We start from the raw sequence: 113,809 nt of genomic DNA on the forward strand, positions 1-113,809 counted from the left end.
TCGAGGGCAAATGGCAGCGGCGCTGGAAGCGCGCGCAGCGGGCCGAGCGTCTGAACGTGCCCGGTGTGACGTGGCTGCCCGGCACGGACGAGGACCCCTTCGGCCACGACGCCGACGACCACGAAGACCACGAGCACGGCCCCGACGGCGACCACGGGGACGACGAGGCCTGAGCCTCGGCTCCACGTCCGACCCGGTCGGCACACGACGACGGCCCGTCCCCTCTGCGGGGACGGGCCGTCGGTCATCGGCGGGTCAGGCCTGCGGGAAGGCGGGGACCTGCTGGCCCGCCATCTTCTCCACCACGCGGATCACCTGGTGCGAGTAGCCGTACTCGTTGTCGTACCAGACGTAGAGGATCGCGTTCTTGCCGTCGTTGTTCACGAGGGTCGCCAGGCCGTCCACGACGCCGGCGCGGTCCGAGCCGACGAAGTCGGTGGACACGACCTCCGGGGAGTCCACGTAGCCGACCTGGCCGCGCAGGGGGCCGGTGAGGGACTCCTGCTTCAGGCGGGCGTTGAGCTCCTCCACCGAGGTGGGCGTGGTCAGCTCCAGGTTCAGGATGGCCATGGACACGTCCGGGGTGGGGACGCGGATGGCGTTGCCGGAGAGCTTGCCCTTGAGCTCGGGCAGGGCCTTGGCCACGGCCTTGGCGGCGCCGGTCTCGGTGAGCACCATGTTCATGCCGGCGGCACGGCCACGACGGGCGCCCTTGTGGAAGTTGTCCACGAGGTTCTGGTCATTGGTGTAGGCGTGCACGGTCTCCACGTGGCCGTGGTCGATGCCGTAGTCGTCCTGGATGACCTTGAGCACCGGGGTGATGCCGTTGGTGGTGCAGGAGGCCGCCGAGACGATCGTGTCCTGGGGCGTGATGTCGTCCGAGTTCACGCCGAACACGATGTTCTTCATCTCGCCCTTGCCCGGGGCGGTCAGCAGGACCTTCGCGGCGCCCTTGGCCTGCAGGTGCTGGGACAGGCCCTCGTCGTCGCGCCAGCGTCCGGTGTTGTCGACGACCAGCGCGTCCTTGATGCCGTAGGAGGTGTAGTCCACCGTGGTCGGGTCGTTCGAGTAGATGACCTGGATCTCGGTGCCGTTGGCGGTGATCACGTCGCGGTCCTCGTCCACCACGATCGTCCCGTCGAACGGGCCGTGGATCGAGTCGCGGCGCAGCAGGGAGGCGCGCTTGATCAGGTCGTCCTCCGAGTTCTTGCGCACGACGACGGCACGCAGGCGCAGCTTGGAGCCACCGCCGGCGTGGTCGAGGAGGATGCGGGCCAGCAGGCGGCCGATGCGACCGAAGCCGTAGAGCACGACGTCCTGGGTCTCGCCCAGGCCCTCACCGGCCTTGCCCTTGACCTCGGCGAGCTCGGCGTCCAGGAAGGCCTGGACGTCCTGGCCCGAGGCCTTGTGCTTGGCGGCCAGCTCGGCCAGGTCGATGGTGGCGGCGCCCAGGTCCATCGCAGCCATGGCCTCGACCAGGGGGTAGGTGGACTCGACGCTCAGCGGGGCCTCCTGCACGCGGCGGGCGTAACGGTGGGCCTTGATGATGTCGATCACGCCGCGGTTCACGAGGGAGCGCCCGTAGATCGAGGTGACCACGTTGTGCTCGCGGTACAGGGTGCCCAGCAGGGGGACCATCTTCTCCGCGAGCTTCTGCTGCGTGTTCCACTCGGGGGTCTGGGTCGAGGCGGTGTCTGCCACGGGAGTCCTTCCTTGAAACCTGGCGGGGCCGTCCTGGGCAGGCCCCATCCCCCGACCTCGTTGTCGGCGGACTCCGCCATTCTAGGCGAGGACACGTCCGGAGCGGCCCTGCGGTCGCGACGGGGCGTACACTGGTCGGTCGGGACGGATCGGCGGACGGCCGCGTGCCCCTGCGGGGGTGCGAGGAAAGTCCGGGCACCGCAGAGCAGGATGGTGGACAACATCCACCCGGGGCGACCCGCGGGCCAGTGCCACAGAGAGAAGACCGCCTCCGCGCCGTGTGCGCGGCGGTAAGGGTGAAAGGGTGGTGTAAGAGACCACCAGCGGCCCCGGTGACGGGGCCGGCTCGGTAAACCCCATCCGGTGCAAGGCCGAACAGGACGCGTCACGAGGGCTGCTCGCCCCAGCGTCCGGGTTGGCCGCTCGAGCCCGTCAGCGATGGCGGGCCCAGATGGATGGCCGTCACCTCGCGCGGGGCAACGCGCGCGAGGCACAGAACCCGGCTTACAGCCGGTCCGTCCCACCTCACGGCCCCCGGCTGGGGTCAGAACCCCTCGTCGTCGAGGATCCGTTCGAACTCGAGCTCCACCACGTGCTCGCGCTCCCGCTTGTCCAGCAGGCGGTACCCGTACGACTCGCCGATCGAGACGACCTTCGCCAGGCTCGGGCGTCGCCGGTCCCGCGGCCATTCCAGCGTCACGCGGTCCTGCCCCGTGAAGGTGTGCTCCCGCAGGCGCTGCTCCAGAGCGGAGGCGTGCGTGCGCTCCCGCCCGCTGGAGCGGATCCCGAGCCACACGGCGGCCGCGATCACGAGCAGGACGAACGGGTACACCACGCCGAACACGTTCATGGCGGTCATCGGGCGACTCCTGGGATGCGGGGCGGCTGTGCGGACCCCACCACTGTGCCAGGTCCGGACGACGACGTCGGCCCGGCCCGTCCGCGCGTCGGTCCGGGGGCGCCTGGCTAGGCTGGCCCGGTGCTGATCCTGCTGCCGCCCTCCGAGGGCAAGACCGCGCCCCGCTCCGGGGCCCCGCTCGACCTCGATGCCCTCGCGTTGGCCGATGACGCCGCGGTGACGGGCGCCCGCGCGGACCTGCTCACGCGGCTCGCCGCGGTCTCGGCCGCCCCGGATGCCCTGGCGGCTCTCGGCGTCGGGGCGTCGCTCACCGGCGAGGTCGAGGCGAACACGCGCCTGGCCTCGGCCCCTGCCGCGCCCGGTCACCGGGTGTTCACGGGCGTGCTCTTCGATGCGCTCGACCACGTCTCCCTGTCCGCGGCGGCGAAGCGCCGCGCCCGCGCGTCCGTGCTGGTCTTCTCCGCGCTGTTCGGCGCCACCGCGCTGGCGGACCGGATCCCCGCCTTCCGGCTGCCCGTCGGCGCGAAGCTGCCGGGGCTGCCCGGGCTGGCCGCGCACTGGCGCCCCGTCCTGACCCCCGCCCTCGATGCGCTCGCCGCACGGGACGGCGGGCCCGTCGTCGACTGCCGCTCCGGCGGCTACGCGGCCCAGTGGCGGGCACCGGCGGAGCGGACCCTCGCGGTCGACGTGTTCCAGCTGCGCGACGGCGAGCGGACCGTCGTCTCGCACTTCGCCAAGCACACCCGCGGCCTCGTGGCCCGCGCGCTGCTGGAGGCGGGGGCGCGGGAGACCTCGACGCTGGAGCGCGTCGCGGACGTGGTCGCGCGGGCCGGGGACGGCCACGGCTGGGAGGTCGAGCTGGCCCGGCCGTCCGGCGCGAAGCCCGGCGCGCTGCGGGTGATCCTGCCCGAGGGGTGACCCCGGGCGAGGCGCGGTCTGCCCGGACGCGGCCTCAGTCCTCGACGGCCACCAGCTCCACCTCGAAGCCGTCCGCGGTCTCGAGGTAGGCGGCGTAGTGGTCCGGTCCCCCGGCGTGCGGGTGGCGGTCCTCGAAGAGCAGGCGGAACCCCCGGTCGCGCGCGGCGGCGGTGAGCTCGTCCACGCGGGCGCGCGATCCGGCCCGGAAGGCCAGGTGGTTCAGGCCCGGGCGGGTGCGCTCGTGGGCGCCCGCGGCGACGTCGGGCCCGGCCTCGAGCACGAGGTACTCCCCCGCCCCCTGGTACGTCCGGCCCTCGGCCCACCCCTCGCCGGGCACGTAGCCGAGCTCGCCGAACAGCCAGCCGAGGCTCGCCTCGGCTGCCGCGAGGTCGGCGACCCAGATCTCCACGTGGTGCAGCCGGCCCGTGGGCGCGGGCGCCGGGGTCGCATCCTCCGGCGAGGCGACGGCGTCGGGCCCGTCCGCCTCCACGGCCCGGACGTCCGCGTCGGCCTCGAGGCCGGACTCGGCCACCGCCGGCGTGGAGGCCGTGGACGCCGCCGCGGGGGCCGCAACGGGCACCTCTGAGGCGCCGGCGTCCCACTGCTCGCCCCGCGCGCCGGCGTCCATGGCCTCGTTGGAGAGGCGGTCGGCGTCCTTGTTCCGGTTGCGCGGGATCCATTCGTAGGTGACGCGCTCGGGGGGCAGCACGGACCGGGCCTCGGCCGCGAGGCGCCGCATGTCCTCGTGCTTGATCTTCCACCGCCCGGACATCTGCTCCACCACAAGCTTGGAGTCCATCAGCACGTGCACCCGCGCCTCGGGGTCGAGGTCCCGGGCCATCCGCAGCCCGGCCACGAGCCCGGAGTACTCGGCCACGTTGTTCGACGCCTTCCCCAGCGGGGCGGCGTCGGTCCGGAGGATCTCGCCCGTGGCCGGGTCGCGCACCAGGGCACCATAGCCGGCGACGCCGGGGTTGCCCCGCGACCCGCCGTCGGCCTCCACCTGCAGGACTCGTCCGCTCACCGTGCGCCTCCTCGTGTCCGTGGTCGCGCCGTCCGACGCGGCCCCCCCACTCTACTGATCGCGCCGGGGGCGGGGCCCGGGGTCAGTCCCGGATGAGGATGGCGCCGGACTCGGGGCAGCGGGCGACGGCGGCCGGCGGGAGGGCCCGGATGCGCGCGACCTCCGCGGGCGACAGCTCCGTGCCCGCGGCCGCGGACCGGTTCCCGACGAGCCGGGCCGCGCCGATGCCGCCGTTGCGCTCCCGCGCCTGCTCGTACAGGGCCAGCAACGACGCGGGGAACTCCGCGGCCAACGCCGCCCGGCGCTGGGTGAGGTCCCGGCCACGCTGGGTCACGGCCTGCCCCTCGCGGCGCACCTCCGCCGCGCGGGCCTCGACCTCGGCCCGCGCCCGCTCCAGGGCGGCGTGGCCCTTCGCGAGCCGGGACTCGGCGGCGTCGGCGGCCTCCATGGCCTCGAGGGCCGCGGCCTCGTGGTCGTCGAGCAGTGCGGTGAGCGTGTCGTCCTCGTGCTGCATGGCCTGCAGCTCCTTGGGCCCGCCCTGGCCCGTTTCGAGCCGCTCCCGGGTCCGGTCCCGACGGGCGCGGGTGGCGGCGGCCTTCTCGGTGGCCTCGGCTCCCGCCCGGTCGGCGGTGCGGGCGGCGTCCTGCAGACCGGGCAGCGCCTCCTCGAACTCCTGCGCGCGGGCGCGCAGCCGGGCGTGCTCCGGGTCCGCCTTGAGCCGACGGACGGCGGCGCGGGCCTGGTCCAGGGCCGTGTCGAGCTCCTGGAGCTCCAGCAGCCGGGCCTGGACGGCCGGCGGTGCGGTGACCTCACTCATGCGTGACTCCCCTCGTCGGCCCGCTCTCCCCCGACCAGGAAGTCCCAGGGGTCGCTGCGGTGATCTGAGAACAGGGTGGTGACGCCCAGTCCCCGCTCCGCCAGGGCGGCCTCCAGGGCGCGGGCGCCGTGCTCAAGCCATAGGGACTCGCTCGCCCAGTGCGAGACGTCCACGAGCGCGGGACGTCCATCCCCCGACGCTGCCGTCTCCCGGGCCTCCGAGGCCGGGTGGTGGCGCAGATCGGCGGTCACGTAGACGTCCGCGCCGGACGCGCGGACCGCGTCGAAGAGGCTGTCTCCGGCGCCGCCGCACACGGCGACGCGGCGGATGCGCTGGGCGGGGTCGCCCGCCACGCGCACGCCGCCGGCCGTGGCGGGCAGCGCCGCGTGCACGGCCCGGGCGAAGGCGGCCAGGTCGGTCTCCTCGGGCAGGTCGCCCACCCGGCCGATGCCTTCGGCCCCGGTGCCGGCGGCGGAGGTCGTCAGGGGCGAGAGCGCTCCGGTGACGCCGACGGCACGGGCCAGCACGTCCGAGACGCCGCCCACGACGGCGTCGGCGTTGGTGTGCGCGGCGAGCAGGGCGATGCGGTGCTCGATCAGGGTGTGCAGCAGGCGGCCCTTCGCGGCGGCGGCGTGTCCGACGGCGGCGACGGACGAGGTCCCGCGCAGCAGGAGCGGGTGGTGGGTGACCACGAGGTCGGCCCCGCGGGCGACGGCCTCGTCGGCCACGGCCTGCACGGGATCCAGCGCCCACAGGACGGTCCGCACCGGCGACTCCGGGCGCCCGGCCACCGGCCCGACGGCGTCCCACGGCTCCGCCAGCTCCCGCGGCCACAGCCCCTGGACGACCTCGAGGACCTGCCCGAGCGTCGGCGGGGCCAGGGCATGCACCGGCGAGGCGGGGACGGCGGGGCGGGACACGGTCATACCGGCCATGATGGCCCACCCGGCCCGGGCGCGCACGCCCCGGCGGCCCTGGGTGAGGCCACGGGGCGGCGTCGTCGGGAATGAAAAGCGCGGGCCGCGTTGCTGTGCCTGCCATGACCGACTCCCCCCGTACCGAGCCCCTCGGCGCCTCCGGCGCGCCCGCCGACGTCCGCGAGCTGACGCTCGCCGGCGGCTGCTTCTGGTGCCTCGACGCCGTCTACCGTCGCGTGCGGGGCGTGCTCGCCGTCGAGTCCGGCTACACCGGAGGCGACGACCCCGCCCCGAGCTACGAGTCCGTGTGCACCGGGACCACCGGCCACGCCGAAGCGGTCCGTGTGCGCTTCGACGCCGCCGTCGTGCCGCCCGAGGTGATCATGGACCTGTTCTTCACCGGCCACGACCCCACATCCTTGAACCGCCAGGGGGCCGACGTCGGCACCCAGTACCGCTCGGCCGTCTTCGCCCACGACGAGGCCGAGGCCCGGTTCTTCGCGGACGAGATCGCCCGGGCGCAGGCGAACTATGACAGCCCCATCGTCACACGCGTCGAGCCGGCGTCCGCGTGGCACCCGGCCGAGGACATTCACCAGGACTTCTATGCGCGGCGCCGTTCCAACGGATACTGCCGTGTGGTCATCGATCCGAAGCTCGCGAAGGTGCGCCGGAACTACTCCGCGTGGCTCGTGGACGCCTGAGCGGCGCCGCGGCTCGATAGCCTGACGCAGGAACACCCACTAGATCGCCCGCGCCCCCAGGCGCACCACCCCCCGGAGGTACCACCATGGCCCGCATCCTTGACGACATCACCCAGGCGGTCGGCGGCACGCCCCTGGTCCGGCTGAACCGCCTCGCGAAGGACCTGCCCGGCGACGTCGCCGTGAAGGTCGAGTTCTACAACCCGGCCAACTCGGTGAAGGACCGCATCGGCACCGCCATCGTCGACGCCGCGGAGGCAGCCGGCGAGCTGACCCCCGGCGGCACCATCGTGGAGGGCACCTCGGGCAACACCGGCATCGCCCTGGCCATGGTCGGCGCGGCGCGCGGCTACCGCGTGATCCTGACCATGCCTGAGACCATGTCCACCGAGCGCCGCGTGATGCTCAAGGCATTCGGCGCCGAGATCGTGCTGACCCCCGGTGCAGACGGCATGCGCGGCGCCCTCGAGCGCGCCCAGGAGATCGTCCGCAGCACCCCGAACTCCATCTGGGCCCAGCAGTTCGCGAACCAGGCCAACATCCAGGCCCACTACACGGGCACCGGCCCGGAGATCTGGGACGCGTCCGAGGGCGCCGTGGATGTGTTCATCGCCGGCGTCGGCACCGGCGGCACCATCACGGGCGCGGGCCGGTACCTGCGCGAGCAGAAGCCGGACGTGAAGCTCATCGCCGTCGAGCCGGCCGACTCCCCCATCCTCTCCGGCGGCCAGGCCGGCCCGCACAAGATCCAGGGCATCGGCGCGAACTTCGTGCCGGAGATCCTGGACACCGACCTCTACGACGAGGTCTACCCGGCCACCTTCGAGGAGTCCATCGAGACCGCCCGTCGGCTCGGGACCGAGGAGGGCATCCTCGGCGGCATCTCCACCGGCGCGATCATCTCGGCCGCCCTCAAGGAGGCCGCCAAGCCCGAGTCCGAGGGCAAGCTGATCGTCGCCATCGTGTGTGACTTCGGCGAGCGCTACATCTCCACCGCCCTCTTCGAGGACATCCGCGGCTGACCGCCGCCCGCTCACCGACCGCACCGACCCGAAGGGGCCGCCCGTGGGACTGTTCTCCCGCATCAAGGAAGACATCGCGACCGTCCGCAGCCATGACCCGGCGGCGCGAGGTGACCTCGAGGTGGCCCTCGTCTACTCGGGTCTGCACGCCGTGTGGGCGCACCGCGTCGCGCACCGGATGTGGCGGCATGACCGGCTGAAGATGCCCGCCCGCGTGCTCTCGCAGGTCACGCGGGCGGCCACGGGCATCGAGATCCACCCCGGCGCGTCGATCGGTCGTCGGTTCTTCATCGACCACGGCATGGGTGTCGTGATCGGCGAGACCGCGGAGATCGGCGACGACGTGATGCTGTACCACGGGGTCACCCTCGGCGGCCGCTCCCTGGCCAAGGTGAAGCGGCACCCCACGCTGCGCGACGGCGTCGTGGTGGGGGCCGGCGCCAAGATCCTCGGACCCGTCGAGATCGGGGAGGGAACGGCGGTGGGCGCCAACGCCGTCGTCGTGAAGGACACCCCCGCCGACGCGATCGCCACCGGCGTGCCGGCCACCGTCCGACCGCGCAAGGGCCCGTCCGAGGGCAAGCCGCTCGTGGACCCCGCGGAGTACGTGGACCCGGCCCTCTGGATCTGAGGGCCGGGACCACGCCGGGTCAGTCCTGCGTGGGGTCGCCCTCGGTCGGCTGCGGCATGACCACGGGCACGCCCTCGCCGTCGACCTCGGTGCGGTCGCCGGACCACAGCGTGTGGAACGAGCCCTCGCGGTCCACGCGCAGGTAGGTGTGGGCGCCGAAGTAGTCGCGCTGGCCCTGCACGAGGGCGGCCGGCAGGCGGTCGGCCCGCAGGCCGTCGTAGTACGCCAGGGCCGAGGAGAACACCGGCACCGGCACGCCCGCGGCGACGGCGGTGCCGACGACGCGGCGCCAGGCCGGCAGGGCCTCGGCGATCGCCTGGGCGAACTCGGGGGCGAAGAGCAGGTTGAGCGGCTGGCCGGGGGCGCGGGTGCCCGGCGCCGGATGGCGGGAGGTGTCGCGGCCGCCGAAGGCCTGCATGATCACGTCGAGCAGGTCGGCGCGGATGATGCAGCCGTCCCGCCACAGCGAGGCGATGGTGCCCAGGTCCAGCGACCAGCCGTACTCCTCGGCGGCGGCCGCGAGCATGTCCATGCCCTGCGCGTAGGCCACGAGCTTGGAGGCGAACAGCGCCTGGCGCACGTCCTCCACGAACGCGTCCGTGTCCTGCGGGGCGCGCTGCGCCTCCTCGTCGACGCCGGCCGCGAGGGTCTCACGGGCGACCTCGCGCACCGCGCGCTGGGAGGACAGCGAGCGGGCGAAGACGGACTCGGCGATCGCCGCCACCGGGGAGCCGACGTCGAGACCCGAGATCGCGGTCCACCGGCCGGTGCCCTTCTGCCCGGCCTCGTCCACGATCACGTCCACGAGCGGGCGGCCCGTGGCCGCGTCCACCTGGGCGAGCACCTCGGCCGTGATCTCGATGAGGTAGGAGGCCAGGTCGGTCTGGTTCCACGCCGTGAACACCTCGGCCTGCTCGGCGGGCTCGAGGCCGCCCACACGGCGCAGCAGGTCGTAGGCCTCGCCGATGACCTGCATGTCCGCGTACTCGATGCCGTTGTGGACCATCTTCACGTAGTGGCCGGCGCCGTCCGTGCCGACCCAGGCGCAGCACGGCTCCCCCTCGAACTGCGCGGAGATCTTCTCGAGCATCGGACCGAGGGCCTCGTAGGACTTCTCCGGACCGCCGGGCATGATCGCCGGACCGTGCAGGGCACCCTCCTCGCCGCCGGAGACACCGACGCCCACGAAGTGCAGGCCCTTCTCGGCGAGGGCCGCCTCGCGGCGGCGGGTGTCCTCGTAATGGGAGTTGCCGGCGTCGATGACGATGTCGCCCTCGTCCAGCAGGGGGACGAGTTGGTCGATGACGGCGTCCACGGGGGCGCCCGCCTTGACCATGATGAGCACCCGGCGCGGCACGGCGAGGGACTGCACGAGCTCGGCGAGCGTCTCCGTCGCCACGAACGCGCCCTCGTCACCGTGCTCGGCCACGAGCTGGTCCGTGCGGGCCCGGCTGCGGTTGTGCAGGGCCACCGTGTAGCCGTGGCGGGCGAAGTTGCGCGCGAGGTTCGCGCCCATCACCGCCAGGCCCGTGACGCCGATGTCGGCGGCGCCGACGGGGACGGTGGTGGTCTGCTCGGTCATCGCGGGGGCCTCCTGTGGCTCGGACGGTGGGACGGGCCGTGCCGGACACGGACCCGCCCCCAGCCTACGTCGACCGCGGTCAGTCCCCCACGGCGTCGCGGCCGCGGCGCACGATCAGCGGGTCCGGGGTGCCGACGACCTCGTGGTCCTTGCCCTCGTACTCGAACTGGGACAGGAAGTAGCGCATCGCGTTGAGGCGGGCCCGCTTCTTGTCGTTGGAGCGGATGGAGATCCACGGGGCGTGGTCCGTGTCCGTGTGGAGGAACATGGCCTCCTTGGCCTCCGTGTACGCCTCCCAACGGTCCAGGGACTCGAGGTCCATGGGCGAGAGCTTCCACTGGCGGACCGGGTCGATCTGGCGGATCGCGAAGCGCGTGCGCTGCTCGGTCTGTGTCACGGAGAACCAGAACTTGGTGAGGTGGATGCCGTCGTCCACGAGCATCTTCTCGAACAGCGGCACCTGGTTCATGAAGCGGCGGTACTGCTCGTCCGTGGCGAAGCCCATCACGCGCTCGACGCCGGCGCGGTTGTACCACGATCGGTCGAACAGCACGATCTCGCCCGCCGTGGGGAAGTGCTGGATGTAGCGCTGGAAGTACCACTGGCCGAGCTCGCGGTCCGAGGGCTTGTTGAGGGCCACGACGCGGGCGGTGCGGGGGTTCAGGTGCTCGGTGAAGCGCTTGATGGTGCCGCCCTTGCCGGCGGCGTCGCGGCCCTCGAAGACGATGATGTGGCGCTGGCCGGTGTCCTCGCCCCAGTACTGCAGCTTGAGCAGTTCGATCTGCAGGCGGTACTTCTCCAGCTCGTACTCCTCGCGCGTCATGCGCGTCTCGTACGGGTAGTCCTCTTTCCACGTCTCCACGGCACGGCCCTGCGGATCGATCAGGTCGGGATCGTTGGTGTGGCCGTCCGAGACGGTGTAGCCGCCGTCGCGCAGCTTGTCGATGAACTCGCGCAGGTTCTCGCGGGGGGCGTCGGGCTGCAGCAGCTCCATGGACCGTCTCCTTCACTGGGTGCGTCACCGTGCCCGCCCGTCCCCTCCTCGGTACGACGGAGGCGGGCCGCGGCCTGTGCTCTTCACACCATTATGGGTGGGCGGCGGACGAGGAAGCCGGGCCCGGCAGCGCAGCCGGGTGAACAGCAGGTGAACCCTGGGAGGCGAACGGTCACGACCCCGGGCCGACGAACGCCGGCCGGCTCAGCCGCGCGGGCCGACGCCCAGGAGCTCGTCGATCGCCGCGACGGCGGCACGCGCCGCGTCGACGTCGGCGAACTGGGCGACGGCGTCGTCGTACCGGCGGTGCCCGGGAAGCTTGAGGCCGACGGAGGCGCCGTCCGTGGCGGGGAGGATCCAGATCCGGCCGCGCGGCTCGACGTCGCGCTGCTCGGCCACGTCGGCCTCCTCGAACTCGCGGTCGTAGCCGGCCCACTCGATACCGGGCCGCGGGGTGTCGGCACCGTCGAGGACGTCACGGCCGCCCATGCGCAGACAGGTGACGGACTGCAGGAGCGCGTCCAGGGTGCGGGCGGCGGCCTTGCCGGCCAGCTCGTCCTGGAAGAGGGCGAGGATGGACCATTGCCCGTCCTGGAGGAAGAGCATGGTCTGCTGCGCCTCGCCCCCGGTGATGACGGCGAGGTGACGGGCGGCGCCGTCGGGACGTGCGGGCAGCTTCCAGAAGCCGAGGGGGGTCGCGGACATGCGCTCCACCCTAGTGCGCCCCGGACGCCGACGACGCGCCGCCGCCCGGCCCCTGCCCCGCATCCCGGGTTGAGTTGTCGCGGGTGCGCGGGCCCGTCACCCGCGACAACTCAACCCGGGATGCGGGAGGGTGGGCCGATGGGCCTGCTCCGCGACCTCCTCACCCGCCGCTCCGCCCGCGACCGCTCCTCCGACCCGCCGGCGACGCTCGGCCGACACCTCGACAACGCCGCGGCGATCGTGGCCGCCGCACGCCGGGCGGACGTTCCCCTCGCGGTGGCGGCGGCCCTGGCCGAGCTCGAGTCCGGTGGCCGGAACGTCTTCGGGCACGACGCCGGCGGCGTGCACAGCGCCCCGCGCGGGACGGACGTCCTCGTGACCCGGGAGCGCTATGAGGAGCTCGTGGCCCGGGTGGCGCAGGGGGAGAAGTCCAACGGCGTGGGGCCCGCGCAGATCACGTGGCCGCCGTACTTCGCGCAGGCGGCCGAGCGCGGGTTTCGTCTGTGGGAGCCGGAGGACAACCTGGCCTTCGGGCTGGAGATCCTGCGCGGTCACCTGCGCGGCGACCTCTCCGCGGAGGGGATCGCCCGGGCGGGGACGCTCTACAACGCCGGGACGCTGTCCGACGGGGTCACCGCCTACGGCCGGCGCCTCGCCGCGGCGAGCCGCGCATGGGCCGAACGCCTGGGCGAGCCCGCCCCGCCGCCGGTCAGGCCAGGTTGACCAACAGCACGTAGGCCAGCGTGCCGGCGGCGATCGAGACAAGGGTCCGCCGCCCGGCCAGCAGATGCACGACGACGGTCACCGCAGCCGCGAACAGCGCGTGGGCCACCCGCGTCCCGTCCACGGGCTCTCCGGGGGCCAGCGCCGCGGCGTCGAGCAGCATCACCAGGGCCAGGATGGTCAGCACGCCGGCGGGCATCCACACCGCCAGCCGCGCCGCGAGCACGGATTCCCGCAGCGGCTGCAGCAGGGCGAACGGCACCGCGCGCAGGCAGAAGGTCACGAGGCCCGCGACGACGGCCGCCGCCACCAGGTAGGCGGCGCCGGTCATCGGGGATCCTCCTCGGCGTCGGGCTCGGCATCCGTGACGGCCCGCTCCCCCACCGCGGCGACGACGGGCACCGGTCCGGTGACGGGCACGGGCTCGGGCAGCGGCAGGGCGGTCCCGCGCGCGGCGAGCACGTGGAACGCGATCAGTACCGCGGCGTAGAGGGCGAACGCGACGACGAGCACCTGTGCCGGTGCCAGCAGCAGGGCCACCCCGACGGCGACCGCGGCCGCCAGCACGAGGGGCAGCTGGGCGCGTGTGCGGGCGGCGTCCATGGCGAGCACGATGAAGAGGGCGACGAGCGCGAACTCCAGGCCCTCCACCGGCCCGGGCAGCAGCCAGGCCACGGCCACCCCGGCGAGGCCCCCGAGCACCCAGTACGCCTGCAAAGCGACCTGCATGGCCACCAGTCGGGGGCCGGTCCAGCCGCGGGGCCGGGCGGCGGCGATGGCGTAGGCCTCGTCGATCAGGGCACCCATCGAGTAGATCCGCGCGAGGCGCCCCCGGACCACGCGCAGCGGGAAGCTGAACGCATAGAACACGTGGCGGAAGTTCACCAGGAACACCGTCACGGCGATCGTGAGCAGCGGCGTGCCCGCCACCACCAGCGGGACGAGCAGCAGCTCGACGGACCCGGCGAACACGACCACGGAGAACAGGGGTGCGACCCACGCGGGCAGCCCGGCCTGGACCACGAGCATCCCGAAGGCCATGCCCAGAGGGAACAGGCCGAGGCCGGCGCCCAACGTCACGGCGACGCCGGAGCGCACCTCGGCCCACCGCGAGGGCGGAGCGGAGGCGCGCGAGGACGCTGACGAGGAGCCCATGATGGTGAGCATGCTCTCATAGGCGCCTGACGGGCGGTCGGCATGACGGAGCCGCGGCGTCACGCCGTGTCATGGCCCCGCGATCGGTGCACCCGGAGGGACTCGAACCCCCGACCCTCTCGGTGTAAACGAGATGCTCTGACCGACTGAGCTACGGGTGCCGGTGTCCGTCCAGGCTACCGGTCCGCGAGCAGGTCGCGCGTCGCCGCCTCGTGCTCGCTCCGGGTGCGTGCCTGTCCCGGGGCGGCGACCACGCGCGCGGCCTCGACCCCGTCCGCGTCGAGCAGCACGGAGACGCGGCGGGGCCGCCCGGTCTCCACGTCGAAGACGTCGAGGGCACGGCAGGCCGCGCCGTGGGGCCAGAAATCGGAGAGCAGGGTGAGCGGCTCCGGCAGTGCCAGCTCCTCGCGGACGCGGCGCAGCACGGGGGCGGCATCACACGAGACCACGCGGACAGCCACATCGTCGACCGCCACGTCCTCGGCGAGCGCCCCGATCCAGCCGAGCTCGTCCGTGCACACCGGCGTGAACGCCCCGGGCAGGAAGACGAGCCACGTGCCCCGCGGCCCGGCGGCGTCCTGGGGCCCGCGCGTCGGCGGCCACGGCCACGTCTGGCCGTGGTCGTCGCGCAGCGCGGGGACGACGTCGGCGCCCCGCGTCCCGCCGGACGGGGGCTCAGCCACCGCGCTTCTGGACGAGCTTCTGAGCGGCCCAGTCCTCGGAGGCACCGGCCCCGGTGGTGGCGTGCAGGCCCGCGGTGGAGGCGGCCTCGGCGACGTCCGCCGGGCTGACGTGGCCGGGGCGCCCCTTGCGGGGGGTCATGATCCAGACGGGGCCGGCATCGAGGGAGCGCTGGGCGTCCACGAGGGCGTCCGCGAGATCCATGACGTCGCCGTCGTCCGCGCGCCACCAGAAGAGGACGGCGTCCGCCGGCTCCTGATCGTCCTCGGTCAGCAGCTCCTCGCCGAGCGCGCCCTCGAGCGCGTCACGGAAGGTGACGTCGACGTCGTCGTCGTACCCCCACTCCTGCACCAGGTCGCCCCTCGAGAGGGCGAGCTCCGCCAGCAGGGCGCTGTCCGTCGAGGTCGGCGTCGACCCAGCCTGCATAGTGTCCGGTCCTCCTTGATGGTGGCGGGCACTGCGGCCCGCGCCGTCGAGCGGGTGATGATGACCACCATACGCCGTGGACGCCGCCGTTCCGGGGCCTCCGGCCGGGCGGACGCGGCGGCTGCGGTCTACTCTGGGGAGGAACAGACGCACTCTCCGGGTGACGCGCCCGGCTCGGCGTCGCGGGCCCGGACCGGATCGTCTGCCCGCAGCCCACCGCGGAGCACCCCTCCGCACGAGAACCAGGAGGCACCGTGAGCGCAGCTGAAGAGAGCTCGCAGATCCGCAGCGGTCTGACCGACCAGCTCCCGGACAAGGATCCGCAGGAGACGTCGGAGTGGATCGAGTCCCTCGACGGACTCATCGAGGAGCGCGGCACGGAGCGGGCGCAGTACATCATGCGCTCCCTCATGCAGCGCGCGAGCGCCCAGTCCGTCGCCCTGCCCTACGTGACCACCACGGACTACGTGAACACGATCCCGGCGGACCAGGAGCCGGAGTACCCGGGCGACGAGGAGCTCGAGCGCCGCTACCGCAACTACCTGCGGTGGAACGCCATGGCCCTCGTGCAGCGCGCCCAGCGCGACGGCGTCGGCGTCGGCGGTCACATCTCCTCCTACGCGGGCCAGGCGACCCTCTACGAGGTGGGCCTGAACCACTTCTTCCGCGGTCAGGACCACCCGGGCGGCGGCGACCACATCTTCTTCCAGGGCCACTCCTCGCCGGGCAACTACGCCCGCGCGTTCCTCGAGGGCCGCCTGACCGAGCAGGACCTCGACGGCTTCCGCCAGGAGAAGTCCCGCCAGGGCCACGCCCTGCCCTCCTATCCGCACCCGCGGATGATGCCGCACTTCTGGCAGTACCCCACCGTGTCCATGGGCCTGGGGCCGATGAACGCCATCTTCCAGGCGCAGACCAACCGGTACCTGCACAACAACGGCATCAAGGACACCTCCGACCAGCACGTGTGGGCCTTCCTCGGCGACGGCGAGATGGACGAGCCCGAGTCGCGCGGTCAGCTGCACGTCGCGGCCAACGACAAGCTCGACAACCTCACCTTCGTGATCAACTGCAACCTGCAGCGTCTCGACGGGCCGGTGCGCGGCAACGGCAAGATCGTCCAGGAGCTGGAGTCCTACTTCCGGGGCGCCGGCTGGAACGTCATCAAGGTCCTGTGGGGCCGCGAGTGGGATCCGCTGCTCGAGGCCGACGACGAGGGCGAGCTCGTGCGCATCATGAACGAGACGCTCGACGGCGACTACCAGACCTACAAGGCCGAGTCCGGCGGCTTCGTGCGCGACCACTTCTTCGGCCGGTCCTCCGTCACCAAGGAGATGGTGGCGGACATGACCGACGACGAGATCTGGGGCCTCAAGCGTGGCGGCCACGACTACAAGAAGGTGTACGCCGCCTACAAGGCCGCCATGGAGCACAAGGGCCAGCCCACCGTGATCCTGGCCCACACCATCAAGGGCTACGGCCTGGGCAAGTCCTTCGAGGGTCGCAACGCCACGCACCAGATGAAGAAGCTGACGGTGGACGACCTCAAGGTGTTCCGGGACCGCCACCGCATCCCGATCTCGGACGAGCAGATCGAGAAGGACCCGTACGACATCCCGTACTACCACCCGGGCGCCGACGCTCCGGAGATCACGTACATGATGGAGCGGCGCAAGGAGCTGGGCGGCTTCGTGCCGGAGCGGCGCAGCGACTACCACGCGATCCCGCTGCCTCCGGAGTCCGCGTACAAGCAGGCTCGCAAGGGATCGGGCAAGCAGCAGGCCGCCACGACCATGGCGTTCGTGCGCCTGCTCAAGGACCTGATGCGGGACAAGAACATGGGACCGCGCTTCGTGCCGATCATCCCGGACGAGGCCCGCACCTTCGGCATGGACTCGTTCTTCCCGACCGCGAAGATCTACAACCCCAAGGGCCAGAACTACCTGTCCGTGGACCGGGATCTGTTCCTGTCCTACAAGGAGTCCCCGCAGGGGAAGATCTACCACGTCGGCATCAACGAGGACGGCGCCACCGCGGCATTCAACGCGGTGGGCACGGCGTACTCCACGCACGGCGAGCCGATGATCCCGGTCTACATCTTCTACTCGATGTTCGGCTTCCAGCGGACCGCGGACAACATCTGGGCCGGAGCCGACCAGCTTGCGCGCGGCTTCATGATCGGCGCCACCGCCGGGCGCACCACCCTCGCCGGCGAGGGCACCCAGCACATGGACGGTCACTCCCCCGTCCTGGCGTCCACGAATCCGGCCGTGAAGCACTACGACCCGGCGTACTCGTACGAGATCGCCCACATCGTGCGCCAGGGCCTGGAGGACATGTACGGCGACCACGACCGCGGGGACGACGTCCGCAACGTCATCTACTACCTCACGGTGTACAACGAGCCGATCACCCACATCGAGGAGCCCGAGGGCCTCGACGTGGAGGGCCTGCTCAAGGGCATCTACCGCCTCTCCGAGGGCCAGGGCGACGGCCCGAAGGTCCAGCTCCTGGGCTCCGGCGTCTCCGTGCCGTGGGCGCTCGACGCCCAGCGGATCCTCTCCGAGGAGTGGGGCGTGAACGCCTCCGTGTGGTCGGTGACCTCCTACAACGAGCTGTACCGCGACGCCGTCGCGGCGGAGAAGGACGCCCTGAAGGAGCCGTCCGCCACTGCGCGCGTGCCCTACGTGACGCAGGCGCTGCAGGGGGCCGAGGGCCCGATCGTGGCCACCTCGGACTACTCCACCTCGTGGACGAACCAGATCCGCCCGTTCGTGCCGAACCGCTTCTCTGCGCTCGGCGCCGACGAGTTCGGCTTCGCGGACACCCGCGCCGCCGCCCGTCGGTACTTCCTCATCGACACCCACTCGATGGTGGTCCGCGCGCTGCAGCTCCTCGAGGAGGAGGGCGAGGTCGAGCGGGGCACGGCCGCGAAGGCGCACGAGAAGTACCGCCTGGACGACGTCAACGCCGGCACCACCGGCATCGCGGGCGGCGACGCCTGACCCGCACGCCGCGGGGAGGCTGACGCCCTCCCGTCCCGACGCCGGCCGCCCGCCTCCGCCACGGAGGCGGGCGGCCGGCGTCGTCGCTGTAGGAATCCCACAACACGCGCCTAGGATGAAGCGCATGCCCGAGCCCCGCCCCGCCGCCCCTCGCCCCGTGAGCACCGACGGGCTGGCCCGACTCAGGAGCCACCTGGGCGCCCTGAACACGGCGGTGCTGCAGCGGTTGGACGCCACCCTGCCCTGGTACCGCCGACTCACCCCGGACGAGCGCAGCGCCCTCGGGCTCGTGGCCCAGCGCGCCCTGCAGGGCTTCCTCACGTGGTTCGAGCGGCCCACCTCCACGGGCCACGTCCTGCAGGACGTCTTCGGGCCCGCGCCCACCGATCTCACCCGGGCGATCTCGCTGCAGCGGGCCCTCCAGCTCATCCGGACGATGGTGGACGTCGTCGAGACGCGGGTGCCGGAGCTGCTGGCCGAGCGCGACCAGGCGCCCGTCCGCGAGCACATCCTCCACTACTCGCGCGAGGTCGCGTTCGCGCTCGCAGACGTGTACGCCCGGGCCGCGGAGATGCGCGGTGCGATGGACTCGCGGCTCGAGTCGGTCCTGCTGGACGCGGTGCTGCGCGGGCAGGACCCGGACGAGATCCGGCATCGGGCCACGGCGCTGGGCTGGCGTGGGGACCACGACGTGATGGTCATGGCCGGTCTCGCCCCGGGGCAGGACAAGCCCGCGTTCATCCCGGACCTGCGGCGGGCCGCGGCGCGGCTCGACTGCGACCTGCTCGTGGGCGTGCAGTCCGAACGGCTCGTCCTCGTGGTCGGCTCGGTGCGGGACGCGCGGGCGGTGGGCGAGGCGCTCGCGCGCTGGTTCGCGCCGGGACCGGTGATCGTGGGACCCGTCGTGGACTCGCTGATCTCGGCGCACGTCTCGGCCCGGCACACCCTCGCCGGGCTCAGCGCGGCGGCCGCCCATCCCCGGGCGTGCCGGCCCACCCCGGCGGAGGACCTGCTGCCCGAGCGGGCGCTGCTGGGCGACCCCACGGCCCGGGAGGCCCTCGTGGACGGGGTGTTCACGCCCCTGGCCGACGCCGGCACCTCCCTGCTGGAGACCGTGGACGCGTACGGCGCGCTGGGCCACTCGCTCGAGGGCACGGCCCGCGAGCTGTTCGTCCACGCGAACACGGTGCGGTACCGCCTCAAGCGGGTGGCCGAGGTGACCGGCTGGGACCCGCTGGTCCCCCGCGACGCGTACGTCCTGCAGACCGCGATCACCCTGGGCCGGCTCGCGGGGGCGCGGCCGACGACCGGGACAGGCTCGGACTGAGCCGGGGCGGCGCACACCCCCGCTTGTAGAAACCCTCCAAACCGACTCGCCGTGCTTCGTGGCGCGATCTGCCCGGGATGGCGGCCGATCCTGACACGATGGAGGAATGCTTGCCATCGTGTGCCCCGGACAGGGGTCCCAGACGCCCGGCTTCCTCGCCCCCTGGCTCGAGCTGGACGGGACCCGCGACCTGCTCGCATCCCTCTCCGACGCCGCGGGCGTGGACCTGATCCGCCACGGCACCGAGTCGGACGAGGAGACCATCAAGGACACCGCCGTCGCCCAGCCGCTGATCGTGGCGGCCGGCCTGGTGGCCGCCGCGGCCCTCGAGGCGGACGCCGCCGCACCGAAGTCGACCGTCGTGGCCGGCCACTCCGTGGGCGAGGTCACCGCGGCCGCCGTCACCGGCGTGCTGTCCCCCGCCGAGGCCCTCTCCCTGGTGCGCGTGCGCGCCACCGGCATGGCCCGGGCCGCCGCGGCCACGCCCACGGGCATGGCCGCCGTCGTGGGCGGGGACCAGGACGAGGTCCTCGCGGCCATCGACGCGGCGGGCCTGGCGCCCGCCAATGTCAACGGCGCCGGCCAGATCGTCGCCGCCGGCACCGCGGAGGCCCTCGGCGCGCTCGCCGAGTCCGCCCCCGCCCGCGCCCGCGTGATCCCGCTCAAGGTGGCCGGCGCGTTCCACACGGAGCACATGCGCCCCGCCGTGGACGACCTCGCGGCCCACGTCGCCGGCCTCTCCCCCTCGGACCCGCGCCTGCCCCTGCTGTCCAACCGGGACGGCGAGGCCGTCGAGTCCGGCACGGACGTGCTCGCCCGGATCGTGGACCAGGTCACCCGCCCGGTCCGCTGGGACCTGTGCATGGCGACCATGGCCACGCGGCAGGTCACGGGCGTCCTGGAGCTGCTGCCCGGTGGCACACTGACCGGACTGGCCAAGCGCGGTCTCAAGGGCACCGCGCAGCTCGCCGTGAAGACCCCCGAGGACCTGGACGCCGCGCGGGCGTTCCTGGCCGAGCACTCGGCCTGAACCCCGCGCACCGCCCGGCAGAGAGAAGCACCATGACCGTCACCCTGAAGCAGCACGAGCGCCCCGCGGCCAGCCGCATCGTGGCCGTGGGCGCCTACCGCCCGGCGAATTTGGTCCCCAACGAGGACCTCATCGGCCCCATCGACTCGTCGGACGAGTGGATCCGCCAGCGCACCGGCATCGTCACGCGCCAGCGCGCCACGGCGGAGGAGACCGTGCCCGTCATGGCCGTGGGCGCCGCCCGGGAGGCCCTCGAGCGGGCCGGCCTGCAGGGCTCGGACCTGGACGCCGTGATCGTCTCGACCGTCACCTTCCCGCACGCCACCCCCTCGGCCGCGGCCCTCGTGGCGCACGAGATCGGGGCCACCCCGGCGCCCGCCTACGACGTCTCCGCCGCGTGCGCCGGCTACTGCTACGGCGTGGCCCAGGCCGACGCGCTCGTGCGTTCCGGCACCGCGCGGCACGTGCTCGTGGTCGGCGTCGAGCGCCTCTCCGACGTCGTGGATCCCACGGACCGTTCCATCTCCTTCCTGCTGGGCGACGGCGCGGGCGCCGTGATCGTGTCGGCCGCGGACGAGCCGGGCATCTCCCCCTCGGTGTGGGGTTCGGACGGGGAGCGCTGGTCCACGATCTCCATGACGCACTCGCAGCTGGAGCTGCGCGATGCCGTGGAGCACGCCCGCACCACGGGCGACGCCTCGGCGATCACCGGCGCGGAGGGGATGCTCTGGCCCACGCTGCGCCAGGACGGGCCCTCCGTCTTCCGCTGGGCCGTGTGGTCGATGGCGAAGGTGGCCCGCGAGGCCCTCGACGCCGCGGGCGTGGAGCCCGAAGACCTCGCCGCGTTCATCCCGCACCAGGCCAACATGCGGATCATCGACGAGTTCGCCAAGCAGCTGAAGCTGCCGGAGTCCGTCGTCGTGGCCCGGGACATCGCGGACGCCGGCAACACGTCGGCCGCGTCCATCCCGCTGGCCATGCACCGTCTGCTGGAGGAGAACCCCGAGCTCACCGGCGGCCTGGCCCTGCAGATCGGCTTCGGCGCCGGGCTGGTCTACGGCGCCCAGGTGGTCCGCCTCCCCTGAGGCGGCGCCGTCTGATTCACTGATCACGTACACCCCACACCCCTACCGAAGGAGACGCCCCATGGCTTCCAAGGAAGAGATCCTCGCCGGCCTCGCCGAGATCGTGAACGAGGAGACCGGCCTCGACACCGCCGAGGTGCAGCCGGAGAAGTCCTTCACGGACGATCTGGACATCGACTCGATCTCGATGATGACCATCGTGGTCAACGCCGAGGACAAGTTCGGCGTGAAGATCCCGGACGAGGAGGTCAAGAACCTCAAGACCGTCCAGGACGCCGTCGACTTCATCGACGGCGCCCAGGCCTGATCGGCCCACGACGGCGGCGGGCCCGGCCCGCCCCGTCCCCTCGGTGAGCGCCGGGGGCGCGTGAGCGCCCCCGGCCCCCGACACCCTCGACTTCCGGTACCCCGGCGAGCGCCGCGCATCGTGCCGACGACACCCCTCCGCCCGATCCCCACTCGAGACCCAGAGGCAGCAGACCCATGACCCGCACCGCAGTGATCACCGGCCTCGGCGCCACCACGCCCATCGGCGGCGACGTGCCCACCTTCTGGTCCCACGCCCTGCAGGGCGTCTCGGGTGCGCGCACCATGGAACACGACTGGGTGGAGAAGTACGAGCTGCCCGTCACCTTCGCGGCCGAGCTGGCCGTGCCCACCTCCGAGGTCCTCTCCAAGGTGGAGCAGAAACGCCAGGACCCGGCCACCCAGATGGCGACCGTCGCCGCGCGCGAGGCCTGGAAGGACGCCGGCCTCGAGGGCGCGGAGGTCGACGGCGACCGGCTCGCGGTGGCCTTCGGCACCGGCATCGGCGGCGTGTGGACCCTCCTGGACGGCTGGGACACCCTGCGCGAGCGCGGCCCGCGCCGCGTGCTGCCCATGACCGTCCCGATGCTCATGCCCAACGGCGCCGCCGGCGCGCTCTCCCTCGAGTTCGGCGCCCGTGCCGGCGCCCGCACCGTGGTGTCCGCGTGCGCCGCCGGCACCGAGGCGCTCGAGACCGCGCTGCTGCTCGTCCGCTCCGGCCAGGCCGACGTCGTGATCTGCGGCGCCGCCGAGGCCGCCGTGCACCCGCTGCCGATGGCCGCGTTCGCCGCGATGCAGGCGCTGTCCAAGCGCAACGACGACCCACAGGCCGCGTCCCGCCCCTACGACGTGGACCGCGACGGCTTCGTCCTCGGTGAGGGCGCCGGCGTCATGGTGATCGAGTCGGAGGAGCACGCGAAGGCCCGCGGCGCGCGCGTGTACGCCGAGCTGGCCGGCGCGGGCGTCAGCTCCGACTCCCACCACATCACCGCGCCCGAGCCCGAGGGCCTGGGCGCGACCCGTGCGATGCGCGCCGCCCTGAGGTCGGCCGACATCACCCCCGAGGACGTGTGCCACGTGAACGCCCACGCGACGTCCACACCCAAGGGCGACGCCCCGGAGTACCTGGCCATGCGGGCCGTGTTCGGCGACCACCTGGACCAGGTGCAGGTCTCGGCCACGAAGTCCCAGACCGGCCACCTGCTGGGCGCCTCAGGCGCGATCGAGTCGATCCTGTCCGTGCTCGCCGTGCACCACGGCCAGGCGCCCGTGACCATCAACCTGGACCACCAGGACCCGGAGATCCCGCTGAACGTGGTCACCGGCTCCCCCGCCCGCCTGCCCGAGGGGCCGCGCGTGGCCGTGAAGAACTCGTTCGGGTTCGGCGGCCACAACGCGGTGGCCGTGTTCCGCAGCGTCTGAGCCGGAGCGCCGCCGGCCGGGCGAAGGCTCAGACAGCGCGGTGCAGCCAGCGCACGTTGGCGTGGGCGGCGGCCAGCCGGAACGGCTCGAGCTCATCGTCCCAGGCCTCGCCGAGCGCGAGGGAGAGTTCGTGCATCAGCACGCTGGGGTCGCCCGCACCGGCCTCGTAGGCGTACCGGATGCGGTCCTCGGAGACCATGATGTTGCCGGAGACGTCCGTGGTGGCGTGGAAGATGCCGAGGTCCGGGGTGTGGGACCAGCGCGAGCCGTCGACCCCGGCGGACGGCTCCTCCGTGATCTCGAAGCGCAGGTGCGGCCAGCCACGCAGGGCGGAGGCCAGACGCGCGCCGGTGCCGGCGGGCGCCGTCCAGTGCACCTCGGCGCGGTGCTGGCCGGGCGCGACCGGCTGACCCTCCCACTCCACCGAGGTCGCGGGGCCGAGCACGGAGCTCAGCGCCCACTCCACGTGGGGGCAGAGGGCGGTGGGGGCGGAGAGGATGTGGACCACGCCGCGGGTATGGGTGCTGGTCATGGATGCCTCCGAGGGTGCGATGCGGTGCGTCTTCCCCTACGACCACGTCGCGGCTCCGGTGGATCCTGGGGCCATTGTGCACCAGGGATGCTGGGCCGGCAACGAGGCGGCGCGGCGCCCTGCGTGTCGTGGCGGCGCAGGGGACGGGCCGGGGGTGCTCCGGGGAGGCGTCAGGCGCGTGGGTGGGCCTGCCGGTAGCCCTCGCGGAGGCGATCGATCGAGACGTGTGTGTAGACCTGCGTGGTGCGCAGGGACGCATGCCCCAGCAGCTCCTGCACGCTGCGCAGGTCGGCGCCGCCGTCGAGGAGGTGGGTCGCGGCCGTGTGGCGCAGCGCGTGGGGCCCGCGCGCCGCGGTGTCCCCCAGGCCCTCGAGCGCCCGATCGACGACGGTGCGCGCCTGGCGCACCCCCAGCCGGCCGCCGCGCGCGCCGAGGAAGAGGGCGGGGCCGGAGTCCGGCCGGGCCAGGCGGGGGCGACCGAGCCGCTGCCACGCCTGGAGGGCGCGGCCCGCGGGGTCGCCGTAGGGGACGGTGCGCTGCTGGTCGCCCTTGCCGGTCAGCCGGACGACGCCGCGGCCGGCCTCGAGGTCGTCCACGTCCAGGGCGGAGAGTTCGGCCACCCGGGCGCCGGTGGCGTAGAGCAGCTCGAGCAGGGCGGCGTCCCGCAGGGCCAGCGCGTGGGCGGCGGGGTCGTCGCCCGCGGCGGCCGCGTCCACACGCTCCTGGGCGGCCGCGAGGAGCCGGGTCGCCTGCTGCTCCTGGAGCACGTGGGGCAGCGTCCCCTCGGGCCGGGGCGAGCGCAGCCGCAGGGCGGGGTCGTCGGAGCGCAGGCCCTCGCGGCGCAGCCAGGCCGTGAAGGTGCGGACGGCGGCCACCCGGCGGGCCAGGGTCGCGCGGGCGAGGCCGGCCCCGCTCATGGCCGCCAACCAGCCGCGCAGGTCCTCGATGTCCAGCTCGGCGAGGACGTCCGGTGCGCTGGGCACGTGGCGAGCGGGAGCATCGTCGTCCACGGGGGGCGTCCCCGCGGTGGCGGCTGTGCCGGCGACGTGGTCGATGAGGGAGTGCAGATCGGCGAGGTAGGCGCGCACGGTCTGGGGGCTGCGGTTTCGCTCGTGGCGCAGGTGCTCCTCGAACGCCTCGAGCCAGGCCGTGTCCCGGGGCGAGGGGGCGCGCGGGACCGGGACGGGACGGACGGAGGACGACGGGGTCATCCCCCCACTCTGCCATCCGCCCCAGGGCGGCGCCGCCCGGGAGCACGCGGCCGGAGGTCATCCCCGCCGCCACCGGTCCTCGACCCGTTCGGCCAGGCCCGCCCGCTGCAGCCGGGACAGGCACGCCAGGACGGTGGGCAGCGCGAGCCCGGCGCTGACGGTGATCCGGTCGACGGGCACCGCCTGGCGCAGGGGCAGCGCCTCGTGGACGAGGGCCTCCTCCATCGTGAGCCCGTCGGTGGGCCGCGCGGCGGACTCGGGAGCTGCCCGGGTGGAGGTCCTCCCGCCCGCGCCGCCGCTCCGGGCGGGCCCCTGGCCGAGCAGGGCGAGGGCCTCCTGCTCGGTGGTCACGAGACGGGCGGGGCTCTCCTGCAGCAGACGGTGGCAACCGGCGGAGCTGGGCGAGGTCACGGGGCCGGGGACCACGCCCACCTCGCGGCCGAGGCCGAACGCGTGGCCCGCCGTGTTCTGCGCTCCCGACCGCCAGCGCGCCTCGACCACCAGCACGGCCCCCGCGAGCGCGGCGATGACCCGGTTGCGCTGCAGGAACCGGTACCGCGTGGGACTCGCACCGGGCGGCATCTCGGACACGAGCAGCCCGGCGGCCATCACCGCGCGAAGCAGGTCCTCGTGGCCGGCCGGGTAGAACCGGTCGAGGCCGCCGGCCAGCACCGCCACCGTGGGCGGGACGCCGTCGCGATCCGCCGCGTCTTCCGGTGCGGCGGGCGCCTGCAGCGCGGCCCGGTGGGCGGCGCCGTCGATGCCGTACGCACCGCCGGAGATCACGCACGCGCCCTGCTGGACGGCGTGGGCGGCACAGCGGGCCGTCACGGTCCGCCCATACGCGGTCGCCTCCCGGCTGCCGACGACGGCGAGCATCCGGTCCGCGGGAGGCAGCGTTCCGGCGCCGCGGAACCACAGGCCCAGGGGTGCCTCCTCGCCCAGGTCCGCCAGGGCGGCGGGCCAGGCGTCGTCCTCGGGGATCAGCAGGCCTCCCCCGAGCCGGTGCAGAGTCACGAGGTCGCGCTCCGGCTCCAGCCGGGCGGCCCGGGGCGCCCAGCGGGCCAGCCCCGCGGCCCAGCGCCGGGGCAGCGTGTCGGGCGTGCCGGCGAGATCGGCGAGCAGATCGCGTTCGGCGGGCTGGATCGTCTCCCGGCCCGTGAGCAGGGCGAGTGCCCGCTCCGGCCCCAGCGCCGTGACGGTCTGCACCGCGAGCGCGTCCCCGGGCTCGACCAGCCGGGTCAGGGCGGCGCGGGCGAGCCGGGCGGCGTCCGGCCGGCGCGGCCCGGCGACGGGGACGTGGTCTGCCGCCGGGGTGACGTGGGTGGTCATGCGTCCTCCTCGTTCTGGTGGCGCAGCGTGAGTGCCACGTCGGTGTCCTCGGGTGCGGGCCGTTCGGCGCCGCGCAGGTCCGCCAGGGTCCAGGCGAGGCGCAGGACGCGGGCGTGGCCGCGCGCGCTCAGCAGGCCCTGGTCGACGGCGTCGTCCGCGGGCCGGCGGGCCGCCCGGGGCACGGCGTACGGGCCGTGCCGCAGCACCCCGGCGGGGACGTGCGCGTTGCGGCGCAGCCCGGACGGGACGAGCCCGCGCTCTGCGGCGGTGGCCCAGCGCCGGGCCTGGCGGTCGGCGGCCGCGGCGACCCGGGCGGCCACCTGTGACGTGGTCTCGGAGGCGGGCGCCCCCGTGAGCTGCCGCGCTTCGACGGGCCGCACGGTGACCTGCAGGTCGACGCGGTCCAGCAGCGGTCCGGAGAGCCGCTGGGCGTAGCGGCGGCGTTCGGGCACGCTGCATCGGCACTCGACGCCCGTGCCGCCGCCCTTGCCGCACGGGCAGGGGTTGGCGGCCAGCACGAGCTGGAACCGGGCCGGGTAGACGACGGCGCCGAGGGCCCGGTGCAGCAGCACCTCCCCGGACTCGAGGGGCTGGCGCAGCGCCTCGAGGGTGCGTCGTTCGAACTCGGGGGCCTCGTCCAGGAACAGCACGCCGCCGTGGGCGAGGGAGGCCGCTCCCGGCCGGGCGAGGCCGCTGCCGCCGCCCACGAGGGCCGAGCGGGACGCCGAGTGGTGGGGTGCCTCGAACGGCGGGGTCCGGTCGATGTCACCGTCGAACCCCTGGGCCGTCCCGCCCCTGCGCCGGACACGGGCGTCGCCGCCGCGGAGGGAGCGCAGGGCGGCGCACTCGAGCGCGGTGCGCCGGTCCAGGGGCGGCAGGATTCCGGGCAGGCGCTCGGCGAGCATGGTCTTGCCCGCCCCCGGGGCGCCCATGAGCAGCAGGTGGTGGGCGCCGGCGGCTGCGACCTCGAGCGCGAACCGGGCCTCGGCCTGTCCGGCGACCTCGGCGAGGTCGGGCACCGCACGGGCCGGCTCCGGTTCCGGGGCTGTCACCTGCCGTCGGGCCGGGCGGCGGGGCGGCTCTCCGTCCGGTTCCCCGCCGAAGGCGCGGATGACGTCGTGCAGATGGGCGAAGCCGCGGACCTCGGCGCCGGGGACCAGTCGGGCCTCGGCCTCCGCATCCTCGGCGACGACCACCTCGGAGCACCCCGCGTCGACGGCGGCCATCACCATCGCCACGGTCTCCGGCGAGCGGTGCAGGGCGCCGTCGAGGCCGAGCTCGGCCAGGAACACGGGCCCCTCGACGTTCCGCACCCGCCCGTCCGCGGCGTAGGCCGCCAGGACGATCGCCAGGTCGTGGCACGCACCCCGCTTGTGCACCCCCGCCGGCAGCAGGTTCACGGTCAGGTGCCGCCGGGTCAGGGGCAGTCCGGCGTTGCGCGCGGCGGAGCGGATGCGGTCCCGGCTCTCCTGCAGCGCCTGGTCCGGCAGGCCGAGGAGGGTGAACCCGGGCAGGGACTGGGCGATGTCCGCCTCGACGTGCACGACCTCCCCGCGCAGACCCGCCAGCGTGATGGAGCGGGTGCGTCCGATGCCGCTCACGGCCGCACGTCCTGCAGCAGATCGAAGCGGATCCCGCCCGTGCGCGGCACCAGCACGGCGACGGCGTCGACGCGCCAGGGCGTCCCCCGGCGGTCCGCGGCGTGGGCCCGCACCCACGCCGCGGTGAGGCGGTGCAGCCGGGTGAGCTTGCGCCGGTCGATCGACTCGAACGGGTCGCCGAAGGCCAGGCCCGAGCGGGTCTTCACCTCGACGCCCACCCACCAGCCCGCGTGGTGGGCCACGATGTCCAGCTCTCCGGCCTCGCCCCGCCAGTTGCGGTCGGCGATCACGTAACCGCGCTCGGCGAGCCAGCGCGCGGCGGCGTCCTCGCCGAACCGGCCCAGTGCCGTGTGCGCGCGGCTGGCGCGCCTGTCTCCGGGCGGCTGCGCCCCGATCCGTTCCGCGGTCCCCGTCATCCCGACCACCTCCTGGGCACCAGGGTGGTCCCGGGCGGGGTCGCCGGGTGGGTGGCGGCGGGGATTGTGCGGGGCCGGACGCCTGTGCAGGAGTGGACGTCGGCGTCCCGCCCTCGGGGCCGATCAGGGGTGGGTCAGCTCGGCAGCTGGCCGTCCGGCGGGACCGTCAGGTCCTCGGTGGGCAGCTCCTCGATGTTCACGTCCTTGAAGGTCAGCACCTTCACGCGCTTGATGAACCGCTGCGTGCGGTACACGTCCCACACCCAGGCGTCCTCGAGCAGGATCTCGAAGAACACGTCCCCGTCCGCCTGGCGGGGCGTCAGCCGCACGTCGTTGGCGAGGTAGAAGCGCCGCTCGGTCTCCACGACGTAGCGGAACAGGCCCACCACGTCCCGGTACTCGCGGTAGAGCAGCAGCTCGGCCTCGGCCTCGAAGTCCTCGACGTCGTCTGCGCTCATGACATGCCTCCTCAGTGCTCGCCGCGCACCCGCGACAGTCCGGGCACGCACGGTCTCCATCCTCCCCCGTCCGGGGGTCGCACGTCGAACGGGCGGCCGCGCCCGACCCCAGGGGCTCAGTCGAACAGGGTGGGCGGCGCCTGCGCGGGCGCGCCCGGCAGCCCGAGGTTCCAGCTGCGCCGGTGTTGCCGGCTCGCCCCGCGCTCGGCCAGGGCGGCCCGGTGCGCGGCCGAGCCGTACCCCTTGTTCCCGGCCCACCCGTACCCCGGGTGCGCCGCGTCGAGGGCGATCATGACGTCGTCGCGGGCCACCTTCGCGGCGATCGACGCGGCCGCCACCGTCGCGCACCGGTCCTCGGCCCGCACCAGCATCGTGGGCACGGGCGGCACCGGGCGCGGCGCGGGCACGGGGCCGGCGTCGGGATCGGAGCGGCTCAGCCAGTCGTCCCGGCCGTCGAGCACGAGGGCGACCGGCTCCTGCCCCACCGCGTCGCACAGCGCCGCCCACGCCCGGCGCCCGGCGAGACCGAGGGCCGCCGAGATCCCGAGCGCGTCGATCTCCGCGGGGCCGGCCTCCCCGAGCGCCACCCCGGCCGCCCAGTCCTCGATCTGCGGGACCAGGGCGCGCCGGCGTCGGTCCGTGAGCGCCTTGGAGTCGCGCACCGGAGGGATCTGCCCCGCGGCGGGCAGCCACGCGGCGCACACCCCGACGACGACGGGCCCGGCCAGCGCGCCCCGGCCCACCTCGTCCATGCCCGCCACCAGCACCCGGTCCACTCCCCGCGCGGCGAGGACCGGCGCGGCCAGCCCCGCCTCGACGTCCAGACCGGCGCGCACCGTCGGCCGGCCGCCGCCCCGACGGACGGTCACGTGCGAGCCCCCGGCACGGGCGCGTCCGGCACGGCGGCGAACGCGTCGGGGTCGGCGCCGGCGCCGCCGACCCGGTCCAGCGGCCAGACCACGAACCGGGCGCGGCCCACCACGTCGTCGAGGGCCACGAACCCGCCCCCGGGCCCGGCGCGGTGCGCGCGGGAGTCCGCCGACGCCGAACGATGGTCGCCGAGCACCCACAGCCGCCCCTCGGGGACGGTCACCTCGAACGCCTCCTGCGCGGGCGTCTCCCCCGGCGCGAGGTACGGCTCCTCCACGGGCACCCCGTTCACGCGCAGCGTCTCCTCGCCGGGCGTCCAGGAGACGATGTCCCCCGGCAGCCCGACGGCCCGCTTGATCACGTGGCCGCCCCCGGGCAGCCAGCCCTTCGTGTCTTCGAACACCACCACGTCACCGCGGCGCACCGGGAACGGATCCGGGGTGAGCAGCGTGGCGACCACGCGGTCGCCGGCCCGCAGCCCGGGCTCCATGGACGAGGACGGGATGGCGTACATGCGCGCCAGGAAGGCCCACGCCAGCACGCAGGCGAGTACGGTCACGGCGGCCGCGATCAGCGCGGTGCGGCGCCCCGTCACGGCGTGTCCCCGGAGGGGACGTCCACGGTCCCGCGGCGGGCCAGCGGCCACACGACCTCCGCGACCCGGCCCTCGACCCGCTCGAGCGGGATCAGCCCGCCGCCGGGGGCGCCCAGCAGTGCGCGGGAATCCCGGGAGGCGGCGCGGTGGTCGCCCAGGACGACCATGCGCCCGTCGGGCACCTCGAAGGACCAGGTCCCCGCCGCGGCCGGCTCGTCCGCGGTCACGGGCCTGCCGAGATACGGCTCATCCAGCGGCTCGCCGTTGCGCAGCAGCCGACCGTCCGGGGCACAGCATTCGAGGCGGTCCCCCGGCAGGGCCAGCACGCGCTTGACGAACGCGTCCTCGGCCGCGCCGACACCCCACCACCGGGCGACGTCCTCGAGGCCGCGCTCGAGCGATCCGGCCGAACGGTACGGCGCCAGGCTGCCGGCGCCGTCGAACACCACCACGTCGCCGTGGTGCAGGCCCTGCCCGCCGGCCGCGGCGGCCTCCACCCGCACGCGGTCGCCGGGCTGCAGGGTCGGCTCCATCGACCCGGAGGGGATGAGGTAGACGGGGCCGGTGAGGGCGCGCAGCACCGCGGCCACCACGACGGCGGCCACCACGGTCAGGCCGAGCCACGCCCACCAGCGGCTCGTGCCGGAGGCGGGGGCCGCCGTCGGGCCCGAGGAGGAGCCGGCCCCGGACGCGACGGAGCCCCGTGACCGGCGGGGGTCACGGGGCTCCGAGGTGCGCATGGGTCGATCACCGGTCGGCGGGGCCGACCGGGATGATCACTTGGCGTCGACGCGCTTCTCGCGGATGCGGGCGGCCTTGCCGTGGCGGTCGCGCATGTAGTACAGCTTCGCGCGGCGCACGTCGCCCTTGGTGACGACCTCGATCTTGTCGATGACCGGGGAGTGCACCGGGAACACGCGCTCCACGCCGACACCGAAGGACACCTTGCGGACGCGGAAGGTCTCGCGCACGCCGTAGCCCTGACGGCCCATGACGTAGCCCTGGAACACCTGGACGCGGGCAGTCTTGCCCTCGATGATGTTCACGTGCACCTTGACGGTGTCGCCGGGGGCGAACTCCGGGATGTCGTCGCGCAGCGTCTTCTTGTCGAACGAGTCGAGAATGTGCATGTCGTCTCTCCTGGCGGATGCCACAGGTCAACCGCGTGGTAGGCGGGCGCACGGCCCGTCCACGTCCGCATGACGAGGGGGCCGGGTCCCGAGCCGAGGGCCGGGCTCCGCACGTGGGGTGCGGTCCCGGGGTCCGATCCGTTGACGCGCGCCCCCTGTGGCAGGTCGGGCGTCCGGCGGACACGAGGACCCATTATGCCACAGCCGACGACGTCGCGACGCCCCTCCAGCCCGTCGGGCGTGGCGGGTCAGTCCTCGGAGTCGTACGCCGCCCACAGGTCCGGACGTCGCTCGCGCGTGCGCTCCTCCTGCTGGGCCCGACGCCAGGCCGCGACCTTGCCGTGGTCGCCCGAGAGCAGCACGGGCGGCACCGCACGGCCCCGCCAGTCCGCGGGCTTGGTGTAGACCGGGTACTCCAGCAGGCCGTCCTCGTGGGACTCCTCGACGAGCGAGGCCGGGTTGCCCACGACGCCCGGCACGAGGCGGCCGACGGCCTCGATCATCGCCAGCGCCGCGACCTCGCCGCCGTTGAGCACGTAGTCGCCCAGCGAGACCAGCCGCACCTCGAAGAGCTCCTCGGCCCAGCCGAAGACGCGCTCGTCGATGCCCTCGTAGCGGCCGCACGCGATCGCCACGTGCTCCCGGCCCGCCAGTTCGCGGGCGAGCCGCTGGGTGAAGCGCTCCCCCGAGGGCGTCGGCACGAGCAGCACGGGGCGGTCCCCCGGCCCCGCCGACGCCGGATCGGCGGGGGCCGGCGCCACAGACCCCTGGGCCGCCACGTGCTCGAGCGCGAGTGCCCACGGCTCGGGTTTCATCACCATCCCGGCGCCGCCACCGTAGGGCGTGTCGTCCACGGTGCGGTGCCGGTCGACGGTGAAGTCGCGCAGGTCGTGGACGTGCACGTCCACGAGGCCCTCGCGGCGGGCACGGCCCAGCAGCGAGACGTCGAGGACCGCGAGGTACTCGGGGAAGATCGTGACGACGTCGAAGCGCACTGCTCAGTCCTCCGCATCCGCATCGGCGGGCCCGTCTGCGGCGTCCTCGTCCTCGCCGGTGGCGAGCTCGAGCAGCCCCGGCGGCGGGGTCAGCACGAGCACGCCGGCCTCGGGGTCGATCTCCGGGACGATCTCCTCGACGAAGGGCACCAGGGCCTCCTCCTCGACGCCGTCCAACGCGACGTGCAGCAGGTCCTGGACCGCCCCGGTGGTCAGGGCCGTGACGACGCCGACGCGGTCGCCCTCGACCCGCACCTCGAGGTCCACGAGGTCCTCCTCGTACCACTCGTCGGACTCCTCGGGCGCGGCGGGAACGGCGAACAGCTGGGCGCCGCGCAGGGTCTCGGCGACGTTGCGGTCCAGCGACTCGGCGAAGCCGACCACGAGGATCTGCTTGTTCCACCGGGCCCGGGTGACGGTGAGCTCCGCCGGCAGGCCCGGGGCGCCGTCGCGCACCACGAGTCGCTCGCCGGGGGCGAAGCGGGCGTCCGGGTCGTCGGTGAAGACCTGCACGGTCACCTCGCCGCGGATGCCGTGCGGCTTGCCGATGCGGGCGACGCGGACGAGGTCGTCCTGGGCTGCGGGACTCATGGGCTCTCCTGGGTGGGACGGTCGGTGGCGGGAGGGGGCGGGGCCGCAGACGACGACGGCCCGCCGGCCCGGTGAGGGGCGGGCGGGCCGTGCGTCACGGGCCGTCAGGAGCGGCGGTCGGTCTCCACCACGTCCACGCGGACGGGGTGGCCGGCCAGGCCGTCCAGCACGGTGCGCAGCGCGGTGGCGGTGCGACCCTGGCGGCCGATCACGCGACCCAGGTCCTCGGGGGCCACGCGGACCTCCAGCATGTCGCCGCGCCGCTGGGAGCGGGCGTCCACGCGGACCGCCTCGGGCGTGTCCACGATGCCGCGCACCAGGTGCTCGAGGGCCTCGGTCAGCATGGTCACTCGGACTTCTCGGCGTCCTCGGCCGGCGCCTCAGCGGCCTCCTCGGACTCGGCCGGGGCCTCCTCCTGCTTCGGCTCCTCCGGCAGGATGACCGAGCCCTTCTCGGGGGCCACGAAGGCCTCCTTCTCGGACTTGGACTTCAGGGTGCCCTCGGCGCCCGACTCGCCCTTGAACTTCTGCCAGTCACCGGTGACCTTCAGCAGCGCGGCGACCTGCTCGGTCGGCTGGGCGCCGACGGAGAGCCAGTACTGGGCGCGCTCCGAGTCGATCTCGATGAACGAGGGCTCCTCGGTGGGGTGGTACTTGCCGATCTCCTCGATGGCACGGCCATCGCGGCGGGTGCGCGAGTCCATGACGACGACGCGGTAGAACGGGGCGCGGATCTTGCCGAACCGCTTCAGACGAATCTTGACAGCCACGAGTGTGGTTCTCCTTCAGTGGATCTGGGGGGCCGGGGCACGACGCCGCGTGGGGGCAGCGGGCATCGACGACCTGGCACACGGAACGGAGCGCAGCGGAGGATAGAGGGTCGTCCGGGCTCACGCTCAGTACCGTGCCATTCTGCCAGATCGGGCGGGCCGGTGCACACCCGGCGCGCCGCGACCGGGCAGCGGGCGACTCAGCGGTCCTTGAGGTACTTCTCGAAGCCCGCCGGCAGGTTGAGGGTGGACGGGTCGAATCCGTCCATCCCCGCACCGTCGCGGCCGAACACGGCCCCGGCCTGTGCCTGGGCGGCGCGGGCGCGCCGCTCCTCGATCGCCTTGCGCTCGGCCGCGGCCTTGGCGGGGTTGCCGGACTTCACGCGATCGCGCTTGGCGTTCTTGCCCTTGCCCTTCGCCTTGCGGGAGGCGCCGCCCGGCATACCGGGCATGCCGGGGATGCCACCGCCGGCGGCCATGCGCTTCATCATCTTCTGCGCCTCGGCGAAGCGCTCGAGCAGGCCGTTGACCTCGGACACGCTCACACCCGAGCCGCGGGCGATGCGGGCACGGCGCGAGCCGTTGATGATCTTGGGGGCCACGCGCTCGTGCGGGGTCATCGAGTGGATGATCGCCTCGACGCGGCCGATCGACGACTCGTCGAACTGCTCGAGCTGCTGCCGCATGCCCTGGGCGCCCGGCATCATCATGAGCATCTTCTTCAGCGAGCCCATCTTCTTGAGCTGCTGCATCTGGGCGAGGAAGTCGTCGAGGGTGAAGTCCTCCTGGTCCGCGAACTTGCGGGCCATCTTCTCGGCCTCGCTGCGGTCCCAGTTCTGCTCGGCCTGCTCGATCAGGGAGAGCACATCGCCCATGTCGAGGATGCGCGAGGCCATGCGGTCCGGGTGGAAGACCTCGAAGTCCTTCAGGCCCTCGCCCGTGGAGGCGAACATGATCGGCTTGCCGGTCACGTGGCGGACGGACAGCGCGGCGCCGCCGCGCGCGTCGCCGTCGAGCTTGGTGAGCACGACGCCGGTGAAGCCGACGCCCTCGTTGAACGCCTGGGCCGTGGCCACGGCGTCCTGGCCGATCATCGCGTCGATGACGAAGAGCACCTCGTCCGGGTCCACGGCGGCGCGGATGTCTGCGGCCTGCTGCATGAGCTCGGCGTCCACGCCGAGGCGGCCGGCGGTGTCGATGATGACCACGTCGTGGTACTTCGTGTTGGCCTCGGCGACGCCGTCGCGGGCCACCTGCACCGGGTCGCCCGTGGCGGCCTCGAACTCGGAGGAGACGCCGGGGTGCGGCGCATAGACCGGGACCCCGGCGCGCTCGCCGCCGACCTGCAGCTGCTTCACGGCGTTCGGGCGCTGGAGGTCGCAGGCCACGAGCAACGGGGTGTGGCCCTGGGACTTGAGCAGGTGGGCGAGCTTGCCGGCGAGGGTCGTCTTGCCGGCGCCCTGCAGGCCCACGAGCATGATGACGGTGGTGCCCGTCTTGGCGTGCTGGATGCGCCGGGTCTCGCCGCCGAGGATGCCCACGAGCTCCTCGTTGACGATCTTCACGACCTGCTGGCCCGGGTTCAGGGCCTGGGCCACCTCGGCGCCGAGGGCGCGCTCCTTGATCTGCGCGATGAACTGGCGGACCACGGGCACGGCGACGTCGGCGTCCAGGAGGGCGCGGCGGATCTCGCGTGCGGTGGCGTCGATGTCCGCCTCGCTCAGCCGCCCCTTGCCCTTGAGGCTGCGGAAGGTGGCTGTGAGGCGGTCGGACAGGGAGTTGAACACGGCGGGTGTGATCCTTCGAAGCGGGGTCGACTGATCCGGACGCGGTCGGTCGCGGGCGCCGCGGCATCCACCGCGGCGCCCGCCAAGCCTAGCAACCGACCGGCCTCACCCGTCCGCGGCGGCTCACCGCGCCTCGGCGGGGACGGGCACCCCGCCGAAGCCGACGTCGTAGGCCGACTCGTCGTGCAGGGTCAGATCGACGCCCCGCTCCTCGTCCTCCTTGCTCACCCGCAGGCCCATGGTCCCGCGCAGGACCAGGGCGATGGCGGTGGTCACCACGGCGGTGAAGACCACGGCGACGAGCACGGCCACCGTCTGGGCCACCAGGAGACCGGCGTCTCCGCCGTAGAACAGGCCCGCCCGGCCCTCGTCCGGCAGGGCGAAGAAGCCGATCAGCACGGTGCCCAGGATGCCGGCGGTGAGGTGCACACCGACGACGTCGAGCGAATCGTCGAAGCCGAGGCGGTACTTGAGGTTGACCGCGAGCGCGCTGGCCGCACCGGAGACCAGGCCGATCACCACGGCCCCCAGGGGGCTCACATAGGCGCACGCGGGCGTGATGGCGACCAGTCCCGAGACGATCCCGGACGCGGTGCCGATCGAGGTCGGCCGGCCGCGGCGCAGCCACTCCACGAACACCCAGCCGAGCATGCCGGCGGCGCCGGCGGCGAGGGTGTCCACCCAGATCAGTCCGAGCTCGTCGACACCGCCCGCCGCGCCCCCGTTGAACCCGAACCAGCCGAACCAGAGCAGGGCCGCGCCGAGCATGGTGAACGGGACGTTGTGCGGCCGGTGGCCGGGGTCCACGCCGAAGCCGTGGCGCTTGCCCAGCAGCAGCGCGAGCACGAGGGCGGCCACGCCGGCGCTGATGTGCACCACGAGCCCGCCGGCGAAGTCGAGGGCCTCCCCCAGGCGGGCGCCGATGGCGCCGTCCGCGGAGAGGAGCCCGCCGCCCCACACCATGTAGGCCAGCGGCGCGTAGACGACGGTGGTCCAGACGGGCACGAAGACGCACCACGTGACGAACTTGAACCGGTCGGCCACCGCGCCGGAGATGAGGGCGACCGCGATGATCGCGAAGGTGGCGCCGTAGGCCGCGGCGACGAGCCCGCCCTCGGCCATCGTGCCGGTCAGCCCGAGGTCACCGGCGGGGTTGCCCACCACCCCGGCCCACCCGTCGCCGCCGGTCATGCCGTGGACCCACAGGACCCAGACGACGCCGACGAGGCCCATCGAGACGAAGGACATCATGATCATGTTGAGCGAGGACTTCGCGCGGGTCATGCCGCCGTAGAAGATGGCCAGCCCGGGTGTCATGAGCAGGACCATCGCCGCGCTCGTCACCATCCACACTGTCCCTGCGTCCAGGACGTTCGACTCCTCCATGGGGGTCTCCTTCGGTCCGGGCCGCGAGCCGGGGGCGAACGCCCGTCCCGCGGCGTCGCTGCCCGGCCCCGATCGGGGCCGATGGAGGGACAATATCGGAGGAGTGGGCCACGCCACACGTCGATGACGTCTCCGTGACAGAACAGGGCCCCTCCCGACGTCGTCGGGAGGGGCCCTGGACCGGGTGCGGGACGTCAGTCGGCCAGCAGCGCGTCCACGAAGCCCTCGGCGGTGAACGGTGCGAGGTCATCGGGGCCCTCGCCGAGGCCGATCAGCTTGACGGGCACGCCGAGCTGGCGCTGGATGGCGATCACGATGCCGCCCTTGGCGGTGCCGTCCAGCTTGGTCAGCACGATGCCGGTGACGTCCACGACCTCGGCGAACACCTTCGCCTGGGTCAGGCCGTTCTGGCCGGTGGTGGCGTCGAGGACGAGCAGGACCTCGTCCACCTCGGCCTGCTTCTCGATGACGCGCTTGATCTTGCCGAGCTCGTCCATGAGGTTGGCCTTGTTCTGCAGACGGCCCGCGGTGTCCACGAGTACGACGTCGACGCCCTCGGCGATGCCGTGCTCCACGGCCTCGAAGGCGACAGACGCCGGGTCGGCGCCCTCCTTCTCGGAGCGGACGGTCTCCACGCCCACGCGGGCACCCCACGTCGCGAGCTGCTCGGCGGCGGCGGCGCGGAAGGTGTCCGCGGCGCCGAGCACGACGGTGCGGTCCTCCGCCACGAGCACACGGGCGAGCTTGCCCACGGTGGTGGTCTTGCCGACGCCGTTGACGCCCACGACCATGGTCACGGCGGGGCGGTCGCCCCTGCGGGTCGCGGCGAGACGGCGATCCATCGAGGGGTCCACCATGGCCACGAGCTCCTCACGCAGCAGGGTGCGCACCTGCTCCGGGTCACGCGTGCCCTCGACCGTGACACGGGCCTTGAGGCGGTCGACGAGCTCCAGGGTGGGCTCGGTGCCGAGGTCCGCCATCAGCAGCGTCTCCTCGATCTCGTCCCACACGTCGTCGTCGATGCGGTCCTGGGACAGCAGCGCCAGCAGGCCCTTGCCGAAGACGTTGTTGGACTTGAGCAGGCGGGCCCGCAGGCGGGCCAGGCGCGAGCCGGCGGCCTCGGGCCGCTCGTACTCGGGCTTCGCCGGGGCGGTCTCCACCTCCTCGACGACGGCGGGCTCCGGCTCGGCGACGACGGGCGGCGCCTCGTCGACCTCGGGGCGTTCCAGGACGGCGGTGGAGCCCGACGGGGCCGCGTGCCGCGGGCTCGGGCGCGGGTCGTCCGCGTCCCGCACTCCCTGGTACGAGCCCTTCGGCGGGGCGGGGCGCCGGTCCAGCAGGCCGACGAGCACGCCGCCCAGCAGCAGGGCGGCCACGACTGAGACTATGAGCACGATTTCCACGGACCCAGTCTGTCACACGGGCCGTCGCCCGCCCCGGGCTGCACACCCGGCACCGTGCGAGGATGGCGGTCATGCCGTCGTCGTCCGCCCGCTCCTCGCGGGTCCCCCTGCCCCGTGAGATCAAGGTCCTCGTCGCCGCCGCGTTCATCATCGCGATCGGCTTCGGCATCATCGCCCCGCTGCTGCCGCAGTACGCGGCGACGTTCGACGCGTCCGCCGTCGGGGTGGCCGCCGTCGTGTCCGTGTTCGGGCTGACCCGCCTCCTGTTCGCCCCGGTCTCCGGCAAGCTGACGAACCGGCTCGGCGAGACGCCCGTGTACATGACGGGCGTGCTGATCGTGGCCGCGTCCATGTTCCTGATCGCCTTCGCGCAGACCTTCCCGCAGCTGATCCTCTTCCGCGCGATCGGCGGCATCGGCTCCACCCTGTTCACCGTGTCCGCGATGGCGTTCCTGGCCCGGAAGTCCCCGCCCACGATGCGCGGCAGGATCTCGGGCGCCTACGCGTCCGCCTTTCTGATCGGCAACATCGTGGGGCCGATCGTGGGCTCCGCCCTGGCCGTATTCGGGTACCGGGCCCCGTTCCTCATCTACGGCAGCTCCCTGGTGGTGGCGGCGGCCCTCGTGTTCTTCCTGCTCAAGGACACCCGGCTCGCGGACCGCGCCGTCCGCGACGTCCGCCCCGCCATGCCGATCCGGGAGGCCCTGGCCAACCCGTCCTACCGGGCCGCGCTGGTCTCCTTCTTCGCCAACGGCTGGGCGACGTTCGGTGTGCGCAACTCGGTGATGCCCCTGTTCGCGGCGAGCGCGTTCGCCGGCACGGCGCTGCTGGGCTGGGAGGTGGACGGCGCGCTCATGGCGGGCCTGGCCCTGTCCGTGTTCGCACTCGGCAACGTCACGGCCGTGACGTTCAGCTCGCGGCTGTCCGACGTGCACGGGCGCCGGCCGCTGATCCTGACGGGCCTGCTCGTCATGGCCGTCACCACCGGGGTGATCGGCTGGATGAGCTCGCCCGTGCTCTTCCTGCTCGCATGCCTGCTGGCCGGCGCGGGCACGGGCACCCTGAACGCCCCGCAGCAGGCGGCCATCGGCGACGTCGTCGGCCAGGGGCGGCGCGCGGGCGCCGTGATGTCCACCGCCCAGATGTCCGCCGACCTGGGCGCCATCTCCGGCCCGCTGCTGGCCGGGCTCGTGGTGGACACTGCCGGCTACGGATGGGCGTTCGCGCTCACCGGCGGCGTCATCCTGCTCGGCGCGCTCGCGTGGTGGCGCGCCCCGGAGACCAATCTGCCGATCGTGCCCGGTGGGCCCCGCACCGGGTCCCTGCCGCTGGTCCGCCCGGAGGACGCCCGGGTGACCCCGCGCGAGGACGGGTGAAGTCGGGGGCAGGCACGAGGCCGCCGTCCCCGCGGGGACGGCGGCCTCGTGGCGTGGACGGGTCAGGCCGGCATCCAGTCCCAGCCATACCAGAGGTCAGCCACAGTCACACGCCACACGTTCTTGGCAAAGCGCCGCCGATCCATGCCGTCCGGCAGGGAGACGGATCCCGAAAGGGCCGTGGCAGCCACTGCGAAGAGCAATGGTTCTGGCAGGTGATCCTGCAGGACCTCCTGGTTCGGGCTCTCTGCAAGGATCCGGCTGAGCTCCACCAGAGTGCGGGATGAGTACTCACCAATTCGTGCCGGTCCGGTCCGTGGGGCCGGCTCGCGATCCGGCAGCGGAGCGGTCCGCTCGGCGTAGAAGGGTCCCGACCATGCGGGATCCGGGCCCTTCTGCTCGAAGCCCCAGGAATTGTTGCCCAGCGGCACGGCCATCACCTCAGGCCAGATCCGCGCCAGAGCACCGAAGAGAGCTCGGTGGGACACCTTTTCCCCATGGTCAGCGCGTCAGCCACGGCTGTCACCTCGGCGTCACCGAGCGGGTAAGCGATCGTCGCGTCCCGGCCGTAGTGGGCGATGTGGGCGTGCAGGTACGTTCCTGAGCGGAACTGCCGGGCGTAGAGATACAACTTCTCTGCCCGGTCCTGGGCCGGCACCTCGTGGAACCAGCGCGTCAACGCCTCCTCGAGAGGTCGTCTGCGCGACTCCACAAGCAGGTCGGGGTTGGACCGCGCGCGCACCCGGCGCAGGGCATCGGCCGTGGTGTAGCGAAGCCTTTGGGCCATGCCGCCCTTGAGGAGCGGCCACTGCCCCAACATGATGCCCTCCCCCGGGGTGCGCGGGTTCGATCCCACATAGCGGGTGGTGTGGGCCTCTGACAGTGGTTGGCCACCCGCCTGGAACAGGGTGGTCAGAATCCGCTCCCGTTCGCCGGTCGCGTCAATGGGGGTGGGCTGGGTGACCGTCAGTGGCATCCCCAATCGGTCCGTCATCATGCGAGCTACGAGCGGATCCGGCTCGTGCTCCTCGCCGAAGGTGACGGCATGAACCTCCATGTCTCTGCCCTTGAGCAGCGCCAACAGGGTGCGAGAGTCCTTGCCTCCGGACAGCCGCAGCTGCACCGGCCGACCGTCGAGTACGGCCTCCACCCGATCCATCGCCCCCAGCATCGCTTCGGCCGCCGCCTCGGCACCCTCCTCCGGCGTATGGTCCTCGGTCAGCGTCGATCGGAGCCCCGGCGGGACGTCACCCAGCCGGGCCCGGCCTTGGACGATCTCCAACGACCGATCGACGGGCAGGCGGCTCACCCCCGCGAACGGACTGACCTCCTCGAGGCTGTACCCGGAATAGAGGTAGTGGGCGAGGTATCGCTCGTCGCGCCGCACCCCCGCCCGGCGGCCACCGGCCAGCGCCAGGGCCGGCAGCAACGGCCGGTTGGAGACGTACACGTGCTCCGAGTCCTGTGCCCAGTAGAGACCGTCGAAAGCGGGCACGGTGGCCCACGCGGTCACCCGGTCCACGTGGCGTTCCACCATCACGGCCGCGTACTGACCCCATACAGGGCGGTCGTACCCGAGACGGGAGCCGACCCGGCGGACATTCCGGATCAGCTCATCCCACACGGGATGGCCGCCGGTGACGGCCCACCGGTCCGCCTCGGCAGCGGCAAGCGCGGGGCCACCAGTGCGCTGGAACACGAGGGCGACGGTCGTGACGGAGGGCTCCACGATCACAGGCTCCTGGTCGTAGGCCGGGCCCACGAACGGTGCGTAACCGTCAGCGACGGCGCGCAGGCGGCTCCGGGTGAGGTCGAGGGTGAGACCCCGGCGGGGCCGACGCGGGACGGCGAGGAGGAACTCGGTCACGCCGGATCCCCCCCGTCGAAGGCCGGCAGCCGCTCGCCCACGCCGAGCAGCTCGGCGATCGCCGAGACCGTGCGCTCCGCCGCGCGGCCGTCGCCGTAGGGGTTCACGGCCTGGGACATCGCGGTGTACGCGGCCTCATCCGTCAGCAGGCGGGTGACCTCGGTGACCACGACCTCCTCGTCCGTGCCGATCAGACGCACGGTGCCGGCGGTCACGGCCTCGGGACGCTCGGTGTTCTCGCGCATCACGAGGACGGGCTTGCCCAGGGACGGGGCCTCCTCCTGGACGCCGCCGGAGTCCGTCAGCACGACAGTGGCCACGGACAGCAGGTGGGTGAATTCACCGTAGGCCAGGGGCTCGGTCACGAGCACGTTCTCGCGGCCCTCGATCTCCGGCAGAATCGCCTCGCGCACCACCGGGTTGCGATGCGCCGGCAGCACGAAGGTGACCTCCGGGTGGTCCGCGGCCAGGCGAGCCAGGGCGCGCCCGACGCCGCGCATCGCGTCGCCCTGGTTCTCGCGCCGGTGGGTCGTCACCAGGACGACGCGACGCCCGGACGTCTCCAGCTCGGCCAGACGCTCGTCCTCGAACGGCACCTGGTGGCTGACGGCCTCCAGCAGCGCGTCGATCACGGTGTTGCCCGTGACGTAGACGTCCTCCGCGGCCACGGCCTCACGCAGCAGGTTGTCCCGGCTCACGGTGGTCGGGGGCAGGTGCAGCGCCGAGATCTGGCTGGTGATCTTGCGGTTGGCCTCCTCCGGGAACGGGGAGAGGATGTCGAAGCTGCGCAGGCCCGCCTCGGCGTGGACCACGGGGATGCCGCGGTTGAAGGCGGCGACCGCGCCCGCCGTCGAGGTCGTGGTGTCGCCCTGGACGACGACGGCGTCCGGCCGCTCCTGCTCGAGGACGGCGTCGAGCCCGTCGAGGGTGCGGGCGAACACGCCGTTGAGGGTCTGGCGGGGCTGGATGATGTTCAGGTCGTGGTCCGGGACGATGCCGAACAGCTCGTTGACCTGGTCCAGCATCTCGCGGTGCTGCCCCGTGACGGTCACCACGCACTCGAACCGCTCGTCGGCCTGCAACGCCTTGACGATGGGGGCCACCTTGATGGCCTCCGGGCGGGTTCCGTAGATGGGCATGACCTTGGGCACGGGCTCTCCTGGATTCTCGGCATCCTGGTCCGCGTCCGAACCGGGGCGCGGCTCCGGCCGGGCGTCGACCCCGGCTCCTCTTCACTTTACGCAGAGCGCAGGCGCACAGCCCACTCGCGCCGAGCCCGCCGCCCCCGCCCGGTCGGCTTGCTAGACTCCCGGGGCGCGACCAACCCGGCCGCCGACGTTCCCCTGACCCATGGAGAGAGGGTGGATCCGCATGGCCGACTCCATCGAGGCCGAGCAGCGCGGGGCACATGCCGCGGCGACCCTGCACGTGGACGGTTCCGATCTGGGGCGCGTGGGCGCTCGGCCGGGACTGGGACGCTACATTGCCTCGCTGTGGAGCTACCGGTCCTTCATCGTGTTCGACTCGCGCTCGCGCATCGCCGGCGCCGCGTCCACGAACGCCCTCGGCCGCATCTGGATGATCCTGAACCCCATCCTGGACGGGGCCGCCTATTTCCTGGTCTTCGGGGTCCTGCTGCAGACCGGCCGGGGCATCGAGAACTTCATCGCCTACCTGATCGTCGGCGTGTTCCTCTTCCGGTACACGTCCCAGGCGATCGCCAACGGATCACGGTCCATCTCCTCGAACCTGTCCATCGTGCGGGCATTCCGCTTCCCCCGAGCCACGCTGCCGATCGCTTCCAACCTGCGCGAGCTGCTGCTCTTCTTGCCGACCCTGGCCGTGATGATCGTCCTCGTCCTGGTCATCCCCCCGTTCGAGCACATCACCTGGCGGTGGCTGCTGCTCGTGCCGTTGCTCGCTCTGCAGACCCTGTTCAATCTGGGGCTCTCCCTGCTGCTGGCCCGCGTCGTGGCCCGGTGGGCTGACGTGGCCAACCTGATCACCTTCGGCACCCGCATCTGGCTGTACCTCTCCGCCGTGTTCTTCAGTGTGCAGCGGTTCGAACACGTGCCGGCGCTGGTGACCGCCATGCACCTGAACCCGATGTACTGCGTGCTGGACATCGCCCGCCAGTCGCTGCTCTACGGCGTCAATGCCGACCCGATGCGGTGGATCGTCCTCCTCGCCTGGACCGCCCTCCTCCTGGTGGTGGGCACGGTGGTGTTCTGGGACGCCGAGGAGTCCTATGGAGACGAACGATGACCGGGCATCCTGACAACGTGGGCACTGTCGAGGTGGCGGATCCCGCCGTGGTGGTGGACGAGGCATCCATGACCTACACCGTCCGCTCGGCCGACGCCGTCCAGGGTGGTCGACGCACCGGCAGCGGTGTGAAGACCACGGTGGTGGAGGCGCTCAAGCCGTTGTCCTTCGCCGTGGAGCGAGGCGAGTCAGTCGGCGTGATCGGCACAAACGGCTCCGGCAAGTCCACGCTGATGAAGCTGGTCACCGGTCAGCTGCAGCCCACCACCGGCCGGGTGTACGCCACGAGCACGCCCGTGATGCTCGGCGTCAACGCCGCCCTGGTGCGGCAGGTGTCCGGGGAGGACAACATCATGCTCGGCTGCCTCGCCATGGGCATGAGCCGGCGACAGGCCCGGGAGAAGCGAGACGCCGTCGCCGCCCTCTCCGGACTGGACGACAGGGCCCTCCAGATGCCCTTGAAGGCTTATTCCTCGGGCATGGCCTCCCGTCTCCAATTCGCCATCGCCACGTCCGTGGACCCCGACATCCTGGTGATCGATGAGGCCCTGAACACGGGTGATGCGCAGTTCCGGGCTCGCACGCGTGCCCGGCTCGACGAGCTGCGGCAGCAGGCCGGCTGTGTGTTCCTGGTGAGCCACTCCCTCAGCACGATCCAGGAAATGTGCTCCCGGGCCATCTGGCTCGAGCGGGGCGTGCTCACGATGGACGGAGACCCCGGCCGGGTCGCCAGGACCTACAAGCGGTACACGCGTCGGATGTCCGACGGCCGCGAGGACGAGGGCCGCGAGCTGCTCGCCGAGAAACAGGCAGAATTGGTGCGGTGCCGGGTCGCCTGGGCCGGTGGCACCGCTCCGACGGGCACGACGCAGCTGTGACCCCGTTCGGCCGCGCGGTGACCCGTCTCGGGCCTGGCGCCCGCCGCTGGAGGGCCCGGGCCGACGTCCTCGGTCGCCGCGCAGCGCAGCGCGCCGGGGCCGCGGGTCGGCACGTGGCGCGCTGGGCACGCGGCGCCGTCGGGGGCCTCACCCTTCCGGCGGTCGTGTGGGCTGCCGCCGGGCATGGGACAGTTCCGGAAGCACCACCCGGGGGGAGCGTGCCGCTGCCGGCCCCCGCCGTCCTGGTGCGGGCGCTGACGGGCCGCCCCCGCCCCGGCCTGGACGCCTGGAACCCGCTCGGCCCCCGGCGGGCGGACGCCCCGGGCGTGCTCCTGGTGCCGGTGGACGACGTGGCGGCGGGATCCTGGCCGCTTGAGGACGCGGCCGCGATGGTGGCTTCGCGGACCCGCCTGCCGAGCGGGTCGTCCCCCCACTCCGTGGCGCTCGCCGCACCCGGCCGCCAGCACGCCCTCATTCGTGCGCTGCGCCGCACCGCAGGCCGCCGGCTCCCCGGAGTGCTGGTCACCACGGGGTCCCTGACGGCGGGGGGCTCCCCCGAAGCTGGCCGGGTGCAGGCCGCCCTGAACCTCGTGGACGCGGTCCTGGTGCCCGACCCACAACACTGCGACCCGGCCCTGTCCCGCGCGGCTGCCGCGGCTGGCCGCGCGGTCGTGGGCCCCGAGGACGCCGCGGCCACCGTGGCCGATGTTGCCGGCCGTGGTCGGGCAGCCCGTCTGGAGCTGACGCGCAGCCACCGGCAGGGCTCAGGGCCGGGCGCCTGGCGGGAGGACCCGCCACGCCCCACCGTGCACGTGGTTCGGGAGCCGCGGCGCGTCGTCGTCGCCGGCCATGACCTCAAGTTCGCGGACGGGCTGATCACCGAGCTGCGGGCCCGCGGCCACGAGGTCCGGGTCGATTCCTGGACCGGACATGCCCGCCACGACGCCGAGGCGAGCCGGTCGCTGGCGGCATGGGCGGATGTCGTGCACTGTGAGTGGTCCCTGGGGAATCTGGTGTGGTATTCGCGCCGGCTGCCCCCGGGGGTCCGCCTGACGGCACGCACACACCTGCAGGAGGCCGCCACGGAGTTCCCCGAACGGGTGCGCCAGGAGGCCGTGGACACCTGGGTGTTCGTAGCCGAGCATGTGCGGGCGCAGGTGATCCGCGATGCGCACCTGGACCCGGGCCGTACCCGGTGGATCCCGAACGCGGTCCAACTCCCGGGCCCGGACTGGGCCTCCGCGCACCCCGCAGACCCGGCACAGCGCTTCACCCTGGGCCTGGTGGGCGTGCTGCCCGAACGCAAGGGACTGGACCGGGCCCTGGACGTGCTCGCCCTGCTGCGGGCCGAGGACCGGCGGTTCCGGCTGCGCATCCGCGGGCACAGGCCCGAAGAGGTCGCCTGGGTCCGCAGTCGTCCCGCGGCGCAGGCGTACTTCGCCGCCCAGCGGCGGCGGCTGACCCAGGACCCGGCGCTGACCGGCGCGGTCACCTGGGACCCGCACGGCCCGGACATGTCCGCCTGGTACGCCTCGGTGGGCACCGTGCTCTCCACCTCGGCCTTCGAGTCCTTCCACTTCACCCTGCCCGACGGCGCCGCCCACGGCCGGCTGCCGCGCTCACTGGCGTGGGCCGGCGCAGACGTGCTCTACCCGGCCGACTGGCTCGCCCCGGACACGGCGGCGCTGGCCGCCTCCGTGCGGGCGGCCACCGCCGACCCCGAGGCCTGGGCGGATGCCGCCGCCCGGGCCCGGGAGTTCGTGGCACGGACCTACGCCGCCGAGCTCGTCCTGCCCGCCCTGGCCGACGTCGTGCTCGGCACGCGCGCCCCGCGCCGGCCCTGACCCTCAGTCCAGGCCCAGGGCCTCCGCCCAGGCGCGGGCCACGGTGCGCTCGTCGAACGCGAGCACGCGTTCCCGCATGCGCGCGGACCACTCCTGCCGTCGTGCCTCGTCCTGTGTGAGCTCCAGGATCCAGCGGGCGGCGGCCTCAGTGTCCGCGTGGACGAGGTCGGCGCCGAAGACGCCGTCCGCACCCGGGCGGTCCCAGATCACCGGGAGCGATCCGGCCGCCATCCCCTCGGCGGGCGCGAGGTGGAAGCTCTCCACCGAGCTGGGTGAGAGCACCCATCCCATGCGCCGCAACCACGTGCCCATGTCCGCGCCGAACGGTTCGAACGCCACCGCCCGGTGCAGCGGATCCCCGCCCAACTTCGCGAAGAGATCCAGGTACCCCTCCCGCTGGAGGGGATCCTGCCACTCGTGGCGGTACTCCCACGGCATGCGACCACGCACGTGCAGGGTGAACCGGTCGTCTGCGGCGCGCAGCACGCGCAGCAGGTCCAGGGCGCGATCCAGGCGCTTGCGCAGCGGAACGATGCCGACCAGCCCCAGGCGGAACTCGGCGCCTGCCACGGGTTCCCGGGCCAGGTCCGCCACGGACACTGCGTTGGGGATGACCCGCACGCGCCCCGGGTCCGCACCGAGTGCCTCCACCGTGAGATCCCGGTAATGGTCCGAGACGGTGATGAGTGTGTCCACCGCATCCAGGTCGAGGTCACTCAGCCACGCACCGCGCAGCTCGAACATGTGGAGTCGGACGACGAGCTTCTGACCGGGGCGCTTGTGGCGGGCGTACCACACCGCATTGGGCCCCGCCCATTCGCACAGCACCACGTCCGCCCACTCAGCGTGCTCGCGGGAGACGGACGCATCGTGCCGGTGCAGGCCCGCCCACCTATCGATCCGCAGTTCGACCCCGGGATGGGTGCGCAGCATGTCCAGCAGCTCGCCCGCGAACTTCAGGTCGTGGCCGGCCACCACGACCCGCAGCGGACGGCCCGGGGAGGCAGGGTTCCTGTCTGTCGTCTCGGCAGACCGCAGCGCCGGCAGAGCCTGCGGGGAGAATCCGGGCACCACCCGCTCCACATACCCACGCAGCACGTCGGCCCGGGCGGAGACCCGATACGGGGCCGCGGCCGCCACGGCACGCTCGGCCAGCGCCCCCAGATGCGGGCGGGCCGTGGCCAACAGCTGCGCGACGCCTTCGACGGAGTCCGTGTGCGGCTCCACGAACAGGGGCCAGTCCACCCCGAGCAGCCGTTCGTGCGCCGCGGTCCGGTTGAGGACCGGAGGCACGCCGAGGGCGCAGGACTCGAGGACCTTGGTGGACAACTCGAGGCTCACGTCCAGGGCAGGCGACCTCCAGCTCAGGGCCATGTCCGCCCGGGCGGTATGGTCGAGGGCTGCACTGCGGGGAACGCCACCGGTCCAGGTCACCGCCGGGTCCGGGGTCTGCATCAGCTCCGTCATGCGGCCGAAGAACGTGGGGTCCGTCTTCTCCCTATGGACCTTGTCACCCACCATCGTCAGGCGCGCCGGGACGCCGTGCCCGGCGAGGGCCGACACGAGGGCGGGCATCAGGTCGGTGCGCCAGTTCCGGGCGAACTTGCCCGTGTAGACCAGCTCCAGCGGACGCCCCGCATCGGAGTGCGCCGCTGCCTCACCGTGGGCCCGTGCTTGGGTGGCCGAGGCCACGAGGGCGTCCGGGATCATCGGGGTGAGCACGAGGGTGCGGCCCGCGGCCTCGGGAACGTAAGCCTCCAGAACGGCGCGGGCGTCCTCGGTCTGGGCGAGCATCACGCGGCTGGCGGCGGCGATCGAGCGGATGACGTCCAGCTTCGCCGGGGCCGCGCCACTGGACGGGTAGCCGAACTCGGTCACGTAGGACCAGAGCCGACCGGGGAAGGCACCCCGGCGGGCGACCTCCGCACACAGGTGGATGCCGCGCACCATGACGATGTCCGGGTGAAGCCGCTCTGCGAGATCCTCCAGCACCTCGACGGCACGGGGGCGGTCCATCTGGTCCGTGCCCGGCTCCGGGTCGGCCTCGTGCAACGTCACACCCGCGAGAGCCCGTAGGTCCGACGTCAGGACGTCACGGCGCTCGAGCGCCTTCAGCTGCACGTGGACCTCGGCGCCGGCGGCCACCCACGTCTCGGCCATGGACCCCAGCCAGACAGCGGATCCGTCCAGGACGTTGAGGTCCACGTCCCCGTACAACAGGACGACCGGCACGCGGGGGCGGTCCGTGGTCTCGGAGACGGCGGTCAGGTGGTCGGTGCTCATGCGTGGGTCTCTCGGGCAAGGGGGCGGACGTGGGGCTCGGCGTCATGCAGGACCCCAAGAACCACATCGGCCACACCGCGCGGGGCGTCTGTGGGGTCCTGGGTGTAGTGGATCGGCGGCGCGGGGTTCAGCACGTCCAGCGCCTCGATGTTGGGATGGGCCAAGAGGGCCGGAGCACCCAGGTGGCTGCGTCGCCCGGTGCCGGCCGCCAGCCAGGTCGTCACACCCCGACGGGCACCCTCCTCGACGGCGGTCATGACCTCACGGGCCAAACCCACGCCCTCGGCATCCAAGGCGCCGCCCCACACACCGGTGAACCCCTCGAGATCCAGGACCGCGACCTCGACACGCGCCATCACGGCGCGTGCAGTGCCGGGCACGAGGGGCTCGACGGCATGGCCGGCATCGATCAGGGCCTCCTCGATCTCCGGACGGGCGAGCACGGCCACACGGCGGCCGCCCCCGGCCGGCCGGCTGACCGGTGGGTGGGACCCGTGCAGGGCCCTGTCGAGGCGGGCGGCGGCACCGGCGTCGTCCCGCACAGCGGCGGCCGCACGGCCGGCCATCTGCACGCCGGCGGCGGGGACCTCGACCAGCAGATCGAGAGGATCCATGACAAGCGCGGGACGTCCGCGTCCACGCCCGCGGCCTCGGCCTCGGCCTCCGACGGCGGCGGAGCGCGGGGTGATGCGGGCGGCACCTCGGACCCGCTCGGCCATGGGGTCGGGCATCGCACGAACCGCGCGGGACAGGCGACGGCGCATCTCGGGGCTCAGATTGGGTTCGACGCGTCGCCGGGTGGCCCGCAGAATGCGGCCACCGGCGCTGACGACCCGGCGTGACAACGGCTTTTCAGGCATCGGTGACTCCCAGGGCTGTGTACAGGTCTCGGTAGCGGGTGACGTTGCTCGACCAGGTGCGAGTGGCCAGCGCCCAGTCCCGTCCCGCTCGGCCGAGTCGCTCGGCCTCCTCTGGCCTGGAGAGCAGACGGCCGAGGGCCGCCACGAACGCGTCCAGGTCCTCGGCACGGAACAACTCGCCGGTGACCCCATCCTCGACCAGCTCCGCGAGTGCGGGCAGATCGGAGGCCACCACGGGGCGGCCGAGCGCCGAGGCTTCCACAGACTTCATGGGCGTGACGGCGCGGGTGACGGGGAGGTCCCGGCGCGGGACGCAGAACACGTCCAGGGCCGAATGGTGCCACACTGCGTCCTCGCGGGCCACCCGCCCGGGGAACTCACAGATGTCGGCGATCCCCAGGCGGTGAGCGAGCACGCGCAGGCCGGGCAGGGCGACCCCGTCTCCGACGATGCGCAGACGGAGGCGGGGGTGTTCCGGGGCCAGCCGGGCCACAGCCCGCACCAGCAGGTCTAGCCCCTCGTAGTCCACGATCGAGGAGACTGTGCCCACGTACCGGCCGTCCGGATCCAGGCCGAGGTGCTGACGGGCCTTCGCACGAGAGGGCGGCGGCGCCTCGAAGCGGGCGTCCACCGCGTTGGGGGCCAGCACGATCCGCTCGGGATCGACGCCCTCGCTGACGAGCGTCTGCCGCATGCCCTCCCCGAGGGTGACGACCGCGTCCGCAGCGCGGGCGGCCTGCGCCTCACGGGCCGTGAAGGCGGCGTACCGGGGGGAGGCTGTCGCCGCGGGTCCCCGGGTCGCGGCCCACGTGTCGGCGAGGCGACCGCGGACTTCATACACCCAGGGGATCCCGCAGGCCTCGGCCACGGCGCGGACAGCCATCGCGTTCACGTAGTGGGTCGTGGTGTGCAGCAGCGCCGGGCGTTCGGCGCGGACCACCTCGAGCAGCAGTGCGGCATGCTGACGCACCCGCGCGGCCTGGCCTTGGGCCAGGCGCGACGGCGTCAGTCGGTGGTACTCGATCCCGTCCACCACGTCCACCGCACGCGCCCACGGCACACCCACCTGCACGGGGTAGCCGGGGCGGGTCATGGCACTGACCTGCAGACCTGCCTCGGCCTGGGCCCGAAGGATCGCGTGGCTGCGCTGGGCGTATCCGGAGCGGGTGTGGGGCAGGGAGTTGGTGAGCACGTGGAGCACCCGCCCCGGGCGCGGTGTGTACCCGGTTTCGCGCGGCAGGGTCGGCCAGTCGCCCGTCAACGCCTCGCGTTCACCCGCCATGCGGCGCGCCAGGGCCCGGTTCCGTCGATGGACACGGGCGTGCCGCACGGCGGCGTCGAGGTCACCGGTGTGGTGGGCCAGACGTGAGGCCGCAGCGTGCCAGGCCGCGCCGCGGGACGCCGGCGGGACCGCCTCCAGGACGGCGGCGGCGTCCTCGAACGCGGACAGGTGCACGAGCACGTCCGCACGCGCCGGCGCGTAGCGGATCCCGTCGGCGGCGGCCAGTCGTTCCTGAGCGTCCTCGGCGGCCCCCAACATGTGAAAACCCACCGCGGCCGGTACCCCGCCTGCGGCTGTCCCCAACGTCGTCAGCCCTCGCGCGGCAGTGCCCCTCAGACGTTCAGGCAGCCGCCGGGCGCCCTGCAGCGTGAGCAGGATCGGGTCGTCCACGGCGTGCTCGGCCACGGTCTGCGCGAGCACGCCGAGGTTGGACCGCCACGGGACGGCCGAGGCGGAACCCACGGATCAGGACCCCGGCGTTGCGCGCCACTGGCCGCGCGTGTCGATCACGCGCTTGTCGGCCACGCGGTCGCCGAGGTCGGCGAAGGCGGAGTGGTCCACCAGCAGCACCACGATGTCGGCGGCGTCCAGGGCCTCGTCGGCCGCGACCAGGCGCACGTTGTCCTTGCCCTGCAGCGCGGCCGGCAGCTCCGTCACGTGCGGCTCGACCACGAGCACGTCGGACCCGGAGAACTGGCCCGCCAGCTCGGCCGCGATGTTCAGGGCCGGGGATTCACGCAGGTCGTCGATGTTCGGCTTGAAGGCCAGGCCGAGGGCGGCGACGACCGGAGCGCGGCCGGTGGCCTGCTGGACGTCGAAGGCCGCAGCCTTGACCTGGTCGATGACCCACTGGGGCTTGCCGTCGTTGATCTCCCGGGCCGCGCGGATCAGCCGGGCGGTCTGCGGGGCGGCGTCCACGATGAACCACGGGTCCACGGCGATGCAGTGGCCGCCCACGCCGGGGCCCGGCTGCAGGATGTTCACGCGGGGATGGTGGTTGGCGAGCTCGATGAGCTCCCACACGTCGATGCCCTGCTCGGCGCAGATCACGGACAGCTCGTTGGCGAAGGCGATGTTGACGTCGCGGAAGGAGTTCTCCACGAGCTTGGCCATCTCCGCGGTGCGGGTGTCCGTCAGCAGGATCTCGCCCTCGCAGAACGTGCGGTAGAGGTCGCGGGCCCGCTCGGCCGCGCGCCGGGTCGAGCCGCCGACGATCCGGTCGTTGGTCACGAGCTCGACCATCACACGGCCCGGGAGCACCCGCTCGGGGCAGTGGGCGAAGTCCAGCTCGGACTCGCGCAGCTCAGGACGCTCGGCGAAGATCACCTCGGCCATGTGCTCGGTGGCGCCGGGGGGCGAGGTGGACTCGAGGATGACGAGCTCGTCACCCGTCAGCTGCGGGGCCAGGCCGCGGGCGGCGGCCTCGATGTAGCCCAGGTCCGGGGAGTGCCCGTCCTTGAACGGGGTCGGCACGGCGACGATGTAGGCGTCCGCCGCCGGCGTCGTCGTCGAGGCGCTGAGCAGGCCCTTCTCGACGCCGCGCGCGACGAACCCGGCCAGGTCCGGCTCCACGAAGGGCACCGTGCCCGCATTCACGGCGTCCACCGTGCGGTCCGAGACGTCCACGCCGTGCACGCGCACGCCGTTCTCCGCCAGGATGGCAGCCGTCGGCAGTCCGATGTAGCCCAGGCCGATCACGGCCACGTCCTTGATCTGCGTCGTCATGCGGTGGTCCTCATTCGTCGAAACGGTCGCACAGGAAGACCGCAACGCACGTCGGGCCACCTGTAATGCCTTGTCGAGTATAGGGACCGGACTCGACCCACGGCGCCGCGAGTACCGTGACCGAGCACGTCTCCGCTCCAGGGCCGACGTCGGGCTCAGCGACCGGCGACGCGGCGCAGCACTCGCTCGTAGCGGCGGGCCACGGCCGGCAGGTCGGCGTGGCGGCGCACCCAGTCGCGTCCGCCCGCGCCGACGTCGGTGCGGTGCGGGTCGTCCGCGAGCGCCGTCAGGTGCTGCACCAGGTCGTCCACGTCCGGGCCGATGACCTCGGCGCCGCCGGCCGCCTCGAGGGTGCGGGCGGCCTCCCCCGTCACCAGGCCCGTGACGTGCCGGCCGACGGCGAGCACCTCGTAGGTCTTGGAGGGCACGGTGTGCCGGAAGCTCGGCCAGTCGGGACGCAGGGCCACCACCAGCGTGTCCGCCCACGCGTATTGCTCGGCCACGGCCGCGCCGTGGACGGGTCCGAGGATCTCGGCCGGCGAGCCGAGCTCGGCGTTGCGGTCCTCCAGCGCCGGACGCCGGGTCCCCTCCCCGACCAGCCGGACGCGCACCCGCGGCCGGGTGCGACGCAGCGTCGCCGCGGCGTCGATGAGCCGATCGAGCCCCTGGCTCTCGCCCATGTTGCCCAGGTACAGCACGTGGAGCTCACCGGCGGCCCGCTCCCGCCGGGGCGCCACCGCCAGGCGGGCCAGGTCCACGCCGTTGCCCAGGGTGCGGACCACCCGCACGCCGCGCCCACGCAGCGTCTCCGCGAAGCCGTCCGTGACGGTCACCACGAGGCGGGCCGCGCGCTGGCCGCCGGTCACGACGCGCTCCATCGCGACGCCCAGCAGGCCCTGGTGGACCCCGGCCTCGTGGGCGAGGTCCGGCCAGGCGTCGCGCATCTCCAGCACGAGGGGACGGCGCCAGAGACGGGAGAGCACGACGCCGGGCACCACCACGGGCAGGGCGGGCACGGTGGCCACCACCACGTCCGGGCGTCGGGTGGCCATCCCGCGGGGGACGGCGAGCAGGGCGTGCACCACCGCCTCGGCGAAGCGGCCGTTGCGGCCGGCCTCCCCCAGGGGCAGGCGAGGCGTGGGCAGGACGCGTTCGCCGTCGGGCCCGGCGAAGGGGCGCACACCCCCGGGCGCGACGACGTCGACGTCCCAGCCCGCCGACCGCAGCGCCGCCACGACCGCGCCCCAGCGACGTGCGGGCGGAGTGCGCTCGGGCCGGTAGGAGTGGGAGACCAGCAGGAGGCGGGGGCGGCGCGGCTCAGTCGTCACAGGGGTCCTCCCCGAGGGCGGGTGCGGGCGTGGTGCCGGTCAGCAGGGTCAGCACGGGGGCGGGCCCGCCGGCGGCCTGGGCCTTCTTCTCCTTCTTGGGCTCGTGCTCGTCGACATAGCGCTGGACGTCGTCGGCGGCGAGGGCGGCGCGCAGGTCCGCCAGCTTGTCCTCGTCGAGCTCGACGATGGCGTCGCCGTTCGGCCCCTCCGCGAAGCCCTTGCGCGGCACCGTGAACATCTCGACGTCCTCGCCGCGGACGTCGCGCAGCTGCCACGCGAGCGAGGCGATCACGCCGGACGTGAGCCCCTCGTCCACACCGAGGTGGTCGGAGAACGTGGCGACGACCTCGGTGGTGCGGGCGGGGTTGCCCAGGATCTGCGGGCTGAGGAAGCGGTCCATCGCCCCGGCCAGGTAGCGCTGCTGGTTCTTCACGCGGGTGACGTCGCCGTCGTCGAAGGCGTGCCGTTCGCGCACGTAGCGCAGGGCGGCGGTGTCCTGCAGCAGGATGTGTCCGCGCGGGTAGTACGAGGGGTTGGCCTGACCGGAGGAGAAGGCCTGCGGGTTGCAGACCTCGACGCCGCCCAGCGCGTTCGTCACGCCCCGGAACCCCTGGAAGTCGACCTCGAGGACGTGGTGGATGGGCACTCCCAGCAGCAGCTCCACCGTGTCCACGGCGAGGGTGTAGCCGCCCGTGTCGAAGGCCGAGTTGATCTTCGCCTCGCCGTGGCCGGGCACGGTGACCCACGAGTCCCGCAGCACGGACATGACGTAGACCTGGCGTCGGTCCGCGGGGATGTGCACGAGCATCATGGTGTCCGAGCGCTGGCCCATGTCCTGCTCGCCCTCGCCCTCGCGGGAGTCGGAGCCCAGGACGAGCACGTTCAGCGGGCCGTCCCCGGCCGCCTGCTCGAGCGCCCCCACGTCCACCGTCTGCCGGTGGTCGTCGAAGGTGCGCCCGAGCGAGCCCGCGTACCAGGCGCCCAGGCCGAGCAGCGCCGCGAGCAGGACGGCGAGCACGCCGACGACCCACGGCCAGCGTCGGCGGCGCCGCGCGACCGGCGGGGCGTCGTCGCGCGGGGACTCGGGACGCGGCAGGGGCTCGGGCGTCCAGGACGCGGCCGGGGGATGGCTCACTCGGGTCTCCTGCTCGAGGTCGGGGGTCAGGCCAGTCTACGGACGCCTGGTCAGGCGTCGGCCGCCACGGCCCGGCGACGGCGCGGCCTGGGCTGGCAGCGCGGGCACAGGTGGCTCGCCCGGTTCATGAACGGCTCGCGGACGATGCGGGAGTCGATCCCCTCGGCGGCGCAGCGGCGACACGGCTGCCCGGTGCGCCCGTAGGCCGCCAGGGAGCGGGCGAAGTAGCCCGATCGCCCGTCCACGTTGACGTAGAGCGCGTCGAAGCTCGTGCCCCCCACCTCCAGGGCCCGGCGCATCACGTCCTGGACGGCCGCCAGGAGGCGCAGCGTGTCCGCCCGGCGCATGCGCTCGGTCGGGCGCTCGGGGTGCAGGCGGGCGCCCCAGAGGGCCTCGTCCGCGTAGATGTTGCCGATCCCGGAGACCAGCGACTGGTCCAGCAGCGCGCGCTTGAGGGTGGAGCGGCGCCGTGCCAGGCGCGCGTGCACGGCCGCGGGGTCGAACAGGGGGTGCAGCGGGTCCAGGGCGATGTGGGCGGCCGTGGTGGGGATCCGCTCGCCGCCGGCGGCGTCGTCGGGCCGCAGCGCGTCGAGCCACCAGCCGCCGAAGATCCGCTGGTCCACGAACCGCAGCTCGCGGGCGGAGCCGTCCGCCGCGGTGACGGGCAGGCGCAGGCGCAGGTGTCGCTGGTCGGCGGCCCCCGGTTCGTCCACGAGGATCTGCCCGCTCATCCCCAGGTGCACGACGACGGCGTCGTCGCCCTCGGCCAGGGGCAGCCAGAGGAACTTGCCGCGGCGAGCCGGCTCGGCCAGCCGGGCGCCGCGCAGCCGCTCCCGGAGGGCGTCCGCACCGCCGGGGCTGCGACGCAGCGAGCGGGGGTCGAGGACCTCGAGCTCCGCGGCGACGGCGTCCGTGGCCCACCGGGCCAGGCCGCGCCGGACGACCTCGGCCTCGGGCAGCTCCGGCACGGGCTCAGCGCCCCGCGGCCGGCAGATCCGCCTCGAGGGCGGGCCACGAGGCGGCCGCGGCGTCCCGCTCGGCCTGCTTCTTGGAGCTGGCGACGGCGGAGCCGTACTCGCGCTCGCCGACGACGAGGGTGGCCCGGTAGCGGGGGTCGTGCGCGGGGCCCTGACCCTCGATCGCGTAGCGGACGGCGCCGAGACCGTGGCGGCTGGCGGCCTCGGCCACGACCGTCTTCCAGTCGGTGCTCTCGCGCAGCAGGTCCGGCTCGTCCAGCAGCGGCACCACGTGGCGGTGCACGAGTGCGGCCGCGGCCACGGCCCCGTGGTCCACGTAGACGGCGCCGATGAGCGCCTCGAGGGTGTCGGCGAGGATCGAGTCCTTGTCCGCCCCGCCGGTGCGGCGCTCCCCCGTGCCCAGGCGCACGAACGGGCCGATGCCGATCCGGCGCGCCACCTTCGCCAGGGCACGCGTGGACACGACGGCGGCCCGGCGGCGCGCGAGGTCGCCCTCGGCCAGGTCCGGGTACACCGTGAAGATGTGGTCGGTGACCACGTAGCCCAGCACCGAGTCCCCGAGGAACTCGAGGCGCTCGTTGGTGGGCAGCCCGCCCTGCTCGTAGGCGAACGAGCGGTGCGTCAGAGCGCGTTCGAGCGTCCCGGCGGTGATGTGCACGCCGAGACGCTCGAACAGCTCTTCTGGCTCGGGCGCGGGCTCAGGCCCGCGGCGAGCCGATGGGGACGCCATCTCAGGCGTCGGCGACCTTGCGGCCCTTGTACTCGAAGAACAGGGGGGTGCCGGCGGCGTCGGTCTTCAGCTCGGCCTGGTGGGGCAGGCGGTACGAGACGCGACCGTTCTCGACGGACTTCACCAGGGCGGGCGCGGTGGCCTTCCACTGCGACCGGCGGGCACGGGTGTTGGCACGGGACATCTTCCGCTTCGGGACTGCCACGACTATCTCTCTTCTGTCTCGGTGATGGAGGTCTCTGAGGTGCCCGCGAGGTGGGCCAGGGCGGCCCAGCGCGGGTCCACGCGCTCGTGGGCGTGCCCCTCGGGCGCGTCCTCGAGGCGGATGCCGCAGTCGGCGCACAGGCCCTCACAGTCCGGCCGGCACAGCGGCTGGAACGGGAGGGCGATGACCACGGCGTCCCGGAACACGGGTTCCAGGTCCACGGTCTCGCGCACCACGAGCGGCTGCTCGCCGGCGTCGTCCTCGGACGTGCCGGTGAGGTACAGCTCCTGCAGGTCCACGGTGATCCCCTCGTGCAGCGGGCGCAGGCAACGGCCGCACTCGCCCTTCAGGGTCGCGTCCGCGGTGCCGGTGACGAGGACGCCCTCATGCACCGACTCCAGACGCAGGTCCAGTTCGACGGGGTCCCCCTCGGGGATCCCCAGCAGCGGCGTGGAGACGCCCGCAGGGGCGGGCCACTCGGCCGTCAGCTCGCGCTGGACTCCGGCCCCGCGCGTCAGATCGCGCACGGGGATCACCCACGGCGAGTCGGCGCCGTGGTGCTGGATGCTGTCCATGGTCGCTCCTCTCGGCGGGTGGGACGGCGGGGGTACACGGCCCGTCCGCACGCCCTCTGCGGGGGTGCGATGCGGCCTGGACACGGGTCCAGCCACGACGGACCGACAGCCCATCCTACCGGGTGGGTCCGCCTCGGCCAAAGCCGGCGGCGGCCCGCGCGTCGCCGGCCCGGCTCAGAGCCCGGCGGTGAACTCCTGGAGCCAGGCGCGCAGGTCGGCCCCGAGGTCCTCGTGCCGCGTCCCGAACTCGATGACCGCCTGCAGGTAGCCGAGCTTGTCCCCCGTGTCGTAGCGGCGGCCGTCGAAGACGACGGCGTGCACGCCGCGGCCCTCGCCGTCCTCCGTGGCCAGCCTCTGCAGCGCATCGGTGAGCTGGATCTCCCCGCCGCGGCCGGGCGGGGTCTCGTCCAGCACGTCGAACACCTGCGGGGCCAGCACGTAGCGGCCGATGATCGCGAGGGTGGAGGGGGCGTCCTCGCGGGCCGGCTTCTCCACGAGGTCGGTGACGCGGACGACGTCGTCGCCCTCCCCCGGCACGGCCTGCACCGCGGCCACGCCGTAGGCCGAGACGGCCTCCTCCGGGACCTCCATGAGGGCGATCACGGAGCCGCCGAGGCGCTGCTGCACGTCGATCATGCGCTCGAGCAGCGCCTCGCCGTCGCCGATGATGTCATCGCCCAGCAGGACCGCGAACGGCTCCTCGCCGACGTGGCGGCGAGCGCAGTTCACCGCGTGGCCGAGCCCGAGAGCCTCGCCCTGGCGGACGTAGTGGATGTCCCCCACCAGGTCCGACTCGTGGATCTGCGCGAGCCGCGTGGCGTCGCCCTTGCGCTCCAGCGCGGCCTCCAGCGCGGGATGGCGGTCGAAGTGGTCCTCGAGGGCCCGCTTGTTCCGGCCCGTGATCATCAGCACGTCGGCGAGGCCCGCACGCCGGGCCTCCGTCACCACGTACTCGATGGCCGGCCGGTCCACCACCGGCAGCATCTCCTTCGGCATGGCCTTGGTGGCCGGCAGGAAGCGGGTGCCCAGGCCGGCGGCCGGGATGACGGCCTTGCGGGTGCGGGGGCGGGAGGGGGGCGGGACGGTCATCGGCGGTTCTCCTGCGGTTGATGCGGTGGGACGAGCGGAAGGGTGGCCCGCGGGTGGGCCGGGCGGGGTCAGGCCCCGCCGTCGAGGCCGCGCAGGACCGCGGCCGGGACGAACTCGGCGACGTCGCCGCCGAGTCCGTGGACCTCCTTGATGAGCGAGGAGGACACGTGGGTGTACCGGGCGTCGGCCGGGAGGTAGACCGTCTCGACCCCGGTGAGATGGCGGTTCATCGCGGCCATCGGGGCCTCGAACTCGAGGTCGGCGCCGCCGCGCAGCCCCTTGACGATCGCGTCCGCGCCGATCTGCCGGCAGAACTCGGCCAACAGGCCCGGGCCCATGGGCCGGACCGCGACACCGGCGAGGGAGGACACCGTCGCCTCGATCATGGCGATGCGCTCGTCCACGCTGAAGCGGTACGTCTTGGCGGGGTTGGAGGACACGGCGACCACCACCTCCTCGAAGAGGTTCGCGGCTCGCGCGATCACCTCGACGTGCCCCTTGTGGAGGGGATCGAACGAACCAGGGCAGACGGCACGACGCATGGGTGCCAGCCTAGCGGGGGCCGCGCCGAGCGGCGACGGACGCCCGTCCGGTCCGGCTCCGGCGCGTCGCGGTGGTGACGGACGCGGCATGCGCCGCCGTGTGCGGTCCGCGGCGATGGGTACAGTGCGGCCATGGACGGAACCCAGCCCACCCCCGGAGCAGCACGGCACGACGTCGACGTGGACGCGCCGTGGCGTCGCACGGCGGCGGCCGCGGGCCTGCTCGGTGACGCCGGCCCCGTGCCCACCGTGTTCGAGACGATGACGGGCCTCGCCGTCGAGCACGGGGCCGTGAACCTCGGCCAGGGCTTCCCCGACGCCGACGGCCCCGACGCGCTGCTGCGGCTGGCGGCCGACGCCGTGCTGGCGGGCCCCAACCAGTACGCCCCCGGCACGGGCGACCCCGCGCTGCGGCGGGCCGTTGCAGAGCACCGCCGGCGCCACTGGGGCGTGACGGAGGACCCCGCCACGCAGGTCATGATCACCACGGGTGCCACCGAGGGCATCGCCGCGACGGTCCTGGCGTTCGTGCGCCCGGGCGACGAGGTCGTCACGGTCGAGCCGTTCTACGACTCGCACGCCGCCACGATCGCCCTGGCCGGCGGCCGGCACGTGAGCGTGCCGGTGGAGGCGCCGGACTTCCTGCCGGACCCGGCACGGGTGGCCGCGGCGATGACCGACCGCACGCGCCTGCTCATCGTGAACACGCCGCACAACCCCACGGGCGCGGTCTATCCGCGGGAGCTGCTCGAGGAGCTCGTGGCCCTGTGCCGGTCCCGGGGCGTGCTGATCCTCGCGGACGAGGTCTACGACCACCTCGTCTACGAGGGCGAGCATGTCGGCCTGCGCTCGGTCGCGGGCGCCGAGGACATCGCCCTGACGGTCTCCAGCGCGGGCAAGGCGTTCGCGGTCACCGGCTGGAAGGTCGGCTGGCTGACCGGCCCGGCCGAGCTCGTCGGGGCCGCGCGCGCCGTCAAGCAGTTCCTCACCTACTCCTCCGGCCCCGCCTTCCAGCGCGCGCTGGGTGCCTATCTGCCCACCGACGACGCCGAACGGCACCTCGCCGGCCAGCGCGAGCGGTACCGCGACGCCCGGGATCGGCTCGTGGCGGGCCTGCGGGAGGCGGGCCTGGACCCGGTCGTCCCGGCGGCGGGCTACTTCGTCGTCGTGGACCTGGCCCCGTGGGGTGTGACGGACGCGGCCGAGGCCGCGGTGCGGTGGACGCGTGAGGCCGGCGTCACGGGCATCCCCGTGGGCGCGCTCTGCCGCCCGGACGGAGGCCACCTGCGGTCGTGGCTGCGGCTGGCGTTCTGCAAGTCCCCGGATGCGATCGACGAGGCGATGCGCCGCCTGGCCGAGGCGGCCCCGCGGCTGCGCGCGGCCTGACCCCCGACGCTTTCGTTGACGAAACGGCGGCCCCCGGAGCACTTTCGTTCGGGAAACGGCGGCCCCCGGAGCATTTTCGTTCGGGAAACGGCGGCCGCCGTGCTCGCGGTTCCGTGCTGAGCCCAGTCCGTTCCGCCCTCCCGTCTCCCCGGTGAGAACGGGCCGAGACGCCGCCGTTTCCCGAACGAAAACGGGCCGACACGCCGCCGTTTCCCGAACGAAAGCGGGTGGGCGGGGTCAGCGCTCGTCCTGCCAGAGGTACAGGGCGGTCTCGCCGTAGACGCGCACCTCGACCTCCTCGAGGCCGCGCGGCCGGCGCGGCGCCGCGTCCCGGGCCGCCCGCTCCAGCACGAGCAGCCCACCCGGGGCAAGCCGCCCGGCCGCCGCCTCCAGCACGGCCTCGAGCGGCGCGCCGGCCACCGGGTACGGCGGGTCGGCCAGGATCAGGTCCACGGGCGCGGCCTCCGCCGCGAGCGCCTGCTCCACGCTCCCGGCGCGCACGCGCACGACGTCGGCCCCGCGCGCCCGGTTGACCAGCGCGGCATTCGCGCGGCACGCGGTCACGGCCTTCCGGTCCCGCTCGACCAGCAGCACCGATGCCGCTCCGCGGCTGGCGGCCTCGCACCCCAGGGCGCCGGAGCCGGCGTAGAGGTCGAGCACGGCCGTCCCGTCCAGCCAGTCGCGGGCCTCGAGCCAGGAGAACAGGGCCTCCTTGGTGCGGTCCGTGGTGGGGCGCGTGCCGGTGCCGGGGACGGCGGTCAGGGGCCGCCCGGCGGCCGCGCCGGCGATGATGCGGGACATGGCTCAGCCCTTCTCGAGGTAGTCGGCGGCGGTGAGGTGCTCGGCCTCCCAGCGGGCCACCTCGGCGGCGAGCGCCGGGTGGGCGGAGAGCCCCGGGCCGGCCGCCATGACCTGCGCGACGGCGTCGGCGGCCACGGCGATCAGCGGGGCGTCGGCAATGACGTCCACATGGTGCAACCCCGAGGCCAGCCCGGACTGGGCGGCGCCGAGCACGTCGCCGACACCGCGCTGGGCGAGGTCCTCCTGCGCGATGCGCATGCCGTCCTGCTCCTGGGCCAGGACCTCGAGCCGGCGCAGCGACGGGTGCCCGTCCGGCAGGCGCGTGGCCAGCAGGCAGACCGCCGCCCCGGGCCCGCGGCCCACGCGGCCGCGCAGCTGGTGCAGGGTGGACAGGCCGAAGTCGTCGGCGTCGAGGACCGCCATGACCGTCGCGTTGGGCACGTCCACGCCCACCTCGACGACGGTGGTCGCCACGAGCACGTCCGTCTCCCCGCGAGCGAAGGCCTGCATCGCCGCGTCCTGCTCGGCCTGGTCCATGCGCCCGTGCACGGCGTCGATCCGCAGCCCCGCCAGCGCCGGCAGACTCCGCAGCCGGGGTGTCATCTCCTCCACGTTGGCGTGACCCGGGTCGGCGTCGTCGGGGTCGATGCGCGGGCACACCACGAACGCCTGGTGGCCGGCCGCCACGTGCTCGGCGATCAGCTCCCACACCCGGCCGATCACGCGTGGGCCGTGGGCCATCCGCGCCACGTGCGTGGTGACCGGCTGTCGCCCCGAGGGCAGCCCCTCGAGCACCGACAGGTCCAGGTCGCCGAACACCGTCATCGCCACGGTGCGTGGGATGGGCGTGGCGGACATGACGAGCAGGTGCGTGCCGGGGTTGGCCCGCCGCAGGGCCTCGCGCTGGTCCACGCCGAAGCGGTGCTGCTCGTCGACGACGGCCAGGGCCAGCTCGGCGAAGCCCACCTTCTCGGAGAGCAGCGCGTGCGTCCCGACGGCGATCCCGGCCTCGCCGGAGGCCAGGGCCAGCAGCGCCTCGCGGCGCGCGGCGGTCTTGAGCGAGCCGGTGACCAGCGCGACCCTTGTGGCCGGGCCGTCGCCGGCCCCGAGGGTGCCGGCCTCGGCGAGGGGGCCCATCAGGCGCAGCAGGGCACGGTGGTGCTGCGCGGCGAGCACCTCGGTGGGTGCCACCAGGGCGGCCTGGCCGCCGGCGTCCACGACCTGCAGCATCGCCCGCAGGGCCACGAGCGTCTTGCCCGCGCCCACGTCCCCCTGCAGCAGCCGGCTCATCGGGGCGTCCCGGGCCAGCTCGGCGGACAGCTGCTCCCCCACCGCCACCTGGCCGGGCGTGAGCGCGAACGGCAGGCGGGCGTCGAGGGCCTCGAGCAGGCCCCCGGGCCGCGGCGGGCGGGGCACGGCGGGCACCGCCCGCTCCCGGTCCCGGCGCCAGGCGAGCGCGGCCTGGACGAGCAGCGCCTCACGCAGGGCGAGCGCGGTCCGCGCCGGGCCGGTGGCGGCGACGTCGTGAGGGGCGTGCAGGTCCCGGTACGCCTGGGCGGTGCCCGGCAGCGGCGCGTCCAGGTCGAGCGCCGCGGCGGCCTCCGCGCGGATCCGCTCGGTGAGCAGCTCGGGGATCCGTCCCAGGTCGACGGTCTCGAGCACCCGGGCGACGGCGGAGCGGACCGTCCACGACGGCAGCTTCCCCGTGGCCCGGTAGAGCGGGACCGGTCGCACGTCCACCTCCCCCGGGGCGACGTCGTCGTCCAGGAGGGCGAAGTCCGGGTTGTTCAGCGTGATCCGGCCGCGGTACTCGGTCGTGCGGCCCTGGAACATGGCGGTCATCCCGGGGGCGAGGCGGCGGCGGGCGTCGTGGCCGTTGAAGAAGGCCATGGACAGGCTCGCCCCCGGCACGCCGGCCACGGACGGGTCAGCGACGGTGACGTCCACGATGAACCCGGGCCGGCTGTGCATGCGCCGCGTGGTCACCGACTCCACGACGGCGACGACGGTCACCTCGGCGTCGTAAGGCAGCGCGGCGATGGGGGTGAGCTCGCCGCGCTCGATCCAGCGGCGCGGCACGTGGTCCAGCAGCTCCCCGACCGTGGTCAGCCCGAGCTCCTTCTCGAGGCGGGCGGGCAGCTTCCCGCCCAGCACCTCGGACAGGGGCAGGTCGGTGACGGGGGCCTCAGCGGCCATGGCACCCATCCGGTGCGGCGTCGTCGCCGTGCGACGGCTCGGCCAGGTCGGTGACGGCCAGGCCCTCGACGTCGCCGGCGGCCCGCAGGGGGCCGATCGCGTCCTCGGCGCGGGGCACGTGCACGTGGACCCGCCACGGCACCCGGCCCTGCGCGTCACGGGCGGTCCCGACGGGGGCCAGGATCACGGCGTCCCCCACGTCGGTCAGCCGTCGGCGCAGCTCGGCCGCGGCGAGCGGGGTCAGGGCCAGGGTGCCCATCACCTCGACGGCCCCCTCGGTCGGCGCCTCCGCCTCGGCGGCGGGCTCGCCCTCCGCGGCGTGGGCGCCCTCGACGTAGCCGGGGAGCGCGGTGGCCAGCTCCTCGTCCACGGGCGTGCCCGTCACGACGGCGCGCAGCGCCTCGAACACCCAGAGCAGCCCGACGGCGCCGGCGTCCACGACGTGCGCCCGGGTCAGCGGGGCGAGCAACGACTCGGTCTCCTCCACGGCCTGCACGCAGTCGGCCAGCATGACGGTCACGGCCGGGCCGAGCCGCACGGCCGGGTCCGCGTCCCCGGCCACCGCGGGGGTGTCGGGGGCCTGGGTGGACGAGCGCGCGAGGCTGCGGGCGGCCGCGGAGAGCACCGTGAGGATCGTCCCCTCGCGCGGATCCGACAGGGCCTGCCGGGCGGCCCGGTCGGCGGCTCCGAACGCCGCCGCCAGGGCGAACGCGTCGACGCGCTCCCGGCCGCGCAGGGGCTCGGCCATCCCCGCCAGGCTGACCGCGAGCAGCATGCCCGAGTTGCCCCGGGCCGAGTCCAGCGCGGCCGCGCCCGCGTGCGCGAGCACGGCGCCGACGTCGTCCTGTGCGGGGCAGGCGTCGGCCGCGGTGCGGGCCGCCGTCAGCGTGGCGAGCATGTTCGTGCCCGTGTCCGCGTCCGGGACCGGGAAGAGGTTCAGGGCGTCGAGTCGCGGCGCGGCCCGGCCCACGAGCTCCTCCGCGAGCGCGAGCCAGTGCCGTACCAGTGACGGCCGGGACGGCGTGCTCACTGCGCGACGGCCTCCCCCAGGGTGCCGGTGCGGATGCCCTCGCCCAGGCGGGCGATCGCCGCCCAGTCCGGCCACACGACGTCCTCGCCGGTGTCCGTGTAGCCCACGCCCACGGACGGCACCGTGCTGGTCACGATCGGGGCGTCGCGCGCGTCGCGCAGGGACCACGCCAGGTTCGCGAGGGTGCTCGAGTCGAGCTCGTCGTCGAGGGTCAGGAAGGGCGCGAACTCCTCGACGGCGGCCTGCACGCGGCTCGGGTCAGAGAGGGTGTCGCGGGAGAGGAACGCGGCCACGATGGCCTTGACCAGGCGCTGCTGGTTCTCCACGCGGTCGAAGTCGCTGCGCGGCAGGTTGTACCGCTCCCGTGCGTAGGCCAGGGCCTTGTCCCCGTCCATCTGCACGGTGCCCGCGGGGAAGTCGATGCCGCCGGTCGAGACGAAGGCGCTGGGGTTGTCCACGCTGACGCCGCCCAGGGCGTCCACGAGGCCCTTGAAGCCGGCGAGGTCCACGGCGATCACGTGGTCCACGCGTGCCTGGAACATGTTCTCCGCGGTGGCCACCGTCAGCGGGATGCCGCCGTACTGGTAGGCGGCGTTGACCTTGTGGTCCCCGTGCCCCGGGATCGGCACCCACATGTCGCGCATGATGGACATGACCTGGATCTCGCTGCGGTCCCCGGGCACGTGGACCCACATGAGGGTGTCCGACCGGCCTGCGGAGTCACGGCCCTCCGCGCCCGCGTCCTCGCCGACGAGCAGCACGTCGAGTGCCTGCTCGTCCGCCTTCTCGTCCGCGTCCGGGGCGACGGGGCCCTGGGCGCCCTCGGCGGCCTGGTCCGCGTCCATGCCGGGCGGCGGCGCGGTGGGCTGCTGAGCAGACGCCCCCGCGGCACCCGGGCGGCCCGACTCGGCGGGGAACGCGCCGCCGTCGAAGCGCTGGGTGTCCTGGTCGATGATCCGGGCGATCCCGCCGACGTACACCGCCGCCGCGATGACCACGGCCAGCAGCGCCACGAGCACCACCGCCAGGGCGATCAGCCACGGGCGGCGACGACGACGGCGCCGCCCGACGGCGACGTCCTCCTGCGGGGGGCGGGGGCGGGGGTCCGCGGTGCTGCTCACGTGGGCTCCTGAGGCGGGGACGGGAACGGTCTCGCCCATGCTAGGGCACGGGCCCCCGCGGGTCCCGGCGCCGCACGTATCCTGGGCGGATGGAATCCCGCCGTCTGCGTCGTCTCGTGCCCCTCCTGACCGCGATCGCCCTCGGCGCCACGGCCTGCACCGGACGGGTGGCCACGGTGGAGGCCGCGCCCCACGCCGCTGACCCGGCGTGTGCCCCGGCCATGGTGGCCATGCCCGACGCCCTGGGCGACCTCGGCCTGCGCCCCACCGACAGCCAGGCGACGGCCGTGTGGGGCGACCCGGCCGCCGTCGTCCTGCGCTGCGGCGCCGAGGTCCCCGGCCCCACCACGGACCGCTGCATCTCCGTGGACGGGATCGACTGGGTCGTCCGGGACGAGGACGAGAACTGGCGGATCACCACCTACGGCCGTGACCCGGCCGTGGAGGTGCTGTTCGGCAAGGACCAGGCCAGCTCGGACACCGTGATGGTGGGCCTGTCCTCGGCGGTCGCGCAGATCGAGCCCAGCGGCGGCTGCGTCGGCGTGCAGGATGCCACACCCGTCGGCTGAGACCGGCGCGGGCCGCGTCAGTGCAGGCCGACGCCCCGCTCGAGGGCGAGGTCCAGCAGCTCCGAGATCAGATCGTCGTAGGACAGGCCCGTCCGCTCCCACATGGCCGGGTACATGCTGATGGGCGTGAAGCCCGGCATGGTGTTGATCTCGTTGACCACCCAGCGCCCGTCCGGGGTGAAGAAGAAGTCGCAGCGGCCCAGGCCGGATCCGTCCACGGCCTCGAAGGCGCGGATCGCCAGGGCGCGCAGCCGCTCGATCTCCTCCTCCGGCAGCTCGGCCGGGCAGGACAGCTGGGTGGTGCCGGTGTCCTGGTACTTCGACTCGAAGTCGTAGAACTGCGTCTCGCCCTCGTCGTGGGCCACGACGATCTCCCCCGGCAGCGAGGCGCGCGGGGCGGCGGCGCCGTGCCCGTCGAGGACGGCGCACTCGATCTCGCGGCCGACGATGCCCGCCTCCACCACGACCTTGGGGTCGAAGCGACGGGCCTCCTCGACGGCGGCGCGCAGACCCGCGGGCTCGGTGACGCGGGTGATGCCGAAGGACGAGCCGGCGCGGGCGGGCTTGACGAACAGCGGGTAGGCGAGCGCCCCGGCGCGGGCGAGGGCCGCCTCCGGATCGCGCGCCCAGTCGCGGGCGGTGATGGTCTCCCACGGGCCGACCTCGAGGCCGGCGGCCTGGAAGGCGACCTTCATGAAGTGCTTGTCCATGCCGACCGCGGAGGCGAGCACGCCGCAGCCCACGTAGGGCAGACCCAGCGACTCGAACATGCCCTGGAGGGTGCCGTCCTCGCCCCAGGGGCCGTGCAGCAGCGGGAACACGACGTCCACCGGGCCCAGCGAGGAGCCGTCGGCCGCGGTCAGCTCGACGGTGCCGTCCGGCAGGGCGCGCAGGCTCACCGGGGCCTCGGGCTCCGGCACCTCCGGCAGGGCGCCGCCGTCCAGGCGGAACGAGGCCACGTCCAGCTCGTCGTGCGACCACAGGCCGGAGCGGGCCACGCCCACCGGCACGACGTCCCAGCGCTGACGGTCGGCCGCGTGCAGCACACCCGCCGCGGTCACGCAGCTGATGGGGTGCTCGCTCGAGCGGCCGCCGAAGAGCAGGAGCACGCGGGGACGCGCGCCGGCAGCGGCCTCCGGGGCGGGGATGGCGGTCATGCGGTGCGTCCTTCCGACTTCAGGTCACGGGCGAGCAGCAGCTCGGCGAGGCGGTCCACGGCCACGTCCCCGGCGACCACCCGGTCCATCAGCTCGCTGATGGGCATCTCCACACCGTGGGCGCGGGCGGCGTGCACGATGGCGGAGACGGACTTGATGCCCTCGGCCGTCTGGCTCATGGCGGCCACCGCCTCCTCCGCGCTGAGGCCGGTGCCGATGTGGCGGCCGGCCGTGCGGTTGCGGGAGAGGGGCGAGGCGCACGTGGCCACGAGGTCGCCCAGGCCGGCGAGCCCGGCCATGGTGGCCGGGTCGCCGCCGAGCGCGACGGCCAGCCGGGTGGTCTCGGCCAGGCCCCGGGTGATGACGGAGGCCTTGGAGTTGTCCCCCAGCCCCTGCCCGTCGCAGATGCCCACGGCGAGCGCGATGACGTTCTTCACCACGCCGCCGATCTCCACGCCCACGACGTCCGTGTTCGTGTAGGGCCGGAAGGTCCGGCCGGCTGTGAGGGCGGCGATGCGCTCCGCCGTCGCGCGCGAGGCCGAGGCGACCACCGTGGCGGTGGGCTCGCCGCGCGCGATCTCGAGGGCGAGGTTGGGTCCGGAGACCACCGCGAACCGGTCCGGGCTGAGGCCCAGCTCCTCCGCGCAGACCTGCGACATCCGCGCGTCGGTGCCGCGCTCGAGGCCCTTGACGAGGGAGACCACGACGGCGTCCGGGGCCAGGTCGGCGCACACGGTGCGCAGCGTCTCGCGCACGTGCTGCGCGGGCACGGCCACCACTACGACGCCGGCGCCCCGGACCGCCTCGGCGGCGTCGGTGACGGCGCGCACGCAGGTGGGCAGGGTGATGCCGGGCAGGTACTCGGGGTTCTCGTGTCGCTCGGTGATGGCCTCGGCGACCTCGGCCCGCCGGGACCACATCACGATCTCGGACGCGCGGGCGGGCTCGGGGCTGGTGCTCAGGCCCAGGACGCGGGCGAAGGCCGACCCCCAGCTGCCGGCCCCGAGGACGGCGACGGTGCGCGGATCGCTCATGCCCCGGTCACCCGCGCTCCGGTCGTGGGATCCCAGCGGCCCTCCGGGGCCGGTTCTCCGCGCAGCTCGGCGACCAGGTCGGTGATCGCGGCCATCATGCGGCCGGTGCCCTCGCGCAGGGTCGCCGCCGTCACGGGGCGGTCCCGCAGGTCCGCGAGGTCGACGGGCGCGCCGACCCGGATCCGGGCGGTCTTGCGCGGGAGGACGCGGAGGGAGCGGCCGCCGTACGGCAGCAGCTCCTGGATGCCCCACTGGCCGACGGGGATGAGCGGGGCGCCGGTCTGCAGGGCGAGGCGCACGGCCCCGTTGCGCCCGGCCATGGGCCAGCCGTCGGGATCGCGGGTGACGGTGCCCTCCGGGTAGACGATGATCGCCCGGCCCGTGGCGACGGCCTCGCGGGCGGCGGCGAGCGAGCGGCCGCCGTCGCGGGTGCGCTCGACCGGGATCATGCGGGTGGCCTCGAGGACCTGCTTGAGCACGGGCACCTTCCAGAGCTCGGCCTTGGCGAGGAAGGTCGGCAGCAGGCCCTGGTTGTAGACCATGTGGGCCACGGAGAGCGGGTCCACCTCCGAGATGTGGTTGACGGCGAGGATCGCCCCGGTCTCGGGCAGGTGCTCGGTCCCCTCCCACACCTGGCGGACGAGGGCCCGCATCGCCGGTCGCACGATCACGCCCGGGATCACGTAGGGGGCCCGCGCGGCACGCGTCGGACGACCCCCCGCGGCGCCAGGGCTCTGCGCGTCCACGCCGCTCACCGGTCGCGTTCGGTCAGCTCGACGTCGGCGCCGAGGCCCTCGAGCTTCGCCATGAAGTGCTCGTAGCCGCGGTTGATGATCTCCAGGCCCGTCGCCGTGGAGGTGCCCTCGGCGGTGAGGGCGGCGATCAGGTGGGAGAAGCCGCCGCGCAGGTCCGGGATGTCGAACTCGACGCCGTGCAGCGGCGTCGGGCCGGAGATCACGGCCGAGTGCAGGAAGTTGCGCTGACCGAAGCGGCACGGCACGGAGCCGAGGCACTCGCGGTGCAGCTGGATGGAGGCGCCCATCCGCACGAGGGCGTCGGTGAAGCCGAAGCGGTTCTCGTACACGGTCTCGTGCACGATGGAGACCCCCTTGGCCTGGGTCAGCGCCACCACGAGGGGCTGCTGCCAGTCGGTCATGAAGCCGGGGTGCACGTCCGTCTCGAGCACGAGCGGGTTGAGATCGCCGCCGGCGTGCCAGAACCGGATGCCGTCGTCGACGACGTCGAACTCGCCGCCGATCTTGCGGTAGGTGTTCAGGAACGCCGTCAGGTCGCGCTGCTCGGCGCCGCGGACGTAGATGTCCCCCCGGGTGGCCAGGGCGGCGGAGGCCCACGAGGCGGACTCGTTGCGGTCGGGCAGCGCGATGTGGTTGTAGCCGCGCATCTCGCTCACGCCCTCGATGCGGATGGTGCGGTCCGTCTGCACGGTGATGATGGCGCCCATCTTCTGCAGGACGGCGATGAGGTCGTGGATCTCCGGCTCGACGGCGGCGCCCTTGAGCTCGGTGATGCCCTCGGCCTTCACAGCGGTCAGCAGCACCTGCTCGGTGGCGCCGACGGAGGGGTACGGCAGCTCGAGCTTGGCGCCGTGCAGGCCCTTGGGGGCGGAGATGGAGATGCCGCCCGGGCGCTTGTCCACGACGGCGCCGAAGTTGCGCAGCACGGCCAGGTGGTAGTCGATCGGGCGGTCGCCGATCTTGCAGCCGCCGAGGTCGGGGATGAAGGCCTCCCCGATCGCGTGCATGAGCGGGCCGCAGAAGAGGATCGGGATGCGCGAGTCGCCGGCGTGGGCGTCGATCTCGGCGGTCAGGGCCGACTTCACCCCGGCCGGGTCCATCGTGATCCGCCCGGTCTCCTTGTCCCACTCCACGGACACGCCGTGGATCTCGAGGAGGGAGCTGACGACGTCCACGTCCTTGATCTCGGGGATGTTCCGGAGCACGGACGGCGAGTTGCCGAGCAGGGCGGCCACCATGGCCTTGGGCACCAGGTTCTTGGCACCGCGCACGGTCACCTCACCGGTCAGCGGCTTGCCGCCATGGATGGTCAAGAGCTTCGCCATGCGCGTCCTTCCTCAGCGCGGCCGCAGGGCCACGGTCTCGGCCACTCCGCCGGAGCGGGGAGGTCTCTGAACGGGACCGCCCGCCGTGTGCGGCGGGCGGTCCCGGAATCGCCTCCCAGCATAGGGCGTCGCCGGGCACGCGCGGCAATGGTGCTCCCCCGGCGGCGCCGGTCAGCCGGCCGTGCGGGCCGGCAGGGTGGTGGGCTTGTACGCGGGGCGGTCCGCCTCGTAGGCGTCGATCTCGGCCTGGTGCCCCAGGGTGACGGCGATGTCGTCCAGGCCCTCGAGCAGCCGGTGACGGGTGTCGTCGTCGATCTGGAACGGGGCGGTCACATCCCCGCACTCGACGGTGCGTGTGACGAGGTCCACGGTGACCGGGGTCCCGGGACGGTTCTCCAGCTCCTTCCAGATGCGCTCGACGTCCTCCTGCTCCACCTGGGCCGCGACGAGCCCCTGCTTGGCGGAGTTGCCGCGGAAGATGTCCGCGAAGCGCGGGGAGATCACGGCGCGGAAGCCGTAGTCCTTGAGCGCCCACACGGCGTGTTCGCGCGATGAGCCCGTGCCAAAGTCCGAGCCCGCCACGAGCACGGTGCCCCCGCTGAACGGCTCGGTGTTCAGGATGAAGTCGGGGTCCTGGCGCCAGCCTGCGAACAGGGCGTCCTCGAAGCCCGTGCGGGAGATCCGCTTGAGGTACACGGCCGGGATGATCTGGTCCGTGTCCACGTTCGAGGCGCGCAGCGGCACGCCGACGCCGGTGTGGGTGGTGAACTTCTCCATGGCTCAGGCCTCCTGGGGGGTGAGGGCGGGCAGGTCGGACGGGCTGGCGAGGCGGCCCAGCACGGCGGTGGCCGCGGCGACCACCGGGGACACCAGGTGGGTGCGCCCGCCCTTGCCCTGCCGGCCCTCGAAGTTGCGGTTGGAGGTGGACGCGCAGCGCTCCCCCGGGGAGAGCTGGTCCGGGTTCATGCCCAGGCACATGGAGCAGCCGGCGAACCGCCACTCGGCCCCGAAGTCCTCGAACACCCTGTCCAGGCCCTCGTCCATCGCCTGCAGACGCACGCGCGCCGAGCCCGGCACGACCATGACGCGCAGCCCCTCGGCCTTGCGCCGGCCCCGGACGACCTCGGCGAACGCCCGCAGGTCCTCGATGCGGGAGTTGGTGCACGAGCCCATGAACACGGTGTCGACCTCGACCTGCTTCATCGGGGTGCCGGGGGCCAGGTCCATGTAGGACAGCGCCTTGCGGGCCGCCTCCTGGGCCACCGGGTCGGCGAAGTCCTCGGGCGCGGGGACGGTGTCGTTCAGGCTCACGCCCTGACCCGGGTTGGTGCCCCACGTGACGAACGGCTCCAGCGTGTCCGCGTCGATGACCACCTCGGCGTCGAACTCCGCCCCCTCGTCCGTGGCGAGGGTGCGCCAGTGCTCGACGGCGGCGTCCCAGTCGGCGCCCTCGGGGGCATGGGGCCGTCCCTTCAGGTAGGCGAAGGTGGTCTCGTCCGGGGCGACCATGCCGGCGCGGGCGCCGGCCTCGATGGACATGTTGCAGATGGTCATCCGGCCCTCCATGGAGAGGTTCCGGATGGCCTCACCGCGGTACTCGAGCACGAAGCCCTGGCCCCCGCCCGTGCCGATCTTCGCGATGACCGCGAGGATGATGTCCTTGGCCGTCACACCCGGACGCAGCGTGCCGTCCACGGTGACCGCCATGGTCTTGAAGGGCTTCAGCGGCAGGGTCTGGGTGGCCAGGACGTGCTCGACCTCGGAGGTGCCGATGCCGAACGCCAGGGCGCCGAACGCGCCGTGGGTGGAGGTGTGGGAGTCGCCGCAGACCACGGTGAGGCCGGGCTGGGTCAGGCCCAGCTGGGGGCCGACGACGTGGACGATGCCCTGCTCGGCGTCGCCCAACGGGTGCAGGCGCACACCGAACTCGGCGCAGTTGGCCCGCAGGGTCTCGATCTGGGTGCGCGAGGTGGGATCCGCGATCGGCTGGTCGATGTCCAGCGTCGGGGTGTTGTGGTCCTCCGTGGCGATGGTCAGGTCGGGCCGACGCACCGGACGCCCGGCCAGACGCAGCCCCTCGAAGGCCTGCGGGCTCGTCACCTCGTGCACGAGGTGCAGGTCGATGTAGAGCAGGTCGGGGGTGCGGGAGGCGCCCTCGCCCTCGCCGCGCACCACCACGTGCTCGTCCCAGACCTTCTCGGCCAGCGTCCTGGGCCGCGTCGTCGCCGTCGTCATGTGCCGCACCTTCCTGCTCACGCACCTGTCAGTCGTCGCCCGGCGCGGGGCGCCGGTGCTCACGGACCACTGTGGGGCGCGGCGGGGCTGTTCTCGACCACGCGGCGCGATATTCCACATCGTGAGATGTCGTCTCACATGCCGGACGCGGCGGAGGCCGGCCCGGTCGCGCACGTCGCGCGCCGACATCCCCGGCCGTCCGCGCAGTGAGACGACTACGATCACCCCATGACCACCGAGCCCGTGCGCCCGCCCACCGAGGACGACCTCATCGGCCCCTCGCTCCACCGGCATCCCAGCGGTGTCGGCGTGGTGGACAAGTCGGTGGCGATCCTTGACGCGCTCGAGTCCGGCCCGGCCACGCTCGCCCAGCTCGTCATCGCCACCGGGATCGCGCGGCCCACGCTGCACCGGCTCGCGGCCGCCCTCACGCACCACCGCATGGTGGGCAAGGACCTGCAGGGCCGCTACGTGCTGGGCACCCGCCTCGCCGAGCTCGCCTCCGCCGCCGGCGAGGACCGGCTCACCACGGCCTCCGGCCCGGTGCTGCTGTGGCTGCGCGACGCCACGGGCGAGAGCGCCCAGGTGTTCCGTCGGCAGGCGGACTCCCGCGTGTGCGTGGCCAGCGCGGAGCGGCCCTGGGGCCTGCGCGACACCATCCCCGTGGGCGCTCGCATGTCCATGAAGGCCGGCTCCGCCGCGCAGGTGCTCCTGGCCTGGGAGGACCACGAGCGGCTCGTCGAGGGGCTGGCCGGCGCCGTGTTCACACCCACCGTCCTCGCGGCGGTGCGGCGGCGCGGCTGGGCCCAGTCCCTGGCCGAGCGCGAGCCCGGGGTCGCCTCGGTGTCGGCGCCGGTGCGCGGTCCCAGCGGCCGCGTCATCGCGGCGGTCTCGATCTCCGGCCCCCTCGAGCGGCTCTCCCGACAGCCGGGCCGGCTGCACGCGGACGCCGTCGTCTCCGCCGCGACGCGGCTCACCGAGCTCATCCGCGCCGGCGAGGCCTGAGGCCCGCCCGCGCCACCGACGGGACGCGCCGCCGAGACACCCCGTTCTTCCCGCGTTCACCCGCGGGGCCTAGCGTCAGCCAGGTCCCCGACCGCCGCCCCCGCACCACCGAGGAGTCCGCCGTGACCGAGACGACCGCGCCCGCCGCCCCCGCCGAGCAGGAGGCCGCGCCGCGGCTGTCCGTGATCGGCACGGGCTATCTGGGCGCCACGCACGCCGCGTGCATGGCCGAGCTGGGCTTCGAGGTCCTCGGCGTGGACGTGGACCCGGCCAAGATCGAGCGCCTGGCCCGCGGCGAGGTGCCCTTCCACGAACCCGGCCTGCCCGAGCTGCTGCGCACCCACGTCGCCTCCGGGCGGCTGCGCTTCACCACGGACGTCGCGGAGGCGGCCCGCTGGGCGGACGTCCACTTCATCGGCGTCGGCACCCCGCAGAAGGTGGGCGAGACCGCGGCGGACCTGAGCTATGTGGACGCCGCCGTCGCCTCCCTCGCCGCGGCGATCGACCGCGACGCGCTGATCGTCGGCAAGTCGACCGTGCCCGTGGGCACCGCGCGCCGCCTGGCCGAGCTCGTGCGCACCGTGCGCGCCGAGGCCGGACTGCCGGGCGAGGTCGAGCTCGCCTGGAACCCCGAGTTCCTCCGGGAGGGCTTCGCCGTGAGGGACACGCTCACCCCGGACCGCCTCGTCATCGGCACGCACGGGCCCCGCGCCGCGGGCATCCTGCGCCGGGTCTACGCGCGGCAGCTCGCGGACGACACCCCGTGGATCAGCACGGACCTCGAGACGGCCGAGCTGGTGAAGGTGGCCGCGAACGCCTTCCTGGCCACGAAGATCTCGTTCATCAACGCGTTCTCGGAGATCACCGAGAACGTGGGCGGGGACATCGGCACCCTTGCGGACGCGATCGGCCACGACGCGCGGATCGGACGCCGGTTCCTCAACGCGGGCGTGGGGTTCGGGGGCGGCTGTCTGCCCAAGGACATCCGCGCGCTCCAGGCGCGCGTCTCCGAGCTAGGCCTGGACCGGACCATGCGGTTTCTGGCGGAGGTGGACGACATCAACCTGCGCCGCCGTGACCGCGTGGTGGACCTGGCGGTGCAGGTGCTCTCCGCGGCTCGCGACGGCCGGATCCGCCGGGCCGAGGCCTCCGGGCCCGCCCCCACCCCCGCGAGCGTGCAGGTGCTCAACGGCACGCGGATCGCCGTGCTGGGCGTCACGTTCAAGCCGGACTCCGACGACGTCCGGGACTCCCCCGCCCTCGACGTCGCCAACCGTCTCTACACGGCCGGCGCCGACGTCCGGGTGTACGACCCCGAGGGCAATGCCAACGCGGCCGCCCGCTTCCCGCGGCTCGACTACGTGGACTCGCTCGAGGCGGCCGTGGACGGCGCCGAGCTGACCCTGCTGCTGACCGAGTGGCGCCAGTTCCGCGAGATGGATCCGGACACCGTGGGCGCACGCGTGGCCTCCCGCCTGCTGATCGACGGGCGCAACGTCCTGGACGTCGCCGCGTGGCGCGAGCACGGGTGGGACGTCATCGGCCTCGGCCACCGCTTCGACCCGGAGCGACTCCTCCGCGCGGCCTGACCCGCCCGCGGACCCCGGCCCGGGCGCTCAGCCGGCGAACGGGTCCCAGCCGGACTCGGACAGGGGCCGGTGCCCGGTCGGCGGCCGGGCCCCGTCCGGCACGAGCCGGCCGATCCGCGTGAACCCCCGGGGCAGCTCGGTCTCGGGCCACGCCAGCCCCAGGAGGCCGTAGTCCTCGCCCCCGCCGGTCACGAGCGCCTCCGGACTGGTCCCGGCCAGGGCGGCCACGCGGCGCAGGGGTGCGGCGGTCGCCGCCAGCCAGGCCTCGTCCAGCCACGGTGCCGGCGCGGGTCCGGCCCCGCCGGTGGCGGCCGCCATGCGGTGCGCGTCCTTGCCCAGGCCGTCGGAGACGTCCATGAGGGTGAGCAGGCCGGCCGTCACCGCGGCGGGCCCGAGGGCCAGCGGCGGGCGCGGTCGCAGCTGGGCCCGGACGGCGCGGGCGAGCTCCCGCGGTGACGGCAGGTCGGCGGCGGCGAGGGCGTCCGCCCGTCGCTCCAGCTCCGCGCGGTCGGTGAGCAGCAGGGCGAGCCCGGCGGCGGCCCACCCCGGCCCCGAAGGCGCGGCGGCCCGGGGACTCCCCGGCACCGCCTGGGCATGGACGAGGTCGGCGCCCTCGGCGAGCACGCGGTCCCGGTCCGCCGCGGCCGGCGCGCGGCGCAGCACGCCGCCGGGGTGCGGGTCCCCGAGCACCGTCACTGCGGCGTGGACCCGTCCGCCGGTGCCCAGGTCGCCCCCGGCCACCCGGCAGTCCGGCGCGCCGAGGTGACGCACCGCGCCCACGATGCCCGCGGCGAACGACCGCACCCAGGCGACCGGCGTCGTCGGCGGCAGGGTGAGGGCGGTGACGAGCGCGGAGGCGGTCCCGCCCATCGCGTTGACGTCCGAGAGGTTCTGGGCGACGGCCTTCCAGCCGGCGTCGTGGCCGCGGGTGCGGGGACCGGCGGGCCAGCGGTGCAGGAAGTCCGTGCCCTCCCCCATCGCGTCCGTGGAGATGAGCGTCCCGCCGCGGGGCGCGGGCACGAGGGCGGCGTCGTCGCCCGGGGCGACGGTGCCGGCGGGCCAGTGGCCGTCCCGGACGGCGGGGGCGAGCCCGGTCAGGACGACCTCGAGCAGCTCGGCCTCCGTGAGGTCGCCGACGGTCGCCCCCGCCGCAGCCGCGGGGTCGCGCATCGTCATCGGCGGCCCCGCCGGACCGGGACGCCGGAGGCCCGGGCGAGGGCGTCGCGGAAGGCGTGGAAGCGGTCCACCTCGGCGCGCACCGGGTCGACGACGAGCCGCCGGCCGACGTCGGTGGTCGCCTCCTCGAGGCGGCGGCGCGCGCGGCGTCCCCGCGCCGCGGCGGTCCACCGGGTCAGGGGGATCGCCAGCAGGGCCAGCAGCACGCCGAGCGCGAGGCCGCCGACGAGCAGCAGCGTCGGGAGGGGGAAGCCCTCGACCGTGGGCGCGGGCGGCAGGGGGAACTGCAGGTACCCCGCCAGGGCGAGGACGCCCAGCCAGCCGGCGCCGACGACGGCGGTGAGGAGGGCGAGCCACTGCAGCACGTCCAGCACGGGGTGCCACCAGCTGCCCCGACCGGCCCCGAGGTCGGTGGCGGCGATCGCCTGGTCCACGGCGCCGGGGAGCTCCTCGGCGTGCTCCCGGCCCGCGCGGCGGATGGCGGCGGCCCACGGCTCGGAGGCTCCCGCGCCGGCCGCGGCGGCCAGCGTGCGGACCGCGCCGTCGACGACGGCCCGCTGGGTGCCCGAGCGCTCGGGCAGGGAGGTGCGGTGCAGCGCGGGGTCGCGGGCGACCTCGTCCCGGTCGCGGCGGGGGGCGGCGCTCTCGGGCATCAGGTGCAGGCGCCGCAGGGGGTCCGCGCGGAAGGAGTGCATCCAGCGCAGCACGGGCCAGCTGGTGCGCTTGGCCGAACGCAGCCGGTACGAGCCCTCGACCGCCCGGACGACGGCCGGCACGCCGCCGGCCACGGCCAGCTCGCGCCCGAGCCGCTGCTCGTCCCCGGGCCCGACGCCGGCCGGCTCGCCCTCGCCCGAGGCGGCGGCGAGGTCCGCGGCACGGGCCGCGACGTCCGCGCCCAGGCGCTCGGCGGCCGCGCCGCGCTGGGCGACGATCGCCGCGACCTGCCGGCCGACCTCCTCGAGGCCCTCCCCCGTGCGCGCGGACACGGGCAGCACCCGGACGTCGCCGAGGCCGTGGCCGGAGAGCATCCGGCGCAGCGAGGCCAGCACGACGTCCCGGTCCCGCACCGAGAGCCGGTCCACCTGGTTGAGCAGCACGAGGGTCACGGCCGCGTGCGAGCCCATGGTCGCCAGGAACTCGCGGTGCAGCACGGCGTCCGCGTACTTCTCCGGGTCCACGACCCACACCAGCACGTCCACGTGGCCGGCCAGCCGGGAGGTGATCTCGCGGTTGCCCCGCTCGACCGAGTCGATGTCCGGCAGGTCCAGCAGGATCAGGCCGGTGGCGTCGGCGCCGTCACGGCGGCCGAAGCCGAGGAACCCGGGGCGGCCGTCGTCGAGCACGGGCGCCTCGTCCAGCAGGTGGCGGCGGCGCACGCCGAGCCAGTCGAGCAGCGCGGCCGCACCGCCGCCCTCGCCGGTGCCGTCGCCGTGCTCCGGGTCCAGCCCCTGTCCCCGGCCCACGCCCCAGACCGCGGCGAGCGGCTCGGACGTGGTGGGCCGGGTGGCGGCCACGCGGGCCAGGTCGCGGCCGGTGAGCGCGTTGAACAGGGAGGACTTGCCGGAGCCCGTCGCCCCGAAGAACCCGACCACGGTGTGCTCCGCGGAGAGCGCCTGGCGCTCCCCGGCCGCGCGCACGACGGCGTCGGCCCCGGCCACGACGTCCTCGGGCAGGCGGCCCGCGGCCAGCTCGGCGGCCTCGCCGAGAGCGTCCAGGCGGGGGGCCAGGGCGGGGGTGTCGCGGCGGCTCATCGGGGCTCCTCCCCCGCCTCGGCGGCGGACGGGGCGTCCTCGGGCCCGGTCGGGCCGTCGACGCCGGCGGCCACCCCGCGGCGCAGCACCGGCACGAGGGCGCGCAGCTCCTCGGTGGCCTGCGGCTCGCGCTCGAGGTGGAGCAGCGGCAGGAAGCGGTCCGCGAGCACGGTCTCGAGGAAGGCCCGCACGCGGCGCTCGAGCAGCTCATCGGCACGCCGGGCCATGCGGCGCACGGCGTCCTCGCCGAAGATCGACTCGAGCAGCTTCTGACCGACGACGGCGGCGCCGCCGGCGATGCCGACCTCGATGCCCGCGAGTCCGCCGGTGGAGGCGAACGAGATGATCATGAGGGCCACGGCCGCACCGTTCACGCCGGTGGCCGCCAGGCGGGCGCGCGTGCGCTTGCCCGCACCCTCCTCCTGGATCAGCGCCAGCACGTCCGACTGCCAGTCCCGCACGACGTCGGCCGCCCGCGCCGACGCATCCGGCGTCAGGGCACCCAGGTCGCGCCCGGCCACGAGGGCCCGGCCCGCCGGCTCGGACGCCCAGCGCCGCTCGATCTGCTCGGCGGCCGCGGCGGCCGCCTCGACCATCACGGCGTGCAGGCCGGTCTCGAGCGCGGTCTCGACCTCTTCGGGCGGGGCCGGGCGTCCGCGCACGAGGGCGCCGAGGCGGTCCCGCAGCCGGCCGATCGTGGTCTCGACGCCGCGGAAGAACTCCCCCGTGCCGACGAAGTCCTGCCAGCGGGAGAGCACCTCGCCGCGCAGCAGCGTGCCGTCCGAGGTGGCCTCGCGGACCCGGCCGACGGCCTGGTCCGTGGAGTCCCCCACGATCCGGGCGAGCAGGTCCGCGGCGTGCCGCTGCTCCTCCTCGGCGCGGGCCAGGTCGGCGACGCGGGCGGCCAGCTGGCCCAGCACGCCGTCCACGGTCCGGCGGGCGACGGCGCCGCGCGCCTGGGCGTCGGCGGCGAGGGTCTCGAGCCAGACGCGCAGGCCTGCGACGTGCTCCTGCGGGAGCAGGCCGCGCTCGTCGAAGCGGGTCTCGGGGATCACGTGGATCCGGGCGTCGGCGAGGCCGCGCTCGGTGAGCATGCGCCGCAGGTCCGGGGTGATGTCCTCCGCCGCGCCCTCGGGCACGCGGCCGAGCACGACGGCCACGGTGATGTCGCGGGCGGCGGCCTCGTCCAGCAGCTGCCAGGGCACGGCGTCGGCGTAGCGGTGCGCCGTCGTCGTGAAGATCCACAGGTCGGCGGCCTCGAGGAGCTGCCGGGCCAGCGCGCGGTTCTGGTCCGCCACGGAGTCGATGTCCGGGGCGTCCACGAGGGCGATGCCCGAGGGCAGTGCGGGCTCGGCCACGAGCGCGACCGTGTCCATCGCGGACTGGTCGGGTTCGACGGGGCCGGCGGCCGCGTCGCGGTGCACGCTGACGCGGGCGAGGTCGGGCAGCACCCGCGGGCCCGTGAACCAGTGGGCGTCGGCGGGGTTGTGCAGCAGCAGCGGCTGGCGCGTGGTGGGCCGCAGGGCGGAGGAGCGGGAGACCTCGTGGCCGACGAGCGCGTTCACCAGCGTGGACTTGCCCGCACCGGTGGAGCCGCCCACGACGGCCAGCAGCGGCGCGTCGAGCGAGTCGAGGCGGGGCAGCACGTAGTCGTCGATCTGGTGCAGGGTGCGCTCTCGCTCGGCGCGGTCCTGCCCCGCGGTGACGGTCTCGAAGGGCAGTTCGAGCGCGGCGAGGTGCTCGCGCACGCGGCGGACGGCCGTGTCGACACCGAGGTCTGGGGCGTTCTGATCCGTGTGTGGCACGTGGGCCATCGTCTCACGGCGCGCGCCGGCCGCCCATCCCGCCGGCCCGGCGGATGGAGACGACGGAAGCCCGGTCCGTGCGGACCGGGCTTCCTGTCACTCGGGTGACCCCAGCGGGATTTGAACCCGCGTTACCGCCGTGAGAGGGCGGCGTACTAGGCCGCTATACGATGGGGCCGAGCGCGCTGTCCGCGTGTGCGGACGCGATGCCGTGGAGACCTTCTGCTGCGCCTGCATCTCCTGTTCAGGCGGCGGATGCGTCATCCGCCCGTGCCGTCCCGGTCCGAGGACCGGGCGGCGACTGCGTGACCCCAGCGGGATTTGAACCCGCGTTACCGCCGTGAGAGGGCGGCGTACTAGGCCGCTATACGATGGGGCCGTGCGCCACGTCCGAGCTTCTCCGCCCGTGCGCGTTCACTGAGTCCGAAGACTCGCTGGGGTACCAGGACTCGAACCTAGAATGACGGTACCAGAAACCGTTGTGTTGCCAATTACACCATACCCCACTGTCGGTCAAGCATGCCTGACCGATGTGCATCATATTCATGAACTCGGTGTTCCCGGATCTCTCCGGCAACGAGTAAGAACTCTACACCCTCCGGGCGGCGCGTGCAAAATCGGCGGGTCAGGCCGCCAGCCAGGTCCGCAGCCCGCCGATCGCCCGCATCCGCCAGCATGCGTGCTCCTCGTCCCAGAGCGGCTCCTCCGCCCCGCCGTGGGCGGGGGCGTCGGGGCTCATCCACACCGGGACGAGCCCCGCCGACCGGGCCCCCTCGACGTCGTGACGCAGGCTGTCCCCCACCATGAGGGTGCGTCCCGGGTCCGTGCCCAGGCGGGAGCAGCCGGCCAGGAAGGGGGCCGGGTCCGGCTTCGGGGCCCCGGCCGTGTCCGAGCCGATCAGCACCTCGACCCACTCCAGACCGAGGGCGTCGGCCTTGCCGCGCTGGTAGGCCTCCACGTTGTTCGTGACGATCCCCACGCCACGGCCTGTTCCCCGCACCTCGGCGAGCACGTCGGCGGTCGCGGGGAACAGCGCCCAGTGCCCGCGCACGACCTCTTCGTAGTCGGTGGTCCACAGGCCGTCGAGCGGGGTCGCCGCGTCCTCGGGCACGCCGAGCGTGCGCAGGGCGTCGGCCACGCGGGCCAGCCGCTGCTCCTCGAACGTCAGCTCCCCGGCCACGTAGCGCCCGTAGTGGCCGCCGACGTCGGACGCGAAGGCCTCGGTGGCCTCGGCCAGCACCGCCGGGTCGACGTCGGCGGCCCCGGCCCACTGCCGGCGCACCGTCGCGTCGAACGCGGCGTGCTGGGCGGAGCGCAGATCCAGCAGCGTGTCGTCCAGGTCGAAGAGGACGGCGTCCCAGGCCGGCGGCGCGGGCGCGCCCGCGGACCCGCCGGCCGGCGTCGTGCTGGCGCCCCGGCTCATGCGTCGGCGGGCTGGTCCTGGTCCAGGCCCTGCTCCGCGGCGAAGCGGTCCAGGCGGGCGAGCGCGGAGTCCCGGCCCAGGATCTCGAGCGACTCGAAGAGCGGCGGGGACACCTTGCGGCCGGTCACCGCGACGCGCACCGGGCCGAACGCCTGGCGCGGCTTGAGGCCCAGGCCGTCGATGAGGGCGGCCCGCAGCGCCGCCTCGATGCGCTCGGTGGTGAACTCGTCCTCGGGCAGGGCGGCCAGCGCCTCCCGGGCCGCGGCGACGGCGGCCCCCAGGTCCGCCGGCATGCCCTTGAGGGCGCCCTCGGCCGTCCGGACGTCCCGGTCCGCCGTGAAGAGGAAGGCGAGCATCTCGACGGCCTCGCCGAGCAGCTGCACGCGCTCCTGCACGAGCGGGGCCGCGGCGGTGAGGATCTGCATCTCCCGCTCCGTGAGGTGCTCGCCCACGAGGCCGGCCGCGTGCAGGTAGGGCACGAGACGGTCGCGGAAGTCGGCCACGTCGAGCATGCGCACGTGCGTGCCGTTGATCGCGATCGCCTTCTTCTCGTCGAAGCGGGCGGGGTTGGCCAGCACCTTGTGCACGTCGAAGTGCTCCACGAACTGCTGCGGGGTGAAGATGTCCTCGTCCGCGGAGAGGGACCAGCCCAGCAGGCCGAGGTAGTTCAGCAGGCCCTCCGGGATGAAGCCGTTGTCCCGGTGCAGGAACAGGTTGGCCTGCGGGTCGCGCTTGGACAGCTTCTTGTTGCCCTCGCCCATCACGTAGGGCAGGTGGCCGAACACCGGCATGTACCGGGCGACGCCGATCGCGTGCAGGGCGCGGTAGAGCGCGATCTGGCGCGGAGTCGAGGAGAGCAGGTCCTCACCGCGCAGCACGTGGGTGATGCCCATGAGCGCGTCGTCCACCGGGTTCACGAGGGTGTACAGCGGCGAGCCGTCCGCGCGCACCACCACGAAGTCCGGCACGGAGCCGGCCTTGAAGGTGATCTCCCCGCGCACCAGGTCGGTGAAGGTGATGTCCTCGTCCGGCATGCGCAGCCGCCAGACCGGCGCGCGGCCCTCGGCCTCGAAGGCGGCGATCTGCTCGTCCGTGAGGTCGCGGTCGTGGCCGTCGTAGCCGAGCTTGGGGTCGCGGCCGGCGGCCCGGTGACGGGCCTCGGTCTCCTCGGGGCTCGAGTAGGACGGGTAGATGTATCCGCCGGCCTTGAGCTTCTCGATCACGTCCGCGTAGATCTGCCCGCGCTGGGACTGACGGTACGGCTCGTGCGGGCCGCCGACCTCGACGCCCTCGTCCCAGTCGATCCCGAGCCAGCGCATCGCCTCGAGCAGCTGCTGGTAGGACTCCTCCGAGTCGCGCTTGGCGTCCGTGTCCTCGATGCGGAACACGAGGGTGCCGCCGGTGTGCCGCGCCCAGCCCCAGTTGAACAGGACGGTGCGGATCAGCCCCACGTGGGGGGTGCCGGTGGGCGAGGGGGCGAAGCGCACGCGCACGGGGGTCTCGGCGTCCACCTGGGGGACGTCGGCGAAGGGGGCGGGGGCGTTCTCGGACACGGGAGCGGTGGCGTCAGTCATGATGCCCCGAGTCTACGCGGGGGCCCGGACGCCGTCGTCGGGCGCCAGCGTCAGCGGCGGAAGACGGTGGCGAGGACGCCGATGCCCTCGACCTCGGCCTCGACGCGCTGGCCCTCCTGGACCGTCCCGACCCCGCCCGGGGTGCCGGTCAGGATCACGTCGCCGGGCAGGAGGGTGAACATCTCCGAGGCCGCGGCCACGAGCTCGCGGACGCCGAAGACCATGTCCGCCGTCGTGCCGTCCTGGCGGGTCTCGCCGTCGAGCCGGGACGTGATGCGCAGGCCGCCGGCCGGCTCCACGTCCAGCTCGGTCTCGATCCACGGGCCCAGCGGGCAGGCGCCGTCGAAGCCCTTGGCGCGGGCCCACTGCAGGTCGGTGCGCTGGGCGTCGCGGGCGGTGAGGTCGTTGCCCACGGTGTAGCCGAACACGACGTCGTCCACGCGGCTCACCGGCACGTCCTTGCAGATGGTGCCGATGACGACGGCAAGCTCGGCCTCGTAGGAGACCTCGTCCGACCAGCTCGGCAGGGTCACGGGCTCGTTCGGACCCACCACGGAGGTGTTCGGCTTGAGGAAGAACTGGGGCGAGGTGGGCACCTCGTTGCCGAGCTCCTTGGCGTGGTCAGCCCAGTTGCGGCCGACGCCGACGATCTTGGAGCGCGGGATGATCGGCGCCACGAGGCGCACGTCCTCGAGGCGGTGCGTGGTGCCGGTGGGCTGGATCCCGTGGAAGAACGGGTCGCCCTGCAGGGCGGTGATGCTCAGCTCGGCGGGGTCGGCGTCGGCCGGGCCCTCCACGATGCCGTAGGTCGGTTCGGCCTGGTCCACGAAACGGGCGATGCGCATGCCTGCCAGCCTAGTGGGTGAGCAGCGGGCGCCGTCGCCGGACACCCCACCCGATGCCGACCCCGCTGACGCCGCGAGCCAGACGATTCGGCCGCGCCCGACGGCCCGGGGCGACCGATTCGTCTGGCTCGCGGGCGGATTCGTCTGGCTCAGCGGGGTGCGGTGCGGCGCGGTGCAGGGCGGGTCGAGACCGCTCAGCAGCAGCGGCTGCCCGGATTCGCCTGCTGGCGGGCGTATTCGGCCCGCCAGAATTCCCGCTCGGTCATCGGTGCCCGCCCCGGGTGGTGGGCCCGGTGATGGGCCACGTAGGCGTCGTACTTCCCCTCACCGGAGAGCTGGCGGACCCACCAGCGCGCCCGGGCCCACACCCCGGGCCGTGACGGGCCGGCCGAGCCCTCCGCGGTGGAGGGCCCGGCCGGCGTCGCGCGCGGATCGGCCACGTCAGTGACCCCGCACCGGCTGCCGGTCCGCCGGCAGGGCGTCCCACTGCCGCTGCAGCTCCTTCTCCTCGGCCGTGGCGAACAGCCCGGCCGGGGCGAAGCGCTGCGAGGGCACGTACGGGTCCTGGTGGTCGATGACCTCGGTGCCGCGGAAGGCGCGCACCGTGGCGAGCACCGACGTCGTGATGACGATCAGCGCCAACACCAGGAAGACGACGGAGAGCGTGCCCTGGATGAAGGTGTTGCGGACCACGGCCTCCATGGCCGGCACGGACTTCGCGGCGCCGAAGCTCGTCTTCCCCGCCGCCAGCGCGTCCTGGAACGCGCGATGCTGCGCCCAGTAGCCCACCGCCGGGATGGAGGAGAAGATCTTCTGGAACGACGCCACGGTGGTGACCACGGTGATGAACGCCAGCGGCAGCGCCACGATCCACAGGCCCCGGAAGTGCCGGCGGCCGGCCACGATCGCCAGGACCACCGCGAGCGCGATGGCCGCCAGCAGCTGGTTGGCGATGCCGAACAGCGGGAACAGCGTGTTGATGCCGCCCAGCGGGTCGGTCACGCCCATGATCAGCACGGCGCCCCACGCGGCCACCATGATGCCGGTGCACACCCAGGCGCCCACGCGCCAGCCGGTGTCCTTGAAGCGCGGGACCACGTTGCCCAGGGAATCCTGGAGCATGAAGCGGGCCACGCGGGTGCCGGCGTCCACGGCGGTGAGGATGAACAGCGCCTCGAACATGATGGCGAAGTGGTACCAGAAGCCCATGAGGGCCTCGCCGCCGATCAGCTGGCCCATGATGATCGAGAGCCCGACGGCGAGCGTCGGGGCGCCACCCGTGCGGGAGACGACCGTGTCCTCGCCCACGAGGTTCGCCAGCGCGGTGAGCTGCTCGGGCGTGACGTCCACGCCGGCCAGGCCCAGGCTCATCACCCAGGCGGCCGCCGTCTCGGGGGTGCCGCCGGTGAGCGCGGCGGGGGCGTTCATGGCGAAGTAGATGCCGCGGTCGATGGACACGGCCGCCACGAGCGCCATGACCGCCACGAAGGCCTCCATGAGCATGCCGCCGTAGCCGATGAAGCGGGTCTGGCGCTCCTTCTCCACCATCTTCGGGGTGGTGCCCGAGGCGATCAGCGCGTGGAAGCCGGACAGGGCGCCGCACGCGATGGTCACGAACAGGAACGGGAACAGGGAGCCCGGCCACACCGGACCGGTCTGGCCCGAGGCGAACTCGGAGATCGCCGGGGCGGTGATCTGCGGCTGCACGACGACGATGGCCAGCGCGAGACCGGCGATCACGCCGATCTTCATGAAGGTGGACAGGTAGTCGCGCGGAGCGAGCAGCAGCCACACGGGCAGCACGGCCGCGACGAACCCGTAGATGATCACGGCCCAGGCGATGGTGGTGCGGTCCAGGGTGAACAGGGCCGCGCCCCACTCGGTCCCGGCGACCCAGCCGCCGCCGATGATGGCCGCCAGGAGCAGGACGAACCCGATCACGGAGATCTCGGTGATGCGGCCCGGGCGGATCCAGCGCAGGTATGCGCCCATGAAGAGCGCGATCGGGATGGTCATGGCCACGGAGAACACGCCCCACGGGGACTCGCCCAGGGCGTTGACCACCACGAGGGCCAGGATGGCCGTGATGATCACCATGATCAGCAGGGTCGCGACGATCGCGGCGGTGCCCCCGACGCGGCCCAGCTCGTCCCGGGCCATCTGGCCGAGCGAGCGGCCGCCGCGGCGCATCGAGAAGAACAGGACGAGGTAGTCCTGGACCGCGCCGGCCAGGATCACGCCGACGATGATCCAGATGGTGCCGGGCAGGTAGCCCATCTGCGCGGCGAGCACGGGGCCCACGAGCGGACCGGCGCCGGCGATGGCCGCGAAGTGGTGGCCGTAGAGCACGCGTCGGTCGGTGGCCACGTAGTCCCGGCCGTCGGCCCGGTACTCGGCCGGGGTGGCGCGGGTGTCGTCCGGGTGGACGATCATGCGCTCGACGTACTTCGAGTAGAAGCGGTAGCCGATCGCGAACGTCGCCACGGCGGCGAACACGAACCAGATCGCGTTGATCGTCTCGCCGCGGTGCAGGGCGAGCATGGTCCAGGCGACGCCGCCGAGCAGGGCGACGGCCACCCAGACGGCGATCTTCGCGGGCGTCCAGCGGGGCCGGCCGGCGGCCTCGGTGGGCGGGAGGTCTTCCGGCGTCGTGGCCGGGAGTGGGGCGCCCTCGGCGGGCGCGGAGGAGCGGTGCGAGCTCACGGGGGTCTCCGTTCGTGGGGTGGGGTCAGACGAGGCGGTGCAGCCAGCCGTGGCGGTCCTCGACGCGCCCGGTCTGGATGCCCTCGAGCTCGGTGCGGATCCTGAGGGCCACGTCGGCCCCGCCGGCGGACTCGATCACGTCGTCGCCGTCGAGCAGACGGCCGATCGGGGTCACGACGGCGGCGGTGCCGCACGCGAAGACCTCGGTGATCTCGCCCGAGCGGACGCCCTCGGCCCACTCGGCGAGGGTGACGCGACGCTCCTCGACGGTCAGGCCCATGTCGCGGCCGAGCTGGAGGATCGAGGAGCGGGTGACGCCCTCGAGGATCGTGCCGGTGAGCGCCGGGGTGACGAGGCGGCCGTCGGCGTGCACGAAGAACACGTTCATGCCGCCGAGCTCCTCGATCGCGTCGTCGTGGTACTGGTCGAGGAACACGACCTGGTCGGCGCCCTTCGCCGCGGCCTGCAGCTGGGGCAGCAGCGAGGCGGCGTAGTTGCCGCCGGTCTTGGCCGCGCCCGTGCCGCCCTTGCCGGCGCGGGCGTAGTCACGCGAGACCCAGATGGTCACCGGCTTGAGCTCGCCGCCGAAGTAGTTGCCGGCCGGGGAGGCGATCACCATGTACCGCACCTGCCGGGCCGGGCGGACGCCGAGGAACGCCTCGGAGGCGAACATGAAGGGGCGCAGGTAGAGGGACTGGCCGGGGCCGGTGGGCACCCAGGCCTGGTCCGCCTCGAGCTGGGCCTGCAGCGAGCCGAGGAACAGCTCCTCGGGCAGCTCCGGCAGGGCCAGGCGGCGGGCGGAGCGGTTCAGGCGCGCGGCGTTGGCCTCGGGACGGAACGTCCACACCGACCCGTCCTCGTGCCGGTAGGCCTTCAGCCCCTCGAAGATCTCCTGGCCGTAGTGCAGCACCGCGGCCGCGGGGTCCAGGGACAGCGGTCCGTAGGGCTCCACGCGGGCGTCGTGCCACGCGCCCCCGTCCTCGTCCCAGGTCCAGTCGATCGAGACCATGTGGTCCGTGAAGACGTTGCCGAAACCGGGGTCCTGGAGGATCTCGACGCGCTGCTGATCGGACATCGGGGACAGATGCGGTTGCCGCGTGAACACGGTCTCGGACACGGTGGGATCACTCCTCGTGACGGGTGACGGATGGGGACGGCTCCGGTGCCGGGCACGACGCGCGGGGGCCACGGCGCCGGGCGTGGCACACGCCACAGGCCGTCGCCCCATCCTAGACCCGGCGTCGACGCGCCGGGCCCGCGCGTCAGACCCGCGCGACGACGTCGGCGCCCACCTCGGCGGTGGTGCCCCGCGCGCCCTCCACCCGGTCCTTCAGGTGCGCCCACACGGCGGTGCGCACGCGCGCCGCCGCGCCGGCCTCGCCCACGTGCTCGAGCAGCAGGGCGGCGGAGAGGATGGCGGCCACGGGGTCGGCGACCCCCTGGCCCGCGATGTCGGGAGCGGAGCCGTGGACCGGCTCGAACATCGACGGCGCCGTGCCCTCGACGTTGATGTTGCCGGAGGCCGCGAGCCCGATGCCGCCGGTCACGGCGGCGGCCAGGTCCGTGATGATGTCCCCGAACAGGTTGTCCGTCACGATCACGTCGAAGCGGGCCGGGTCCGTCGCCAGGAAGATCATGGCGGCGTCCACGTGCATGTAGTCCCAGGTGACCGCGGGGAAGTCGGCCGCCACGGACTCCACGGTGCGGCGCCACAGGTGGCCGGCGTGGACCAGGACGTTGTGCTTGTGCACGAGCGTGAGGCGCTTGCGCTCGCCCGCGTCGGCGCGACGGAAGGCGTCCTCGACGACGCGGCGCACGCCGAACGCCGTGTTCACGGAGACCTCCGTGGCGATCTCGTGCGGGGTGTCCACGCGGATCGCGCCGCCGTTGCCCACGTACGGCCCCTCCGTGCCCTCGCGCACCACGGTGAAGTCGATCTCGCCGGGCGCGGCCAGGGGGCTGACGGCGCCGGGCAGCAGGGTGGCCGGGCGCAGGTTCACGCCGTGGTCCAGAGCGAAGCGCAGCTTGAGCAGCATGCCGCGCTCGATCAGCCCGGACGGGATGCGCTCGTCCCCGGGCGCGGCGCCGACGGCCCCGAACAGGATCGCGTCGTGGCGGCGCAGGGACTCGAGGACCTCGTCCGTGAGCGCCTCGCCGGTCTCGAGCCAGTGCTCCGCACCCAGCGGATACGGGGTGAGCCGGGCCTCCGGACGCCCCTCGGCACGCAACGCCGCCTGCAGGACGGCGGCGGCCTGGTCGGTGACCTCGGGGCCGATGCCGTCGCCGCCGATGACGGCGATGTCCAAGGGGTCTGCGGAGCTGCGTGTGGTCTCGGTCATGGCCCTCAGGCTACGCGGGGCACGCGTGAGGACCACATCGTGTGACACCCGGTCTCACCCTCCGGACGGGCTCAGTCCTCGGCGGGCTCCTCGTGGCGCGGGAAGACCGGCTGCGGGGCGGGCAGCGGCGTGCCGGGGACCAGGTCCTCGTGGAACGCGGCGAAGGACCGCGGGCCGTTGCCGGACGCGCCGGTGCGGCCGGCGTCGCCCTCGGCGGGGACGCCGAGCAGGTCCAGCAGCCGCGACGCCGAGTCGGGCATCACCGGCTGCGCGAGCAGGGCCACCCGGCGCACGGCCTGCAGCGTCACGTACAGCACCGTGCGCATGCGCGGCTCGTCCGTCTTGCGCAGCACCCACGGGGCCTGGTCCGCGAAGTAGGCGTTGACCTCGCCGAGCACGCGCCAGGTCTCCTCGAGCGCGTCGTGGAAGTCCTGCACCGCGTACGCGGACCGGGAGCGCTCCAGCAGGGCGTCGACCTGGGCCAGGACGGCGCGGTCCGCCTCGGTGAACTCGCCCGACTCGGGCACGGCGGCGCCGCAGTTCTTGGCCACCATGGACAGCGAGCGCTGGGCGAGGTTGCCGAGGTTGTTGGCCAGGTCCGCGTTCTTGCGGCTCACCACGGCCTCGTGGCTGTAGGAGCCGTCCGCGCCGAACGGGAACTCGCGCAGCAGGAAGAAGCGGATGGCGTCCAGGCCGTACCGGGCCACCCATTCCCGCGGGTGCACCACGTTGCCCAGGGACTTGGACATCTTGGCCCCGTTGTTGTTCAGGAAGCCGTGGATCATGACGCGGCGCGGCAGCTCGAGGCCGGCCGACATGAGGAACGCGGGCCAGAAGATGCAGTGGAACCGGGAGATGTCCTTGCCGATCACGTGCAGGTCCGCGGGCCAGTAGCGCGCGAACGCCTCCGGGTCCTCGGCGGGCCAGCCCGCGCCCGTGAGGTAGTTCGTCAACGCGTCGACCCAGACGTAGGTGACGTGGTCGGCGCGCCGGTCGGCGTCGGCGGCGTCGGGGTCCGCGGGCGCCGGCAGGTCGATGCCCCACTGGAAGGAGGTCCGGGAGATGGACAGGTCCTCGAGCCCGGCCTCCACGAAGCGGATGACCTCGTTGAAGCGGTACCGGGGGGCGGCGAAGTCCGGGTGCTCGCGGTAGTGGTCCAGCAGCGGCTGCTGGTACTTGGACAGGCGGAAGAAGTAGGACTCCTCCTCCGTCCACGTCACCTCGGTGCCGGTCTCGACGGCGCGGCGCACCCCGTCCTGACCCACCTCGGTCTCGTCCTCGCCGAAGTAGCGTTCGTCCCGCACGGAGTACCAGCCGGCGTAGGAGCCGAGGTAGATGTCGCCGTTGGCCTCCATCCGCCGCCAGATCTCGCGGACGGCCTCGGCGTGGTCCGTGTCCGTGGTGCGGATGAAGCGGTCGTAGGAGATGTCCAGGACGTCGTCGTCCATCTCCTTGAAGACGGCGGCGTTGCGCGTCGCCAGCTCGAGGGCGCTCAGGCCCTGCTGCTGCGCCGTCTGCTCCATCTTCTGGCCGTGCTCGTCCGTGCCGGTCAGGAAGCGCACGTCCCGCCCGTCGAGCCGCTGGAAGCGGGCCATCGCGTCCGAGGCGATGTACTCGTAGGCGTGGCCGATGTGCGGCTCGCCGTTCGGGTAGGAGATGGCCGTGGTCAGGTAGTACGGGGCGCGGGCGTCAGTCACAGTCGTCGAGTCTACCGGCGGGGCCGGGGCCCGCGCCGAGGACGACGTCGTCCTCGCCGGCGTCCGGGACGCCGTCGGCGGTCACCTGCAGATGGCCCGGCGCAGGCCGCAGGTGGAGGTGGGCCCACGGGGCCACCACGAGCACGGACGCCCCGATCATCTCGGTCAGCTCCTCCGCGTGCGTCGCGACGTGGTAGGCCTGGGTGCTGCGCCCGATCCCGAAGACGAGCGGCACCGCCTCGAGGAGGATCGCGCCGAAGAAGAACACCGCGCCGCCCGCCACCGTCAGCGCTCGGGTCCGGCGGGGCAGGGCGACGGTGCACAGCGCGAGCAGCCCGAGGACGACGATCGCGGCCGGCGCGCCGAGGATGAGCCACTGGAACGCGGGCAGCGGGTTCTCCCCCGCGAACGGCAGGGCCTCCCACAGCCGGCCGGCCTGCTCGTGGAGCTGCGTCGATTCGTCCAGGCTCATGGCCGCCAGCAGGGCCGCGGGGGTCAACCACGCGAGCAGGCTCCGCCGCCGGTCCGCCCCCAGCGCGCGACGCACGAGACCCACCGTGGTGAAGCCCGCGGCCCCCAGCAGGAGCAGGCCCGAGCTCCACCACGCCGTGAGGTTGGCCTCGTGGTTCACGTCGAAGACCTCGCGCCACCACGGCACCTGCCGCGGGCCCAGCCCGAACACGAAGGGGAGGGCGAACGACCAGGTGGCGAGCAGGACGCTGACGCCGATCAGCCCGCCCGCCGCGCGCCGGGCCCAGCGGCCCTGCACGCCCGGAGGCGTGGCGGGGCGGGCCGCTGCGGCGCGCGCGGTCGGGGCGGGTGCGGGGCGGGGCTCGGCTGGACGCGACATGGACACCATCTCAACACAGGGCGACGCGCGCCGGCCCCGCGGTGCCCGCCGGGCGTGGACGGGTCAGACGGAGAGGTCCACCTCGGCCGCACGGGCCGCGCCGATGGCCGCGGCCAGCGTGGCCGCGGTGTCCCCGGAGAGGGCCCCGTCCAGGGTCAGCACGGCCAGGGCGGCGCCCTCGTCGTCGCGCGAGACGTCCATGCCGGCGATGTTCACGCCCTGCACCCCGAGGGCCTGGCCCAGGACGCCGATCACGCCCGGGCGGTCCTGGTAGGCGAACACGAGCAGGTGGTCGGCCAGCGGCACCTCGAGCTCGTGCCGGTCCACGCCCACGAGCTTCTGCACCTGGCGCGGGCCGGTGAGCGTGCCGGTGACGGCCGTCTGGGAGCCCTGCGCGGTCGCGGCGCGCACCGTGACGGTGTTGCGGTAGGACTCGGACACCGCGGTGGTGGTGAGGCGGCACTCGACGCCGCGCTGCTCGGCCAGCACGGGGGCGTTCACGTAGGAGACCTGGTCCGAGACGATGTCCGTGAACACGCCCTTCAGGGCGGCCAGGCGCATCGCGGAGACGTCGTGCTCGGCGATCTCACCGGCGATCTCCACCTCGACGGCCGTGATGGACTGCTCGCCCACCAGCGCGGTGAGCACGCGGCCCAGCTTCTCGGCCAGCGGCAGGCCGGGGCGCACGTCCTCGTGGATCGCGCCGCCGGCCACGTTCACGGCGTCCGGCACGAGCTCGCCGGAGAGGGCCAGGCGCACGGAGCCGGCGACGGCGACGCCCGCCTTCTCCTGGGCCTCGGCGGTCGAGGCGCCCAGGTGGGGGGTGACCACGGCGGAGTCGTGGGCGAAGAACGCCAGGTCCGTGGCCGGCTCGGAGCTGAAGACGTCGATGCCGGCACCCCCGATGGTCCCGGCCTCGAGCGCGCGGGCGAGGGCGTCCTCGTCCACGAGGCCGCCGCGGGCCACGTTCACGATGATCGCGGTGTCCTTCATGCGGGCGAACTGCTCATCGCCGATCATGCCGACCGTCTCGGGGGTCTTGGGCATGTGGATCGTGACCACGTCGGCGCGCTCGAGCAGCTCGTCCAGCTCGACGAGGCTCGCGCCGAGCTGCTGCGCGCGGGCGGTGGTCACGTAGGGGTCGTAGGCGAGGATCTCCATGCCGAACGCCTTCATGCGCTCGGCCACGAGCGCGCCGATGCGGCCCAGGCCGATCACGCCCAGCCGCTTGCCGTACAGCTCGACGCCCGTGTACTTCGACCGCTTCCACTCCCCCGCCTTCAGCGAGCCGTTGGCGGCCCCGATGTTGCGGGCGGCGGCCAGGATGTGGCCGCAGGTGAGCTCGGCGGCGGAGATGATGTTCGACGTCGGCGCGTTGACGACCATGACGCCGGCCTCGGTGGCGGCGGGCACGTCCACGTTGTCCAGTCCGACGCCGGCGCGCGCGATGACCTTCAGCTGCGGCGCGGCGGCGATCGCCTCGGCGTCCATCTGGGTGGCCGAGCGGATCAGCACCGCGTCGACGTCGCGCAGGTCCTCGAGGAGGCGGGCGCGGTCGGCGCCGTCCGTGCGGCGGATCTCGAAGTCGGGGCCGAGGGCCTCGACGGTGGCGGGCGAGAGTTCCTCGGCGATCAGGACGACGGGCTGGGCTGCGCTCACGGGTGCTCCTGGAGGTGTGGTGCGGTGGGATGGAAGGCGGGCCGGCCCGCGCTCCGGTCCGAGCCTAGACGCGTGACCGGGCCGTGGCCGGAATGCGACGCCGGCCCCGGAGCGCGATGCCCGGGGCCGGCGTCGGGGCTCGGGCGGCTCAGCGGGCCGCCGTGCCCTCGGTGTAGTCGTCGTCCGCGTCCTTGAGCCAGGAGAACATCTGGCGCAGCTCGCGGCCGGTCTTCTCGATCGGGTGGGCCTCGCCCCGGGCGCGCAGCTCCTTGAACTCGGGCGCACCGGCCTTCTGGTCGTCCATGAAGCGCTTCGCGAAGGCGCCGGACTGGATGTCGGCGAGGACCGCCTTCATGTTCTCCTTCACGTCGGGGGTGATGACGCGGGGGCCGGAGACGTAGTCGCCGTACTCCGCGGTGTCGGAGATGGACCAGCGCTGCTTGGCGATGCCGCCCTCGACCATGAGGTCGACGATGAGCTTCAGCTCGTGCAGCACCTCGAAGTAGGCGATCTCGGGCTGGTAGCCGGCCTCGGTGAGGGTCTCGAAGCCGTACTGCACGAGCTGGGAGGCGCCGCCGCAGAGCACGGCCTGCTCGCCGAACAGGTCGGTCTCGGTCTCCTCGGTGAAGGTCGTCTCGATGACGCCGGCGCGGGTGCCGCCCACGGCCTTGGCGTAGGACAGGGCGAGGGCGTGGGCCTGGCCGGAGGCGTCCTTCTCGACGGCGATCAGCGCGGGCACGCCGCGGCCGGCCTCGAACTCGCGGCGCACCACGTGGCCCGGGCCCTTGGGGGCGACCAGGGCGACGTCGACGCCCTCGGGGGCCTGGATGTAGCCGAAGCGCACGTTGAAGCCGTGCGCGAAGAACAGGGCGTCGCCCTCCTGCAGGTTGCCGGCGATGTGCTGGTCGTACACGTCGGCCTGGACCTGGTCCGGGGTGAGGATCATGATCAGGTCGGCCTCGGCGGCGGCGGTGGCGACGTCGACGACGCGGAGGCCCTCGGCCTCGGCCTTGGCGCGGGACTTGGAGCCCTCGGCGAGGCCGATGCGCACGTCCACGCCGGAGTCGCGCAGCGACAGGGCGTGGGCGTGGCCCTGGGAGCCGTAGCCGATGACGGCCACGGTGCGGCCCTGGATGATCGACAGGTCGGCGTCGTCGTCGTAGAACTTCTTCACGGTCATGCTGTTCTCCTCACGGGATGGGTGGATCGGGACGGGTCAGCGGGCCAGGGCGCGGTCGGTCATGGACCGCGGCCCCCGGGCGAGGGCGAGGGTGCCCGAGCGGACGAGCTCACGCACGCCGTAGGGCTCCATCATCTCGAGGAAGGCCTCGAGCTTGTCACGGGTGCCGGTGGCCTCGAGGGTCAGGGACTCCGGGGCCACGTCGACGACGTGGGCGCGGAACAGGTCGGCCGCCTGGACGACCTGACCGCGGGTGGCGGCATCGGCGCGCACCTTCACGAGCAGGTGGTCGCGCTGAACAGAGGAGTCGGGCGTGAGCTCGACGACCTTGATCACGTTGATCAGCTTGTTCAGCTGCTTGGTGACCTGCTCGAGCAGGTCCGTGTCGGCGTCGACGACCACGGTGATCCGGGACAGGCCCTCGACCTCCGTGACGCCCACGGCCAGCGAGTGGATGTTGAACGCGCGCCGGGCGAAGAGGCCGGCCACGCGGGTCAGGGTGCCGGGCACGTCCTCGACGAGCACGGACAGGGTGTGGCGTTCCATCGGTTGCCCTCCTCAGTCTTCCTGGTCCCAGTCGGGCGTCATGCCCCGGGCCACCTGGATCGCGTCGTTGCTGACCCCCGCGGGGACCATCGGCCAGACCATGGCGTCGCGGGAGACCACGAAGTCCACGATCACGGGGCGGTCGTCGATGGCCAGGGCCTGGCGGATGGTGTCGTCCAGGTCCTCCCGACGGTCGCAGCGCAGGCCCGCGGCGCCGTAGGCGTCGGCGAGCTTGACGAAGTCCGGCACCCGGGCGGTGTCGTGGCCCGTGTTCAGGTCCGTGTTCGAGTAGCGCCCGTCGTAGAAGAGGGTCTGCCACTGACGCACCATGCCCAGCGAGGAGTTGTTGATCACCGCGATCTTGATGGGGATGCGGTTGATCACGCACGTGGCGAGCTCCTGGTTGGTCATCTGGAAGCAGCCGTCGCCGTCGATGGCCCAGACCACGCGGTCGGGCTCGCCCACCTGCGCCCCCATCGCGGCGGGGACGGCGAAGCCCATCGTCCCGAGGCCGGCCGAGTTGAGCCACTGGCGCGGGCGCTCGTAGGCGACGAACTGGCTGGCCCACATCTGGTGCTGGCCGACGCCGGCCACGTAGGTGGCCTCGGGGCCGGACAGGGCCGACAGACGCGAGATCACCTCCTGGGGCGCGAGGAGGCCGTCCTCGGTCTCGGTCCAGCCCATCGGGTAGGTCTCCTGCAGGCGCCGCAGCACCGCCCACCAGTCGGCGAGGTCGGGCAGCGCCTCGGTGTCCGTCGCGAGCTCGGCCACCAGGTCCGGGATGATCTCCTTGACGTGGCCGACGATCGGCACGTCCGCGGTGCGGTTCTTGGAGATCTCGGCCGGGTCGATGTCCGCGTGGATCACGCGGGCGCCGGGGGCGAACGAGGGCAGGTGACCGGTCACGCGGTCGTCGAAGCGGGCGCCGAGCGTGATCAGCAGGTCGGCCTGCTGGAGCGCGGCCACGGCGGGGACGCCGCCGTGCATGCCCGGCATGCCCAGGTGCTGGGGGTGCGAGTCGGGGAAGACGCCGCGGGCGGTGAGGGTGGTGACCACCGGGGCGCCCGTGAGCTCGGCGAGGGCGCGCAGCTCCTCGTGGGCCTCGCCGCGGGCCACGCCGCCACCCACGTACAGCACGGGGCGCCGGGCCTCGCGGATCAGCCGGGCGGCCTCGCGGATCTGCCGGGGGTGGCCGCGCAGGACGGGGCGGTAGCCGGGCAGGTCGATCCGGGGCGGCCACGCGAACTCGAACTCGCCCTGCTGGGCGTCCTTGGTGACGTCCACGAGCACGGGCCCGGGCCGGCCCGTGGCGGCGATGTGGAACGCCTCGGCGAGGGCCTGGGGGACGTCCTCGGGCCGGGTCACGAGCCGGGAGTGCTTGGTGATGGGCATCGTGATGCCCACGATGTCCGCCTCCTGGAAGGCGTCCGTGCCGATCGCGGCGGAGGAGACCTGGCCGGTGATGAACACGACCGCCTGGGAGTCCATGTGGGCGTCCGCGATGGCGGTCACCAGGTTGGTGGCACCGGGACCGGAGGTGGCGATGGCCACGCCGACCTTGCCGGTGGCCAGGTGGTAGCCCTGCGCCGCGTGACCGGCGCCCTGTTCGTGGCGCACCAGGATGTGGCGGATCCGATCGGAGTCCATGAGCGGGTCGTAGGTCGGCAGGATGGCGCCGCCGGGCAGCCCGAACACGTCCGTGACCCCCAGCTCCTCCAGGGAGCGGATGATGCCCTCGGAGCCGGTCATCCGGGTCGGCTCGACGCGGGAGCCCTCGCCGGGCACCCGCGGCTCGACGATCTCGGGCCGGGGGGCCGGACGGCGCTCCTGGACCCGGGCGGTCTCCGTCGGGCGGGAGGCCGGCGTCGGGACCTGCGGGACCGCCGCGCGGGCGTCGCGGGGGGTCGTGCTCATGGGGTCACCTCACTGCGTTCGTCGCTGCGTGTCCGTCGCGGGGGCGTCGGACGGTCGTCGTTCGGATCCGTCGGGCGTCGGGGACCGTGGCCGCGTCGATGACGGATCGGGCCGGCGTGGTGGAGTCTGAGGTGGGGACACGGGCCGCCGGGTCCTTCGGGGGTGGTCTCAGTATCGACAGCCGTGCGCCCCGTCCGCCATCGACCACCCGCCTGTCTCGCAATGTGAGATAAAGCGTCACATCGTGAGACGACCGGGCGGTCGGGGTCGGATCCCGGGCCTGCGCCCACCCTAGTCAGCCGCCGCGGGGGCGGCCGCCTTCACCCACGTTCCGTGATGGAGCACCCCGCGCACCTCGAGCTCGGGGCCGAAGACGACGGCGTCCGCTCGGCTCCCGGCTCGGAGCCGGCCGACGTCGGGAAGCCCCAGGGCGTCCGCGGGCGCGGCCGTCGCCGCCCGCAGCGCGGCGTCGAGGTCGACCCCGGCGACGACGGCGGAGCGCACCGAGCCGGTGACCGTGGCCGTGGACCCGGCGATGGCCCCGGCTGCGCCGTCCGCGCCGACCACCCGCGCGACGCCGTCGTGGACCCGGACCCGCAGCGGCCCGAGGGGGAACTCGCCGTCGCCGCAGCCGGCGGCGGCCATGGAGTCCGAGACGAGGATCCACCGCTCCCCGGCCTCCCGGGCGACCCGCCGCACCGTGGCCGCATGCAGGTGGACGCCGTCCACGATGGTCTCGATCCCCACGCGCGGGTCCTCCAGCAGGGCGACGGCCGGCCCGGGCTCGCGATGGTGGGTGGGCCGGCACGCGTTGTGCAGGTGCGTGGCCATCCGCGCCCCCGCGTCGATCGCCGCGCGCGTGGTCTCGTAGGAGGCGTCCGTGTGGCCGATCGCGACGACGACGCCCGCCTCCGCCAGCCGGCCCACCGCGTCGAGGGCCCCGGGCAGCTCGGGGGCCAGCGTGACCATCGCCAGGTGGCCCGCGCCGACCTCGACGAGGCGAGCGACGTCCTCGGGCTCCGGCGCCCGCAGCGACGCGGCCCGGTGCGCGCCGCAGTGCAGGGGCGAGAGCCAGGGACCCTCGAGGTGCACGCCGGCCAGCACCCCCTCTGCGCACAGGGGCGTCAGGGCCGTCAGCTGCGCCGCGAGCGCGTCGACCTCGTCCGTGACGAGGGAGGCCACGACCGTGGTCGTGCCCGCGCGGGCGTGGGCCGCGGCCGCCGCGCGTGCCGCGGCCGCGCCGGACTCGACGGCGTGTCCGCCGCCGCCGTGGCAGTGCACGTCCACGCAGCCGGGAGCGAGGAGGGCGTCGCCGAGGTCGTGGACGGGGCCGTGGGTGCGCGGCGGGTCCCCGGTCCCGACGGCCACCACCCGGCCCTCGGCCAGGGCGATCCAGCCGGGGCCGCCGAGGCGCTCGCCGTCATGGACGCGGTCCGCGCGCAGCACCGACGGGGACGCGGCGGCCTGCGGCGCCTGCTCGGCGCGCGGCCGGTGAGGGACCGAGGCGGGCACGGATGCACCTTCCGGGGTGGGCGGGTCGATGGACGAGGGGCGCTCAGAGGCCCTGCCAGGACGGCTTGGCCTCCCACATGTGGCGGTACTCCCCCGCGAGCTCGAGTCGCCCGGCGGCGGCCTCGTCCACGAGGACGGTCACATGCGGGTGCAGCTGCAGGGCCGTGACCGGCCAGCGCGCGCTCACGGGGCCCTCCACGAGCTGCCGCACCGCCTCGGCCTTGCCCTCGCCCCGGGCCAGCAGGACCAGGTGTCGGGCGTCGAGGATCGTGCCCACGCCCTGGGTGAGGCAGTGGGTCGGGACCTGGTCGAGGTCGCCGTCGAAGAAGCGGGCGTTGTCCCGCCGGGTCTGCTCGGCGAGCACCTTGATGCGCGTGCGGGAGGCGAGGGAGGAGCCGGGCTCGTTGAACGCGATGTGCCCGTCCGTGCCCACGCCGAGCAGCTGCACGTCCACGCCGCCGGCCTCGCGCAGCGCCTCCTCGTAGGCGGCGCAGGCGCCCGGGACGTCCGCCGCCCCGCCGTCCGGACCGTGCACGGCCTCCGGGGCGATGTCCGTGCGCACGACGAACTCCCGCTCGATCACGGTGCGGTAGGACTCGGGGTGTCCCGCGGGCAGGCCGACGTACTCGTCCAGCAGGAACGCGCGGCAGGAGCGCAGGGACAGCTCCCCGTCCCGGACCCGGCGGGCGAGCTCGTCGTAGACGGGCAGGGGCGAGGAGCCGGTGGCCAGCCCCAGGACGGCCTCGGGACGGGCCGCCACGTGGGCGGCCACCGCGTCCGCGCCGTGCCGGCCCAGGGCGGCGGCGTCGGGCAGGATGACGACCTCCATCAGCGCGCCTCCCGCCCGGGACGCGGCGCGGGTCCCCCGGCCCGGGCGTCGATCGCGTGCATGCTCATCCTCTGCTCGTCTCGGCGTGCGGGCCGACCGGGCCTCAGCCCAGGTAGGCGCCCTCGGCGGCGGAGTGCACCAGCTTGGCGTACTTACCCAGCACGCCCGTGGTGAACTTCGGCTCCACCGGCTCCCAGGACTCGCGGCGGGCGGCGAGCTCGGCCTCGTCCACGAGCAGGTCCATGGTGCGTCCGGCGATGTCCACGCGGATGCGGTCGCCGTCCTGCACCAGCCCGATCGGCCCTCCCTCGGCGGCCTCGGGGGCGATGTGGCCGATGCACAGGCCGGTGGTGCCGCCGGAGAAGCGCCCGTCGGTGATCAGCAGGACGTCCTTGCCCAGACCCGCCCCCTTGATCGCGCCGGTGATCGCGAGCATCTCGCGCATGCCCGGACCGCCCTTCGGCCCCTCATAGCGGATGACCACCACGTCGCCGGCGGCGATGGTCCCGTCCTCGAGGGCGTCCATGGCGGCGCGCTCCCGGTCGAAGACGCGCGCGGTGCCCTCGAAGACGTCCGCATCGAAGCCGGCGGACTTCACGACAGCGCCCTCCGGGGCCAGCGAGCCGTGGAGGATCGCGATGCCGCCGTTGGGGTGCAGCGCGTCGTCCATGGTCCGGATGACCTTGCCGTCCACCGGGTCCGGATCGAGCGCGGCCAGGTTCTCGGCGAGGGTCTTGCCGGTGACGGTGAGGGTGTCCCCGTGCAGCAGGCCCTCGTCCAGCAGGGCCTTCATGACCACCGGGACGCCGCCGATGCGGTCCACGTCCGTCATGACGTACTGACCGAACGGCTTGAGGTCGGCGATGTGCGGGGTGCGGTCGGCGATGCGGTTGAAGTCGGACAGCTGCAGGTCCACGCCCGCCTCCCGGGCGATGGCGAGCAGGTGCAGCACGGCGTTGGTGGAGCCGCCGAACGCCATGGTCACGGCGATCGCGTTCTCGAACGCGGGCTTGGTCATGATGTCCCGGGCCGTGATGCCCTGGCGGAGCATGTTCACCACGGCCTCGCCGGAGCGGCGCGCGAAGGCGTCGCGGCGGCGGTCCGCGGAGGGGGCGGCGGCGGAACCGGGCAGGGACATGCCGAGGGCCTCACCGATGGAGGCCATGGTGTTGGCGGTGTACATGCCGCCGCAGGCGCCCTCACCCGGGGCGATGGACTTCTCGATGCGGAGCAGGTCCTCCTCGGACATGAGACCGCGGGCGCAGGCGCCGACCGCCTCGAAGGCGTCGATGATGGTCACCTGCCTCTCGGTGCCGTCGGTCAGGCGGGCCACGCCCGGCATGATCGAGCCGGCGTAGACGAACACGGACGCCAGGTCCAGGCGGGCGGCGGCCATGAGCATGCCCGGCAGCGACTTGTCGCAGCCGGCGAGCAGGACGGAGCCGTCCAGGCGCTCGGCCATCATCACGGTCTCCACCGAGTCCGCGATCACCTCGCGGGAGACGAGCGAGAAGTGCATGCCCTCGTGGCCCATGGAGATGCCGTCCGAGACGGAGACCGTGCCGAACTCCAGCGGATATCCGCCGGCGGCGTGGACGCCGTCCTTCGAGGCCTGGGCGAGGCGGTCCAGGGAGAGGTTGCAGGGAGTGATCTCGTTCCAGGACGACGCGATGCCGATCTGCGGCTTGCCGAAGTCCTCGTCCCCCATGCCGACCGCGCGGAGCATGCCGCGGGCGGCGGTGCGCTCCATCCCGTCGGTGACGTCGCGCGAGCGCGGCTTGATGTCGGGAGCGGCGGACGGGGTGCTGGGAGTCGACGCGGCGGAGTCCATGCCGCGGAGTCTAGTGAGCACGGCGCCACCGGGCCGACGCGACGTCCCCGTGTGACGGGTGCCGCAGCATGACACGCGCGGACGGGTCCGCGTACGTTGGGCCCATGGACACGCCCACCCTGCACAGACGGCTGCGCCGCGTCTTCGATGCGCGCGTGTTCAACCACGGCGACTACAACGTCGTCTACGGCCAGCCCTCGGGCTCCTCCTCCCCCCTCGTGATCGGCTACCGCCACCAGCCGCTCGAGATGCTGCTGTGCCCGTTCGACCCCACCTCCACCCCGGACGACCACGACCGCCGCGCGCCGGGCGTGGCCGAGGACGACCCGCACGGCCCGGTGACCGAGGCCTCCACGGACCGCGCCGACGTCGTCGAGGTGGGCCTGGCCAACGTGGCCACCGTGGCGGACACGGGCAGCGGCTATCAGGTGGAGACCGTCACGGGCTTCCGGACGTGGTTCGACGTCCCGGAGCACACGCGGGTGCCGGTGGGCGACCTCACGGAGGACGGCACCGCGGAGCTCGACCAGGCCGAGGACGCCACCGACTTCCACGCCTTCATGACCGCCTTCATGGACGAACTGGACCGCCTCTACGCGACCCCGGAGACGGACGCGACGGACGTCACGCCCCCCGATTTGCGCGGCGTCTGAAACCCCTGGTAGGGTTTCACCTCGTTGCACGGCGCACCGGAGAGATCCGAGAGGCGGTGCGGCACCTGCACCTCTAGCTCAACCGGTAGAGCATCTGACTCTTAATCAGCAGGTTCCGGGTTCGAGTCCCGGGGGGTGCACCCACCGAAGCGAAGGCCCCGTCTCCACGGAGACGGGGCCTTCGTCGTCCTCGCTCCCCGCCCGGGCCCACCGTAGGCTGGGGCCCATGACCGACACGACCCAGCACCGCCTCCAGCCCGGCGACACGGCACCCGCGTTCACCCTCCAGGACCAGGAGGGCCGGCCCGTCTCGCTGCGCGACAGCGCGGGCAAGCACACGATCGTCTACTTCTACCCGGCCGCGTCCACGCCCGGCTGCACCACGCAGGCCTGCGACTTCCGGGACAGCCTCGCCTCCCTGACCGCGGCCGGCTACGTCGTCCTGGGGATCTCCCCCGACCCGATCGGCAAGATCATCCGGTTCGCCGAGCAGGAGGGCCTGACGTTCCCCCTGCTCTCGGACGAGGACCACGCGGTGGCCGAGGCCTACGGCGCCTGGGGCGAGAAGAAGAACTACGGGCGGACCTTCGAGGGTCTGATCCGCTCCACGATCGTCGTCGGCCCGGACGGGAAGGTCACCCACGCGCAGTACAACGTGAAGGCGACCGGCCACGTGGCCCGACTGCGCCGCACCCTCGGCCTCGACGAGGCCTGATCCCCGCCCGCCGCGCCCGGGCGCCGCACGGTAGGATCGGGCCTCGCCCCGCCCGCGCGGGGTGTGCGCGGGCGTGGCGGAACTGGTAGACGCGCTGGATTTAGGTTCCAGTGTCCTGGACGTGGGGGTTCGAGTCCCCCCGCCCGCACTCCCCGGGCCCGCCCGACCCCGACGTCACCTGCCAGAGGAGGCCGCCATGCAGCCCACTCGCCGCGCCTTCCTCGGCGGGGGCCTGGGCCTGCTCGGCCTGAGCGTGGCCGGCTGCACGACGTCGCCCGCGGCGCCGTCCTCCGCCGCCCCGACCTCCTCGGGCCCGGGCCGACTGCTCGTGGTCGGCGCCCCGGCGCGGGCGCTGACGCGAGATCCGGCCCGCGCGCTGGACGTCGAGTCCTTCCGTCTGATCCGCCAGGTCTTCGAGACGCTGCTCGGCGTGGACGCGGACACCGGCGCCCCCACGCCCCGCCTCGCCGAGCGGCATGAGGAGTCCGACGGCGGCCGCCTCCACACGTTCCACCTGGTCTCCGGGGTGGTGTTCGACGACGGCGAGCCGTGCGACGCCGCCGCCGTGGTCGCGAACATCGAGCGGTGGGCCTCCGCCCCTGCGCCCGTGGACGGGACCGTCGCCCCGCCCTCCTCGTTCGTCTCGGCCTTCGGCGGATACGCCGGGGATGCGGACTCCGCCTTCGCCGGCGTCGAGGCCCGCGGAGAGCTCGAGGTGCGGCTGCGCCTGCACTCCCCCCGCCGTCACCTCGCGGCCGCGCTGGCCTCGCCGGCCTTCGCGATCTCCTCGCCGGCCTCGTGGGACCGCACGGTCGACGTGGACGGCTCCGAGGTCACCACCCCCGCCGGCACCGGCCCCTACCGCTGGGCCGACGCCGCGGAGACCGCCGAGCTCACGCGCGCCCACCCGGGCGCCTCGGGCGCGACGATCCTGGTCCCCAGCGCCCGCCACCGCGGCTCCGATCCGGCGGCGTACCCGGTGGCCGTGCAGGCGTGGGGTCGGGCCTCCGTGCGCCTGCGGGAGCTGCGGCGCGGCTCGGCGGACGTGATCGACGTCGTCGCCCCCGGCCAGCTGCGCCCCCTCGTCGAGGCCGGCACCCAGGTGCTGCCCCGGGACCCCCTGGGCGTGCTCTACGTGGGCATGAACCTGGACCACCCGCGCGTGCGCTCGCAGTACCTGCGCCAGGCGATCGCGTACGCGGTGGACCGCCCGCGCATCGCCGGCAGCGACGTCTTCCTCGAGGGCACCCGCCTGGCCCACGACCTCGTCCCCCCGTCCCTCGGCGTCGGCGACGAGGAGGCGCGGCGCTACGACGTCAACCCGGGCCGGGCCCGCGAGTTCCTCCACCTGGCGGGATACGACGGGGAGCCGTTGGAGTTCCTCTACCCGGCCGGCACGGCCCGCCCCTCCCTGCCCGAGCCGGAGCGGGTCTACGCGATGGTCGCCCGCGACCTCGGCGCGGTGGGGATGCACATCGTGCCCGTGCCCGTGCCGGAGGACCAGGACTACCTGCACGCCGTCGTCTCCCGGCCCACCCGAGCCCTGCACCTGATGGGCCGCACCGGCGACTATCGCGACCCGCACGCGTTCCTCGAGCCCTTCGCGCGCTCGGGCCGCGCCGAGACCGGCTACCGCAACCCGCGCGTCGTCGAGGACGTGGACGCGGCGGCGGCCGAGAACGACGACGACGCGCGCCGCGCCCTGTTCCGCCGCGTCGTCCGGGCCATGGCCCTCGACCTGCCGGCGCTGCCGCTGGTCTATCCGATCTCGGCCCTGGCCACCGGCCCGCGCGTGGCCTCCTACCCGACGTCGCCGCAGCTGGACGAGCCCTTCTCGCGCGTCAGGCTGACCGAAGGCTGAACGCACCGGTAGTACAGTGGGAGATCACGGCGCCCGGCCCGACCGCCACTGCTCGGCCTGGTCGCACTGCGCCCACCCGCCGTCGTTCTGCTTCAGGAGTTGACCGTGCCCACCACCTCGTCCACCGCCACCCACGACGTCGTCCTGATCGGCGGCGGCATCATGAGCGCCACCCTGGGCGTGCTGCTGCAGAAGCTCGAGCCCACCTGGTCCATCGCCCTGTACGAGAGCCTCGATCAGGCCGGCCTGGAGTCCTCCGACCCGTGGAACAACGCGGGCACCGGCCACGCCGCCCTGTGCGAGCTGAACTACTCGCCCATGGACAAGAACGGACGGGTGGACGTCACCAAGGCGCTGGGCATCAACGAGCAGTTCTGGACCACCCGCCAGTTCTGGTCCTCCCTGGTGGCGGACGGCACGCTCAAGGACCCCAAGTCCTTCATCAACCCGCTGCCGCACATGTCCTTCGTGTGGGGTGACGACCACGCGGACTACCTCCGCACCCGCTATGAGGCCATGTCCGCCCAGCCGCTGTTCGCCGGCATGGAGCACAGCGAGGACCCGGAGCAGATCCGTGCCTGGGCCCCGCTGCTGATCGAGGGCCGTGAGCCGGGCCAGCGCCTGGCGGCGTCCCGCAACACCGGCGGCACCGACGTCGACTTCGGCTCCCTCACCCGCCAGCTCATCACGGCCATGGCCGGCGCCGGCGCCGAGGTGCGCTTCGGTCACAAGGTCACCGGCCTCACCCGCGGCACGGACGGCCGCTGGGAGGTCAAGGTCAAGAACAAGGCCGCCGGCTCCGAGCTCGTGGACCGCGCCCGCTTCGTCTTCGTCGGTGCCGGCGGCGGCGCCCTGCCCCTGCTGCAGAAGTCCGGCATCCCCGAGGCCAAGGGCTTCGGCGGCTTCCCGGTCTCCGGCCAGTTCCTGCGCTGCACGGACGAGTCCGTGGTCAACCAGCACATGGCCAAGGTGTACGGCCAGGCCGCCGTCGGCGCCCCGCCGATGTCCGTGCCCCACCTGGACACCCGCTTCGTCAACGGCAAGCGCTCCCTGCTGTTCGGCCCCTACGCCGGGTTCTCCACGAACTTCCTCAAGACCGGCTCCTACCTGGACCTGCCGCTGTCCGTGCGCCCGCACAACCTCAGCACGATGCTGGACGTGGCCAAGGACAACATGGACCTGACCAAGTACCTCGTGACCGAGGTGCTGAAGTCCCGGGACAAGAAGATCGACGCGCTGCACGAGTTCTACCCGGAGGCCGACGGCGGCGAGTGGGAGCTGATCACCGCGGGCCAGCGCGTGCAGGTGATGAAGCGCAAGGGCCGCTTCGGCGGCGTCCTGCAGTTCGGCACCGAGGTCGTCACGCACGCGGACGGCTCGCTCGGCGGCCTGCTCGGCGCCTCGCCGGGCGCCTCCACCGCGGCCCCCATCATGGTGAAGCTGCTCGAGCGCTGCTTCCCCGCGAAGATGGCCGGCTGGGACGGCACGCTCAAGGAGCTCATCCCGTCCCTGGGCCACACGCTCAACGACGACCCGGCGCTGCTGGACGAGGTCCGCACCGTCACGGACGCCGCACTGAAGCTGGCCTGACGCCCCGATGGGAGCGCTCGCACGGTTCTCACTCGGTCGGCGGGCGCTCGTGGCGCTCGTCACCGTGTTCATCGCGGTGTTCGGCGTCCTCTCCGCCGGGCAGCTCAAGCGGGAGCTGATCCCCCCGCTCGAGCTGCCCGTCATCTCCGTCTCGACGCTCTACCCGGGGGCGTCCCCCGAGGTCGTGGACGCTCAGGTGGGCGAGCCCCTCGAGACGGCCCTGCAGGCCGTGGAGGGGCTCGAATCCTCGCGGTCCACGTCGCAGTCCGGCTTCAACGCGGTCCAGCTGGAGTTCGCCTACGGCACAGACCTGAACCGGGCCCGGTCCCAGGTGGACCGCGTGGTGGCCAACCTGGGGCCGCAGCTGCCGGAGGAGGCGGAGACCTCGTCCTTCGCGGGCTCCGTCTCCGACTTCCCGGTGGTCTTCCTCGCCCTGTCCGGGGACGAGGACCTCAACACCCTGCGCCGCCGCGCCGAGGACGTCCTGGCCCCGCGGCTGCAGAAGATCGACGGCGTCCGCGGCGCCGACGTCCTCGGCGGCACGGACGAGAACGTCTCCGTGGTCCCGGACCCGGCCGCGCTCGCCGCCGCCGGGCTGACCACCTCCGACATCACCGACGCGCTCGAGGAGAACGCCGGCCTCTTCCCCGTCGGCCAGGTCACCGAGGGCGCGACCACCTATCCCGTCCAGGCGGGCGCCGCCGTCGAGGACCTCGAGGGCCTGCGCGGGATCGTCGTCGCTCCCTCCGGCGACGGCGAACCGCGCACCCTGGACGAGGTCGCCGACGTCACCCTCGTGGCCGCGGCCCCCACCTCGCTGACCCGCACCGACGGGGTGCCGACGCTGTCCGTCTCCGTGACCGCGACCCCGGACGCCGACCTCGTGGCGGTCTCTCAGGCCGTGCGCGACGCCCTGCCGGAGCTGGCGTCCCTGGTCGGCGGCGGCGCGGACCTGACCGTGGTGTTCGACCAGGCCCCGTTCATCCAGCAGTCCATCGACACGCTGTTCCAGGAGGGCCTGCTGGGCCTGGCGTTCGCCGTGCTGGTGATCGCCGTGTTCCTGCTCTCGGTGCGCTCCACCCTCGTCACCGCCATGTCCATTCCGCTGTCCCTGCTGGCCGCCCTCATCGGGGTCGCGGCCTTCGGCTACTCCCTCAACACGCTGACGCTCGGGGCGCTGACGATCTCGATCGGCCGGGTCGTGGACGACGCGATCGTGGTGGTGGAGAACATCCGCCGGCACCTCGGCCTGGGCGCCGACCGGCGCACCGCGATCCTGGACGGCACGCGCGAGGTCGCCACCGCGATCACCGCCTCCACCCTGGTCTCCGTGGCGGTGTTCCTGCCCATCGCCTTCGTGGGCGGCCTGGCCGGCGAGCTGTTCCGGCCCTTCGCCGTGACCGCCACGGTCGCCCTGCTGGCCTCCCTCGTCGTCGCCCTGACGATCGTGCCGGTGCTGTGCTGGTGGTTCCTGCGCGCCCCGCGGCGCGGGGCCGAGACCACGGCCGCGCCCGCCGTCCCCGGCGACCGGCCCGTGGCGGCCGGCGGATGGCTCACGCGGGCCTACCGCCCGGTGCTGCGCTGGACGCAGCGGCACACCGTGGTCACCCTCGCCGCCGCCCTGGCGCTGCTGGCCGGCACGGCCGCGCTGGTCCCGCTGATCCCCACGAACCTCCTGGGCGACTCGGGACAGAACTCGTTCGTCGTCACGGCGGAGCAGGAGCCGGGGGCGTCTCTGGAGACCACGGCCGCCGCCGCCGAGCGCATCGAACGCGTGCTGCTGGACACCGACGGCGTCGAGACCGTCCAGTGGACGGCCGGCACCGCCGCCGGCCCGATGGGGGCCTTCGGCGGCTCCTCGGCGGACCGGGCCCGGTTCACGGTGGTGACCGACCCGGATGCGGACCAGGTGGCCCTTCAGGACGGGGTGCGCGCCGAGCTCACCGGTCTCGACGGCGTGGGCGACGTGTCCGTCTCCACGCAGCAGGGGCCGAGCGGCGGCCAGGACATCGAGGTGTCCGTCTCCGCCCCCGACCCGCAGGCCCTCACCGCGGCCGCCGATCAGGTCGCCGAGGCGCTGCGGCCCGTCGAGGGCGCCCGCGAGGTGACGACGCCGGCCTCGGACCTGCGCCCGACGTTCCAGGTGGACGTGGACACCGTCGCCGCCGCCCGGCTCGGCCTGACCGAGGAGGCGGTGGCCGGCCAGGCCGCCGCCGCCCTGCAGGCCGCGCCCGTGGGCGACGTCCGCTTCGGGTTCGAGAGCTTCGCGGTGCAGCTGGGTGACCCGGAGCCGGTCGAGTCCCTCGACGCCCTGCGCCAGGTGCCCGTGGAGACGGCCGAGGGACCCGTGCCGCTGGGGGACCTCGCCGAGGTCTCGCGGATGTCCGTACCTGCCCGGGTGACGTCCTCGAACGGCGAGCGGACCGCCGTCGTCACGGTGACCCCGGACGACGAGGACCTCGGGGCCGTCTCGCGCCGGGTCACGCAGGCCGTGGCGGAGCTGGACCTGCCCGAGGGCGTCACCGCGGCCGTGGGCGGCGCGGCGGAGCAGCAGGCGCAGACGTTCCGGGACCTCGGACTGGCGCTGCTGGCCGCCGTGGCGACCGTGTACGTCGTGATGGTGGCGACGTTCAACTCGCTGCGCCAGCCGCTCGTGCTGCTCGTGTCGATCCCCTTCGCCGCCACGGGCGTGTTCCTGGCGCTGCTGGCCACCGGCACGCCGCTGGGACTGTCCACGATGATCGGGCTGCTCATGCTGGTGGGCATCGTGGTGACGAACGCGATCGTGCTGATCGACCTGATCAACCAGTACCGCCGCGACCGCGGCATGACCCTGGACGAGGCGATCGAGGTGGGCGCGCTCAACCGCGTGCGCCCGGTGGTGATGACGGCCCTGGCCACCATCCTGGCCATGACCCCGATGGCCCTGGGCATCACGGGGCACGCGGGGTTCATCTCCCAGCCCCTCGCGGTGGCCGTGGTGGGCGGCCTGGTGTCCTCCACCCTGCTCACGCTCGTGCTCGTGCCCGTGCTGTACCGGCTCACCGAGGTCCGCGGGGAGCGCCGCCTGCAGGAGGAGCGCCGTGTCGCGGCCGAGCGGGAGGCGCAGCGCGTCGCGGCCGAGCGCGCGGCCGAGCAGGCGCGCCGGGCTGAGGAGCGTTGGGCGGCCCCGTCCGAGCTCGACGCCGGACGCCTCGGCCGACTCCGGCAGCGCCTCCGCCGGCGGTGGCGCCGGGCCTGACCTCACGCGTGGCGCGGGCCGGGGCGGCGGGGCGCACCCCCGTCGCTCAGGCGCCGTCGTGCACCGCGAGGCTCGAGCCGCGCCGGTCCTTGCGCACCTCGAGGCGCACGCCGATCTCCTGCCTCATCCGTTCGACGTGGGAGACGAGGCCCACGGTCCGGCCACCGGTCCGCAGGGTGTCCACGACGTCCAGGACGTCGTCGAGGGTGTCCGCGTCGAGCGAGCCGAAGCCCTCGTCCACGAAGAGCGTGTCCAGTTCGATGCCGCCGGCTTCGGCCTGCACGGTGTCCGCGAGCCCCAGGGCGAGGGCGAGGGAGGCCATGAAGGTCTCGCCGCCCGAGAGCGTGGCCGGGTGGCGCGTCTCGTCCACGTAGTGGTCCCGGATGACGAGTTCGAGGCCCTTGTTCCCGCGCCCGCCCACGGCGTCGGAGTACTCGATCGAATACCGCTGGTCCGTCATGGCGAGCAGACGCTCGGTGGCCGCGGCGGCGACCTCCTCGAGCCGCCCGGCGAGGACGTAGCTCGTCAGGGGCATCTTGAGCAGGTTCTCCCCGCCGCCGCGGACGAGGTCGAGCAGCCCCCGCACCCGCGTGTGCTCGGCGATGAGCCCGGCGGACCGCTCCAGGACCTCGGTCAGGGCGGCTGACTGGCGGCGCACCGTGGCGACGAGTGAATCGAGTCGCCCGACCGCCGTCGCCCGGGACGAGCTCGCGGCCTCGGCCGCGGCGAGCGCCTCGGCGGCGGCGCGGGTCTGCTCCTCGGTCGGCGGCTCGACGCCCGCCTCGGCGAGGGCGCGGCCCCGGCGGACGGGCTCGCTCGCCTCGAGCTCGGCGAGGCGGGCCCGTTCGGCGTGCCACTCCTGCACGGCGGCCGTGCGCGCGGCGGCCTCCGTCTCCTCGAGGCGGGCCGCGCGCGCCGCGTCGACGTCGTCGAAGCGCTGTTCGGCCAGCGCGGCGGTGAGCGCCTGGTCGGTCTCGTCGGCGACCGCCCGGGCGCGCGCGTCCTCGTCCTGCGCCGCAGCGAGGGCGGCCAGGACCCGGCGTGCGGCGGTGACCTGGTCGCGGCGGGCGTCGAGGGTCTCGGCGTCACCGCGGGCGGCCTCGACGGCGTCCCGCAGCTCGGTCAGCCGGGCGGCACGGTGGGCGGCGGCCTCGGCGAGCCGACCGTCCTCGGCCGCGAGCGCGGCGGCGGTCTCGTCGGCCCCGGCGAGCGTCTTCTCGGCGGCGGTCAGCCGCCGGCGGTCCGCGGCGAGGTCCTTCGCCGCCTGGTCCAGCGCGGCCCGTTCGGCCTCGGCGCGCTCGAGCGCCTCTCGCGCGGCCTCGGGTGCGAGCCCGGCGGCGGCCTCGCGCGCCGTGCGGAGGGTCTGCTCGGCGGCGCGCAGGGCGGTCTCGGCGTCGGTCGCGGCCCGGTCGGCCGCGGTCCGGGCCTGCTCGGCGTCCCGCACGTCCGCCTCGGTCACCGTGGTGTCCGCGGTGGCGGCCGGGGCCGGGTGCTCGGGCGAGCCGCACACGGCGCACGGCTCGCCGGGCACGAGCCGCTCCGCCAGTTCGGAGGCGGCCTGCTCGTACCGGGCACGCAGCAGACCGACGTGCCGTTCGGCGGCCTCGCGTCGCCGCTCCTGTGCCTCCCGGTGGGCCCGGGCCGCGGTCTCTGCCTCGACGGCGCGGGCGGCCGCGGCCTCGGCGGCCGTGCGGCGAGCGGCGGCCTCGGACACGGCGCGGTCCACGGCCTCCCGGGCGCCGAGACGCTCGGTGCCGCGTTCGACGGCCGCGCGGTGTGCCGCGACGGCCGCCTCACGCTCGGGGCGGGACTCGACCAGGGCGGCGCGGTCGCGGCCGATCTCGGCCCGACGCTCCGCCGCGGCGGCCGCCTCCTGCTCCAGCTCGCCCATCCGGGCACGGTCCTGGACGGCGCGTGCCACCGCCTCCGCGGCGCGCTCGGCCTCCCCCAGCGCCTGGCGGGAGGCGGGCGCGTCGGCGGCCCCGTCCGCCCGGGCGGCGGCGAGCCACGCCGCCGCGGTCGGCTCGTCCTCGACGTGCGCCAGGGCCTCCGTCACCGTCTCCGACGCGGTGCCGGCGGCGTCCGCCGCCGCGGTGGCCCGCTGGGCGGCCGCGAGCACCCGCCCGGCGCGCTCATGGGCGTCGACGGCGCGGCGCCGCGCCGCGGCGGTCTCGGCCTCGGCGTCGTGGTCGCGTCGACGGCTCGCCCACGCCTCGGCCGCGGCCAGGTCCCGCCCGCGGGTCTCCAGCTCACGCGCCGTCACCCGGGCCCGCTGCTCCGCGGCGCGGGCCGTGGCGAGGTCGGCCCGCGCGTCCTCGTGGGCGCGACCTGCGCGCTCGGCGGCGAGGGCGAGCAGCCGGTCGTCCGTGTCCGGTGACGGCTCCGGCGCATGCCAGTCCGGGCCGAGCGCCTCGTGGAGCGCCTCGGCCAGCTGTGCCCGCGCGGTCCGGGCCACGTCCGCGTCCACGGCCACCGCGGTGTCCAGCCGGGCCGTCTCGACGCGCAGGTGCTCCTCGACGCCGTCGAAGCGCTGCGTGCCGAAGAGCCGCCGCAGCAGGACGCGGCGCTCATCCGACTTCGCGGTGAGGAACTGGGCGAACTGTCCCTGAGGCAGCAGGACCACCTGCATGAACTGCTCGGCGTCCAGGTGCAGGACGGCCGCGATCTGCTGGCCGACCTCGTCCGCCCGGGTGAGCGGCGCCGTCCATTCCCCGTCCACGCGTTCCCGCAGGGAGACCGTGGCCTGCGTGGTGACGGTGGCGCCGCCCGCCGCGCTGCGTCTCCGGCGGGGCCGCTCGTGCTTGGGCGAGCGGACCACCTCGAAGCGCCGGCCCTGCACGGTGAACTCGACCTGCACCTCGGGGATCACCGCGCCGGGCTCGCGCAGCGTGGTCACGAGCGACTCGGCCGACCGTCCGCCCGGCACGGTCCCGTAGAGGGCGAAGCACAGCGCGGCCAGCACCGTGGACTTGCCCGCGCCGGTGGGCCCGTCCAGCAGGAACAGGCCGCCCGCGTTGAGCCGGTCGAAGTCGACGTCCTGCGCCTGGGCGTAGGGCCCGAGCCCCTCCAGGCGCATCCGATGGATCCTCATGCGCGCACCTCCCCCGCGCGAGCGGCCTCGAGGGCGTCCCGCAGCAGGTCCTGCTCGGCCCCGCTGGCCGGCCGCTGCCGGACGTGGTCCACGAAACCGACCGCGAGCGCGTGGTCCGAGGGTGCCTGCCGCAGGACCTGGGCGTAGGTCCGCTCCCGGGCCCGCCTCCCGCCGGCCGGTTCGTGGCGGAAGACGAGCACGGAGGGGAACCGGGTCTTCAGGCGCTCCAGGGCCCGCTCGGGGCGTTCGTCGTCGGTGACGGTGACCTGCACCCAGCACTGCTCCGCCCACGCGAACTCCGGGGACTCCAGCAGGTCCTCGATCGGCCCGGACAGCACCGCCAGGCGCCGTCCGGCGTCAAAGTCCACGGCCTCGACGTCGGTGACGGCCCCGCCCGTGACGTGGACGAGCCAGCCGCCCTTGCGGTGGCCCGCCTCGGAGAAGGAGTACGGCAGCGGTGAGCCGGAGTACCGCACGTGCTCTGCCAGCCGCTGGCGGCCGTGCAGGTGGCCCAGGGCCGCGTAGTCGAGCCCGTCGAACACGGAGACCGGCACCTGCCCCAGCGTGCCCACCAGCATCTCGGGCGGGGCGTCCGGCTCGACGTGCTCGCCCTCGCCGATGTCCCGTTCGGACTCGGAGCCGTGGCCCCCGGCCGCGAACAGGTGGGCCAGCACGACGGCGGCCACCGGCTCCGGCGTCTCGGCGCGGCGGGCGGCCAGATCGGCGTGGACGCGGCGGACCGCCTCCGTCAGCACGGCCGTGTGGTGGGCCTCCACGCCCCAGGCCGGTCCCTGGTGGCGCGGTTCGAGGTAGGGGATGCCGTAGACGGCCACGGTCTGGCCCGCACCGCCGTCGACTCCGGGCTCGGTGAGCAGCACGGGGCGGTCCAGCTCCGCCGCGTCCGCGCGCACGTGCACGCCCGCGGCCGCCAGGAGTCCGCCGCCGAAGCCGAGGCGCACCGCCGAGTCGTGGTTGCCGCTCGTGAGCACCACCTGGGCGCCGGCCGCGTGCAGCCGGGTGAGCGTCCGGTCCAGCAGCCGGACGGCGTCCGCCGGCGGCAGCGCGCGGTCGTACACGTCCCCGGCCAGCAGGACGGCGTCCACGCCGCGCTCCGTCACGGTCGCGACGAGGGCGTCCAGGACCTCCTCCTGGGCCTCGAGCAGCCCGGTGCCGTGGAACGACCGGCCCAGATGCCAGTCCGAGGTGTGCAGCAGGATCATGCGGCCCACTCTAGGGAGGGTGTGGACGGGATAAGCACGACGCGGTGCAGCTCGTACGATGGCGGCATGTCCGCCACCGCGCCCGAGCCCACCGCCTCCTCGTCCACGCCCCTGCCCGGCCCCGAGCACGCCGACCGGGTCCTGGCCCTCCTCGCGGCCGGTGCCGCCGGGGACGCGCTGGGCGGCGTCGTCGAGTTCACCCCCGCGTCGGGGATCGCGGCGGTGCACGGCCCCGCCGGCGTCACCGACGCCGCGGACCTGCTCGCCCAGGAGGGCGCCCACGCCCTGCCGATCACCGACGACACGCAGCTGACGCTGTACGTGCTCGACGGCCTGCTCGAGTGGATCGAGTGGCAGAACGACGGCGTCCCGGCCGATCCTGCGGCGTGCGTGTGGCTCGCGTGCCTGCGCTGGTTCGCCACGCAGGACGGCGCGCTGCCCGAGGGCGCTCCCCCGGCCCCGCCCCGCTGGATCGACGCGCACGCGGAGCTGAAGGTGCGCCGCGCGCCGGGCACCGCGTGCCTGACCGG

101 protein-coding genes, 6 tRNA genes and 1 other RNA gene (2 of these 108 running past the window's edge) are annotated in these 113,809 nt (G+C 74.0%); 29 read left to right on the forward strand and 79 right to left on the reverse strand.

What is annotated here, in order from left to right; all coding sequences use genetic code 11:
- Positions 1-173, forward strand: partial view of a peptide deformylase gene (gene def / locus HDA34_RS02265; protein WP_049147971.1) — the 3' end only. It extends 469 nt beyond the left edge of the window; only the last 173 of its 642 coding nucleotides appear in the window; its start codon lies off the left edge, out of view; it ends in the stop codon at positions 171-173.
- Positions 174-255: 82 nt separating this feature from the next.
- On the opposite strand, the gene HDA34_RS02270 is transcribed toward def, so the two are convergent.
- Positions 256-1,701 carry a glyceraldehyde-3-phosphate dehydrogenase gene (locus HDA34_RS02270; protein WP_010078885.1) on the reverse strand — a complete coding sequence of 482 codons (1,446 nt, stop codon included), beginning with the start codon at positions 1,699-1,701 and terminating at the stop codon, positions 256-258.
- A gap of 144 nt (positions 1,702-1,845) precedes the next feature.
- On the opposite strand from HDA34_RS02270, the gene rnpB reads away from it, so the two are divergent.
- Positions 1,846-2,224, forward strand: an RNA gene (gene rnpB, locus HDA34_RS02275) — RNase P RNA component class A.
- Between the two features lie 21 nt (positions 2,225-2,245).
- Here rnpB and HDA34_RS02280 read toward each other — a convergent pair.
- Positions 2,246-2,560, reverse strand: coding sequence for a hypothetical protein (locus tag HDA34_RS02280; protein ID WP_012750836.1), 315 nt, complete (start codon positions 2,558-2,560; stop codon positions 2,246-2,248).
- Positions 2,561-2,680: 120 nt separating this feature from the next.
- On the opposite strand from HDA34_RS02280, the gene HDA34_RS02285 reads away from it, so the two are divergent.
- Entirely contained in the window at positions 2,681-3,478 is a 798-nt protein-coding gene (locus HDA34_RS02285) for a YaaA family protein (RefSeq protein WP_049147969.1), read from the forward strand.
- Between the two features lie 34 nt (positions 3,479-3,512).
- Here HDA34_RS02285 and HDA34_RS02290 read toward each other — a convergent pair whose 3' ends face one another.
- From HDA34_RS02290 to HDA34_RS02300, 3 genes are all read right to left on the reverse strand, one after another.
- On the reverse strand, positions 3,513-4,502 hold the full coding sequence (locus HDA34_RS02290; RefSeq protein WP_134376855.1) for a reverse transcriptase-like protein: 990 nt from the start codon (positions 4,500-4,502) through the stop codon (positions 3,513-3,515).
- Positions 4,503-4,584: 82 nt separating this feature from the next.
- A complete protein-coding gene (locus HDA34_RS02295; protein ID WP_012750834.1) occupies positions 4,585-5,319 on the reverse strand; it encodes a zinc ribbon domain-containing protein in 735 nt (244 codons plus the stop codon).
- Entirely contained in the window at positions 5,316-6,245 is a 930-nt protein-coding gene (locus tag HDA34_RS02300) for a Nif3-like dinuclear metal center hexameric protein (protein WP_134376857.1), read from the reverse strand. The genes HDA34_RS02295 and HDA34_RS02300 overlap by 4 nt, the downstream gene beginning before the upstream one ends.
- A 113-nt stretch (positions 6,246-6,358) precedes the next feature.
- Here HDA34_RS02300 and msrA point away from each other — a divergent pair, with 113 nt between their 5' ends.
- The 3 genes from msrA to epsC all read left to right on the forward strand — a co-directional run bounded on the left by msrA (position 6,359) and on the right by epsC (position 8,593).
- Entirely contained in the window at positions 6,359-6,940 is a 582-nt protein-coding gene (msrA, locus tag HDA34_RS02305) for a peptide-methionine (S)-S-oxide reductase MsrA (RefSeq protein WP_012750832.1), read from the forward strand.
- 86 nt (positions 6,941-7,026) lie between these two features.
- Positions 7,027-7,962 (forward strand): cysteine synthase A, encoded by a 936-nt coding sequence (gene cysK / locus HDA34_RS02310; protein WP_010078892.1) that lies wholly within the window; start codon positions 7,027-7,029, stop codon positions 7,960-7,962.
- Positions 7,963-8,005: 43 nt separating this feature from the next.
- Positions 8,006-8,593, forward strand: coding sequence for a serine O-acetyltransferase EpsC (epsC, locus tag HDA34_RS02315; RefSeq protein ID WP_036340179.1), 588 nt, complete (start codon positions 8,006-8,008; stop codon positions 8,591-8,593).
- A gap of 19 nt (positions 8,594-8,612) precedes the next feature.
- On the opposite strand, the gene gnd is transcribed toward epsC, so the two are convergent.
- The 3 genes from gnd to HDA34_RS02330 all read right to left on the reverse strand — a co-directional run bounded on the left by gnd (position 8,613) and on the right by HDA34_RS02330 (position 11,874).
- Positions 8,613-10,175: an NADP-dependent phosphogluconate dehydrogenase gene (gnd, locus tag HDA34_RS02320; RefSeq protein WP_095346858.1), complete on the reverse strand. Its 1,563-nt coding sequence runs from the start codon at positions 10,173-10,175 to the stop codon at positions 8,613-8,615.
- A gap of 79 nt (positions 10,176-10,254) precedes the next feature.
- Positions 10,255-11,169, reverse strand: coding sequence for a polyphosphate kinase 2 (gene ppk2, locus HDA34_RS02325; RefSeq protein ID WP_002856845.1), 915 nt, complete (start codon positions 11,167-11,169; stop codon positions 10,255-10,257).
- Positions 11,170-11,373: 204 nt separating this feature from the next.
- Positions 11,374-11,874 (reverse strand): hypothetical protein, encoded by a 501-nt coding sequence (locus HDA34_RS02330; protein WP_036312781.1) that lies wholly within the window; start codon positions 11,872-11,874, stop codon positions 11,374-11,376.
- A gap of 138 nt (positions 11,875-12,012) precedes the next feature.
- On the opposite strand from HDA34_RS02330, the gene HDA34_RS02335 reads away from it, so the two are divergent.
- Positions 12,013-12,597: a hypothetical protein gene (locus HDA34_RS02335; RefSeq protein WP_036312784.1), complete on the forward strand. Its 585-nt coding sequence runs from the start codon at positions 12,013-12,015 to the stop codon at positions 12,595-12,597.
- Here the strand turns inward: HDA34_RS02335 and HDA34_RS02340 are convergent.
- From HDA34_RS02340 to HDA34_RS02360, 5 genes are all read right to left on the reverse strand, one after another.
- Positions 12,584-12,928, reverse strand: a complete 345-nt coding sequence (locus tag HDA34_RS02340) for an AzlD domain-containing protein (protein ID WP_036312787.1) — start codon at positions 12,926-12,928, stop codon at positions 12,584-12,586. The two genes, HDA34_RS02335 and HDA34_RS02340, sit on opposite strands and share 14 nt — an antisense overlap.
- Positions 12,925-13,764: an AzlC family ABC transporter permease gene (locus tag HDA34_RS02345; protein ID WP_036312790.1), complete on the reverse strand. Its 840-nt coding sequence runs from the start codon at positions 13,762-13,764 to the stop codon at positions 12,925-12,927. The genes HDA34_RS02340 and HDA34_RS02345 overlap by 4 nt, the downstream gene beginning before the upstream one ends.
- 75 nt (positions 13,765-13,839) lie before the next feature.
- Positions 13,840-13,913, reverse strand: a tRNA-Val gene (locus HDA34_RS02350).
- A gap of 15 nt (positions 13,914-13,928) precedes the next feature.
- Complete coding sequence (locus tag HDA34_RS02355) at positions 13,929-14,435, reverse strand: redoxin domain-containing protein (RefSeq protein ID WP_036312792.1); 507 nt, start codon at positions 14,433-14,435, stop codon at positions 13,929-13,931.
- Positions 14,428-14,859 carry a DUF3052 domain-containing protein gene (locus HDA34_RS02360; protein ID WP_036312795.1) on the reverse strand — a complete coding sequence of 144 codons (432 nt, stop codon included), beginning with the start codon at positions 14,857-14,859 and terminating at the stop codon, positions 14,428-14,430. Before HDA34_RS02360 ends, HDA34_RS02355 begins: the two co-directional genes overlap by 8 nt.
- Positions 14,860-15,113: 254 nt before the next feature.
- Between HDA34_RS02360 and aceE the strand changes: the two genes are divergently transcribed.
- From aceE to fabF, 6 genes are all read left to right on the forward strand, one after another.
- Positions 15,114-17,864 carry a pyruvate dehydrogenase (acetyl-transferring), homodimeric type gene (gene aceE, locus HDA34_RS02365; RefSeq protein ID WP_134376859.1) on the forward strand — a complete coding sequence of 917 codons (2,751 nt, stop codon included), beginning with the start codon at positions 15,114-15,116 and terminating at the stop codon, positions 17,862-17,864.
- Between the two features lie 124 nt (positions 17,865-17,988).
- Positions 17,989-19,191, forward strand: coding sequence for a PucR family transcriptional regulator (locus HDA34_RS02370; RefSeq protein ID WP_036340225.1), 1,203 nt, complete (start codon positions 17,989-17,991; stop codon positions 19,189-19,191).
- 106 nt (positions 19,192-19,297) lie between these two features.
- Positions 19,298-20,221 (forward strand): ACP S-malonyltransferase, encoded by a 924-nt coding sequence (locus HDA34_RS02375; RefSeq protein WP_036312804.1) that lies wholly within the window; start codon positions 19,298-19,300, stop codon positions 20,219-20,221.
- A gap of 32 nt (positions 20,222-20,253) precedes the next feature.
- Complete coding sequence (locus HDA34_RS02380; protein WP_134376861.1) at positions 20,254-21,306, forward strand: beta-ketoacyl-ACP synthase III; 1,053 nt, start codon at positions 20,254-20,256, stop codon at positions 21,304-21,306.
- 61 nt (positions 21,307-21,367) lie between these two features.
- Entirely contained in the window at positions 21,368-21,613 is a 246-nt protein-coding gene (locus HDA34_RS02385) for an acyl carrier protein (protein WP_010078906.1), read from the forward strand.
- Positions 21,614-21,789: 176 nt separating this feature from the next.
- The gene (fabF, locus tag HDA34_RS02390) at positions 21,790-23,034 is read left to right on the forward strand and encodes a beta-ketoacyl-ACP synthase II (protein ID WP_041103123.1); all 1,245 of its coding nucleotides are present in this window, start codon (positions 21,790-21,792) and stop codon (positions 23,032-23,034) included.
- Between the two features lie 28 nt (positions 23,035-23,062).
- Here the strand turns inward: fabF and HDA34_RS02395 are convergent, their stop codons facing one another.
- The 17 genes from HDA34_RS02395 to ftsY all read right to left on the reverse strand — a co-directional run bounded on the left by HDA34_RS02395 (position 23,063) and on the right by ftsY (position 38,110).
- Positions 23,063-23,566: a DUF3145 domain-containing protein gene (locus tag HDA34_RS02395; RefSeq protein WP_036340144.1), complete on the reverse strand. Its 504-nt coding sequence runs from the start codon at positions 23,564-23,566 to the stop codon at positions 23,063-23,065.
- Between the two features lie 170 nt (positions 23,567-23,736).
- Positions 23,737-24,777, reverse strand: coding sequence for a tyrosine recombinase XerC (locus HDA34_RS02400; RefSeq protein ID WP_134376863.1), 1,041 nt, complete (start codon positions 24,775-24,777; stop codon positions 23,737-23,739).
- Between the two features lie 57 nt (positions 24,778-24,834).
- Positions 24,835-26,109 (reverse strand): DNA-processing protein DprA, encoded by a 1,275-nt coding sequence (locus HDA34_RS02405; protein ID WP_134376865.1) that lies wholly within the window; start codon positions 26,107-26,109, stop codon positions 24,835-24,837.
- Positions 26,106-27,710: a YifB family Mg chelatase-like AAA ATPase gene (locus HDA34_RS02410; protein ID WP_134376867.1), complete on the reverse strand. Its 1,605-nt coding sequence runs from the start codon at positions 27,708-27,710 to the stop codon at positions 26,106-26,108. The genes HDA34_RS02405 and HDA34_RS02410 overlap by 4 nt, the downstream gene beginning before the upstream one ends.
- Positions 27,707-28,126: a YraN family protein gene (locus tag HDA34_RS02415; protein ID WP_002853815.1), complete on the reverse strand. Its 420-nt coding sequence runs from the start codon at positions 28,124-28,126 to the stop codon at positions 27,707-27,709. The genes HDA34_RS02410 and HDA34_RS02415 overlap by 4 nt, the downstream gene beginning before the upstream one ends.
- Positions 28,127-28,260: 134 nt before the next feature.
- Positions 28,261-28,584, reverse strand: a complete 324-nt coding sequence (locus HDA34_RS02420) for a DUF2469 domain-containing protein (protein WP_002853817.1) — start codon at positions 28,582-28,584, stop codon at positions 28,261-28,263.
- A 116-nt stretch (positions 28,585-28,700) separates the two neighbouring features.
- Positions 28,701-29,453 (reverse strand): ribonuclease HII, encoded by a 753-nt coding sequence (gene rnhB / locus HDA34_RS02425; protein ID WP_134376869.1) that lies wholly within the window; start codon positions 29,451-29,453, stop codon positions 28,701-28,703.
- Positions 29,450-30,049: a signal peptidase I gene (gene lepB / locus HDA34_RS02430; protein WP_127435682.1), complete on the reverse strand. Its 600-nt coding sequence runs from the start codon at positions 30,047-30,049 to the stop codon at positions 29,450-29,452. Before lepB (HDA34_RS02430) ends, rnhB begins: the two co-directional genes overlap by 4 nt.
- Positions 30,046-30,789: a signal peptidase I gene (gene lepB / locus HDA34_RS02435; RefSeq protein ID WP_134376871.1), complete on the reverse strand. Its 744-nt coding sequence runs from the start codon at positions 30,787-30,789 to the stop codon at positions 30,046-30,048. Before lepB (HDA34_RS02435) ends, lepB (HDA34_RS02430) begins: the two co-directional genes overlap by 4 nt.
- 36 nt (positions 30,790-30,825) lie before the next feature.
- Positions 30,826-31,179 carry a 50S ribosomal protein L19 gene (rplS, locus tag HDA34_RS02440; RefSeq protein ID WP_036340124.1) on the reverse strand — a complete coding sequence of 118 codons (354 nt, stop codon included), beginning with the start codon at positions 31,177-31,179 and terminating at the stop codon, positions 30,826-30,828.
- Positions 31,180-31,427: 248 nt separating this feature from the next.
- On the reverse strand, positions 31,428-32,174 hold the full coding sequence (gene trmD / locus HDA34_RS02445; protein ID WP_101965523.1) for a tRNA (guanosine(37)-N1)-methyltransferase TrmD: 747 nt from the start codon (positions 32,172-32,174) through the stop codon (positions 31,428-31,430).
- Positions 32,175-32,177: 3 nt separating this feature from the next.
- Positions 32,178-32,765 carry a ribosome maturation factor RimM gene (gene rimM / locus HDA34_RS02450; RefSeq protein ID WP_101965524.1) on the reverse strand — a complete coding sequence of 196 codons (588 nt, stop codon included), beginning with the start codon at positions 32,763-32,765 and terminating at the stop codon, positions 32,178-32,180.
- A 104-nt stretch (positions 32,766-32,869) separates the two neighbouring features.
- On the reverse strand, positions 32,870-33,109 hold the full coding sequence (locus HDA34_RS02455) for an RNA-binding protein (RefSeq protein ID WP_029248213.1): 240 nt from the start codon (positions 33,107-33,109) through the stop codon (positions 32,870-32,872).
- Positions 33,110-33,111: 2 nt separating this feature from the next.
- The gene (rpsP, locus tag HDA34_RS02460; RefSeq protein WP_049146048.1) at positions 33,112-33,534 is read right to left on the reverse strand and encodes a 30S ribosomal protein S16; all 423 of its coding nucleotides are present in this window, start codon (positions 33,532-33,534) and stop codon (positions 33,112-33,114) included.
- 200 nt (positions 33,535-33,734) lie between these two features.
- The gene (gene ffh, locus HDA34_RS02465; protein ID WP_115165098.1) at positions 33,735-35,321 is read right to left on the reverse strand and encodes a signal recognition particle protein; all 1,587 of its coding nucleotides are present in this window, start codon (positions 35,319-35,321) and stop codon (positions 33,735-33,737) included.
- A gap of 123 nt (positions 35,322-35,444) precedes the next feature.
- Positions 35,445-36,707 (reverse strand): ammonium transporter, encoded by a 1,263-nt coding sequence (locus HDA34_RS02470; RefSeq protein WP_060973686.1) that lies wholly within the window; start codon positions 36,705-36,707, stop codon positions 35,445-35,447.
- Between the two features lie 194 nt (positions 36,708-36,901).
- Entirely contained in the window at positions 36,902-38,110 is a 1,209-nt protein-coding gene (gene ftsY, locus HDA34_RS02475) for a signal recognition particle-docking protein FtsY (protein WP_182496698.1), read from the reverse strand.
- A 71-nt stretch (positions 38,111-38,181) separates the two neighbouring features.
- On the opposite strand from ftsY, the gene HDA34_RS02480 reads away from it, so the two are divergent.
- Positions 38,182-39,486 carry an MFS transporter gene (locus HDA34_RS02480; protein ID WP_134376873.1) on the forward strand — a complete coding sequence of 435 codons (1,305 nt, stop codon included), beginning with the start codon at positions 38,182-38,184 and terminating at the stop codon, positions 39,484-39,486.
- A 62-nt stretch (positions 39,487-39,548) separates the two neighbouring features.
- Here HDA34_RS02480 and HDA34_RS02485 read toward each other — a convergent pair whose 3' ends face one another.
- Genes HDA34_RS02485 through wecB form a run of 3 tightly spaced genes read right to left on the reverse strand, consistent with a single transcriptional unit; the run spans position 39,549 to position 42,504 of the window.
- Complete coding sequence (locus tag HDA34_RS02485) at positions 39,549-39,923, reverse strand: hypothetical protein (RefSeq protein ID WP_182496699.1); 375 nt, start codon at positions 39,921-39,923, stop codon at positions 39,549-39,551.
- Positions 39,923-41,353: an asparagine synthetase B family protein gene (locus tag HDA34_RS02490; protein WP_182496700.1), complete on the reverse strand. Its 1,431-nt coding sequence runs from the start codon at positions 41,351-41,353 to the stop codon at positions 39,923-39,925. Before HDA34_RS02490 ends, HDA34_RS02485 begins: the two co-directional genes overlap by 1 nt.
- Complete coding sequence (gene wecB, locus HDA34_RS02495; protein ID WP_134376877.1) at positions 41,350-42,504, reverse strand: non-hydrolyzing UDP-N-acetylglucosamine 2-epimerase; 1,155 nt, start codon at positions 42,502-42,504, stop codon at positions 41,350-41,352. Before wecB ends, HDA34_RS02490 begins: the two co-directional genes overlap by 4 nt.
- A 220-nt stretch (positions 42,505-42,724) precedes the next feature.
- On the opposite strand from wecB, the gene HDA34_RS02500 reads away from it, so the two are divergent.
- The 3 genes from HDA34_RS02500 to HDA34_RS02510 all read left to right on the forward strand — a co-directional run bounded on the left by HDA34_RS02500 (position 42,725) and on the right by HDA34_RS02510 (position 46,340).
- The gene (locus HDA34_RS02500; RefSeq protein ID WP_134376879.1) at positions 42,725-43,618 is read left to right on the forward strand and encodes an ABC transporter permease; all 894 of its coding nucleotides are present in this window, start codon (positions 42,725-42,727) and stop codon (positions 43,616-43,618) included.
- Positions 43,615-44,496: an ABC transporter ATP-binding protein gene (locus tag HDA34_RS02505; RefSeq protein WP_134376881.1), complete on the forward strand. Its 882-nt coding sequence runs from the start codon at positions 43,615-43,617 to the stop codon at positions 44,494-44,496. Before HDA34_RS02500 ends, HDA34_RS02505 begins: the two co-directional genes overlap by 4 nt.
- A gap of 218 nt (positions 44,497-44,714) precedes the next feature.
- Entirely contained in the window at positions 44,715-46,340 is a 1,626-nt protein-coding gene (locus HDA34_RS02510; RefSeq protein ID WP_135101948.1) for a glycosyltransferase family protein, read from the forward strand.
- Between the two features lie 3 nt (positions 46,341-46,343).
- Here the strand turns inward: HDA34_RS02510 and HDA34_RS02515 are convergent, their stop codons facing one another.
- The 12 genes from HDA34_RS02515 to coaD form a co-directional block, all read right to left on the reverse strand.
- Positions 46,344-48,623: a glycosyltransferase gene (locus tag HDA34_RS02515; RefSeq protein WP_134376887.1), complete on the reverse strand. Its 2,280-nt coding sequence runs from the start codon at positions 48,621-48,623 to the stop codon at positions 46,344-46,346.
- Positions 48,620-49,237, reverse strand: coding sequence for a hypothetical protein (locus HDA34_RS02520; RefSeq protein ID WP_127435260.1), 618 nt, complete (start codon positions 49,235-49,237; stop codon positions 48,620-48,622). The genes HDA34_RS02515 and HDA34_RS02520 overlap by 4 nt, the downstream gene beginning before the upstream one ends.
- Positions 49,238-49,475: 238 nt before the next feature.
- Positions 49,476-51,227, reverse strand: a complete 1,752-nt coding sequence (locus tag HDA34_RS02525) for a glycosyltransferase family 4 protein (RefSeq protein WP_134376889.1) — start codon at positions 51,225-51,227, stop codon at positions 49,476-49,478.
- Between the two features lie 3 nt (positions 51,228-51,230).
- The gene (wecC, locus tag HDA34_RS02530) at positions 51,231-52,490 is read right to left on the reverse strand and encodes a UDP-N-acetyl-D-mannosamine dehydrogenase (protein ID WP_036381206.1); all 1,260 of its coding nucleotides are present in this window, start codon (positions 52,488-52,490) and stop codon (positions 51,231-51,233) included.
- A 155-nt stretch (positions 52,491-52,645) separates the two neighbouring features.
- On the reverse strand, positions 52,646-53,818 hold the full coding sequence (locus HDA34_RS02535; RefSeq protein ID WP_134376891.1) for a glycosyltransferase family 4 protein: 1,173 nt from the start codon (positions 53,816-53,818) through the stop codon (positions 52,646-52,648).
- A complete protein-coding gene (locus HDA34_RS02540) occupies positions 53,808-54,953 on the reverse strand; it encodes an LCP family protein (RefSeq protein WP_134376893.1) in 1,146 nt (381 codons plus the stop codon). The genes HDA34_RS02535 and HDA34_RS02540 overlap by 11 nt, the downstream gene beginning before the upstream one ends.
- A gap of 50 nt (positions 54,954-55,003) precedes the next feature.
- On the reverse strand, positions 55,004-55,921 hold the full coding sequence (gene mutM, locus HDA34_RS02545; RefSeq protein WP_134376895.1) for a bifunctional DNA-formamidopyrimidine glycosylase/DNA-(apurinic or apyrimidinic site) lyase: 918 nt from the start codon (positions 55,919-55,921) through the stop codon (positions 55,004-55,006).
- 4 nt (positions 55,922-55,925) lie between these two features.
- Complete coding sequence (rnc, locus tag HDA34_RS02550; protein WP_012750822.1) at positions 55,926-56,588, reverse strand: ribonuclease III; 663 nt, start codon at positions 56,586-56,588, stop codon at positions 55,926-55,928.
- Positions 56,589-56,661: 73 nt separating this feature from the next.
- Entirely contained in the window at positions 56,662-56,865 is a 204-nt protein-coding gene (gene rpmF / locus HDA34_RS02555) for a 50S ribosomal protein L32 (protein ID WP_002856390.1), read from the reverse strand.
- A gap of 2 nt (positions 56,866-56,867) precedes the next feature.
- Positions 56,868-57,440 (reverse strand): YceD family protein, encoded by a 573-nt coding sequence (locus HDA34_RS02560; RefSeq protein WP_002856392.1) that lies wholly within the window; start codon positions 57,438-57,440, stop codon positions 56,868-56,870.
- Between the two features lie 174 nt (positions 57,441-57,614).
- Positions 57,615-58,529: a UTP--glucose-1-phosphate uridylyltransferase GalU gene (galU, locus tag HDA34_RS02565; RefSeq protein ID WP_127435483.1), complete on the reverse strand. Its 915-nt coding sequence runs from the start codon at positions 58,527-58,529 to the stop codon at positions 57,615-57,617.
- 68 nt (positions 58,530-58,597) lie between these two features.
- Positions 58,598-59,071, reverse strand: coding sequence for a pantetheine-phosphate adenylyltransferase (gene coaD, locus HDA34_RS02570; RefSeq protein ID WP_036338106.1), 474 nt, complete (start codon positions 59,069-59,071; stop codon positions 58,598-58,600).
- Between the two features lie 132 nt (positions 59,072-59,203).
- On the opposite strand from coaD, the gene HDA34_RS02575 reads away from it, so the two are divergent.
- Positions 59,204-60,457 (forward strand): aminotransferase class I/II-fold pyridoxal phosphate-dependent enzyme, encoded by a 1,254-nt coding sequence (locus HDA34_RS02575; RefSeq protein ID WP_127445916.1) that lies wholly within the window; start codon positions 59,204-59,206, stop codon positions 60,455-60,457.
- Positions 60,458-60,694: 237 nt separating this feature from the next.
- On the opposite strand, the gene rsmD is transcribed toward HDA34_RS02575, so the two are convergent.
- The 4 genes from rsmD to HDA34_RS02595 are packed head-to-tail and all read right to left on the reverse strand — an operon-like array spanning position 60,695 to position 65,605.
- Positions 60,695-61,258 carry a 16S rRNA (guanine(966)-N(2))-methyltransferase RsmD gene (rsmD, locus tag HDA34_RS02580; RefSeq protein WP_134376897.1) on the reverse strand — a complete coding sequence of 188 codons (564 nt, stop codon included), beginning with the start codon at positions 61,256-61,258 and terminating at the stop codon, positions 60,695-60,697.
- Between the two features lie 3 nt (positions 61,259-61,261).
- Complete coding sequence (locus HDA34_RS02585) at positions 61,262-63,454, reverse strand: ATP-dependent DNA helicase RecG (RefSeq protein ID WP_134376899.1); 2,193 nt, start codon at positions 63,452-63,454, stop codon at positions 61,262-61,264.
- Positions 63,444-64,484, reverse strand: coding sequence for a DAK2 domain-containing protein (locus HDA34_RS02590; RefSeq protein ID WP_134376901.1), 1,041 nt, complete (start codon positions 64,482-64,484; stop codon positions 63,444-63,446). Before HDA34_RS02590 ends, HDA34_RS02585 begins: the two co-directional genes overlap by 11 nt.
- Complete coding sequence (locus tag HDA34_RS02595) at positions 64,481-65,605, reverse strand: LCP family protein (protein WP_134376903.1); 1,125 nt, start codon at positions 65,603-65,605, stop codon at positions 64,481-64,483. Before HDA34_RS02595 ends, HDA34_RS02590 begins: the two co-directional genes overlap by 4 nt.
- An 89-nt stretch (positions 65,606-65,694) precedes the next feature.
- On the opposite strand from HDA34_RS02595, the gene HDA34_RS02600 reads away from it, so the two are divergent.
- Positions 65,695-66,174 (forward strand): DUF3515 family protein, encoded by a 480-nt coding sequence (locus HDA34_RS02600; protein WP_115165112.1) that lies wholly within the window; start codon positions 65,695-65,697, stop codon positions 66,172-66,174.
- 17 nt (positions 66,175-66,191) lie between these two features.
- Here HDA34_RS02600 and HDA34_RS02605 read toward each other — a convergent pair whose 3' ends face one another.
- The 6 genes from HDA34_RS02605 to leuC form a co-directional block, all read right to left on the reverse strand.
- Positions 66,192-67,331 carry a D-alanine--D-alanine ligase family protein gene (locus HDA34_RS02605; RefSeq protein ID WP_134376905.1) on the reverse strand — a complete coding sequence of 380 codons (1,140 nt, stop codon included), beginning with the start codon at positions 67,329-67,331 and terminating at the stop codon, positions 66,192-66,194.
- Positions 67,328-68,365: an NAD(P)H-dependent glycerol-3-phosphate dehydrogenase gene (locus tag HDA34_RS02610; RefSeq protein ID WP_113913885.1), complete on the reverse strand. Its 1,038-nt coding sequence runs from the start codon at positions 68,363-68,365 to the stop codon at positions 67,328-67,330. Before HDA34_RS02610 ends, HDA34_RS02605 begins: the two co-directional genes overlap by 4 nt.
- On the reverse strand, positions 68,362-69,036 hold the full coding sequence (locus tag HDA34_RS02615) for a lysophospholipid acyltransferase family protein (protein ID WP_036334718.1): 675 nt from the start codon (positions 69,034-69,036) through the stop codon (positions 68,362-68,364). Before HDA34_RS02615 ends, HDA34_RS02610 begins: the two co-directional genes overlap by 4 nt.
- Before the next feature lie 80 nt (positions 69,037-69,116).
- Complete coding sequence (gene murA / locus HDA34_RS02620; RefSeq protein WP_002856412.1) at positions 69,117-70,445, reverse strand: UDP-N-acetylglucosamine 1-carboxyvinyltransferase; 1,329 nt, start codon at positions 70,443-70,445, stop codon at positions 69,117-69,119.
- A 171-nt stretch (positions 70,446-70,616) separates the two neighbouring features.
- On the reverse strand, positions 70,617-71,222 hold the full coding sequence (gene leuD, locus HDA34_RS02625; RefSeq protein ID WP_036338085.1) for a 3-isopropylmalate dehydratase small subunit: 606 nt from the start codon (positions 71,220-71,222) through the stop codon (positions 70,617-70,619).
- Positions 71,223-71,225: 3 nt separating this feature from the next.
- Entirely contained in the window at positions 71,226-72,680 is a 1,455-nt protein-coding gene (gene leuC, locus HDA34_RS02630) for a 3-isopropylmalate dehydratase large subunit (RefSeq protein WP_060973445.1), read from the reverse strand.
- Between the two features lie 228 nt (positions 72,681-72,908).
- On the opposite strand from leuC, the gene HDA34_RS02635 reads away from it, so the two are divergent.
- Both HDA34_RS02635 and HDA34_RS02640 read left to right on the forward strand, forming a co-directional pair.
- Complete coding sequence (locus tag HDA34_RS02635) at positions 72,909-73,685, forward strand: IclR family transcriptional regulator (protein ID WP_078026043.1); 777 nt, start codon at positions 72,909-72,911, stop codon at positions 73,683-73,685.
- 122 nt (positions 73,686-73,807) lie between these two features.
- Positions 73,808-75,274 (forward strand): UDP-glucose dehydrogenase family protein, encoded by a 1,467-nt coding sequence (locus tag HDA34_RS02640; RefSeq protein ID WP_036312925.1) that lies wholly within the window; start codon positions 73,808-73,810, stop codon positions 75,272-75,274.
- A 27-nt stretch (positions 75,275-75,301) separates the two neighbouring features.
- Here the strand turns inward: HDA34_RS02640 and HDA34_RS02645 are convergent, their stop codons facing one another.
- From HDA34_RS02645 to ilvD, 22 genes are all read right to left on the reverse strand, one after another.
- The gene (locus HDA34_RS02645) at positions 75,302-76,450 is read right to left on the reverse strand and encodes a thiamine-phosphate kinase (protein ID WP_102708334.1); all 1,149 of its coding nucleotides are present in this window, start codon (positions 76,448-76,450) and stop codon (positions 75,302-75,304) included.
- Complete coding sequence (locus HDA34_RS02650) at positions 76,447-78,201, reverse strand: GTPase (RefSeq protein ID WP_134376907.1); 1,755 nt, start codon at positions 78,199-78,201, stop codon at positions 76,447-76,449. The genes HDA34_RS02645 and HDA34_RS02650 overlap by 4 nt, the downstream gene beginning before the upstream one ends.
- Positions 78,198-80,006, reverse strand: coding sequence for a dynamin family protein (locus tag HDA34_RS02655; RefSeq protein WP_134376909.1), 1,809 nt, complete (start codon positions 80,004-80,006; stop codon positions 78,198-78,200). Before HDA34_RS02655 ends, HDA34_RS02650 begins: the two co-directional genes overlap by 4 nt.
- Before the next feature lie 105 nt (positions 80,007-80,111).
- Positions 80,112-80,184: transfer RNA gene (locus HDA34_RS02660), tRNA-Glu, on the reverse strand.
- A 128-nt stretch (positions 80,185-80,312) separates the two neighbouring features.
- Positions 80,313-80,385, reverse strand: a tRNA-Glu gene (locus tag HDA34_RS02665).
- 55 nt (positions 80,386-80,440) lie between these two features.
- Positions 80,441-80,512, reverse strand: a tRNA-Gln gene (locus tag HDA34_RS02670).
- 119 nt (positions 80,513-80,631) lie between these two features.
- The gene (locus tag HDA34_RS02675) at positions 80,632-81,429 is read right to left on the reverse strand and encodes an HAD family hydrolase (protein ID WP_134376911.1); all 798 of its coding nucleotides are present in this window, start codon (positions 81,427-81,429) and stop codon (positions 80,632-80,634) included.
- Complete coding sequence (gene gltX / locus HDA34_RS02680; protein WP_069941576.1) at positions 81,426-83,003, reverse strand: glutamate--tRNA ligase; 1,578 nt, start codon at positions 83,001-83,003, stop codon at positions 81,426-81,428. The genes HDA34_RS02675 and gltX overlap by 4 nt, the downstream gene beginning before the upstream one ends.
- A 50-nt stretch (positions 83,004-83,053) precedes the next feature.
- Positions 83,054-83,848 (reverse strand): fumarylacetoacetate hydrolase family protein, encoded by a 795-nt coding sequence (locus HDA34_RS02685; protein ID WP_041103184.1) that lies wholly within the window; start codon positions 83,846-83,848, stop codon positions 83,054-83,056.
- Positions 83,849-84,042: 194 nt separating this feature from the next.
- Complete coding sequence (locus HDA34_RS02690; RefSeq protein ID WP_080772545.1) at positions 84,043-84,288, reverse strand: YbdD/YjiX family protein; 246 nt, start codon at positions 84,286-84,288, stop codon at positions 84,043-84,045.
- A gap of 1 nt (position 84,289) precedes the next feature.
- Positions 84,290-86,551 carry a carbon starvation CstA family protein gene (locus HDA34_RS02695; protein WP_134376913.1) on the reverse strand — a complete coding sequence of 754 codons (2,262 nt, stop codon included), beginning with the start codon at positions 86,549-86,551 and terminating at the stop codon, positions 84,290-84,292.
- 25 nt (positions 86,552-86,576) lie between these two features.
- On the reverse strand, positions 86,577-87,626 hold the full coding sequence (locus HDA34_RS02700) for a branched-chain amino acid aminotransferase (protein WP_220482204.1): 1,050 nt from the start codon (positions 87,624-87,626) through the stop codon (positions 86,577-86,579).
- A 187-nt stretch (positions 87,627-87,813) separates the two neighbouring features.
- Positions 87,814-88,890: a 3-isopropylmalate dehydrogenase gene (locus tag HDA34_RS02705; RefSeq protein WP_101965548.1), complete on the reverse strand. Its 1,077-nt coding sequence runs from the start codon at positions 88,888-88,890 to the stop codon at positions 87,814-87,816.
- Between the two features lie 71 nt (positions 88,891-88,961).
- Entirely contained in the window at positions 88,962-90,587 is a 1,626-nt protein-coding gene (metG, locus tag HDA34_RS02710) for a methionine--tRNA ligase (protein WP_134376917.1), read from the reverse strand.
- The gene (locus HDA34_RS02715; RefSeq protein ID WP_233437058.1) at positions 90,580-91,437 is read right to left on the reverse strand and encodes a DUF8692 domain-containing protein; all 858 of its coding nucleotides are present in this window, start codon (positions 91,435-91,437) and stop codon (positions 90,580-90,582) included. Before HDA34_RS02715 ends, metG begins: the two co-directional genes overlap by 8 nt.
- Before the next feature lie 63 nt (positions 91,438-91,500).
- Positions 91,501-93,096 carry a phosphoglycerate dehydrogenase gene (serA, locus tag HDA34_RS02720; RefSeq protein WP_134376919.1) on the reverse strand — a complete coding sequence of 532 codons (1,596 nt, stop codon included), beginning with the start codon at positions 93,094-93,096 and terminating at the stop codon, positions 91,501-91,503.
- A gap of 148 nt (positions 93,097-93,244) precedes the next feature.
- Positions 93,245-94,276 (reverse strand): ketol-acid reductoisomerase, encoded by a 1,032-nt coding sequence (gene ilvC / locus HDA34_RS02725; RefSeq protein ID WP_065573668.1) that lies wholly within the window; start codon positions 94,274-94,276, stop codon positions 93,245-93,247.
- 36 nt (positions 94,277-94,312) lie between these two features.
- Positions 94,313-94,822 carry an acetolactate synthase small subunit gene (ilvN, locus tag HDA34_RS02730; protein WP_002854209.1) on the reverse strand — a complete coding sequence of 170 codons (510 nt, stop codon included), beginning with the start codon at positions 94,820-94,822 and terminating at the stop codon, positions 94,313-94,315.
- A gap of 12 nt (positions 94,823-94,834) precedes the next feature.
- Positions 94,835-96,736 carry an acetolactate synthase large subunit gene (locus HDA34_RS02735; RefSeq protein WP_134376920.1) on the reverse strand — a complete coding sequence of 634 codons (1,902 nt, stop codon included), beginning with the start codon at positions 96,734-96,736 and terminating at the stop codon, positions 94,835-94,837.
- Between the two features lie 291 nt (positions 96,737-97,027).
- Positions 97,028-98,248 carry an N-acetylglucosamine-6-phosphate deacetylase gene (locus HDA34_RS02740; RefSeq protein WP_134376922.1) on the reverse strand — a complete coding sequence of 407 codons (1,221 nt, stop codon included), beginning with the start codon at positions 98,246-98,248 and terminating at the stop codon, positions 97,028-97,030.
- A gap of 43 nt (positions 98,249-98,291) precedes the next feature.
- Positions 98,292-99,077 (reverse strand): glucosamine-6-phosphate deaminase, encoded by a 786-nt coding sequence (nagB, locus tag HDA34_RS02745; protein ID WP_036382115.1) that lies wholly within the window; start codon positions 99,075-99,077, stop codon positions 98,292-98,294.
- 103 nt (positions 99,078-99,180) lie between these two features.
- A complete protein-coding gene (gene ilvD, locus HDA34_RS02750) occupies positions 99,181-100,908 on the reverse strand; it encodes a dihydroxy-acid dehydratase (protein WP_036382119.1) in 1,728 nt (575 codons plus the stop codon).
- A 104-nt stretch (positions 100,909-101,012) separates the two neighbouring features.
- Between ilvD and HDA34_RS02755 the strand changes: the two genes are divergently transcribed.
- The 7 genes from HDA34_RS02755 (at position 101,013) to HDA34_RS02785 (ending at position 108,968) form a co-directional block, all read left to right on the forward strand.
- Positions 101,013-101,561, forward strand: a complete 549-nt coding sequence (locus HDA34_RS02755) for a hypothetical protein (protein WP_095353806.1) — start codon at positions 101,013-101,015, stop codon at positions 101,559-101,561.
- Between the two features lie 67 nt (positions 101,562-101,628).
- Positions 101,629-101,701 (forward strand) — tRNA-Lys (locus tag HDA34_RS02760).
- 86 nt (positions 101,702-101,787) lie between these two features.
- On the forward strand, positions 101,788-102,276 hold the full coding sequence (gene bcp, locus HDA34_RS02765) for a thioredoxin-dependent thiol peroxidase (protein ID WP_010078986.1): 489 nt from the start codon (positions 101,788-101,790) through the stop codon (positions 102,274-102,276).
- A 67-nt stretch (positions 102,277-102,343) separates the two neighbouring features.
- Positions 102,344-102,424: transfer RNA gene (locus tag HDA34_RS02770), tRNA-Leu, on the forward strand.
- Positions 102,425-102,472: 48 nt separating this feature from the next.
- The gene (locus HDA34_RS02775) at positions 102,473-104,137 is read left to right on the forward strand and encodes an ABC transporter substrate-binding protein (protein WP_095353805.1); all 1,665 of its coding nucleotides are present in this window, start codon (positions 102,473-102,475) and stop codon (positions 104,135-104,137) included.
- 99 nt (positions 104,138-104,236) lie between these two features.
- Positions 104,237-105,727 carry a malate:quinone oxidoreductase gene (locus HDA34_RS02780; protein ID WP_205805183.1) on the forward strand — a complete coding sequence of 497 codons (1,491 nt, stop codon included), beginning with the start codon at positions 104,237-104,239 and terminating at the stop codon, positions 105,725-105,727.
- Positions 105,728-105,734: 7 nt separating this feature from the next.
- The gene (locus tag HDA34_RS02785) at positions 105,735-108,968 is read left to right on the forward strand and encodes an efflux RND transporter permease subunit (protein WP_095353804.1); all 3,234 of its coding nucleotides are present in this window, start codon (positions 105,735-105,737) and stop codon (positions 108,966-108,968) included.
- A 46-nt stretch (positions 108,969-109,014) separates the two neighbouring features.
- Here the strand turns inward: HDA34_RS02785 and HDA34_RS02790 are convergent, their stop codons facing one another.
- Positions 109,015-112,044 carry an AAA family ATPase gene (locus HDA34_RS02790; protein WP_182496701.1) on the reverse strand — a complete coding sequence of 1,010 codons (3,030 nt, stop codon included), beginning with the start codon at positions 112,042-112,044 and terminating at the stop codon, positions 109,015-109,017.
- A gap of 11 nt (positions 112,045-112,055) precedes the next feature.
- Entirely contained in the window at positions 112,056-113,279 is a 1,224-nt protein-coding gene (locus tag HDA34_RS02795) for an exonuclease SbcCD subunit D (RefSeq protein ID WP_134376926.1), read from the reverse strand.
- A 66-nt stretch (positions 113,280-113,345) separates the two neighbouring features.
- Between HDA34_RS02795 and HDA34_RS02800 the strand changes: the two genes are divergently transcribed.
- Positions 113,346-113,809: the 5' portion of an ADP-ribosylglycohydrolase family protein gene (locus tag HDA34_RS02800; RefSeq protein ID WP_134376928.1), read on the forward strand. It continues 691 nt past the right edge of the window; only the first 464 of its 1,155 coding nucleotides appear in the window; the start codon lies at positions 113,346-113,348; the stop codon falls past the right edge of the window.

The organism is Micrococcus luteus (assembly GCF_014138885.1).
GTDB classification, from domain to species: domain Bacteria; phylum Actinomycetota; class Actinomycetes; order Actinomycetales; family Micrococcaceae; genus Micrococcus; species Micrococcus luteus.

Excerpts from the sequence above, each read along its gene's own strand:
- HDA34_RS02280 (WP_012750836.1), bottom strand. The coding sequence starts at position 2,560 with ATGACCGCCATGAACGTGTTCGGCGTGGTGTACCCGTTCGTCCTGCTC.
- HDA34_RS02295 (WP_012750834.1), bottom strand. The coding sequence starts at position 5,319 with ATGAGTGAGGTCACCGCACCGCCGGCCGTCCAGGCCCGGCTGCTGGAG.
- HDA34_RS02300 (WP_134376857.1), bottom strand. The coding sequence starts at position 6,245 with ATGACCGTGTCCCGCCCCGCCGTCCCCGCCTCGCCGGTGCATGCCCTG.
- msrA (WP_012750832.1), top strand. The coding sequence starts at position 6,359 with ATGACCGACTCCCCCCGTACCGAGCCCCTCGGCGCCTCCGGCGCGCCC.
- cysK (WP_010078892.1), top strand. The coding sequence starts at position 7,027 with ATGGCCCGCATCCTTGACGACATCACCCAGGCGGTCGGCGGCACGCCC.
- gnd (WP_095346858.1), bottom strand. The coding sequence starts at position 10,175 with ATGACCGAGCAGACCACCACCGTCCCCGTCGGCGCCGCCGACATCGGC.
- ppk2 (WP_002856845.1), bottom strand. The coding sequence starts at position 11,169 with ATGGAGCTGCTGCAGCCCGACGCCCCCCGCGAGAACCTGCGCGAGTTC.
- HDA34_RS02330 (WP_036312781.1), bottom strand. The coding sequence starts at position 11,874 with ATGTCCGCGACCCCCCTCGGCTTCTGGAAGCTGCCCGCACGTCCCGAC.
- HDA34_RS02335 (WP_036312784.1), top strand. The coding sequence starts at position 12,013 with ATGGGCCTGCTCCGCGACCTCCTCACCCGCCGCTCCGCCCGCGACCGC.
- HDA34_RS02340 (WP_036312787.1), bottom strand. The coding sequence starts at position 12,928 with ATGACCGGCGCCGCCTACCTGGTGGCGGCGGCCGTCGTCGCGGGCCTC.
- HDA34_RS02345 (WP_036312790.1), bottom strand. The coding sequence starts at position 13,764 with ATGCTCACCATCATGGGCTCCTCGTCAGCGTCCTCGCGCGCCTCCGCT.
- HDA34_RS02360 (WP_036312795.1), bottom strand. The coding sequence starts at position 14,859 with ATGCAGGCTGGGTCGACGCCGACCTCGACGGACAGCGCCCTGCTGGCG.
- HDA34_RS02370 (WP_036340225.1), top strand. The coding sequence starts at position 17,989 with ATGCCCGAGCCCCGCCCCGCCGCCCCTCGCCCCGTGAGCACCGACGGG.
- HDA34_RS02375 (WP_036312804.1), top strand. The coding sequence starts at position 19,298 with ATGCTTGCCATCGTGTGCCCCGGACAGGGGTCCCAGACGCCCGGCTTC.
- HDA34_RS02380 (WP_134376861.1), top strand. The coding sequence starts at position 20,254 with ATGACCGTCACCCTGAAGCAGCACGAGCGCCCCGCGGCCAGCCGCATC.
- HDA34_RS02385 (WP_010078906.1), top strand. The coding sequence starts at position 21,368 with ATGGCTTCCAAGGAAGAGATCCTCGCCGGCCTCGCCGAGATCGTGAAC.
- fabF (WP_041103123.1), top strand. The coding sequence starts at position 21,790 with ATGACCCGCACCGCAGTGATCACCGGCCTCGGCGCCACCACGCCCATC.
- HDA34_RS02395 (WP_036340144.1), bottom strand. The coding sequence starts at position 23,566 with ATGACCAGCACCCATACCCGCGGCGTGGTCCACATCCTCTCCGCCCCC.
- HDA34_RS02400 (WP_134376863.1), bottom strand. The coding sequence starts at position 24,777 with ATGACCCCGTCGTCCTCCGTCCGTCCCGTCCCGGTCCCGCGCGCCCCC.
- HDA34_RS02405 (WP_134376865.1), bottom strand. The coding sequence starts at position 26,109 with ATGACCACCCACGTCACCCCGGCGGCAGACCACGTCCCCGTCGCCGGG.
- HDA34_RS02415 (WP_002853815.1), bottom strand. The coding sequence starts at position 28,126 with ATGACGGGGACCGCGGAACGGATCGGGGCGCAGCCGCCCGGAGACAGG.
- HDA34_RS02420 (WP_002853817.1), bottom strand. The coding sequence starts at position 28,584 with ATGAGCGCAGACGACGTCGAGGACTTCGAGGCCGAGGCCGAGCTGCTG.
- lepB (WP_134376871.1), bottom strand. The coding sequence starts at position 30,789 with ATGCGCACCTCGGAGCCCCGTGACCCCCGCCGGTCACGGGGCTCCGTC.
- rplS (WP_036340124.1), bottom strand. The coding sequence starts at position 31,179 with ATGCACATTCTCGACTCGTTCGACAAGAAGACGCTGCGCGACGACATC.
- rimM (WP_101965524.1), bottom strand. The coding sequence starts at position 32,765 with ATGAGTCCCGCAGCCCAGGACGACCTCGTCCGCGTCGCCCGCATCGGC.
- HDA34_RS02455 (WP_029248213.1), bottom strand. The coding sequence starts at position 33,109 with ATGCTGACCGAGGCCCTCGAGCACCTGGTGCGCGGCATCGTGGACACG.
- HDA34_RS02470 (WP_060973686.1), bottom strand. The coding sequence starts at position 36,707 with ATGGAGGAGTCGAACGTCCTGGACGCAGGGACAGTGTGGATGGTGACG.
- HDA34_RS02480 (WP_134376873.1), top strand. The coding sequence starts at position 38,182 with ATGCCGTCGTCGTCCGCCCGCTCCTCGCGGGTCCCCCTGCCCCGTGAG.
- HDA34_RS02485 (WP_182496699.1), bottom strand. The coding sequence starts at position 39,923 with ATGGCCGTGCCGCTGGGCAACAATTCCTGGGGCTTCGAGCAGAAGGGC.
- HDA34_RS02500 (WP_134376879.1), top strand. The coding sequence starts at position 42,725 with ATGGCCGACTCCATCGAGGCCGAGCAGCGCGGGGCACATGCCGCGGCG.
- HDA34_RS02505 (WP_134376881.1), top strand. The coding sequence starts at position 43,615 with ATGACCGGGCATCCTGACAACGTGGGCACTGTCGAGGTGGCGGATCCC.
- HDA34_RS02515 (WP_134376887.1), bottom strand. The coding sequence starts at position 48,623 with ATGAGCACCGACCACCTGACCGCCGTCTCCGAGACCACGGACCGCCCC.
- HDA34_RS02520 (WP_127435260.1), bottom strand. The coding sequence starts at position 49,237 with ATGGATCCTCTCGATCTGCTGGTCGAGGTCCCCGCCGCCGGCGTGCAG.
- wecC (WP_036381206.1), bottom strand. The coding sequence starts at position 52,490 with ATGACGACGCAGATCAAGGACGTGGCCGTGATCGGCCTGGGCTACATC.
- HDA34_RS02560 (WP_002856392.1), bottom strand. The coding sequence starts at position 57,440 with ATGGACAGCATCCAGCACCACGGCGCCGACTCGCCGTGGGTGATCCCC.
- galU (WP_127435483.1), bottom strand. The coding sequence starts at position 58,529 with ATGACCGTCCCGCCCCCCTCCCGCCCCCGCACCCGCAAGGCCGTCATC.
- coaD (WP_036338106.1), bottom strand. The coding sequence starts at position 59,071 with ATGCGTCGTGCCGTCTGCCCTGGTTCGTTCGATCCCCTCCACAAGGGG.
- HDA34_RS02575 (WP_127445916.1), top strand. The coding sequence starts at position 59,204 with ATGGACGGAACCCAGCCCACCCCCGGAGCAGCACGGCACGACGTCGAC.
- rsmD (WP_134376897.1), bottom strand. The coding sequence starts at position 61,258 with ATGTCCCGCATCATCGCCGGCGCGGCCGCCGGGCGGCCCCTGACCGCC.
- HDA34_RS02585 (WP_134376899.1), bottom strand. The coding sequence starts at position 63,454 with ATGGCCGCTGAGGCCCCCGTCACCGACCTGCCCCTGTCCGAGGTGCTG.
- HDA34_RS02600 (WP_115165112.1), top strand. The coding sequence starts at position 65,695 with ATGGAATCCCGCCGTCTGCGTCGTCTCGTGCCCCTCCTGACCGCGATC.
- HDA34_RS02605 (WP_134376905.1), bottom strand. The coding sequence starts at position 67,331 with ATGACCGCCATCCCCGCCCCGGAGGCCGCTGCCGGCGCGCGTCCCCGC.
- HDA34_RS02610 (WP_113913885.1), bottom strand. The coding sequence starts at position 68,365 with ATGAGCGATCCGCGCACCGTCGCCGTCCTCGGGGCCGGCAGCTGGGGG.
- murA (WP_002856412.1), bottom strand. The coding sequence starts at position 70,445 with ATGGCGAAGCTCTTGACCATCCATGGCGGCAAGCCGCTGACCGGTGAG.
- leuD (WP_036338085.1), bottom strand. The coding sequence starts at position 71,222 with ATGGAGAAGTTCACCACCCACACCGGCGTCGGCGTGCCGCTGCGCGCC.
- leuC (WP_060973445.1), bottom strand. The coding sequence starts at position 72,680 with ATGACGACGGCGACGACGCGGCCCAGGACGCTGGCCGAGAAGGTCTGG.
- HDA34_RS02635 (WP_078026043.1), top strand. The coding sequence starts at position 72,909 with ATGACCACCGAGCCCGTGCGCCCGCCCACCGAGGACGACCTCATCGGC.
- HDA34_RS02645 (WP_102708334.1), bottom strand. The coding sequence starts at position 76,450 with ATGACGATGCGCGACCCCGCGGCTGCGGCGGGGGCGACCGTCGGCGAC.
- HDA34_RS02650 (WP_134376907.1), bottom strand. The coding sequence starts at position 78,201 with ATGAGCCGCCGCGACACCCCCGCCCTGGCCCCCCGCCTGGACGCTCTC.
- HDA34_RS02675 (WP_134376911.1), bottom strand. The coding sequence starts at position 81,429 with ATGAGCCGGGGCGCCAGCACGACGCCGGCCGGCGGGTCCGCGGGCGCG.
- gltX (WP_069941576.1), bottom strand. The coding sequence starts at position 83,003 with ATGACTGACGCCACCGCTCCCGTGTCCGAGAACGCCCCCGCCCCCTTC.
- HDA34_RS02685 (WP_041103184.1), bottom strand. The coding sequence starts at position 83,848 with ATGCGCATCGCCCGTTTCGTGGACCAGGCCGAACCGACCTACGGCATC.
- HDA34_RS02700 (WP_220482204.1), bottom strand. The coding sequence starts at position 87,626 with ATGTCCGATCAGCAGCGCGTCGAGATCCTCCAGGACCCCGGTTTCGGC.
- HDA34_RS02705 (WP_101965548.1), bottom strand. The coding sequence starts at position 88,890 with ATGACCGAGACCACACGCAGCTCCGCAGACCCCTTGGACATCGCCGTC.
- HDA34_RS02715 (WP_233437058.1), bottom strand. The coding sequence starts at position 91,437 with ATGTCGCGTCCAGCCGAGCCCCGCCCCGCACCCGCCCCGACCGCGCGC.
- ilvC (WP_065573668.1), bottom strand. The coding sequence starts at position 94,276 with ATGACCGTGAAGAAGTTCTACGACGACGACGCCGACCTGTCGATCATC.
- ilvN (WP_002854209.1), bottom strand. The coding sequence starts at position 94,822 with ATGGAACGCCACACCCTGTCCGTGCTCGTCGAGGACGTGCCCGGCACC.
- HDA34_RS02735 (WP_134376920.1), bottom strand. The coding sequence starts at position 96,736 with ATGAGCACGACCCCCCGCGACGCCCGCGCGGCGGTCCCGCAGGTCCCG.
- nagB (WP_036382115.1), bottom strand. The coding sequence starts at position 99,077 with ATGGAGGTCGTCATCCTGCCCGACGCCGCCGCCCTGGGCCGGCACGGC.
- ilvD (WP_036382119.1), bottom strand. The coding sequence starts at position 100,908 with ATGGACTCCGCCGCGTCGACTCCCAGCACCCCGTCCGCCGCTCCCGAC.
- HDA34_RS02755 (WP_095353806.1), top strand. The coding sequence starts at position 101,013 with ATGGACACGCCCACCCTGCACAGACGGCTGCGCCGCGTCTTCGATGCG.
- bcp (WP_010078986.1), top strand. The coding sequence starts at position 101,788 with ATGACCGACACGACCCAGCACCGCCTCCAGCCCGGCGACACGGCACCC.
- HDA34_RS02775 (WP_095353805.1), top strand. The coding sequence starts at position 102,473 with ATGCAGCCCACTCGCCGCGCCTTCCTCGGCGGGGGCCTGGGCCTGCTC.
- HDA34_RS02785 (WP_095353804.1), top strand. The coding sequence starts at position 105,735 with ATGGGAGCGCTCGCACGGTTCTCACTCGGTCGGCGGGCGCTCGTGGCG.
- HDA34_RS02790 (WP_182496701.1), bottom strand. The coding sequence starts at position 112,044 with ATGCGCCTGGAGGGGCTCGGGCCCTACGCCCAGGCGCAGGACGTCGAC.
- HDA34_RS02795 (WP_134376926.1), bottom strand. The coding sequence starts at position 113,279 with ATGATCCTGCTGCACACCTCGGACTGGCATCTGGGCCGGTCGTTCCAC.